Below are 115,343 nucleotides of genomic sequence, written 5' to 3' on the forward strand. Positions count from 1 at the left end.
TAGGATAATCTCGAGCGAGGATGCTCTCGCTTATCATTGATCGTGTTGGAAACGTAAATATCTTCAACGTGTTGGATGAAAATCTGCCGGGAGAAGAATCTCACATCCAATCCACCATCGATGAAGACCTCATTCTAGAATTCATCGGCGAAGTCGATAGTCTGGTTCGGGTCTCGCAAGCGGTTTTAAACAATCCCAATCAAGTAGTGAACGCGGATATTCTTCATGATCTGCGTATTTTGGGGGAAACTTTTTATCAGCAGTTTTTTCCTTCTTCCATCATTGAAAAACTAAAGACCACTACCAAACGAAGCATTCATTTTAATATCGATCCTACTCTGGCTCTCATTCCTTGGGAACTTCTGCACGATGGAAGTGCCTTCCTTTCCGATAAATTCCGCATCGGAAAAACGGTAAGGGGAGGATTGCATCGTTCCGTAAATCGGGAAAATCAAAAGATCAAGATGCTCATCATCGCAGATCCTACGGAAGACCTTCCGAATGCACAGAAAGAAGGAGAGGTTTTATTCTCCATCCTCAGTCAAAAGGTTCCTTCTCATCTTTTGGAATTGGAATTCATCGGCGGGAAACAAGTCACCAAACTTAAGTTACTTTCTTTGATCAAAGACAAACATATCATTCATTATTCCGGGCATCTTCATTTCTCCGACGATTCTTTGGAAAACGGATGGCTTCTTTCCGAAGGTAAAATTCTGAAAGCAAGAGAGATCAAATCCACGGGAATCAATACCGATTTGGTATTTTCCAACTCTTGTATGTCCGCAAAGGCTGCGGGTAAAAAATTAAACCCGGACATCCTCAATCAATATGCGGGAGCTTTTTTAACTGCGGGAATCAAAACCTTTATCGGAACCAATTGGGAAATTTTAGACAACGACCGCACCATAGACTTCACAACTAAGTTTTATACTTTTTTATTCACCGAAAAAACGGTGGGTGAGTCTTTGTATATGGCAAAAGAAAACGCAAGAAGGAACTATCATTCCAACGATTTAACTTGGGCCAATTACGCTTTGTACGGAAATCCCGATTTCTCCGTTTTATCTACCGAGAAAAAAATCCTTCCCGTGCAGAAGATACTCAATCCTTCTTATGTTTTGGATTTTTATCCTTCTCCTATCTCTCTTGCGTATTCAAAGTTTTTAAACAAACAAAGAGCAGGCCTTTCTCAAATGGAAGTTTTGCGATCGTTGATGCAGGTGTTCGAAAGTTTTTCCCAAGTATTGGGAATGATCATTTTCAGCGATCATAAATTCCATTCCATGAACAAGGCGATTCCGAATAACCCGGATGATGTGCTCGTCATCAGAAAATGGTGGGAATTGATTTACAGTTGTATTTGGGATTTCGAAAAATTAAAAATCTCAAGCTTCATGGATACCGTTCCTTTCGTTCTGCACAATCACAAAGAAACCATCTTTAAAATCATCGGTTGGTGGGAGCAGTGGGAAGAGAAAGAGATCCCGAAAGAGGAATTGGAATCCTACCTCATCATCCTTCAGTTCTTTTTGGAGAATCTGCTTTTGGAATTTTCCGAATTGGAAAAAGTAAACGTGCTTCTTGTTTCTGAAAATCATAATCCTCATTATTATTTTAAAGGAGTGAAACCTACTTATTCTCTAGTCACAGCTCCCGGTGTGAAAGATAAAACGGCGGATCTTCTTGCCAAATACAAAGGCTCTCTTGTGATCTATCACGATAAAAAGAAAGCGATCATTCCTTATCTTACTTATTTTAAAGAGAAAAAAGATTCGGGAGATCTGGAACTGGTGTTCAGCGGTCTGGAACCTTTTCCTATGGAGACTTCCACGAGTTGAGCCTTTGCCATCCAGATAAAGAAGGTTCTCCTCCTAAGGTTTCCTGCGGGGCGTGTTGCGGTCTTTTCAATCTCAAGTTAGATTCTTCCGGTTACAAACGACTTTTGAAAGAAAGAACGGATGAGTTTCGTTCTACTGTGAACTTATCTGTTCGACATACTTTCCCAGCCTTTCGTCAGCATAGAGAAGCGGTAGAACAAGGTTTTTCTAAGAACGACGATATGACCTACAACTGTCCTTTTTTAGGTTATGTGGACGAAAAAGAAGCCCGCATCGGTTGTATGATCCATCCTATTTTTACGGGAGATCCTAAAAGCCAAAACTTTTCCTTCTACGGAACTTCCATTTGCCAGGCATACGACTGCAAAAACAAGGAACATGAGTTAGTCGACTTGTGGGAAAAAATATTCCTAGATGTAACGGAAGACTCAGTGCAGTTTTCCCATTTGGCTTCGGATCATATACTTTGTTTCGTTTTGGAAAGGTTTTTGGTTCTGAAAGGATGGAGTGTTTCGGAAGGATTGGCATCCTTCGAGGGTTTGTTCGCTTCTATTTTTCGAATCCGCCTAGGGCTTGTTGGAAAAGTATTTCCTACTTCTTTCGAGATTAGGTACGAATCGTTCCCCGATTTGGAATCGGTATATTCTTTTTTGAGAGAGTATTTGGGAGAGGGGATTTCTGATCTTTGGGAAGAGATAAAAAATACCCCGGAGAGGGTTTAGCTAACCGGGGTTTTGTTTGAATCTGGAGGATTCTAATTAAGCTTTAGAAGTAGCAGTAGCTACTTTTTGTTTTGCCTCAGCAACAGCAGTGTTTGCTTTGCCAACGAGAACTTCTAGTTGAGAAATTCCGTCTTGGAGGTATTTTCTAAGAGTTACGGAAGTTTCACTTTGATCTTGCGCACCTTTTGCAGCTAAGCTTTGGAATTCAGTGTTGAGTTTAGTCCAAGCTGTTTCCGCTTCTACTTTCACAGTCGCTACTGCACCTAAGATAAAGTTAAGGCTGTCTTTTACTTGTTTTTCCATTTTCGGTTCCTCGTTTTAAATGTCATTGTGCATTGCACTATTTCTTTTTGTGCGTTGCACAGGAAACGTCAACCCTTTTTTTCATTTTTTTTGCCGGTTCCTGGAAAAAAATGACGCATGGATTCGTCACGATTTTCTCCCATTTCCTGGAAAGAAGGAATTCTTACACTCTTGGACCAAAGGGTTCTGCCAGGGAAAAAGTCATTTTTAAATTTAGAAACGGTGGATGATACAGTCACATGCATTCGAGAAATGGCTGTTAGAGGGGCCCCTGCCATCGCCATCACTGGGGTTTTCGGACTTGCTCTGGGAGCTAGGGCGCAGTCAGGGAATGTTGACAAAACAGATGTGGAAAACCTGATCGCAAAAGTGTTCGCCTCCCGACCCACTGCCGTGAATCTTTCTTTTGCTTTGAAAGAAGCGAAAAAAAGAGTCGAACAAGTGTTATCTTGGGAAGATCATTATAAGATATGGAAAGCTTATGCGGTCGAAATGATGCAGAAAGATCTTTCCGACAATTTGCGTTTGGGGAAAAACGGAGTTTCTCTTTTTTCCAAATCCCAAAAAGAGTTTCATGTAATCACTCATTGCAATACGGGAGCTTTAGCGACCGCAGGACACGGAACAGCTTTGGGAGTGATCCGTTCTTTGAGAGATGCAGGAAATAAAGTGGTAGTGTATGCGGATGAGACCAGACCTTTTCTGCAAGGATCCAGACTTACCGCTTTCGAGATGATGGAAGAAGGAATCGAGTGTCATATCATTACGGACGGAATGTCCGGATGGCTGATGAATCACAAAAAGATAGATGCAGTGTTAGTAGGATGTGATCGAGTTGCTGCCAACGGAGATACTGCCAATAAAATCGGGACTTATAATTTGGCGATTGTCGCGAAAGAACATTCCGTACCCTTTTACGTCTGTGCCACTCGGGACAGTTTCGATCTGAGCTTGGAGGACGGCAGAAAAATTCCCATCGAAATGAGAAAGGAAGAGGAAGTGACCGTTTTCGATTTTTTGAAGAATGGAAAAGGGGAATTGTATCTGCAACCGGGAACTACTTCTCCTGCGGGGGCGAGAGCTCTGAACCCTTCTTTCGATGTGACTCCTCATAAATTCATTTCTTCTTTTATCACCGAATTCGGGTGTTTTCTTCCGGGAGAAATCGGAAGTCGTCTAAGCTAAGAGAGGAATTTTATGGAAGAGTCGGCTACTTTAGGCGGAGGTTGTTTTTGGTGTACTGAGGCGGTGTATTTGAGGATTCCAGGAGTGTTGTCCGTGGAGTCCGGATATGCAGGAGGTACTACAAAAAACCCCACCTACCAGGAAATCTGCACAGGTACCACAGGCCATGCGGAGGTCATCCGCATCCGATACGACTCATCTCTCATCGGTTTCTCCGACATTTTGGATGTTTTTTGGAAAGCTCATGATCCTACCACACTCAACCGACAGGGAAATGACGTAGGAACTCAATACAGATCTGTGATTTTTTATCACGATGAAAATCAGAAACAAATCGCGGAGGCTTCTAAAAAGGAAGCAGGGAAATACTTCGCAGGCCGTTCCATCGTCACTGAAATTTCGCCTCTGCCGGAGTATTATCCTGCGGAGAATTATCATCAGAATTACTTCGCATTGAATCCTGGAAATCCATACTGCAATTATGTGATCCCTCCCAAATTGGCAAAATTGGGATTAAAATTATAAGGAAAGGGCAAACAAAGTTTGCCCGAAGAGATTTTGTTTACTTCGCCTTAAATGCGGTCATCATCGCTTTTTCCTGGTTCGGGAAAAAGTTCATGATGAAGGATGTTTGAGGCTTAGTGATCTTCTCTATTTGTCTTCTGTATTTGATTGTGGCTCCGGGGTGGGCGGTGTTTCTTACCACAACTTTCACATTATCAGTGTTATATCGAGTCGATTTGAGTTCTTCCACTTTAGAGCGAAGCAGTTCCAATGTTTTCGATTTTTTCTGATACGCATCGAATACGTCTTTGAACTTTTGTTTTCTAGCTTCGTCCAGTTTGCCTCTGGTTCTTTGGACTACCTCTTTGATCTTTTGGATTTCTGGTACGACCGCTTCCAATTCTTTGTCCAATTGCTGTAGTTTCGCAGTTCCTTCCGTAAACAATCTGTCGTTTTTGAAATGGAAACCGATTTCTACGGTTGTGTCCATTTGTGCAGAGGAACCTAACGAAGACAATGTGATTCCTTTGTAAGTGATCACTTCCGATCCTACCAGAGAGGAGGACTCTCCTGTAAGGATCACGTTGCCCAAACAATAAACCTTGGAACCTAAAATGAAGTTCTCTACGATACAGTCCCCGTCGATTTCCAAAATTGCGTTTTCTATGAATTTCGCTCGAAGATCTCCTTTGATTCGGATCACTCCTTTCGATTTCCCTTTGACTCCGCCTTTCACTTCCAAATCTTCTCCGACGGTCACTTCGGAAGATTCTACGTTTCCTTCCAAAAACAAGGATCCGTTGCAGACTACTACTGCGCCTTCTTCGATGGTTCCTTTCACTCGGATGGTTCCGTCAAAGTTGATGTTTCCCGTTCCTAATCCGATGCTGGAATCGATATTTAACTCGGGTGATACGGTGAGAGAGTTGTCTGTGGAGAATACTACGCCGCTGAGCGCTGCGAAATATTCTTTTAATTGTAATCCGGGGTTTTCAGGATCTTCGATCGTTTTGGGAAGTACGTTTTTTCCCAAAGTCAGTTTCGGTCTGTCGATCGGGTTAGGATAAACCGGCTTTCCTTCTACGTCTACTCCTTGTTCGCCGGCAAGGCCGTCGAATAGAGTCGCCAGTTTTTCTCCTTCTTTTACGTGAATGTATTTATTGATGTTTCTAAAATCCGCGCTTCCATCCTCTTTGAGGACGACTCTTTGTGCTCTGGGAAAATAAAATTTGATCCAACCGCTTTTTCCCTGTTTTGCGGGTTTGCCTCTGGCGATGATGAATTCCAGTTGTGATTTATGTTGACTTGCGTCTCCTATCGCCGCTTCGATGGAAGAGGCGGCTTTGTCCACATCCTGCATCAAAATCCGATCCGGATGGATTCTGGCTTTTTCGATTGCCTCAAGAATCAGTATATTGCTCATAGAACCGCCAATCAGCCATAGCGGTTTCACGACTAAGGTGGCCGAAAGTCGGTCATCAGAAATCTGAATTTTTAAACCCCTTTCCGGATTGAATTCCGGGGATTGATTCTGTTCCATACTGTAATGAATATCGGCATAGCCCTAGGAAAAAGAGAGAAGATTCTCTACGCTTTTAACCAGTGCATAAAACTGCCGAAGGTTTTCAGTAAGGCTGGAACTCCTAAAATCTGAGTGTGGAGGGGAAGATTGTCTCCATGAGTGAGTGCGGAAGAGGTGCGATGTACGTATTTATGTCCGATTTTCCCGAAATGCAGTGCTAATTTTTCGGATTCTTCGGGGGAAATGACGGGATCTGTTTCTCCGTGAAGGAGAGATACAGGCGCCTTCAGCCCTTGCATATTGTAGTAGGGGGAAAAAGCTCTGGGCAGTTCTTCCGGAACGGAAGCTAACATTCTTTGTGAGGTTTCCGAACGAAACCCTTCCGAGGATAGGATGTTGTGGTAAAACTCTTGGGACTTTTTGCTCGTTTTTTTTAAGAGTTGGGGAGCGATCGCTTCTTCCCCTTGTCTGTAGAGAGCATTGTCGATGGCCGCTTCGTAAAAAACGGGACGCAGATCTTCTTTGAGTTTCGGCTCGAGTCTTTCGATCAGGTTGTAAAGGAGGACAAAAACTCCGTAATTATCTACATTATAATTCTTGAATACGAATGGAAGAGTGTCCAGAAAATCGCAGTATCCTCCCACAACCATAACGGAAGAAACTTTATCTCTAAGTTTGGGGCGGGAGCAGGCGATGAGTCCCATTCCCCCGGAAAAACTGACCGAAAAAAAACCGAACCTGTTTCCATCATACCAGGTTTTGTTTTCGTACAATTCGACTCCCAAACTTTCTATATGATCTATGGTCTCTGTTTTTAAAAGAAGTCCTTTTACTTCAGCTAACTCTGGTAAAATGACTGAAAAACCGCAATAGGCCAGATTTTCCGCCAGTTCGATGATTCGTTTGTCATCGATTCCCAGGATGCTCATCCCGTGTTGTAGGTAGATTCCCGGAAGTTTCTTTTTTTCTTTCCCTATCGGCCAATAAACATGGCCTCTGCGATTGCCTTTCAGAATGACGGGTTCGTTTGTAATTTTTTTATCCGGGACCAGCCCGCCGTAAGTGAAGATGAGAGGGAAGGAGAGGAAATAGGGCCTCATTACGGGTCAGTTAATCTTTTAGAGAATATTTTTCCAACAATAAAATACAGTAAAGTCTGCCTAGGTATTCTTCTTCTCTTCTGTCTTTGAGAAAGAAAATCAATATGTATTGGCGGTATTTTTCCAGAGAAATGGGCACTAATTTATGATTCAGATTTTCGGGAGGAAGTATGTCCATTTCGAATCTTCCCAACTGCATTTCAGAAATAAGTTTTCCACTGATTTGGTTGGCGAACTCCATCATGATGGAAGAGGAATGGGCTCTGGACGTGGGATCGATCTGAAAGGATTTCGCAATCTTAGGAAGTAACTTGAGTTTGGTGTATCCGTCCAAAGCCAAATATACTTTTCCGTTTAGGTCGCCCGCAAACTCCACACATGTGCAGTTTTCAAAACACAATCCTTCGTTTTTGGAAGGACCGTAGGCTTCTCTATCCGCCTGCACCTGCAAAACCTTTTGCAGATGTTCAGGCAGAACTTGAGAGATTGTAAGTATGAACTTTTCGTCTAAGAGAGGGTCCATCTAAGCCGCATTATGAAGGATGCTGTTTTCCAAGGAGATGTATGCTTTTTTGATCCATTGGTCGAATTTTAAATTCGGCTCGGAAGGAGAAGAATATCCCAATGCCAATTCGCATTCGTATCCTAGTTCATCCAACTCTTCCACAAAACTTTGCATCATATAGGTGAACTGATCCAGATTTTGGTTGGGAATAAAACCTGCGACGATGGAATCTTCCAATTGGAAAAGGGAAGAGTCGTTCAGTCCTCTTTTTTTGATCATTTCGTTCAGACAAATCGCAAACTCGATGGAATGTTTTTCCTTTACGAATTTCAACAAAACGAGTGTTTGTCGAATTTGGGAATAAAACTTGTCTTTTGCCGTATGATAAAAATGGGATTTGTTGAAAAGGGATGTTTTCGGATCCCGCAAGGCTCTTGCATATTCCCTTTTTTCCAAAAGTTTTTCGGAGAGAATGAGTGTCGATTCCCAATGAGATGCGATTTCGGAATCCGAGAATTTTTCCTTTGTTGTGAGACAAACCAATCCGAACAGATTTTGGTTGAGGGAAAGAGGGAGATATAACTTCTGTTTATTTCTGGAAAGGCAAGGAAGAAGTTCTTTGATCGTATCTTTTTCGTATTCTTCCCATTCCAAATCGTTGGATTCTGAATCCACCAAAAGAGCTCCCTTTTGCCAGAAACATTCCGTAAATCCGATTCCATCATAAAACGCATACAGCAGCGAAGAGATTTTAGGATCTCTTTTGGGAAGGCTGTATTGTTTGACCGTTTCGCAGAACAACGCTTTGGATTCTCCCTTTTTGATTTCTCTTGCTAGGGCAATCGGATCTCTGTCTTCGAAAAAGGGAGGGATGTATGTTTGCGATTCTTCTTCGTTTGCGATCTCTTCCGATTTCAGTTCTTCCTTAGTTTCGGATGCGTTTTCCTGAGAAGACTCTACAACATCCTCTTTTCCGGGAATGGTGCTCATTTCGCTGATGCTGAAGATCAAAAGGCTGAGTAAAATTGTGGAAACGGACAAAAGCCCGAAAGTGATCCAGGAAAAATAAAGCCAAACTTGTAGCAAAAGTCCTATTGTGAAAAAAATCGCAGGAATTAAATATCGTTTCATGGTATCTTTGCCGTTATTATCTTTAACGGGCAATTTTCGGATTCTCTAAAATGATTTTCCTCAAATCGCAACCTCAATGAAGCTTTATACCGAACTTGCCGAATATTATTTCACTATCGAAGAAGCCGGACGCAAATTTTCGGAAGAAGTCGAGTTCTTGCGGCAAACCTTCAAACGCCATAAAATCCAAACCATTCTAGATATAGGCTGCGGTACTGGAGAACATGTAAAAGAAATCCAGGCCATGGGTTTCAAGATTTTGGGAGTGGATGCTTCCCAAAGGATGTTGGAAATCGCAAAAGGCAGATTTCCTCACTGTCATTTCGAATTGGGAAAAATGGAGGATTACGTCGCCAAACAACAGGTTGACGCCATTATGTGTCTTTACGGAACGTTCAATTATCTTTTGAACGACGACGCAGTGATCAATTTTCTTCGCAACACTCATAAAAATCTCAAACAAGCGGGACTCGTGGTTCTGGAAATTTGGAATGCGGATCCGATTCATAGAATCAAACGAAAGCCTATAACTGCAGTTAGTAATGTAAGACAGGGAAATATTTCTATCCGTAGAAACAGGGGATTCCGTATGACTCGTGCGGACGATGTGGCTATCGTAGAAGTGAACTATGTCTATAATCTAAATCAGAAAGATCTGAAAGACCGTCATACGATGAGGGTATTTCATTACCCTCAAATCCAGAGTTTTTTAGACGATGCCAAATTTGAGATCCTTCACGTTTACGGAAATTACGATGAAGAGAAATATTTAAAAACAGGAGCCAGGATTCTCGTCGTAGCCAAAAAGAGGTCTTGACTTTCATTCTTTCGTACGGTATCCCAATGACTTGGGAGATCTTATGACAAACGCTTCAAAATTCCAAGTCATTGTTATCGGTGGAGGGCCGGGCGGTTATGTGGCCGCAATTCGTGCCGCTCAGTTAGGTTTCGAAACCGCAGTGGTCGAGAAAGAAAGACTTGGTGGAGTTTGTTTGAATTGGGGTTGTATCCCCACAAAAGCCTTGTTAGAGAGTGCTCACGTTCTGGAACATTTGAAAAAAGCCGCAAGTTTCGGCTTGAAAGCGGAGAATGTGGGAATCGAGTTTGAAAAAGTAATCCAAAGATCCAGATCCGTTGCGGATCAAATGGCGAAAGGGGTCGAGTTTTTGATGAAGAAAAACAAAATCACTGTTCTGCCGGGCACCGCTTCTTTTTTAGATCCTCATACCATAGAAGTGAAAAATGAAAAAGGAGAGACATCTTCTTACACTTCCGATCATTACATCCTCGCAGTAGGAGCCAAAAACAAAGCTCTTCCTTTTCTTCCTTTCGACGGAGAAAAAGTTCTTTCCGCAAAAGAAGCGATGATCCAAAAACAAGTTCCTAAAACTCTTGCCATCATCGGAGCGGGAGCTATCGGAGTGGAGTTCGCAGACTTCTATCAATCCATGGGATCCAAAGTTACCATTATCGAATTTCAAGATCATCTTTTGCCGAACGAGGATGCTGAGATCTCTTCCATTTTGGAACGCAGTTATAAAAAAAGAGAAATAGAACAATATCTAAGTTATGCGGTAGAATCCGCAGTCGTGAATTCGGACTCTGTGGAGTTGACTTTGCAGGATCGAAAGTCTGCGAAAAAGGAAAAACTCACTTTTGAAAAAGTGATCGTGGGTGTGGGAATCTCCGCCAATACTTCTTCCATAGGTTTGGAACAGATAGGAATCAAATTGAAAAACGGTTTTATAGAAGTGGATTCCAAGTACAGAACGTCCGTAGATCATATTTACTCCATCGGAGATTGTATTCCTACTCCTTCATTGGCGCATGTTGCCAGTGCGGAAGGAATCCGTGCCGCAGAAGACATCTCCATCAGAAACGGAAATCCTCATAAACTCAGCATCCATCCGTTAAACTACGATTATATCCCAGGCTGTACCTACTGTCATCCTGAGGTGGCAAGTGTAGGGCTTACGGAAGCAAAGGCCTTGGCTGCAGGATACCAACTGAAGATAGGAAAATTTCCTTTTACCGCCAGCGGAAGAGCGCAGGCGCAGGGAGATACCACAGGTATGGTGAAAATCATCTCCGATGAAAAACACGGGGAAATTTTAGGAGCCCATATCATAGGAAGCGGTGCCACAGAACTCATCGCAGAGTTGACGTTAGGTGCCAATATGGAAATCACAGTGAAGGAACTCGCATCTACGATTCATGCCCATCCTACCATTTCGGAAGGAGTGATGGAAGCCGCCGCTGCCGTTTTGGGAGAAGCGGTGAATATCTGAGTCGATCCGTTAGGGCGCCTCTAATTTACCATTTAACCAATCTAAGCTGCTCTGAGGTTCTTCGAAGGGAAAAAAATGAGTGATCCCCGACCAAACGGTCACTGAAGATTTTTCATTTTTTCCTGTGATCAGTGCGGCTTGTTTCGGCCCGCAGACTTCGTATTCTTCGGGAATGAGGACATGGGTCTCTTTTGTGATTTTATAAAAATCCAAAAAAACGAGATAGTGGGAATGGCCGAAGATTCGGCTTTCCACTTTTGGGTCGCAGCAAAGTTCCCATTCCTCTCCGTTCTCCGCCTTTTTGAAACAGGAAGAGATATAGTCTTCGAAAATACCTTCATCAAACTTTGCAAAGGCGGGAAATTTGCGGTATGACCGTCGGATCAATTCCATGGAACGGAACGTTTTTCTTCGTTTGGCTGCTCCTCTTGCCAAAGGGTTTCCGAAGATTTTGCTGAGGGTGATCATTTTCCAGCCTAAAACTACCGGATCCCAAACGATCAGTTTTTTGAATCGTTCCGGCTCTTTGGCGGAAGCGAGAAGTGTGGAGGCTCCTCCTAAGGAATGTCCTACGGATGTGACCGATTCAATCTTTTCGTGGTCCAAAAGAGTGAGTATTTGGTCGCGGAAAAAATTCCAATTTTTAAAGTCTAAAGTCGATTCGCTTTTCCCGTGACCGGCAAAGTCCAGGGCGATGATTCTGTATTTGTCTTTAAGCCTTTCGTGATAATAACGATAACATCCCGCACTATATCCGTTTGCATGGCAGAACAAAAGGGGAGGAAGATCCGATTCCGAGTCGTAATAGGCAAGATGGATGCCTTGGAAGCGAAAGGATTTGGTTTTCATTTTATATTTGACCTTACTCTAAAATATTCTACTTTGCCAGTATCTCCATGCAAGTTCAGATCCTCCTAGTCTTCTGTATAGCTGTATTCTTCAATGCGTTGGCAAACATTTTGATGAAGACTTCTTCCTTGCACGATTCCACGAATCCAGTGGAAGCCAATGCCACAGGCATCATCGCTACCGTCTTTAATCCCTATTTTATGGCCGGGCTTGCTAGCTTCGGTTTGGCACTTTTAGGATACCGTTTCGTGTTGGGAAAGGGGTTGAAGCTTTCTCTCGCCTATCCAGTGTTCACTTCCAGCGGTTTCATCATCGTACTCATTGCGTCTGCGATTTTCTTTAAGGAAAGATTGAACTGGACCCAATGGATCGGAATTTTGTTCATTTTGATCGGCGTTTGGCTTACCGCTTTACAAATGTTTGATGTTGAATCTTGAAGTTCCTTAGGTTCTTTTTTTCTTTTTTAATTTTATCTCTCTGCCTTTGTTCCCCTGCACCCAAACAGGAAATTTCTTCTTTCTCCAAACTTAAAAAACCGGATGTTCTTTGGATCGTATTAGATTCGTTTCGAGGAGATTTGATCGGACGTTACGGAGTGACGGATGAATTGGAAAAGTTCTCTTCGCAGAGTTACGTTTTTAAAAACCATTTGGTGAACTCTTCTTGGACAAGGCCTTCCACTCTAGTATTTTTCACAGGGAAATACGCTTCCAGAAATCCTGTGAATTTTTGGGATTACCCAGCTCCTAAGTCGGAAGCGGAAGCGTTTTATGTTTCCGAGCCGAATCCTTTGCCTAAGGTTTTAAAAGAAAAAGGAATGTACACCGTTATGGTGGGAAACAATCCCTTTCTTACGGATCGAAACGGGCTAGGTGTCGACGTAGGTTTCGAGTCTTTAAACGATTTTTCCCATCTAACTAATGATACACCGGTTATTACTCGTAAGGCGTTGGATGTGGTCTCTCAATTATCCGAGAGAAAGAAAACTCATCCTCAGAAAAACTTTTTTTTCTTTTTGAATTTTAACGATCCTCATAAACCATACACTCCTCCTCCCGGTTATGATTCCAAAATCAAAACGGACGAGATTTTGGATGAGAAAAAAAGAGACTATCTGGGAGAAGTCGCTTATGTGGATGATCAGCTGAAAATCATATTCGATACCTTGAAAGAAAAAGGGTTATGGGACAACACCTTGATTCTCATCACTGCCGATCACGGGGAAGTCATGAATTTCGCTCACTCCATTTCCCCTTTTACGGGAACCAATACCTATTACGGTCACGGACAAGATCTATTTCTGGAAAACATTCACGTTCCTCTTCTTTTAAAACTGCCTCATCAAAAAGATCATAAAACAATTGTTACTAGAACACGTTCCATCGATATTTATCCCACGATATTGGAAGTGTTGGGACTCAAACCCCGATCTGATACGGATGGAAAAAGTCTGATTCCTGTGATGAACGGTTCGGAGACTAAGGACAGAATGTACTACGGGGAAACGAGATCGACACAAGGGATCGGACGGGAAAATCATTTCCTTCTCCAAAAGTCTTACCGGTTCCACGAACTGGGTAAATTCTGGGAAGGTGCCGTAGGAAAAGAAGTATTTTATTATTATGATATTCAAAGAGACCCTGATCAGGTGTTTCCGTTTAAGTTTTTCGATATCTCTGAAGTGAAAGACTCAGCACTTACGGAAGAACAAAAAAGAAAGATAGAAGCTTTATGGAAAGAGATAAGAAAGATCGAACCCAAACTTCCTATCTATCATGTTCGAATCAATCGGGGTGCAAACGATCCGTCGATGTTATCCTGTAAAGTTCTTATTTCTGCAGGGCAGATCCGAATGATCGATTCGTTTCCCGAAACGGACATTCTTCAATGGAATAAATCTCCCCGATCCTTGGAATTGATTTGGAATTCGGATCCTTCTAAAAAAGGGAAAACCGATTTTATAGAGTTTTCTTTCGAAGTATATCCGGATGTATCTTTTCCTAATTTTTCTTTCTTTGTGAACGGAGTTAGGAAAAACGAAGAGAAATTAGGAATCGGTTCCTTTGATTTGTCACCAAATGGATGTTACTTTAATTGCGAATCTTTGTTCGATGCACCTATCGGTTCTCCAGAACCTTCTTCGGAAACCCGTATGCAGATTTGGAGAGTGGGTGCTAATAAAAAAGAATATTCTCGTGCCGATCGATTGGAAACGGACGCTTTGGAGATTTTGAGAAAACAGGGTTACGTGCAGTAGATACTAAAACCGCATTAACCGACCGCATTATGATTCTGCATCGAATCAATCATCATCCATATTCGTGACACTTACATTCGACGCATTCATATTGTTATAGTTCGTATCTGCGGAGACCGCAGGATCCGTGATGATCGTATAAACGATGTTTCCATCCGTTATGAAATCATCCACTCCTGTGATCGTAACTACCTTCGGAGTGCTCCAACAATCCGCTCCAGGACAATTCGCATCGAACTGAACCTGTGTCACTGCAATGGTTCCTTCCGCAGTGTTCGAGGAAGATAAAGGAATCGTCACTATGGAAGTCGGTTCGCTTCCTAATCGAACGGTAAAGAATGCCGTTCCTCCCGCTTCCGTAGTGACCAGTCCTGAAGTAGGAGTGACGATGATCGATGCAGTATCGTTGTCGTTATTCGTGATGCTGACGGAAGGTAATGTTTGCCCGTTGAATCCGCTTCCCCCTCCCGCCATAGGTCCCAAATTGACCGCATAAATGATGTTACCGTCTGCTACAGAGTCGTCTATTCCTGTGATGATCACTTCCTGCATCGTATTCCAATTGGAGGTTGTGAAACTGAGAGAGGCGACTGACACCGTCCCTTCTGCGGTGTTCGAGCTAGCAACAGGAATCGTGACAGTGGAGTTCGGTCTGGCTCTTAAACGCACTTGGAATCTGGCTTGTCCGCCTAATTCTGTTGTTGTGAGGGCAGGGGAAGAAACAAGCCCTCCTCCTGCATTGGGAGATGTGACACAGGAAGAAGCGGGAACTGCAGTCGTACATGGGACGATGTCGTACAATAATTCTATATTTTTTACATTGAGTGTGGCTGCGGAAAGATCCTTATACAAGACCGAACCTGTTCCTCCCGTGCTCGTTTCCGAGGAAGTAGCGGAGATAGATGCCGTATAGTTTTGGTCGCCGGAAGAACCTATATCTTGCCCGGTGATTGTGACGGTTTGCACCGTTCCATAGTTAGTTGGTGTAAAGGTAAGGGTGGACGGACTGAATCCTGCAATCCCGGAAGGAGTCGTATCCAGTTGGACCGTTATATCATCCACCGGCTGAGAAGTCAGCCTCAGGTCGAATGTGGCGGAGGCTCCCGATTCGGAAGTAAGAAGAGGGCTGGGAATGGAATTGGAAGTTAAGAACCCGGAAGTATCGTTATCCGTTAACGTCAAATTCAGATCGGTTGGATCATATCCGCTGTAGTATGCGTCGGAAGATGTGAGGGCTCCTATTTGAATGGGGCAGGTTATGGTTCCGTCATTCACCGCATCATCGTTCGGTGTGACTGTGAATTGATTGTGAGTTCCGGAAACATTCCAATTGGATGCATTGATAGAAAGGGACGCAGGAGAGATTGCAAATTGGTTTACTGTCGGACTTGCAATCAACTGACAAGGATAAGCTGTACTTGTCGACAATGGAATCGTGACGTTCCCCGTAGGCTCTTGCTGTAAAAAGACATAAACTGTGAATGCGGATGAGTTTTCCGCACGAGTTAGAGAAGGCGCTGCGATCGTTACTTTGTTCGCACCTATATCGTAGTTTGTCAGATTCGCAGTCGTTCCTGTGGCTCCTACGAAACTATTGTACCAGGAAGGAGTGGTGCCGGATTCCGTTCCCGATCCTACAGTGATCGTATAAGCAACATCCGCAGAATCTCCGTTATCTGGTTGTCCCCTGATGATTACGTCTACGGATGTGCTCCAGTTTGTACTGTCGAATGTATAAACCTTCGAATTCACTAATACGTCCGGGCCTGTTGAATCCAAAATTTTACCTTCGTTTCCGTTCGTTGTCGCCACAGTGACCGTGACCGTATTTCCTACGAGAGGACTGGTCGCTAACCGAATTTGGTAGGTTGTTTGCAGCCCGTTCTCTGCGGTGAACGCTTGAAAGCCGCTTCTTAATGCGAAGTTTACTTTAGGAGAAGGATTGTCGTCGTCGGTGATATTGATTGTGACGTCGCTCGGATTCATTCCTTCGTAATCCGTTCCCGATCCTGTGATCGCTCCTAAAGTGAATGTGTGAGAACGAATCGAAATTTCATCATAATCATCATTAGATGGAACGATCGTCACAGTTTGGGGAGTGTTCCAGTCCGCTTCTGTGAACGTTAAGCTGGAAGGACTGAATGTATATTGTGTCACATCGGGAGCATTGAAGGTTTCCGAACTGAGAGGGATAGTGACGGACCCTGCCGTACAATTTTCCAAATTCGCAGGAGTGTTACAAGGAGCGGAATTCAATCGGACAGTGAACGTTCCGTTCATTCCTCCTTCCGTTAAGTTCAGAGTGGTTGCGGACAATGTGAATCCTTTCGTATCGTTGTCCGTAATGGAAACGGTTAGATTTCCAGTAGAAGTGTTGTATCCTGCAAAAGCGACATCCGGTCGAAGCCCTGTATAAAAAGAACCGGAAGCTAACGGTATATTGATGTTCACCGGGATGGTTCCGTCCGCAAAATCGTCCGCTACGGAACGAATCGTGATCGTCTGTGCGACATTCCATCCGCTACTACTGTTTGCATCTGTGAAACTTCCCGCTCCTCCCGTCGTAGTGGTAAATGTTAGGCTGCGTGAACTTGTAGGATTGCCGGAGCTGTCTAGGATTACCGCTTCGGAAGTATCCGAACTTGTGATGGGACCTATGGTAACACTTGAACCGGGAAGAATGGAAAGCCTAATTTCAAAGGTGATGGTAGAAGTTCCGTCCTCCACCATGGAGAGTGCGGAGGAGATATTCTGCAAAACTACTTTGGGAGCACCACTATCAATGTTTTGAGCGGATACGGAAGGTACGGAATGTCCGCTGTATTTCGCATCGGAAGAGGTAGCGTTGGCCAAAGTGATCGTCACCGATCTGTCTCCGTCCAAAGTTCCGTCGATCACGGAAGTGAGTGTGACCGTCTGAGGGCTGTTCCAGTTGGCGGTAGTGAATGTCAAACTGGAAGGAGAAACGGTGATTTCCGAAGTATCGCTGGATGTGATGCTGGGGATTTGTACATTGTTTGTCGGCTGGCTGTTGAGAACGACGGTGAAAGTGGTTGTAAACGGGCCTGCGTTTTCGTCCACCACCAAACCGGAAACAGGTGTCACTGTGAATCCTGCCGTATCATCGTCTGTGACGGACATAGCGATCGAAGAAGGCAGAGATACTGAATCGTATCCTGTGTCTCTGGAACCGGAGCTGGTATCCACGCTTCCGAAACTCAAGTTTACGACTCTGGTATCTTCATCGATAGCATTGTTGATTCCAGATGCAGTGATGTTTTGCGGCACATTCCAGTTGGCAGGAGTGAACACCAAAGTTGTGGGACTTACAGATACCAAACCGGGAAGTGAAGAAGCAATTCCCGCAATTGTGACGGTTGTCCCTGCGGGAGGTCTGGAATTGAGCCGGAAAGTGAATATCTGTGACCCTCCGTTTTCGGAGAATGTGACCGCAGTGGAAGGGGATACGATGAAACCTCTCGTATCGTCGTCCATATTCGTTACCGAAGGAAATACAGGTCCCGGATAACCGTTGTAATTCGTATCACTGGAGCTACCTGCACTCACTACTATGGTGACTGTTTGGTTTCCGTCCGCTTCAAAATCATCCAGTCCAGTAATGGTGACTGTTTGAGGTGTGTTCCAATTGGAGGGGGTGAATACTAGGGAACTGGGAGACACCACTCCTTCCGTCGCCGGACTGGCAACTAATGAAGATATGGTGACATTTCCGGTAGGGATCGTATTCATCACCACTGCAAAGGATGCGGTTCCTCCTGCTTCCGTAGTGACAGGAGAATTCAAACTAACAACCGTAAAACCGGCACTGTCGTTGTCCGCATTGGTTCCCGTAGCTATAGGAACGGACTTTCCGTTATAGGAAGGATCTTCTGAAACGGTCAGCCCTGCGGAGATGATATAATTTTGAGGGCCGTCGATGGAAAAATCATCCACGCCGGTGATTTCGATGTATTGAGGAACATTCCAATTTTCGTATGTAAACACCAATTCCGTATTAGGTGCTGTCGCTTCTGTAACCACAGAGGAAGCGAAATTGCGAATTGTGACAGGCCTCATCGGCCTTGTCTGCAAAACATAATAGATTCTCGCTTTGAGTCCGCTCTCCGAAGTGAGTAAACCTGTCGTGGGATTTACGGCAACTCCCGAAGTTTCATCATCCGTATTTACTAATGAGACAACAGGAAGAGGTTGCCCCTGGAATCTTTTATCTTCCGTCGAAAAAGAACCGAATGTGATATTGTATGCTATATTCCCATCGCTCAAAACATCATCCACGCCTTTGATGAGGATGGTTTGAGATTGGAACCAATTGGAAGGGGTGAATTCTATGTATGTATCCGAGATCACAGCTCCTTCCGTGGAGTCGGAAGTGGAAATGGGTCCGATCAGAACTGCGGAACTTGGCTCTTGGTTGAGTGAAACTTCGAAACTAGCCACTCTTCCCGATTCACTGGTGAACAAATACACATCCGCATCGTAAATGAGGCTTCCCGCTTTGATGCCTGACTGAAAAAAAGATCCGAAAAGTAGAAGCAGATTGGGACGTAATACGCTTGAGCAGGAAAAAGAGAGAAATAATAGCGTAATTATTGTTAATCGATGGATCGTCATCCCTATTTGGACCCTAGGAGAAGTACTGAGGAAAAATGACTTTCCTTTTCCTAGTTCACCTTATATATATAACGTATTAAAGCACTCACATTCTCTTACTTTTTTGGGAATGAGCCTTAGAAAATATGACAAAATCGAATTCTTCCAATCCTACCGGCCCTTTAGAAGGGATAAAAGTTATTGACTTATCTCTTCTTTTGCCTGGCCCTCTTTGTTCCCAACATTTGGCCGATATGGGCGCCGAAGTGATCAAAATAGAGAACCCTCGTGCCTATGACGGCTCTCGTGCCATGTTCAAAGGTAACACCGGTTATCCTGCTCTTTTTATGATGCTCAACAGAAATAAAAAAGCGATCACTCTCAATTTGAAACGTCCTTCTTCCCAAGAGATTCTATTTAAACTTCTGGAAGATGCGGACATTCTGCTAGAAGGGTTTCGTCCCGATGGGATGGATAAGATGGGAATCGGTTACGAGGTTCTAAAGGAAAAATTTCCAAGGCTGATTTACTGCGGTATCTCCGGTTACGGGACCTCAGGGAAATATGTGGACTTTGCCGGACACGATTTAAACTATCTCGCCATTTCGGGAGTTTTGCATCAGACGGGAAATCCTCCTCGCCCTGCGGGCTTTCAGTTGGCGGATGTAGGAGGAGGAACTTTGACCGCGGTGTCCGCAATCTTGGCCGCTTTGTACTACAGAGAGAAAACAGGAAAGGGTCAAAAGATAGACGTATCGATGACGGATGCTTCTCTCCAATTTCTTTCGTTATACGGCGGCATCCTATCTGCTTCCGGAAAAACTCCTGAAGCGGGGAATAACATTTTATCCGGCAAACTTCCCAACTATAATGTGTATCAAACCAAAGAAGGAAGGTATGTGGCGCTTGGGGCTTTGGAAGATATGTTTTTCCAAACCTTCTTAAAGGTGGCGGGAATGGAAAATCTTACGAAAGAATTTCCGATGACCGAAGAAAATCTTCCTATCATCAAACAGAAATTAACCGATTATTTCGCCGGGAAAACTTTTTCCGACCTGGAACCTATTTTCAATAATGAAGATTCCTGCCTCAGCCCCATCCTTAGTATGGAAGAAGTGGCTAAAGATCCTCATTGGAAGGAAAGAAAAATGGTTTTCGAGACAAAACATGAAAAGTACGGAGATATACTTCAATTCGGTTCCCCCTTTCATTTTTCGGAGACGCCTTTTCAATATCGAATGGATCCGCCCGATCATGGACAACATACCGATGAAATTCTAAAATCTTTGGGTTATACGGAAGAGAAAATACAAGCATTTCGGAAAGATAGGGTCATTTGATCTAGCCACTTGCTTTTTTTTCTAGCGGGATTAATTTTGTCCCAGGGCTCCTATATCATTGAGTTCGGCAAAAATAAAAGATGAAATTAATCCAAGCTTCCGACTTACACCTTTCCGATGCGAACGAGAGGGAATATTGTTTATCCGTCTTAGATGAAATTTTTAAAACCGCAAAAGATCTGTCTTGCGAAGGCATTCTTTTTTGCGGAGATATCTTCGATACATTTTCCGATCTGGAAAAATTAAGAACCGAGTTCGTTTCCCGCTCCAAACAATTTCCCGGTAAAATTTATTTTCTGCCGGGAAACCACGAATGTTTGAGAAAAAAATCCAAAGGAGGAGGTTACTCCGATTTCGATTGGGGAGATCAAATTTTCATCATAGAAAAAGAACCATATCAAATTTTGAAACTCAATGATCTTGTGGAAATTTTGGGAATCCCTCATCAGGAGTCCTATGGCAATTTATTGACAGAACCTCCTCAAGGAAAATCCTCCCGCTTTCGCATCGGAATGGCGCACGCAGTCATTTCAGGAATGAGTTTCACGGGTTTTGAAACGGAAGAGGAAGGGGGAGGAGTTTTGGATTCCGGTCAATTGCAGTCGTTAGGTTGTGATTATGTGGCCGTCGGTCATATCCATAGAGCCAGGTCACAAAGGTTCGGAGACTGTTGGATCGCTTATGCAGGTTCTTCCCGGGTTTGGAGAAAGGGAGAGTTCGGAAAACGGGGAGGATATCTTTTGGAAGTCACCGAAACGGGAATCACCAAAACCGATTTGGAATGGAAGTCCGCCGGACAATATCGTGAAATCATAGTATCTCTTTTGTTAGATGGGAAACCGGAAAAAACCCCCTCAGATTATCTTTCTTCCTGCGGTCCTTCCGATTGGGTGAGAATGCGTTATTCCGGTTATGTGGAAACCATGTCCTATCTGAAAGAATTCGAAAAGGAAATTACGGAAGGATGGAGCACCAAACTTCGTATCGTCGAATTCGATTCGGATCAGTCGGAAGTAAAGGTGTTGAAAGATTTAGGGGAAAACCAATTCATCCGTCGTTTTTTGGATGTGATGGACGGGAAGAGGACTTCTTTGGAACCGGAACTTTGGAACAGAGCCAAACTTTTGGGTTTGGAACTTCTTACGGAGGGAAAAAGATAATATGGAACTCTCCTTAAAAAAATTCGGAATCTTTCGGGATCAAAAATTCCCTCTAGGACAAGTCACTGTTTTTTTAGGACAAAATGAAACCGGTAAGACGACTTTATTCGATTCCATCGTATCTTCTTTGTTAAAGATCTCCGGTGCGACCGCATACGGGAAAAAATTGAACGCCCGTTATGAGAAAGACAGGGAAGCCAAGATAGAACCTAATCCTGCAGGCATTTCTTCTCTTCCCGCATTCAGCTTTTTAAACTCGCATGCAGTGAGAGAAGGCAATATCGGAATCGTCATGGACGAGGCCAAAGGAAAAAAGGAGATGTTGGATGCTGTCCAAAAATCACTTTTCGACAGCGGATTCGATGCCAAGTATCTTAGACAAAAATGTTTGGAGAATGCGGAAAGAACCGGCGCCCGCAAATCCGCTAGAGATTTAAAGGCAGCGAATACATGGAAGGAACAGAAAAACGCAGAGTTTCAAACTGTAGACTCTGAGAGAAAACGAATCATACAAACTTGGTCTTCTTTGCCTCAACTGGAAGAGAAACGAAAAAAATACGTTCAAAAAATGGAACCGATCGATTCCAAAGTGGAAGAGATAAACTCTCGTTTGGCGATTTTAGACCAATCCGAAAAATATTCCTATTTGGACCAAGTGTACTCTCTCGCATTGGAAAGAGAGGAAAAGGAAAAAGCGGCATCCCTTTCCGCTAAACTTTTGGAGAAAAATTCGGAAAAACAAATCACTTCTCTTTCCGACCAAATCAAAGAGATCCAATTGAAATGGAAGAATCAGTCCGAGACTCTTGTTTCTTTGCAGTCCCAAGTGGGAACTTCGAATCAAAATAAACAAGAGTTAGACGAAAAAGAGAAAAAAATTGCAGGATGGGAAACCAAAATCAAGTCCTTGGAAAAGAAGTTGGACGATTTGTTCGAAAACCTTCCCCAGCTTTATTATGAAGTTTGGCAAAAACAGATTTTGGCGATCGCAGGGATTCTATTCGTATCCGGTCTTTCTCTTTCTTGGTTTTTACAATCGGAAACTCATTCTCGTTATTTGGGATTTTTAGGAATCGTTTTGATCGGTGCGGGATCTTTTTTGATTTTTTGGAAAGGGAAAGAAAAACGATTCGAAAAAGACGAAACAAAAATAAAATCGGAAATGGTTTCTCTTTCTGAAGAATTGATTCTGCTTTCGGAAGGAGAGATTCGTCCTTTACTTGTTTCCAGAGACGGTCTTAGGGAAGCGTTCAAAACATACTATCAAAAACTTACGGAAGTTAGATCAAAATCTTCTTCTCTTCTTTCCGATTTGGAAAAGAAAAAAGCGGAGATTTCCGATCTCTCGCAAAACCAAACTCATCTTCAGTCCGAAAAAATAGAAAGGGAAAATTCTCTCCGTTCTCTTCTTTCCGAATCCGGCTCTTCCTCTTTGGAAGAGTTAAGAGAAAAATTGAGTTCCGCAAAAGCGGTTCTTCAAGAATTCGAATCCATCGAGTCTAGATTAAAAAAGGTGATGGAAGATAACGGATGGTCTTCTTTCGATGAACTTCGCCGCAGAGTCAAAGATGAGCTGGAGTCTTATCAAAAGTTAGGAATCTCCAAAACATTTACCCCTGCGCATAAAACGGAAAAACAAAATCTTAAATCGGATCTAGGCTATCTGCTCCAGGAAAAAGAATCCCTTTCTAAAGAGAGAGGGGAATTGGAAAAGGAAATTCATACAGTTTCCGTTCGTTCCACGGAACAATTGAACCAGGTTTTGAAACAATGGGAAAAAGGAATGTTCGATTTTTCGCAAGCGGAAAGTTCCCTGAAGGAATTGGAAAAGAACATTGAAGCATATCAAATATTAGGTGATGTGTTTGCGGAAATGGATGCAGGTTCAGAGGATGAAATGTCTTCTCTCGTTCAATCTTTATCCTCCAAATGGAACGGAATTCTAACGGGTTCTGAAATCAGGAAAATCGATTGGAACAGTCTTTCCGAAGATGTTCCCAAAGCCGCGGACAAGGCAGGGCAAGTGAGAGAGTTCGATCATCTTTCCACAGGCACAAAAGAACTTTTATTTTTTGCGATGAGACTCGAGTATGCGCTTCGAGTTGGGAGAGAATCGCATCTTCCTTGGTTGCTTTTGGATGAACCTTTCCGTCATATGGATGTTTCCCGAACGGAATCCGCGGTTCGTTATACTTTGGATTTTTTGAAAAAGGAAAATTGGAACGGAGTGTTTTTTACTTTCGATGAGTCTTTATCGAAATGTATTACGGAGAATGCAGGTTCCAAAGATATGAAATGCATCCTCCATAAGTTAGGTTAGGTGAGTTTTTTCGCTTCTGCGAGAATCGTTTCGTAGTTCGGTTCGCTTGCGATTTCAGGAACAAGTTCCACATAACGGATCACATCCGATTTGTCCACTACGAACACCGCTCTTGCCGCTAGTCCGGAGAGAGGGCCGGAAGCGATATGAACTCCGTAGTTTTTAGAAAAGGAAAAATCTTTAAACTGAGAACCTGTGATTAGGTTTTCGGATTGAATCCCTTCCGTAGCACAGAATCGTTTCATAGCAAAAGGAAGATCTCCCGAGATGATGAGAGTTGTGATTGCCGATTCTTTCGCAACCTTTTCGTTGAACTTTTTTGTTTCAATGGCACAAACAGGAGTGTCCAAGCTGGGAACCGCCACGAGAATTTTTACCTTTCCGGAAAGGTCTTTGAGGGAAATTTCACTTAAATCTTGTTTTGCGACTTTAAAATCGGGAGCTTTGTCCCCTGCTTGGGGTAGATTCCCTTCGAGTGAAATTGGATTTCCTTTGAGTGTTACCGATGCCATAATGACTCCTTACTTCGAATTAGACAATTCTCGCAAATTCGGAAATAAATAAAATCAAAACATCATTTTTTCTGACTTTAAAACCGCTTCTTTGAGATGCCCCTTTCGAATGAGAGAAGAGAGTTCTTTGACCTCTTGCCATTGGGATTCTGAAAATTCGGGATATAGATCCGGTAAAATTTCCTTCTCCTCTTCGGAAGGATTTCCATCAAAAGCGACTCCGATCAGGAAAATATGAAAGGCGAATTTTCTTTCTTCGCGACCGCATGATCCCAGAGTGAGTTTGAACTTGAAAAAATCATCGATTTCTTCCGGTTTCGTTTCCAAAGAGAAACATTGCACCAATTTCAAAAGCAGATATTCGAAGTTAGGGTGAAAGGTTTTGGTATATACGATGGAATTGGCGACCGCCTGCAAACAAGCCAATTTACCGGACACGCTTAAAGTATCCGCTTTTTGTTTTGCCAAATGAATGATTTGTTCGGAGATTTTTCGAGTGATGATTCTCATTCGAAGTTCTTTCAGGATTTGATAGGTGGTGAATGCATCCCAAAAACCGGTGATAGGTGCCGCCACGTATTCTATATAAAGACGAAGACTGCTTCTTCCTATCACAGCTTTTAAAAGCACTTTTGCGATGAGATTGGAAAGAAGAACCTTGATTTTATAAAGAATCGACTTCAGTGCAAGGGCTTTTCGATTCAGCCTTCTGTAAGGATCAATTCCGTATAACTTGAGTTCTGGATCGGGGATCTCAAGAGCGATTCTGGCAAGCATTCCAGGAATAGGAGTGATGAGTTCCGGTTCGTCTTCCAGTTCTATGTCTGCGTATTCCGCCATTCGGAAAGAAAGATAAAGACAGACACGAAACAGAAGATAAAATTCCACTGCGGTGAAAAGTATGATCAGAAGCAGAATATAAACGATCGACTCGAAACTTTCTGTTAGGTGGTATATGTCGGGAGTAGGCAGAAAAAAACTGAGATATACGAAAGCGTAAGAGGGAATGAATCCGATGAAGAAGGAATAAATGGTTCCCAAGAGTATGGTTCGATTCGTGTTCTTTTCGAATCCGTCCGAGTTTTCTTCCCGGTTTCCTTTTTTTCTTTTTTGAGAGAGGGAAAGGATCACCCTTCTTCCCCATTTTTCTAAAGTGCCAGGTCTGTAGATTTGTTCTTTCGTATGCATTTTTCTCTTTGATTTTAACCTCGGATTTCCCGAATCATTTCTTTAGGTATACTGGGGACATCTCCAGGTCCATCTAACGGAAGATATACTAAAAATCGAGTGTATCCTTGCTGGGATTCCACTTCGATTCTTCCTTTGTGTTTTTCGATGATTCCTTTTACGATTCCCAAACCAAGTCCCGTTCCTTCCCCTTGGTCTTTGGTTGTGAAAAACGGGTCCCAGATTTTATCTTTGATTTCAGTAGTGATTCCGCACCCGTTGTCTTCGAAACCTACTAGTACATAATTGTCTCCGATCGCTCTTGTGAAGATGGTCAGTTTCGGTTTGTCCGTTTTTTTCATGGCATGGAGTGCATTCGTGATGAGATTTGTCCAAACCTGATTCAATTCGTCTATATTGCACCGAACCAAAGGAAGAGAAGAGTATTGTCTTTCTATTTCTACTCCTTGTTTGATTTGGTTTTGCATGATGACCAAAGTATTTTCCAAACCTTCATGTAGATCCGCATCCGCATAAGAGGCCTGTCCCAAGTGGGAATAATATTTCAAAGCCTTTACGATACGGACTATGTTTTTGATGGCATACTTTATATTTTTGATATTTCTGTGAAGGCTCAGGCTGTTACGAAGCATTTCATACACTTCTTTGCCTCCATCCTTTCTGATTCGAATCAAATCTTTTTCCAGATGAGGGATGGCATTCTCTATCAGGAAGTTGGATAGGTCGAGGGATTCCGTTTCTCCCATTCCTTCCGCAATTAACTTTTGTTTGACTTCCTTTTTAAGTTTGAATTTGTCTTTCGGATCGATTTTTTCTTTCGTATCTTCTTTGGTTAAGGTAAGAAGCAGGTTCATATAAACATTTCGTATTTCTTGATTTTGAATGAGAATGTTTAAATCGGATAGATGGGAAAATGCATAGAGTAGGTTTGCTTCCAGATTGTCAGAGGAACCGTTGATGACTGCTGCAGGAGTATTGATTTCGTGGGCGATCCCTGCCACCATTACCCCTAAAGATGCCATTTTTTCTGACTGCACTAGATGGGTTTGAGCTTCTTCCAATTCCCTGGTCCTTTCCGCCACTTTCGCCTCTAGCGTTTCCGTTAGGTGAACTAACTGCTGGTAGATCATGGAATTGGATAGTGACATGAGAGAAACGGAAAGTATTTCTAAAATGATTTCGATTTCGTTCAGTCCGTAACTTTTGTTCTTTTTGTTTTTTCCCAGAAGGATAAAACCCACCAAACTGGATTTCATAGCAAGAGTTGCCACCAAAACGGAATCGGTTTTTTGAAAGAAAGCGAGTGCGGATTCTTTGATTTTGGAATGATTGATCGTTTTTTCTTCTGCGAAGTTTTCTTTCAGATGAATTCCTTCTCGATCGGATAACCAAAGTAAGAAGGGATCGAACACAGGGAGACCGGCGGCTTCCGTGTTCCAATCTTTTTCTTTGGGATAGGGTCTGGGGCGGAAATGACCGTCCGCTTCGTCCCAAGTATAAACTCTTACGAATTCCGCAGGAATTTTAGCAGTGAGATATTGGGAGATGGTTTGGCTGATTCTGTCCGGGTCGTTGAAGGAAATGAGTTCTTCTTTGAACTTTTCCAATGCGAAAAGGTTTTGTACCAATTCGTCCCTTTTGGTCGGCCTTTCCTCTTCTTGAGGAGCTGTCTTGGGAATTTCCGTAGAGGAAAGAGTTTGTATCGAATCGGTTCGTTTTTTTTGTAATAGAATCGAAACGGAGGAGAGAAAAAAAAGAAAGCCGCTTCCGCAGACGACCGCAAGGGAAGATTCCGAAAGATACAGAAAAGCCGTGAAAAAGAAGAGGAGAACCGGCAAAGAATATTGGATCCAAAAAGGAAAGATGACTTGTATCTTCATGATTGTACGGGTAATTTGGAAGAAGATCCTTATTATAACTGGAAATTTTTTTGGGTAAAGAACAATTTACAATCGCTAGAATCTTCGGAGCCTATTATGAGTTATACTCTGAAAAGACTTCCTATGTTCTTGCCGTTCTCAAAGGCAAATTGAGATTAAAAAATTCGGAAGACAGACATCCTTTTGTCGTCGGTGACGAGGTATATGCCGAGGCCGGCCCGGGAGAAGAATGGGTCATACTCAGCAAGGAAGATAGAAAAAATTTTTTGACCAGAAAGAGCGATCATGGAGACACTCATGTTCTTTGCGCGAATCTGGATCAAGTCGCCATACTCGCTTCTTATAAAGATCCTGAAACGAAAGACGGTTTCATTGATCGTCTGTTAGTTGCTTCTTATCACACCAGAATCAAACCTTTGATTTTGTTTACGAAATCCGATCTGGTTCCCGAAGAAATAAAATCACTTAAGGAAAATTCTTATAGAAATTTGGGATACGAAGTGATGAGTATTTCCGTAGAGAATGAATCTTCTCTGGAACCTCTTTGGGATGTTCTTCGGGGAAAAAGAACCTTCCTTTGCGGAAATTCAGGAGTAGGTAAATCCACTCTCTTGAATCACCTAACGAAAAAAAGTGTGCAAAAAACGAATCAGATCAGCGGCACTACCAGAAAAGGAAAACACACTACCACAAACTCATTGGCAGTGTTTCTGGAAGAAAACACTGTGATCATCGATTCTCCCGGAGTGAAGGAGTGGGGCATCCTGCACCTCACCAAACAAGAACTTTTGGAAAGTTTTCCCGAGTTACAAGGCGCACAAGAGAAATGTGAATCTTCCTATTGCTGTGACTTGGGGCCTCAATGCAATATGCTTTCCCATTTCGAGGAAAACTTAACGGAATCCCGCAAAAAAAGCCTAGAATCCATGTTTGAGAGTCTGGAAAAACCCCACAGAGTCACCCGCAGAGACCATTGGTCGAGAGCTGTAACAAAAAGATATTAGGGAAAAGAGTTGCAAAGGGTTCAGTTGTTACATAAACTTAGAATGTTATTTTCGTAGGGGAGGTTCTATATGAAAACCGTTCGAACATTTCGCATCCAACCCATCTTAATCGTGGCAGTATTTGCTATCTTCTCGTTCTACTGTCAAAAAGATTCTAAAGACGTCTCCGTCAATCCTCAGGAATCGACAAACTCCGTTTCGGAAAGATCTGCCGTTCTCGCTTTCATCAAAGGGGATGTGGTAGTGCTCCGAGAAGGGAATCAATTGAAACCCGTATTAGGTGATGCTCTCCAGGGAACGGATACTGTTGTGACCGGAGCCAACGGCAGTGTTGAGATTTTGTTAGGTGAAGATGGAATTCTGAAACTTGCAAAAAACACATCTCTCAGCATCAGCAATGCCTTCTCTTCTCACGATGAAGGAAGAAACACCGAAGTGAACCTTCAGTACGGAAAATTAGTAACCGTTCTGCGCAAAGAAAGAAAATCGGAAAACTTCCGAGTCGTCACTCCTACTTCCATTGCGGGTGTGAGAGGGACTTCTTTCCTTACCAGCGTAGAAGATCCCGGTTCCAAATCTGGCACTGTAGCTTGTGCTTCGAACAACTGTGTTGTGAAGTATGTGGTCTTAGACGGAACCATTGCGATCAGCAAACCGAATTCCGAAAAAGAACTCGTATTGGATAAAAAGAAAGAAGCAACCGTAGGAAACGAATCTTCTTTAAGCGAAAAGATGGTGAAACCTTTGGACTCTCAATCTTTATCCGACCTAAAAGAAATGTTGGTGTTCGAAAATACCAAAATGTTGGGCTTTGAATCTCTTACGAACGAATTGAGATCCAACAGTGAAGAACTCAAACAAATGGATGTAGGATCTTCTTTGAATGAAGTAGAAACTGCCATCAAAAAGAAAGATACGATCAAAAACAAATCGGATGAAGTAATCACTACTGCTAAATCCATTGAAGAATCAAAATACATCAAAAAAGATGTGCAAAAAGAATCCTTAAAATTGCCTGCGAAAGAGAGTTTCGATAAGAATAAATGAGATATGCCTATTTACTAGTTCTTTGTTGTGTATTGTCAGGATGTGCTTCCGTAACTCAAATCGAGACTTTAAACGCCTCATTTGCGAAACCGGTTTTCAAAAGCATTGAACCTGGAATTGTAGAGCCTACCCCTTCCGGGAAAGACTATCGGGAAAGAACGGTAAATAAGTCTCTTCCTCATTTCACAATCCTCTGGAAGGAGATCCCTAAGGATTTCCTTTCGGTGGATGTGAACTTCTTAGAGGAAAGAATTGTCTCTTCTCATTCTACCTTCGGAAAATATATTCCTGCTCCTGCAGGATCTTCCGATTATACCGATTTTTTCAAAACGAAAGACATTGATGTGGTTTTGGAACTGAACGCTTCCAAAACAAACGAGAGTTTATCGCTTACCGCTAATTACAAGGACCCTGTTCTTTCGCAGAACTTCGGTTCTTCGTTATTCGCTTTCAAATTGGAAAAAGAACCATCCTCTTCCAAAAAGAAAAAATTCGAAATTTTTCATGATAAAACGGGACTAGTTCCTCTTTTTCCTTCCGTATTGTCTTATTATTCGGAGGTTTCCTCTCCGAAAGAATCCGAAATTCAAACCGTTCTTTCTTCTACTTTAAGAGGAAAGGTTTCCGTGTTCTCCACCACTCCAGGAACACAAATTCTTCTGGATGGAAAAGAAATCGGAAAAGCGCCTCTTATCGATTATTCCATGTTAAATGGAAAGCACGTATTGTCTTTTTCTAAACCGGGAAAAGATCCAGTGCAAAGATCCATATTGATTCGTGCAGGAAAAACAAGCCGCATCTTTCAAGAATGGAACGACGATATTTCCCAGGGAACTTTCGTTTTATCCAGTTATCCTTCCGGATTGGATGTGATCGTTGCCGGTCAGAAAAAAGGAAAAACTCAATTTGCAGAATCGGGAGTTCCTTACGGGAGTTATTCCGTGCAATATGTCCGCACCAAAGGAAGCGAAAATTTCGAATATGCTAAGTCCCAAGTAGTGATTCGTCCCAAGTCGATCGCAAGTCTGGCACTTCCTATTTCACTAGAGGAAGGTATCGGTTGGGAAGCTGCCGATTTTTGGAATCCTTCCAGCATTTCTCCTCATTTTTCAGCAACCTTTCCCGACAAACTTACGTTCGGTAAATCCGCCAATCTTCCTTCCGGATGGTACGGTGTTTTTTCGGAAGATATGATCCCGGATCGAATTCGTGCAGAAGTGAAATTAGGGGTATCACAAGAATTAGGCGGTAAGCTTGGTTTTTTCGTAACGGACAAAGAGTCCCATTCTTTACTTGTCATTGTTGACAAAACGGATTTTCATCTTGTGCAGTTTTCCCCGGAAGAAAAAGAATCCATCGTTCGTTCTTCTTACAGATGGAAATCGGAAGAGCCTTTAAAAGGAAGAGAGATCAGTATTGAAACAGATCCTGAGAAAAAACTTTTGAAGTTGTATCTGGGGAATAGTTTGATCCTGGAAAAAGCCTGGGATTTCACAACTCTTTGGAATATAGCCATCCTAACTCCTTCCGATTCTTTTTTGAACGGCAATCCTCTCCGTGGAATCAAAATCCAATACCCTGATATGATTCAATTCGAGGAGAAAATAAAAAAATGAAAACAACTCTCCGTATTATCACTGTTTTATTCTCTATAGGTCTTCTGTATCAATGTCAGTCCAGGGATTTTAAATCCGTTTCCGTAGAAGACAAAGTTCTTTCTCAGGCGGATCCCTCTTCCAAGCAAAAAATCGAAGAATCCCGTCAAATTTTGGCGGATGGAAATTTATCTTTCCAAAAAGGAAATTTTGAAGCAGCCATTCAAGCGGCCAAGGAAGCAAATTTAAAATACGAATCCGTAGACGGATATTCCTTATTAGGTGCTTCCAGATACCAAATCGGAGACTACGAAGAATCCAAATCCGCATATCTGCAAGGTGAGAATTTAGATCCTAAAAACGAAAAACTTCTGATCGGTTTGGGAACGGTTCAATCCACTTTGGGAGAAAACGAAGAAGCTCTTTCCACATATCAAAAACTTTCCAAATTGAAACCGGAAGAACCTGTATACCAATATAAAACGGGAATCCTTCTGAAAAACTTAAAGAGATATGACGAAAGTTATGTGACTTTGAAACCTTTGGAGAAAAACGAAGGGTTTCCTTATCCTGCGGAACTTTTGAACCAGTTGGGCGATGTTTGTTTGGAGTTGAAAAAATACGAGGAAGCGGAATCTTACTTTGCAAAGGCGGAAAAACTTCAGCCCGATTTAAAGTCCGCAAAAGAAGCGAAACAATCCACTAAGATCGCTTCTCTCATCCAGAGAGGAAACGATGCGGTCGCCAAAAAGAACTACGATTCTGCGATTGCGGAATTCAAAGCTGCCGTCGACTTACAACCGTCTAACGCTTCTCTTTGGTCTTTTCTCGGAAATGCTTATTTTTTGAAAGGGAATTACGGAGAATCCGAAAACAGTTTCCGCAAATCCGTCGGTCTGCTCGACGGTTACCCGAACGGTTATTTGGGTTTAGCAAACGTATATATCAAAAAGAAAAATTATTCAGAATGCCTCAAAACGGTTTCTTTCGCACTGAAAAAAAATCCTAGAAATGCGGAGTTGAAGAACAAACAAGGAATTTGCGAATGGAAATGGGGTGAACCAGGAAAGGCGACTCTTAGTTTTCAGGATGCAGGGAATTGGGATAAAAATTTCTTCGAACCTAAGATCAATCTCGCATACGTATTGTTAGATCAAGGAAGAAACGAAGAGGCCTTGGAAGTTTTGAAAAAGGCGGAATCTCATCCTCAGGCAAAGAAAGAAGAGATCAAAAAGGCGAAAGATTTAGCTGAATCGCAAATTTACATCGCAAAAGGGGATTCGTTTCTCAGACAAGGAAAGAGAAAACAAGCCTTGGAAGAATACGGAAGAGCTCTAGGAAAATCACCTTCCGATCCAGTGGGGCATAGTGCTTTCGGTAAGGCTTACTTCGCATTCAATGAATATAAAAAATCGGAATCCTCCTATTTGGAGGCTCTTCGATTGGATCCGAATCACTTAGGTTCCGTTCAAGGACTTGCCAGAGTCTATGCAAAAACGGGTGATTCCAAAAAGGAAAAAGAATACATCAAACGATTGGAAAAAATTTCCAATGAAGATCCTTTCGCTGCCATCACTTTGGGAAGAATTTCGGAAGACGCAGGCAAGTGGGATGAAGCGGAGACCACCTATCTTTCCTTAAAGAAAAAATTCCCTGAGAACGACGCAGTGAACTATCGATTGGGAAGTTTGTATTATAAGAGAGCCGTAGAAGAAAACGGAAAAGAGAACTACTCCAAAGCGATTGAGTTCATTCAAAAATCAAAGAAGTTCACGAAAGAAATTCCTGAAGTAGCTGAAACGGAAAAGACAATTCAGGAAAACACTCGTTTTGCGGAAATCCTTCCTTTGGTTCGGGAAGGAAATCGCCTTTATGATAAAAAAAGATACGATGAAGCAATCGTTCCTTACCAAAAAGCCTATGATAAGGTTCCTAAAGCCAATCTTCTTGTGAAAATTGCAGAATGTTATATGGCGAAGGGAGAGGAAGAAAAAGGAATTTCCATTTTGGAGAGAGCCGCTAAGGAAAATAAGGACAACGCATCCTCTTTCAGAGAAGGGATCTTCGCTTTTTTCTTTAAAAAAGGAGAAACATCCAAAGCGGAGGAGGGGTTCCTATCCATCCTGAAAGAAAAACCGGATTCCTATTACAGCTATTATATGCTGGGACTTATCTCCATGAAGAAGAAAGACTACGAAACTTCTTTGAATCAATTCGATAAGTCCATTCTTTTGAACGGAAGTTTTGCTCCTTCCAATGTGGCCAAAGGGATCACTCTTTACAAATTGGGACAGACCGATTCCGCCAAAAGAGAATTCGAAAAAGCCAGAGAAAAAGACATTCAATTTTCATTGTCCTCTTACAACTTAGCGATCGCTTACTTCAACGAAGATTTAATTTCAGAAGCAAAATCACTTTTGCAATCGATTCAAAAATCGGATCCTGATTTTAAAGACGGTGAGATCCAACTTGCTTACATCTACTTCAAAGAAAACAAATTGGATGAGGCGGAAAAATCCGTTCTTTCCGTTCTGAAGGAAGAAACAACCGCAGAAGCACTGTATGCTCATTTCCGTATTTTGGATGCGAAATACAAAGAAGAGCCGGATGATAAAATCAAAACCAAAAGAAGTGCTGTCCGAGCTCAAATCCTGAAAGATTTTCCTGATACAAAGTATGCAAGCCTTCTTCCTTCGGACACGGAGAATGGAGAGAGCATTTTGGTATCGGACATCAGTTTGTCCGGATCGATCACAGAGAAACCGATCCTTTATCCCAATCGAATCATTCTCAATTACGGCACTTCCGTTGTAGGGCTTGACCGCAATTCCAAGGAGCAGGTTTGGAAACTTTATACTTCTTCTCCTTATTCCAAATTGGTGGCCAGCAAACAATTATTAGCATTTAGGGCAGGTCTTCTGCAAAAGATCTATCCTGATTCGGGCAAACTGGGTTTGGAAAAAAATCTATTGGAAGGTTTCGTAGTTAAACAAGCCGCCGCCAATGAAGATTCCATTTTTTATCTTGCAACGAATCCTAAATCTTCTTCCAAAAAACTTCTTGTTTTGGACATGAATGGAAACAAAAACTTTGAGTGGGAAGGAAACGACTTACATTCGTTCGGTTTGACAACTTCCGGCTCACTTGTAACGGTTCGTGAAAGTAAAAAAGAATTTTTGCTTTCTTCCGTTTCCTCTTGGGAGGAAAAACCGAAGCCTGCCTCCGTTTTGAAGAAAGATCCTTCCGATAAACTGGAAATTGTCGGCTGTCTTGCTCATTCTTGTTTGGTGAAATTAGGAACCGGTTATTTGGAAATCGATTCCAAATCCAAACTCACTTCTCTTCCTTCCGTAGGCGCTAAAACATTAGGGCATTATGAAGGAGAGGACGGAATTCACGTAAGAACTTCCGAAAAAACATTCGTTTGGAAAGAAGGCGGTAAATGGAAAGAAAGTCTGCCTTCCGATACGGAAGTTCGTTACTCTTTGGGAGATAGCGTATTGGAAGCGAAGGAAAAAGCTTTGAGTTTTTCCAACGGTTCCTCTAAGAAAAAAACAATTCCTTGGAAATCGGAAAGAGACGGAAAAAAAATAACAACCGTTACTGTGGATTGATCTAAATCATGTCCACTTTTTTTCGTTCCAGATAATAGATCCTTTTTCCTTCTTTTTGTTTTTCCGTTTCGAAAAAAGAAAGAGGGAGGGATTCGTTTCTGGCAAAGGAATATTCCAAACCTTCCCATTCATATCCTTTGATTTTACGAAATAAGGATATACATCTCCTCGCATAAGGCCCATAATCCGTCGCAAATAATATATTTCCGTTCGGCTTGAGCAGGGAATGAATGTCCGCAAGCATATCCGGCTGCATAAGTCTGTTTTTATGATGTTTGCGTTTGGGCCAAGGGTCAGGAAAATTGATGAGAACCGTGTCAAAGATTTCTTTTTCCAAAACTTCAGTGAAGAACCATTGGAAATTCAATGTCATATAACGGATATTTTCTAGACCGAGTGCTTTTCGTTTGGTTTCCGTGGCAACGATTCGATCTATTTTTTTTTCCATCAGAAGGAAGCCGGTTTTCGGGTGTTTGCTGGCAAGTTCGATGGCGACTTCTCCCCATCCTGATCCCATCTCCAGCCAGTAATTTTCTATGTAGTCCGGAAAAGATTTTTTTAGATCGATTTTTTTCCCCCATTCTTTAGGGTGCAGGAGATAGTCTGTGTGGTAGGGAGTTCGTAAGGCGAACTTCCATAGTTTTTCTTGGACTTGTGGATTTACTAACAAGGATCTACCGCTTTCTACCGATGATTATATTTGGAATCGTTGTGGGCAAAAATCTTCCCACAAAACCAGGATTTCCAAAAGGAATGTAATGAAAATAACTCTTTTCGGCGTGCGAGGATCTCTCCCTACTCCTGTTTCAAAAAAGGAACAGCAGGAGAAAATGCTGAAAGTCCTCAAAATGGCGAAGGAAGAATGGACGAAAGACCCGAAAGGTTTTTCGGAAGAGAAGTTTTTGGAATCTTTGCCTATGCCTCTTCATCAGGACTTGGGGGGAAACACCACTTGTGTGTATCTAGAAGGGGACGCAGGAGAAAAAATTATTTTCGATATGGGAACCGGGATGAGAATTCTGGGCAATCAATTGGCTCCTCTCGCATTCAGTGGTGAGGAAATGGATATCAACGTTTTAGTTTCTCATACTCATTGGGATCATATCCAAGGCTGGCCCTTTTTTAAACCAGCATACTCTCCTACTACAAACATTCATTTTTATTCCGCCATCGAAAATCTGGAAGAGAGACTCATTCGTCAACAGCATCCTGAAAACTTTCCCATCACCTTACATCAAATGGCTTCCAAAAAACATTTTCATCTTTGGAAAGAGTTCGAATCGTACCCTATAGGAAATTTAAAAGTGATTCCTTTCGGTTTGCGTCATCCTGGAAGCTGCACAGGTTATCGTGTTAGAGAAGGAAGCAAGTATTTCCTATTTTGCACGGATGTGGAATACAGAGAAGAAGACCGTGCCCATTTGATGCAATTGAAACCTCATATTGCAGGAGCGGATCTCATCGTGATCGATGCACAGTACAGCACAGCTGAGGCGGAGAAAAAAATAGGATGGGGACACACTGCCGTAGGTAAGGCGGTGGAATTTGCCGAGATGATGGAAATCAAATCCGTGGTACTTACCCATCACGAACCTGATCACGACGATCATGAAGTGATTCGAATCATCTTGGATGAAGGAAAAGCGACTCAACCCGAAAAAACCAAAATCCATATCGCACATGAAGGCCAATCCTTCATCTTATAAACAAAGAATCAATCGGTAGACGGTTATTTGTTGATCAGATAATTGGAATGGATTCCTTTCCCTTTGCCGGACCAAACGGGGCAATTTATTTCCATATCCACTTCGGAATGAATCTGATATGGTTTTGCGAAAAACAGTTGGATAAAAAATTTCAAAACCGTTGATATATTTTCCAAAGCGCTGATGGCTGCGATGGTCTTGGTTTTATTCACTTCTATATAACAACTTTCCCCTTGAAAATACAGTTTTTCTTTTTTCGGCAGGATATAACCGGAAATAGGTTCTTCTTCCTCGGAAAGTATCTCTTCCCTTTCTACGGTTCCTTCGAAAATCAAACTGCCGCTCGGACTCAAAACCGCCACCTTACGATAATTTCCTCCCGGGAAAGAATCGGTTCCGATAAAACCTCCCGTAAAAATTCTGTATCCGTCCTTGGTTAAGGCTCTTGCAATTTCCCATTTGCGGGAGAATTTATAGACTTCGTAGTTGGTTAACATGTGTTCCATGCCACCTGTGCCTTCTACTTCTTCGATGACACCGTTATGGTTGATGACCGCTTTGGCTTTGCCGAAAGAAACGGGAATGTCCGCTTGTACGAATCGTCCTTCCTCGTTCAACGGGAACTTTCCTCCCGAAATAGCTACACCGCCTTTGTTAGGTGTAATTTCCAGATCGATCGTCCATTCCGGATACACCATGTGGATGGAATATTTTCCGTCTTTGAAATCCATCCAGTTTTCCCCGCTTTGTTGAAAAAACTGTCCTTTTTTCATTCCGAATTCGTTCGAATCGAATTCTTTCGTGGAATAATAAATAGGTTCGTCTTTGTATTTGATCAGAACGCTGATCCCGTTGTTTTTACTGCCTGGTCCGAAATTACTGACGAGAAAGGTTCCGAACAATTTGTAATGAGTGCTGCGAAGAGAGAAGTTCCAGGCTTGCAGATACCCTTCTTCGGAATGAATTTGGGTTCTGAAATCGCCGGGAGAATTGAGTCGGGCAGGTTTTCCCGGTTCGGAATGCAAACTTACGGAAAGAACCAAAAACAGGAGAAAATTCCTTAGTTTTGACATTCGCTTCATATAACCACCATACCATTTCGAATCAATTTATTTTTGACTGAATGCTTTTTACTCTTCTTTCTCAGGCGGTATTTTGTTCGAACAGATCGCTCAAACAGGTGATGTGAAATACAGGGTGTTCTTTGTTTCCGATCTCTTTCATTCGGTTTCTTTCTTCTGCAATTCCGTCTATGTGGAGCCAGGTTTGCGGTTCACTGTTTTCCGTTTCCAAAGAGGCTTTCACGAAATATTCGTAAGCACCGATTTTGGAGAGATAGATTTTGACTAAGGACGGGTCGGATTGGACCAGTCTTTGCCTAAATAAAAACAAATCGGTTACTTTGGTTCCGATTCTCTCGTAATAATGGTTGAGAACTCTCAAAATATGAAGAAACTCCTCCTTTTTGGATGTGAGTTCTTTCCATTCCTGTGTTGATTGGCTCATTGTTTCCGCCTCCGAACAGGGAGGCGGGAAAGTTACGGACTGGTTCCCCAAATCGGATTCTCACTTGAAAAAATGTTTCCTTTCGGGAAAATGAACGAAACGGGCATGCTCACTCATATTCTTGAAATATTCTGGATCGAAAAGCTGCGTTTCACTCAATACACCTTTCAGCAAATTGCAAAATTGACAGAAGAAGAGTATGAGTTTTCGGGAGAAGGCCGTCCTAAATCCATCGCTTGGGCCGTGGATGAGATGGCTGCCTACGATCGTAATTTTTCCTTTTATCTTCCCCTTTCTATGAGAGTGAGTTCTCTCTTTTTCTTCGCTCCCTATCAGGAGAACGAAGTGGAAAAGGATATCGAATCCATCCGAGACAAATACACTCCTCCCGCTTTCCCCGTACGTTTTTTGGATATCTCCATCGATTCCGCCAAACAATTGGAAATTAAGGAATCAAGTCCTCAGAGAGATAAACTTTTGAAAGATTGGAGACTCACCTTACTTCGATTAGAAGATCGTTTGTCCAAATTATCTGAAGAAGATGCTTTTAAAAAACGATACGCCTCTCTTTCGGGAATCCATACAATCGCAGGTGCGATCAATAATTCCACTGAGTTCTGTCATTTTCTGTGGAACCAACATGCGGCGCCTTTTATCAATCATGAATCATAAGCGAAACAATAACAAAGAATACACTTCAGGAGAATTACATGGGTAAAATAAAAGTAAAAACACCGTTAGTCGAACTAGACGGCGACGAAATGACAAGAATCATCTGGAAAGAAATCAAAGATCGATTCATTTATCCTTACTTGGACATCACACTCGAATATTATGACCTTGGTGTTGTTTATCGCGATCAAACAGACGATCAAGTGACTACTGATTCCGCAAATGCGATCAAGAAACACGGCGTAGGCGTTAAATGCGCTACCATCACTCCGAATGCGGAACGCGTAAAAGAATACAATTTGAAACAAGAATGGAAGTCTCCTAACGGAACCATTCGTTCCATCTTGGACGGAACCGTATTCAGAAAACCGATCATCATCAAAAACATTCCTGCAGCAGTCAACTCTTGGAAAAAGCCTATCGCAATCGGACGTCACGCTTACGGTGATATCTATAAAAACGTTGAAATGTTAATCGACGGTCCTGGAAAAGTGGAACTCGTTTATACGGATGCTTCCGGTAAGGAAAAACAACGTCTTCTTGTGAACGAATACAAAGGCGGTGGAGTTGCTATGGGGATGCACAACGTGGACAAGTCCATCGAGTCTTTCGCACAAGCATGTTTCAACTACGCATTGTCCGAAAAGATCAGCATCTGGTTCGCAACAAAAGATACTATCTCTAAAAAATACCATGCTCGTTTCCGTGAGATCTTCGACGAAATGGCGAAGAAAAAAGAAGCTGAATTGAAAGCTGCAGGTATTTCTTACAACTACTTCCTTATCGACGATGCGGTAGCGCAGATCGTGAAAAACGAAGGCGGAATGCTTTGGGCTCTTATGAACTACGATGGGGACGTAATGTCCGATATGGTGGCTTCCGGTTTCGGATCTCTAGGACTTATGACTTCCGTACTTGTTTCTCCGGATGGAAAATACGAATACGAAGCGGCTCACGGAACAGTGACTCGTCACTATCGTAAATACCAAAATGGAGAAACAACTTCGACTAACTCCGTAGCTTCTATCTTCGCATGGACGGGTGCTCTTGCGAAAAGAGGAGAGTTGGACGGAACTCCGGACGTAGTGAACTTCGCTGTGAAATTGGAAGAAGCAATCATCGAAACCATCGAAGGTGGAGAGATGACGAAAGATCTTCTTTCTCTTTCTACTGCTTCCACCAAAAAAGAGTTAGATACCTTCCAATTTATGGAAGCGGTTCAAAAGAAACTCGATTCTAAATTAAAGTAAAACCCTTTCTCCCTACCTCGTCCTGAGGTAGGGATTCTCCTTAGAAATTAAATCAATATTTTCTTGATCCATCTCTAAGATAGGTATCATCTGGAGTGTCGCTGGATTTTCATCCGGGAGGAAATATGAGAATTTCTGTCTTCGTAATATTCATTTTAATCGCATCCGCTTTTAGTTCTTTATGGTCAGTTCCTGTCTATAAGGAAGGGAATCGAGTGGAAGTAAAAGACCCTAAAGACGGGAAATACTACAGCGGTATCATCATAAAAGTTCAGAAGGACGGATACTTAATCCATTACGACGGTTATTCGGATAGCTATGATGAAGTGGTTTCATCCGATCGATTGAAAGAAAGAGGGGAGATCGAAGGGGTTCAGTTCATTCAATCGGAAAAGAAAAAAACGGTCATTGTGAACGGCAATCTCAAGACTGGAAATGTAATGGAAGATTTGGAATGGGCGGAGTCGAGCAGTATGGCTTGTTGGCCCGGAATCCGAAACGTGGAATTCGAAGGAAACCAAGTCTTCTATTGGACAGATCTTCCTAAAAAGAGCGAACTGAAGATCACTGTAAAACCGAAAGATCCTAAAAAAAGAATCAATTTATACGCGTTCAGCGGTTTCGATCCGAAATATGTCCCTCCGAAAGTCTATGGGGCCGTTAGCTGTGAAGCATCCCACCCTACTTGGATCGGTCAGCCCGACTTTTCCAAACCTTCCGAACCTCAGTCCGTAGAACTGAGGGCAGTGGGAAATTCCTATAGGGTCTTTATCGGTGTTTCCGGAGCCAAAGACGTTTTGGACGGAGATTACGAGCTCGTATTGGAATTAAAATAGGAGTTTATTATATTCGAATTCTATGTTAGAACGGTTTATAGATTGGTACATCACTGTGATGGCAAACGATACAAATTCGAGCGCCTCATTCAATTCTTTTATTAAATTTCTCCTCCAGGAGGATTTTTCCATCATTCGCGCCAATATGGGAAATCGAACTCTTCATCCTCAGGTGGAAACTGTGGCTTACCTATGGGTTGTCAATAAGTTCGAAAATCTTCTCAACGTTCAGCAGGCGCCTTTATTTCATTCCAGTAAAACATACAACTATCCCGAAGGAGTTTTACAGGAAGCAAGATTCACCGTAGGAGCAGCCCGCACGGATCAGTTCAAGGCAAGCCCCATCCAGTATGTTTTGAAGACTAGGAAGACATATTACTTCTCGTTTTTGGAACATTCAGGGAACATATTTCCCTATTCCATTTTGGAGGAGCTGGCGCAGTACAATACCACCGGTTATGTGGTGATTCCTTTTTTACAGGGGGGAGATCCTTTCGCTTTTATGAGTCTTGCTACGGACAGGCCGGAAGGATTTACAAAAGAACAACTCAATTTTTTGGAAAAAGTGATCCCCATTTTCTCCGTTAGATGGATCGGATTCATGCAGTCAGAGATCACAGAATCCCTGCTAGGGGTTTACCTTGGAAAACATACAGGTTCTCTTGTTTCTTCCGGGAAAGTCTATCGGGGCGACCTGGAAAAGATCAATTCCATTATTTGGTTTTCCGATATTCGTAACTACTCGGGTCTAAGTGAAAATCTTTCTCCCGAAGAAGTGATACAATTGTTAAATGGCTATTTCGGAGTGGTCATCCCGAATATCGAAAAGAACGGCGGCGAAGTTCTGAAGATGTTAGGGGACGGAATTCTTGCGGTGTTTCCTTATGAGAACGGCTATAGAAAAAGGGTAGGATTAAAAGCATTGATTGCCGTTCGAAAAGTATTCGAAGACCTGCGTATTTTGAACAAAACGAGGATTAAGGAGACAAAAACACCGATCCGCCACGGAGTGGGGCTTCATCTAGGGGAGATCATGTACGGAAATATCGGTTCTCCAGAAAGATTGGACTTTACTGTCATCGGAGAAGCTGTTAATCTTACCAGCAGAATTGCCGGAATGTGCGGCGTATTAAAAAAGGCCGTTCTTGCCTCTGAGGAATTTGCGAGGGAAGTCGGAGTTCGGTGGGAAAATATAGGTGAACATAAGTTAAAGGGGTTTGCGAATCCCAGAAATATTTACGCAATTCCGGAAGAAGTGAAGCGGTAATACTTTTAATATGGATGCTCAGATACTCACAAACATTTTGAACTCTTTAGATGCTTTGGTGTACGTATCCGATTTAGCGAGCGGGAAAATTCTTTTTGTAAACGATTACGGTAGAAACATCTGGGGAAATATTTCCGCAGACGACGAGGTTTCCAAAGAAACCGACGAACCTGTCTCTTCTTTCTTTACCTGGAGTTCTTCCATCTTGGACACGAACGAGTCCGAGGATGCGAGGCCGCTTTCTTACGAAAGACAATTCGGAAGAGAAGGCGAGTTTTACGAATGTAGAGACACAATCATTCCTTGGAGATCCGGGAAAGCCCGCCTAACTTGCGCTTTTAATATTCATACGAGAAGAGAAAGAGAAAATCTCTATCGAACCGTGTTTCAGGCGGTGTCCGATTCCATCTTCATTCTTAAAGTGGAAGAAGACAGTGTGTTTCGTTTTTTAGGATGTAATCCTTCTTTCCAAGACGGGATCAACAAATCCGAAAGTGAAATCTTCGGAAGAACCATCTCTGAAATTTTCGAAACAAAACAGGCGGAATCTATCCAAAGAAGCTGTAGATCTTGTTTGGAAGTGAAAAACAATATCACTTTCGAATTTTTCGCAGATGACAGAAACCAAAAACAAACTTGGTCGATTCAACTCATACCCATCTTAGACGAGTTTGGTGAGATTCCTCTCCTCATCGGAGTCGCATCCAACATCACGGACCGCATTCATGCCGAACAGGAGATTCTAAAGTCGAGAGAGGAGTTGAGAGAAGCAAATCAAAGACTTCTGATCGCTATCGACCACTCGAACAAAATGGCAGATACAGCCAAATCCGCAAACGAAGCAAAGAGTGAATTTTTGGCCAATATGAGTCATGAAATTAGAACTCCCATGAATGGAATCATAGGGATGTCTCATCTTCTTTTGGACACGGATCTAAATCCCGATCAGCGTAAATATGCCGATTTAGTCAAAACCAGTGCAGAGTCCCTTCTGCAGCTCATCAACGATATATTAGATTTTTCTAAAATAGAAGCCAAAAAGATGGTACTGGAGCTGACCGAGTTTCATTTGGGCAAACTTTTAGAGAATGTGCTTTTGCTCTTCCAGCCTAAAACCAAGGAAAAGGGGATTTATCTTTCCTACGAGCCTGATCCTGCAATGCCTATTTTTTATATGGGAGACCCTACAAGACTTAGGCAAATTTTAATCAATCTTGTGGGAAATGCGGTTAAATTTACGGAAAAAGGAGGAGTTCGTCTTGCTGTGAATAAAATCAACGAAGCCGATAAATTCCATACCATTAAATTTTCCGTGTTCGATACTGGGATTGGAATTCCTGAATCCAAACTCTCTCATCTATTCGATCCTTTTTTGCAAGTAGAGGCATCCACTTCCCGCAAGTTCGGAGGAACTGGTCTCGGCCTAGCAATCGCCAAACAATTGTCAGAGCTTATGGGGGGAGATATAGGAGTGCAGAGTATTTTGGGACAAGGTTCCGTGTTTTGGTTCACTACTAAATTCGAACTCAGGGGCACTCCAGATTCCAAAGAGTCCGATTTTCCTGCATTCGGCAGAATAGAAAAAAGAAAAATTCGAACCTTTAACGGTAAACGCATATTAGTTGCCGAAGATAATTCCACGAATCAAATAGTGATTTCCGGCATTCTTCGTAAATTCGGAGTCACAGCTAAGATCGTCAATCACGGAAAAGAAGCGGTATCCGCTTTGGAAATCGCAGAATACGATTTGGTTCTTATGGATTGTCAGATGCCGGAAATGGACGGATTCGAAGCGACAGGAGTGATTCGTTCCGAAAGTTCGAATGTTCTAAATAAAAAAATTCCTATCATCGCACTTACCGCCTATGCAATGAAAGGTGATCGAGAAAAATGCCTGGATGCAGGGATGGACGGATATCTTGCCAAGCCGATCGATCCAGAAGCTTTGGAAGAAGTATTGAGCCACTGGTTGGGATAGCGGCTAAAAATAAAAGTAAAAGCTGATGACTAAAGCAAATAGAAGGCCGAATCTCCATTCGTCTCTTCTGCAGAATATCTTACGTCTGAATTTTTTGGGAAACAATTCAGAATAACGGTAAGATATATATCCAGACAATATGGCAGTGATCCCGAAACCCAAAACGGCCCAAGTCTTGTTGTCCGCGGGGAATGAAACTTTGAATACGATTAAAATTCCGATAGCTGCCGCATAGACGAAGCTCAGCAGGATATAAAACTTATTTTTTTTCGATAATCGATTGTTTTGCGATGTTAAATTCTGTGTTCGATTTTTTGCAGAAAGAAAAAGACTTAGAAAAAAATGAAAGAGGGAAGAGAAGATCACCACTAAAAACACTCTGTGTAGAAAATTGAGATCTTGTCCGAAGATTTTGTAAACAGATTCCCATCCTACCGAATGGTAAAGGACTGGCAAAAGAAAAGAAACGATAGGAGCCATCAATATGGTGATCCAAGCGGATCTTCCTTCCGACTTCTTCCATAGAATGCCGAACAGGAAGACTACCAAAATGCCTGGAGTGAAATGGGAACTTTGAGCCGAAAGTTCCAGAAAAAAATTCTTTTTGGAATGAGGGTCGTGAATCAGCAGCGCCAGTAATGTGGTGAATGCGGAGAAAAAAAGTAAAAACCATCTTCCTGTTTTTAGAGAATCTTCATCTTCCGTTTGTTTGTCTTCTTTGCCTTCGATTCCTTGTTGTTTCCATCTTCTTCTAAAAGGAAGATAAAAATCGATCGTGAATAATGTGGCTGCGGAGTGAAGCATTGAGTCGATGGATGAGAAAATTGCACCTAACAGACCGGCAAGAATCACTCCTACCAATCCGTAACCTGCCGGAACGATAAGAAGAACCAATTGAGAAAAGGCTTCATCCGGATCGATTCCTTCCGCTTGCCCGGAATGATTCCAAATATGATAACCCGCAACACCTGTGAGTATGGAAAAAAAAGGAACTGAAAGCTTTAAAAAGCCGCTCGCTAAAATTCCTTTCCTAGCCTCTCTTAAACTGGATGCACCTAATGTTCGTTGAACGACATATTGGTTCGTATTCCAATAGAAAATATGAAGTAGAAATAAACCGCTGAGTGCCCCTGACCAAGGTAGTAAAGGATGATCGGAAGGAAGATATAAACTCATCCTGCCGGTTCCTAAATCTGCCGCTTCTTTGGCCAAAAGACCTGAGATGCCGCCCACTTCCGGTCTTGTCAAAGTGAGATAGGCAAGAACCAATCCCGATAAAAGGATGAGAACGGTTTGGATCACATCCGTATATACTACAGATTTTAATCCGCCAAACCAGGTATAAATGGTGGAGGCAAGTGCGAGTATCACCACAAGTTTTTCATAAGTGAGTGAAGGGAAAGATTGTTCCAAAAAAGGAAGAAAGGCTCTGGCTCCTATATATAATCCCGAAGTCAGCTGGATGGTGATGAGTATTAGAACGATCAATGAATAGAAGAGTGCGGATGTTTTTCCGTATCTTCCTTCGAGAAACTGTGATAAGGTGAAGAATTTATTTCTGCGAAAAACCGGAAGAAAAACGAATGCTAAAATCAAAATGGCAAAGATGGATCCGAATTCGTAATGGCTTTGTGCGAATCCTACTGAGAAGCCGATGCCTAACATTCCTACCAGATGATTGGCGGAGATATTCGTTCCGAAAAGAGAGCCTGCCACTCCCCACCATGGAAGGGTTTTTCCTCCCAAAAAGTAATCTTTGGCGGTCTTTTCTTCTTTTCCTACATACAGGCCTACCCCAAGCACTAGGAAAAAAGTACAAAGAAAGAAAACTGTGTCCCAAATAGAAATCATAGCGGATGAATATTCTGTCATAATAGACAAAACCTGTATATTATTCAAGGAAATGTTCCGTTTTATTAAATTATCTTGAAGATTCCTCTAATTTTTAAGAAATGTTGTAGTTATGCAGGATAATTTACAGATTCGTTCCCCCGAAAAAAAGGTAGAAGTGGCTTGGTTTTGCGATTTATGCAACGGAGATTACGAATTTTTAGGGGTGCCTGACGGCAAACTCAGGTCCAGTTTCGAACATTGTTCGAATATCATCCGTCTTGCCGATGAATTAGGGTATCAGAATATTCTACTTCCTTCATCTTATCAGGTGGGGCAAGATACTCTTAGTTTCGCTTCCGCAGCATCCGTTTTTACTAAAAATATTTCTCTTCTGACTGCGATTCGATGTGGGGAGATTCATCCTCCTATGCTTGCCAGAACCCTTTCCACTTTGGATCATATGCTGAAAGGACGATTGAATATCAACATTATCTCTTCCGATCTTCCCGGGACTGTTAAGGATTCCAAAACAAGATATCAAATTTCAAAAGAAGTGATTCAAATTCTGCAGCAAGGTTGGACCAGAGACAGAATTCAATTCAAAGGCCAGTACTATGATTTCGATCTTCCTTCGGATCCTGTGAAATCTTACCAAGTGAACGGGGGGCCTTTGTTGTATTTCGGGGGAATTTCGGAACATGCAAGAGAGTTATGTGCTGAGTTCTGCGATGTATTTCTGATGTGGCCTGAAACGGAAGATAAACTTGCAGAGACGATGAAAGACTTAAGCCAGAGAGCGGCGAAATACGGAAGAAAGATCGATTTCGGTTTAAGGATTCATTTGATCGTAAGAGATACTGAAAAAGACGCAAGAGATGCCGCTAAACAATTGTTATCTAAATTGGATTTGGAAAAAGCGAATGATATCAAACACAGGGCTTTGGATTCCAAGTCGGCAGGTGTGCTTAGACAGGATGAACTGAGACAAAATGCGGATTCGGATCTTTTCATTGAACCGTACATTTGGTCCGGAGTGGGTCTTGCCCGCTCAGGCTGCGGTTCCGCAATCGTAGGTTCTCCGGAACAGGTTTACGAAAAAATTCAAAAGTACATTTCTATGGGAATCAGAGCCTTTATTTTTTCCGGATATCCTTTGTTAGATGAATGTCGTGTCTTTGCGGATAAGGTTCTTCCTAAACTGGATACGATTCATTTTGCAAAAGCACAAGGAAGGCTTCCCGATTTCGAACCGGTCACACCCCTTACTACAGGAGTTAGAAAATGACGTTGCATCCGATTCAAATTTCGAAAGAAGTTGTTTTTTCCAGACTTGTATACGGGGTTTGGAGACTTCATGAGGACAAGGAAGGGAATTCTTCCAAAAGAATTCTGGAGAAAGTGGAAGTCTGTCTCTCTTTAGGGATCGATACATTCGATCATGCGGATATTTACGGAAACTTCGGGAACGAAGAACTTTTCGGAAAGGCGCTTGCGGAAAAACCGGAATGGAAAACCAAAATCAAACTGATTTCCAAAACGGGAATTCAAATCCCGAATACAAACATACGTACTAAACATTATAATACTGGATCGGAACATATCCTCCGTTCGGCGGAAAATTCTTTACGGAATTTAGGAGTTCCTTCTTTGGATCTTCTTTTGATCCATAGACCAGACCCTCTCCTTCATCCGGAAGAAGTCGCGTCTACATTTACAAAATTAAAAACTTCCGGGAAAGTGAAATCGTTCGGAGTTTCCAATTTTACAATTTCGCAGTTTGCCGCTTTACAGAGTAAATGCGATTTTCCTTTAGTCACAAACCAAGTAGAGTTTCATCCTTTTCACACGGAACCTTTGTTTGACGGAACATTCGACCAAGCGCTTCAATTCGGATTTGCGCCTATGATTTGGTCCCCGACTGCGGGAGGCAGAGTGTTTTCTCCTAATACGGAACAAGAAAAGAATTTGAAGCAGTCTTTGGATGTTTTGGCGAAAAAATACGGAGCCACGCCGGATCAGATTTTGTATTCGTGGTACTTGCGTCATCCGGCAAACCTCATTCCTGTCTTGGGAACGAACGATACGGAAAGAATCCGTTCCGCAGTGAAAGCATTTGAGTTCCCTCTGACTAGAGAAGAATGGTTCGAGATTTTAGAGAAGGGGAGAGGAAGAGAAGTCCCTTAAATGAAAGGCATTGGGTGGCGGGTTCAGTTCCCCACCCTTCAATCAGGGCGGGGAGAGTATACCCTCCTCCCCTCGAAGTTCTGCTACTCTTCTTCCGAATCCCAGCCTATGGAATAGATGGAACCGGCTACGATAGAAAATAGAGTTTGGTATCCTGCCCAAACCCATAAAAGGGAAGTGGGAGCAAATTGAGTCAGCGTGGAAAGAAACAATGTAGGACCTACCACAGCCCCCAAAGAGAATAAAATCCCGAATCCAAGGCCGCCTAAAAGTCCTTCCGGCAGACCTTCTCTTGCATAAGCAAAAAGGATCGCCATAAATAACGACTGGATCAAATCTCCAGCGACAGGTCCCAGCCAATATACATCCGTCATCGAAACGAATAACGACTGTAAGGAAGGATCGAAATAAAATTTGGAAAAAAATAACATGCGTAATGGGATAGCAACCGCTTCCCAAAACGCAAACGCAAGAAGGAACCGGACTAATATCCGGTTCCAAGTTTCCGTGTTTGGAGACTTCATCTTACTTTCCTACGATGAACACCATATTCGTGGTTGCGGAACCACCGATGTTCAACATAAGACCGTTTTTCACGTTTTTCACTTGGTAGTCGCCTGCTGTTCCTGTCACTTGTTTGTGAAGGTCAAGCATCATACGAACTCCGGAAGCACCTACCGGGTGACCTACACCGATGAGACCGCCGGATGGATTGATCGGTTTTTTACCGCCGAAGTCAATCGTTCCTTCTTCGATCGCGATGTGTTCCTTACCTGGATCGGAAATTCCGAATGCGGAAATCGCAGCATACTCGGAAGAAGTGAAACAATCGTGTGTTTCGAAAACATCGATGTCTTTCACGTCCAAGTCCGCTCTTTTGTAAGCGTCTTTTACCGTTTGGCGAGTCCAAGGGAGGATGTATTTGTCACCTACGGATTCGTCTTTTTTAGCTTCGAATGTAATCGGAGCTACACGGTGTCCCCAACCTTTCACGCGAGGGATGTCGCCTAAATCTTTTCCGTGCTTTTTTGCGTAGTCTTTCGCATAACTTTTAGAAGCAAGAACAGTGACTGCCGCTCCGTCAGTTACTTGAGAACAGTCGGAGATACAAAGTCTTCCACCCACTGCCATATTGTTCGCACCGCCGCGAGCCACAGCGTGTTCTTTGTTCATGAACCAAGAACGAGTTTGAGCCTTAGGGTTACGTTTTGCATTTGCATAATTGATTCTGGAAATTTCAGCAAGAGCATCCATGAATCTTTCTTCTTTCAGGTCGTATCTTTCTAAGATAACATCTGCTAGTTTTCCGAAAAGTTTAGGGAAAGGAAATTGGACTCCCTTAGCTTCTTTTTCGTAATAAGCAGCGGTTCCAAGGAAGTCTCCTCCTACGGAAGAAGATACGGTTTTCATCACTTCGATTCCGAGAACGATCGCTAAATCGTAATCTTCCGCACGAACGTGAGTGATGGCTGCATCTAGAGCCACGGATCCGGAAGCACAAGCAGCTTCATAACGAGCGCCTGGAACACCGTAGAAAGCAGGGTTTACTTCGGTTAAAAAAGCACCCAAGTGGCCTTGGTTCGTGTATTGTTCCGCATCAAAGTTTCCCACGAAAACAGCGACTCTGTTTTCTTTATTCAGTCTTTTGATTTCGGAATATTCGATTCCAGTCTTTTCGAGAGCATCTTCCATGACTTCTCTCATCATAGACATGAAGGTTTTGCCTTCTTTGGACCAGTTTCTTTGGAAATCGGTTTGTTCTCCACCGAGAACGAATACTTTATCACTCATAATAGTCTCCTGCCTTAGCCTTTGAAAAGAGAACGAGCATCCAGCTTATCGCCTAACTCGTAGAATTTTTTGTTCGGTTTCGCATCCGAAAGTAATTTAGGAACCGGTATTTTAGACGCTTCCAAGATCTTAATTGTTTCTTTAGGTCCGCCTAGGAAATCGACGAATGCGGATGCAGGAACCCAATTGAAACCGAATCCCATAGCTCCGTCCGTGTTTTCTTTCGAATCAACAACTTCTCCCACAAGAGAAAGAGAGTAGCTGATGTAACGGCTGATAAAGTATCTTGCGATGTCTGCTTCCAAACCTTTTGCGGTTTTTACAACTTCCATTGCACCTTTGTAATCGGACTCTTTGATTTTTTGACGTGCTTCTTTGATGAATGCGATGTCGAATTTAGGGTATGGATCGTAACTTCCGGTTTTGATATTGTAGACGAATTTCTCTTTTTTTCCGTCCGCAGTTTTTGTGATCTTAGTCAAACCACCACCGGACTTCATACCTAACTTTCCTTCATCGATCAGCTTTTGCATATAACCTGGAAGTTTGAAAGTGGAATGAGCTTCGTCTTTCGTGTTGTCGTAGATGTTGTCTACGATCGCTTTGTGAACATCTAATCCTACGAAGTCCGCAGTTGCCAAAGGACCCATCGCACGGCCGGTATAACCGGACATGATTTCGTCAAGAAGAGCGATCCCGCCTTGGTCCGCATATTTTTCTGCGAATTGAGCTACTTCGTTCATCAACTGAAAGCCGATTCTGTTTCCTGCGAATGCAGGAGTGTCGTTCGTATAAACAACGGCACGACCAAGAACTTTATCGAGGTATTCCCCTAGAGCTTGCGTGACTTTTTTGTCGTTTCCTGCATGAGTGACAAGCTCGCACAGAATCATTTTGTAAGGAGGATTGAAAAAGTGTGTTCCGTAATAATGTTTTTTACCATCTTCATCGAAAGCATTGGCAAGCCTTCCGATGGAAAGACCGGAAGATACTGTAGAAACGATCGTTCCCGGTTTTCTGGACTTCGCAATTCGTGCATTAATTGGTTCCTTGACTTCGTAACTTTCAGCTACAAGTTCGAAGACCCAATCTGATTCAGAAACTGCTTTTTCCAGGTCTGCATCATAGGACCCTGGAATCATTCTGCCTCGGATTGTGTCTGTTTTTACAGAATTAACTGCGGCTTCGATACCTTGTTTTGCTTTTTCTACGTCTCTTGCGAGCATGTGGACTTTAGCACCGCCGAAGGCAGCGATAACGCCCGCACTTCCTGAGCCCATGGCTCCGTTGGCACCTAAAATCGTAACTGTTTTGATTTCTCTCATGAAGTTGGATTCCGAATGTGATTTTTACTTACCTTTTTAGAAAAGGAAACCTCCAGGAATATCGTTTTTTTTGTCAGAATTGTTACAGGAAGAGCAATCGTTTCGTCTAAACAAATTGGTCTCCACAGTATAATGTGACATAATCCTGCCATTGTCCTTAGAAATAGGAGGGATATTGGGTAGATTTAGTGGTACCTACCACTTTTTCTTTGGAGAAGAGCCTCTAAGGGCAGATAGAAGTGTGGTACCTCTTACTTTTTTCTATCAGAGTGGGGCGGCTCGGATGAGATTCTATTTGTAGTACCTCCTACAAATCCCCGACCGGGCTTTCCGCTCCAATGCAACGAAATGCTTTTCGTTGCATTTCCACTTCGATCCCTGCCGCAAGGTCCTCACATAGATATAAGTCCATTTCTTCCTGGTTTGTGAATCGTTTGACGGCTGTGAAATCCTTTTGTGCTTCGCTGTATTGACGGGAAAGATAATATAACCACTGTTTAATCCTTCCAAGACGGCTTTGAGTGTCCATAAGGCTCGCAAGATGGATCCAATACTTATATAGAATGCTTTTCATCTCTTCCCAAGGAAAAGCTTCGTTTCGTTCTCCTTGGATCTCCAAAGCCAAAGTAGGATTCGCAATCATACCTCTACCGATCATAAGATCGGAACAACCTGAAATTTCATGGCAGCGAATGGCATCTTCTTTTGTCCAAATTTCACCGTTTGCCACAATGGACACTCGGACTTCCTTTTTGATTTTGGCAATCCATTCCCAGTATGCGGGCGGTTTGTAACCGTCCATTTTCGTTCTTGCATGTACCACAATTTCTTCAGCACCACCGCCTTCCAGCGCTTTGGCGCAATCAATCGCTTGTTCGGTGGACTCGAACCCCAATCGCATTTTTGCCGTGACAGGAATAGTGGATGGAACCGCCTTTCTAGTCTCATAAACGATTTTATACAGAACATCCGGTTCTTTCAGTAGTACGGCTCCTCCTCGGTTGCGATTGACCGTAGGAGCAGGGCAGCCGAAATTGAGATCAATCCCGTAAGCTCCCAGACTTGCTACTTTTGCCGCATTCTCCGCCATACAAACAGGATCCGAACCCAAGAGTTGAACTTTTACTGGAACTCCTGCTTTCGTTCTGCAATTATGATTCAGCTCGGGAACATATCTATAAAATCTTTGTGAAGGAAGAAGAGTGTCATTCACTCGAATGAATTCACTCACACATTGATCGATTCCTCCGATTTTTGTGATGATATCACGCAAACGGAAATCAAGAAGCCCTTCCATTGGAGCAAGTAAGATTCTCCGAATCATTGTTTTAGTTTTTTAGTCTTCTTTTCCAAAAACTCTGTAAAATCGATTTGTCCCATAATAAATGTTAAATTATATCTGCTTTCATACAGTAGGAACGCGCTTGCCAAAAATAAAAATACCCCTCCTAAAAGAGCAATTACAGTAGGAATCCAAGAGTATTCTTTGGCAAAGGCAAGAACAAGTGCCAAGCTCAAACTGGAAATGACAAATAACGAAGTGGCCGTATAAAGAAAGGCCATGGAGCGTTGTATGAGAACTGCTCGTTTTCTTTGAACGGAGAGTTGACCGATCAGATAAGACGTCCTGTCTTCGGGAAAAGCGATTTTACCTTCCAGGATCTTTTCCATTTCCGTTTTCAAAAGATTCACTCTGTCGAAGATGCGGCCCAAACGATTGGCGGTAGAGAAAATCAAACTGGCACTTGCAGAGATCAATACGGCAGGTGTGATCATGCCGGATAGAATTTCGGAATTTGCAAAAGATTCGAACATGGATACGATTCTGTGACGGAGGTACCACACTCACAAACAAAAAAAGAATCCATCTCTCCGGTCTATCCCGTGGTAGGTACCACAATTTCTTTCCGTATCAGAACCAATGCCATGGAAGGAAATACCACAAGTGACATGGCAATTGCAATCGGCCCTAAACCTTGTTCCAAAAAGGGAGAGAGAATTCCTGTGATTCCACCGGAAAGCAAAGTAACTGCAAGAATCATAAAAGCGGAACCCCTTGCGTCATTATCTCCTGCGGCGATCAGCGCACTGACAAACCCAGTACCTCCTCTCAGTCCAAGACCGATATTGATAGGAACGAAATAACAAATCAGATAGACAGGATCATCTAACCGAAAGAACGCTCCAACGAGAAACAAAACGGCTGAAAGAGAAGCAAATGTGGTACCTGCCACAATGACTGCTTCCGAACCGAATTTTTTAACGAAATAAGAAGAGGTTTGTGCGAATGTAAAAAAGGTAAATACGGAGAGGATCTGAAGTAAAATAAAACTATCGATCGCTCCTTTTTTATAAGTTACGATCAAGTTCGGTGCGGAAAAAACGAATATCAATAATCCACCCAAAACCCCCACATGACTCAGAGCATATCTTAAAAAAAGAAAGTTTGTAAATAGTTCCTTATAGGTTCTTTTTTTTGAATCGATAGTTTTTTGTTTGGCGGTATTCCCGGTTTTTCTTTGTAAGGTGAATAGAAACAAACTGACGATCAAAGAAGAGATTGCTGTCAGTAAAAAACTAGATTCCCATCCGAACTGATCCGCCAAGTAAGCTCCTGCTAGAGGAGCAAACGCCGGAACCATGGACTCTATACTTCCCATAATGCTGACAGCTCTCATCGCGCCTTGAGAAGAAAAAAAACCTCGGATGAGTCCTGGAGCAAGAACGGCTGCACCGCTGGAACTGATTCCTTGTAAAAAACGATAAGCTACAAGTTCATATATATGAGTAGAAAAAATGCAAAGAAGGGAGATGGCCGCAAAACAAAGTAAAGATGCAGAGAATAGCCGGATCGCATCGAAACGATCCGAAAGAAAACTGAATAAAAGAAGTCCTGCACTGGTTCCTAAAACATAAAATGCGATGATCCACTGAGCATCCGCAGGAGAACTTCCCGGAAACACTTCTTTGAAGTTGGGGATATAAGGAAGAATCAGATCAATGCCGGACAAACCCAGCACAGTACCCAAGTTGATTAAAATCAAAATTCCAAGAGAAGACCCGGATAAGGATAATTTCATAAATACAAAGATTTGAACTGGCCTTTGTTTGGCGATTTCTCTTTTTAAAGAAGGACCCGTATTTATCGATTGTGGCATCGTCCGGATCGAGGGATTTTGTTTCGTATGAATTTTGTAAATGCTCGACTAAGGCCTTCTTTTCCTCATTGGTTCCGTTCTTTTCCAACCAGGAGAGAAAAGGAAGGTATGTCAATGAAATTTTTTTCCTTTTCCGAACGGAGCACAATTATAATTTCTTTACACTGTCTTGCTTGAATTTTGAATCAATTAAGCATCATACGAGTATGGAACCTTTAAAGTACATTTATTCCGACAAGTTTATTTCCGCATTATCACAATCCCTCGTGTTTGCTTATCAAGAGTTAGATGCAAAGGGGTTCAAAAAAGAGATTTTTTCTTCTCCTTGGGAAAATTTAGAGCTAAAGGAAAGAATGTCTCGTATCTCCGATACCATCATAGAGTTCCTTCCGAAAGATTTGGATCTGTTGTTTCCTATTTTGAAAGATACAATCGATCATCTTAGAAAAGAAGGAACTCAGGATTTTAACTTTGCACATATGTTTTTTCCAGAAATCGTTCAGAAAGCGGGGCTTTCTGATTTTGAAAAGAGCATGAAAGCTTTGGAATTCATTACTGTTTTCGCAAGCGCCGAATTTGCCATTCGAAGTTTTTATCTGCATTACCCCGAAAAAACAAACAAACAAATGTTATCTTGGTCCAAACACAAACATCCTATGGTCAGAAGACTTGCCAGTGAAGGCAGCCGACCTCTTCTTCCTTGGGCGATGGGAGTTCCCGATATCAAAAAACGTCCCGAACAAAGTTTGACCATATTGGAAAATCTTTGGGACGATGAAAATGAAATCGTAAGAAGAAGCGTTGCCAACCATCTAAATGATATTTCTAAAATAAATCCTGACATCACATGGAGCTTTTGTAAACCTAAGTTTGGTAAGTCGAAAGAAACGGATAAATCCTTAAAACATGCCTTGCGAACCTTGTTGAAAAAAGGAAACAAAGAAATATTAAGTGCTTATTCTTATGACATTAAATGGAAACCGACAAAACTACAATTGAAACTACCTGCAAAAGAAGTTTCCGTCGGAAAAAAATTAGAATTCGAAATCAAGGTCTTTCATAAAGAGAAAAAAAGCAAAAAAATCAGAACGGAATACGTCGTATCTTTTCTTCTTGCGAACGGGAAATGGGGGAATAAGGTATTTCAATTGGGAGATAAGGAGTTGGTTCCGGGAGAAACTTTGGAAATTAAAAAATCCCATTCCTTCGCTCCCATCACCACTCGCACCTATTATCCCGGCAAACACCAATTAACTATTGTCATCAATGGAAACGAAGTTGCCAAACAATCCTTCGAGTTGAAAAAGGGAAAGAAGTGAATCGAAAAATCGTTTCTTTCTTTTTTGTATTTTTCTTTTTTTCCAGATGTTCCGTCTATTATTTAGGTGATTCTCCCCGACCTGTCCTCACAGGTAAAATCGACAAAGAAGTCAGCTACGAATTGGTGGGTTGGGACGGAAAAGAAAATAAAGATGAATCGGCAGTCTTTTTAGAAGCGCTGCATCGCTCCCAAAGATTCAAAAAAATATCTTCTTATATCAAATCCGATTCCGAAATGAAAATCCAAATCATTCTGGATTCCTCTTCCCGAAATAAATTATTTTTCGGAGAAGACCCTCGCCCTGTTTCTCTGATGGTAGAAGAAAAACCAGGGACTTATTCTCTTTTTCTGATCAATCGCATTTTGGCGGTGCAAACCGCCCTTATCATACCCATCTTACAAAAGTCAGACGATCAAATTATGTTTCGAGTTTGGAAGAAAAACAGAATCTCAGGTGAATATTCCTATCGTATGGATTCTTTGCAGGTGTTCGGTTGGGTTTCTCTTCTAGTGAGATGGAACGACGATCGAAAGAAAATGGAAACCTATTACACCAATTTGGTGTATCGTTTTTTGGAAGATTCCCAAGGTGTTTTCGAATGAAATTTCTCAAATTCAATCTGTTTCTTTTTCTATCGGTTCTTCTTTTAGAGCAATGTGCTGCTTTCGTGAAAGATCCAGACCTTCAATTTCAGAAAGGAAAACTACCCGGCACTGTTCCCATTCGAATCGTGTTTACAGGTTTTGCTCGTTACGAGAAAGAAAAACAATCTTTGAAACAATCGATATTGAAATCGGGCTTTTCGGAAGATACAAAATCCGATTTGCTTTTGGAAGTAGTATTGGAAGAGATCAATCCCGAATACGAATCCATCGGTTTGCATCGTTTGAATATTTTAGCGACTGTATTTTCTGCAGGGATCTTTCCTTACCAAATCAATACGAATCACTTACTTAGTTTTCGTTATTCGGATTCTGAAAAAAACATAAGAGAGTCGGAATTCAAAACTACTCTCAGCCAATGGAGAGGATTTTCTATGATTTTTTTCTCACCGTTTTATTGGCCTTCTTCCTCTTTTGGAACATTATTGCTGCAAACCTGGTCGGAAGAGGTGAAATATCTGTGAAATCCAAAGTGTATTCTATTTTCGTATTATGTTTTTTATTTTTCTTTTCATCTGACTGTCGTTTGATGAAAAGAAAAAAGACAGTTCCTGCTACCGACTTTATCACGGAAACCCTAGAGCTTCAGGGAAAAACTAGATCCTATCATATTCATTATCCTCAAAATAAAGCGGTGGTTGAAAAAAAACTGCCTCTTCTTTTCGTGTTGCACGGTCGTTTGGGAACGGGGCGTCAAATTATGGAACAATCCCGATTCAATGATTTGGCAGATGAAGAAGGTTTTATTGTAGTATATCCCGACGGATACAGCAGAAGTTGGGCGGATGGAAGAGGAAACACTCCTGCGGATCGGGAAAAAATCAATGATGTACTTTTTCTGGAAACTGTACTTCAAAATCTGATCCGAAAAGGTTCCGTGGATCCTTCCAGAGTTTTTATGGTCGGTCATTCTAACGGTGGTTTTATGACACAAAGAATGTCAGTAGACCGTTCTTCTCTTTTCAAGGGAACAGCGAGTGTTGCAGCCCAATTGAGCATTGCCGTATTAAAGAACGGGGAACCTTCTTCTCCTTTGTCAGTAGCTCTTTTTTCGGGAACGGGTGATCCTCTCGTTCCTTATTATGGTGGTTATGTGAGAGACGGAGGGGAAATCATAGGAGCGGAAGACACTATAGATCGTTGGAAAAAATGGAATCGTTGCTCCGACTCTGTCGTTGTTTCTGAAAAAGATACTTCCGATGACGGAACTTCTCTAGAAATTCGAACCTATTCTACCTGTGCAAAAGGAACTAAAGTCCGCCTTTATAAGATCAAAGAAGGGGGACATGCTTGGCCGGGGCAAAAACAAAATGTCCCTTTCGTGGATATGGGAAAACCGACTTATGAATTGGATGCTGCGAAAGAAGTCTGGGAGTTCTTTAAGTCTTTATGAGTTCTGAAAAAAAAATAGCATTCGTAACAGGAGCTTCCCGAGGGATCGGACTTGCCATTTCTCAAAAATTGGTCTCTATGGGGCATTATGTTTTGGGCGTTTCCAGAACTCCGGAAACATGTTCTTGGAAACACGATTCTTTCGAACTTCTTTCTTTGGATCTTAGAGATACGAAACAAATTCAAGGGTTTTTAAAAGAACGCAAAGAGACATTCAAAAACTTGAATGTTGTGGTTCATAATGCCGGAGTTGGTTATTTTTCTCCATTGGAAGAACTTTCCTGGCAACAAATCCAAGATATGATCTCTCTTCATCTGACTGCACCTATGCTCATCACCAATTCGTTGTTAAGGGATTTGAAATCCAACAGGGGCAGAGTGTTTTTGATAGGTTCCATTGCGGGAACGAAAGTATCTCCTTGGGGAAACGTATATGGAGCGACAAAGGCAGGGCTCATTCATTTCGGAAAAGAAATGTTTCAAGAGCTTCGTAAATCGGGCGTTAGAGTGACAAACATCATTCCCGATCTTACCCGTTCCGAATTTTATAACGAACTTTCTTTTACTACGGAAGAAGATTCCAAAGCTTATCTTTTGCCGGAATGCATTGCAAGTGCACTAGAAACAGTGATGTTACAGAGGGAGGGAACGGTTGTATCCGAAATTTTGATCCAACCGGAGTTGTTTAAAATTAAAAAGAAGGAAAAGTAAATTAAACCCTAGGTATATCTTCTTCCGTTGGATCGTCGGTTAAACCTTCCACGGGAATCATAGGAATATCATCTGCAGAAGGAGGAGGCGCTTCCTCTGGCTCGGAGGAAGAAGCAGTGATCCCTTTTTTCTCATCATCTTCTCTTTTTTTAATCGCTCTAATTTTAGAATCGGTTTCGTAAAGGCGTTCGATGACTCTCTTTAAAAGTAAAAAAAGAAATTCAGGGCTTTCCTGGCTCATTTTTACAAACGAACCTCTGTTAATGATTCCTAGTTTTGCGTATTCAGAAACGGTAACGATCGAAGCGGCTCTGGGACTGTTATTGATGATCGCCATTTCTCCGAAAAACTCTCCGGGAAGAATGCTTCTGAGTTTGGAGTGTTTTCCGTCGATGTGTTTGTAGATATCTAACTGGCCTTCGAATAAAAAGAACATAGCTCCGTTGGAAGGTACTCCTTCCTTAAACAAAACTTCACCTCGTTTGATGGTGATCATGCTGAGTTTAGCCAGTGATTCTTTAAGTCCCATCGATCTCCGTTAACTCCTTGAGTTTCTGTTCTGCTTCAATTAAACGTTCAACGTAAGTTTGTAACAAGGCGTACACGAACATGGGGTTCGAGTTTGCGATTTTGATCAGATTTTGTTTGTCCAGAATTCCCAATTGTGCTCTATCCGATTCGATAAAAACGGTCATGGTTCTGGGGTGTGCGGAGATCAGTGCGATTTCTCCGAAGAACTCTCCAGTAGAAAGTTTTCTCACTTCTTGGAAATTTCTTTGATCCGGCGAACCCATTCCAACGGAAAGAGTGCCGCTTAATATAAAATACATTTTCTCGTTAGACGGTTCTCCTTCTCTGACGATGATTTCTCCCTTCTTAAAGGACTTCGTCGGAACCGTGTTTACGAAATCAAAAATATTGATTCTATTTTCTTTCTTAGGAATGGACATTAAGTGCCGTGATAAATCTCAACTAATTCTTCGATGTTTTTCTCTTCCGCATAACGTAGAGCTGATTTTCCGGTAGTATCTTCCAATTTAGGGTTTCCCCCGTGGAGTAGAAAGATTCTTCCTATCTCTAAAATGGAATCTCTTTTACCAGGATCGAACTGAAGTGCGAGTTCGGAAAGTATAGTTTTCCCTGATTTATCCGTGAGGTTCAAATTTGCTTTCCGATCTACTAGGAAAAGTACTAATTTTTTATCTATATCTGCCTGAGAGGACTCTTTCGCTTGTAAAAATCGAACCACTGCCTTTCTCAGTATGGTTTGGCCGTTGTTATCTGCCGCATCAATTTCCGCTCCATGACTTAGAAGTAAAGAGATTAGATCCGTATTGTATTTGTTTGATGCTATATGTAGAGCGGATAATCCTTGTTTGTTTTTGTCATTTGGGTTCACTCCTTTTGTTAGAAGTAGTTTGGTGGTTTCCAAAGCGTTTTTTTGATCTTTTTTATCCATCTCTTGTTTTGCAAGAGTCATCACTAAAGTTTCTTCGTCTTTATTCTTTTCTAGGGGATCCGCTTTTTTATTTAATAGAAGTTTTGCGATAGAAAATTGTTTTGTCGACAACGCCAAACGAAGAGGAGTTTCTTTTTCTTGTGTAGTTAAAGAATGAATGTCCGCATTTCGTTTCAGCAGTTCTTCTAAGACTTGCATGTTTCCTTGTTTGATTGCGATATGAACGGGTTCGTACCCTTCCGAGGAACGCCAATTCAGATCGGCTCCGTTTTTAATAAGAAAAATCGTAAGAGGGTGTTTCGATGTTTCCAAAGATTCTTCCAGCGCCGATTTTCCTCCGCTGAGTTTTTGGTTGATGTCCGATTTGAAATCTAACAAAAGTTTGAGTGTGGAAGTGTCGTTTTTATGAAATGCGATTTCGAATAAGGTTTGGTTTTCTTTGCCTTTTAGATCCGCAGACAGTCCTTTTTGAAGGAGCAATTTTAAAATCGAAGAATTGTTTTGTGAATATGCTTTGAAACTGAGAGGTTCATTTTTTTCATCCGTAATTTCCAGCTTTCCATTCCTTGCCAAAAGAAGTTCCAATCCTTGAGTAAAGGATTTTTCAATCGAAAGAGAAAGTGGAGTGATGGAGTTGTTGTCTCTCAGATTGGGATCGGATCCTGCATCCAGAAGTATCGTTGTCAGTTTTAGGTTTTTGGAATCGATCGCAGTGAAAATAGGAGTCCTTCCGGTTAATTCAGGTAAGTTGGGATCGGCTCCGCTTTGGATCAAATGGTTTATGGAATCGAATTTCGCCTTTTCTACTGCGAAAAACAAAGGTGATTTTCGAAGATTATTGCGAAGATTCACATCTGCATGACTTTCCACTAAGGTCTTTTGAACAGGTAAATTCGACTTTAATACCGCGATATGAAGAGGAGTGTTTCCTTCTCCGTCGTAAGCGTTCGTATCCGCCCCTTTTTCGATCAGAGATTTGATTTGGTTTGTAAAACGGGAAGTTACAAGATAGTGAAGCAGTGTTTTTCCCGTAAAATCCCTTCTGTTGAGATCCGCACCCGCAGCCACCAAACTATCGAATTGTTTTTGTTTTCCTTTTTCTACGGCTAACATCAATAAGGATTTCCCTTCCTCATCGGATGAGTTGGGATCTCCTCCTTTTTCTATGGCAAGGTCCAGATCTTTCGGAGTCCCTTTGAGGAGGATTTTTACCAGATCGGGTTTGTTTTCTTCGGAGGAAGAAGAGTTTACTTTTGATTTTGCGGATTCTAAATCGTTTTGTCCATATAACAACGGAAAGTTGAAGAAAAAAAGAAAATGAGAAAGAAGGATCAATTTAAATATATTATAAGAATTCATTTTTATCTTTATAGAGAAACCACATCTATTGGGAAGGATCGGTTTCTTCGAGTCGGCTTTGTGTAGAGGGGATGGGCAAAAAAAATAAAGATTCGGCTTACGATTTGCTTTTGATCTTTCATTCCCTCCTTTGCTCCCCTCTGAAAAAAATAGGGGTTTTTACGGATAGGTCAAGGTTTTTTGAAAATCGATCAGTCTTCTTCGGGGAGAAGAGGGGTGAGAAAGAAGGAAATGAACTCTAATTTGCCTCTCATTGAGGACTTATCGTAGATAGAAGCGGTCTGATTTTCTACTGTACGTAGACTTTTTTGACGAACTCCTGCGATTTGCTGATGGGAAAAACCTCTCAACAGTAGGATGGCGATTTCTTTTTCCGTATCCGTCAATTTCCATTCCTCCATCTGCGCACTCACTTCCTGCCAAAAACCGGAAGATGGATTTTTTAAAATGCGGTTCGTCCTTTTGAGATCGTGGATGACTGTTTGTGCCTGACCGTTTTCCCCCTCTTCTATCTTTAATTCTTTGTACAAAATGAAGATCGTAAGGAAGGAGGAGAGAGCAATGAAGGATTCTACGGTAGCTACCACAACCCGGTAGCGGTCGAAAATGTCCGGAGGACTCACCAAAGTATAGACTTCTTCCACAATCCAGAGCAGGAGTGAGAAAAAATAGAACCATAAGAATGGAATTCTGTATTGTCTGAGATTCATGAAACCTTTGGTTCTATCGATTTTGCTCAAACTAGGTCTGATTTCAAGGATATTCTTTAGTAGTTTTCCACAATTGCGGTGATCCTCCATTCCTTTGCCTCGGTTTTTCTGAGACAATGAGGGTATGAAACAAAAATTTTTGTCTCTTCTCGTTTTGGCCCTGACCCTCGGGGGATGTGTGGTACCTCCTGAAAGAACCACGAGCCGTTCCCAAAATCTTTATTTCCAGGTGGCGATTGGAAATTCGGAAAATGTCCGCAATTTATTACAAAGAGGATATAATCCGGATCTTCCCGAAGACACATACGACAGGATGACTCCTTTGATGGTCGCATCCAAGGAAGGACATGACGAAGTCGTCCGAGTCCTTTTGGCCTTTCGAGCCAATCCGAACGCCAAGTCTAGAAACGGACACACTGCACTCATGATGGCGGCATACAACCGCTACCCGAAAGTCGTCAAATTGCTCTTAGATGCAGGAGCGGATCCTAACATTCAATCCGACGCAGGTCACACCGCTTTATCCGAGATCCTGCTCACCGAAAAAGAGGAGATCGTCCATCTTTTGGAAGAGAAAGGAGCCAAATAATTTATGAAGGTTTGGCTTTTTTGCCTATTGTTCCTCTCAGGGGTTTTTGTTTTCGGAAACTGCTCCAACGTCAGCACGAGCAGATCCTCTTGCATCAACAGATGCAGTGCGGAACAGACGTTATGTTTTTTGGGTACTTACCAACAAACAAATATGGGAGGGACAGGATCTGCCTTACTTTGCACGGGATATTTTTTAGCCTGCGAATCTAAATGCCCTGGAGGCGGAGGAGGTACCACAACCAGAACGAGATCCAGCGGCTCTAGCACAAGAAGCAGCGGAGGAGGTGGTGGTGGTTCCGGAGGAGGGAGCAGCGGATCGGGCGGAGGCCATGGGGGCAGCGGCCACTGATATATTTCATTCCATTTGTCAGACCGAAACGAAGCGGAAAAAGAAGATGTGAAAACGCAAAAGGGATCACAGGGAATGAAAGGGATTCCCTTAGGTCTCGGTTTTGTAATCGGTCGATTTGGCTAAGGGCCTTCATCCAAGAGTTTTTTTACAATTCCCCTCATCCCTTTGCCATATAGGGACTCCACTTCTTGCAAAGTGACAAGGAAAGGATAGTCATCCGATCTTTGGCGAAATCGAATCTCTTCGGGGAATGAATAAGACTGGCAAACATCTCTGCAAAACACCAGCGAATAGTCGTTTGTTGTTTGTGTAGGATAAAGATAAAGCCCGTATTCGCTTCGAATCATTGGAGGGCCGAACGTTTCAATGCGGGAAGGAAAGGTTCTTGCGAAAGAATCCAAATAAGCAGCCAGAACGAATTCGTTCATTCCCTCGTAAATTTCCACACCTATTTTAGGATTCCCATCAAATGCAAGTTTGCTGGCAATCTTTAGGCTGTCCCAAAAGCCGACCGCTTCCGAATTGTGATTTTTTCGGATTTCAGGATAAGGGTATTTGATTTTTTTGAGAACCTTGTTTTTCGCTTCTGCGCCTAAAGTTTGTTCAATGAGGATGAGGGTTGCTTCTACGGCAGATGAAACTCCTGCGGAGGAAATTAAATTTCTGTCTTTGGTGAATTTAAGATCTTTTTTCCAATCCAGATCCGGATATTTTTTTTCCAAATCGGCTCTGGAGCTGGCGTGAGTCGTAATTTGATACTTTGAGAATTGTTTGGATTCTCCTATGATTTTCGCTCCTTCGCAGATGGAGAGGAATTGTTTGTCCGTATTGGATTTTATGAAGTTCAAAATCAAAGGATCTGTTTCATGGAAGACAGCAGGAAGTATGATGATGTCCGGTTTTAAGGAAAGATCTTGGAGGCTGAGATGAGGTTGTAAAAAAATTCCCTTCCAAACGGAAACAGGTTTTCCCGTTTGAGAAGCGATTTGAACGTCTATCTGTCCCGTTGCGGAAAGCAGATAAAAAGGAATGAGTAGATCTGTGATTTCAGTGCCTTTTTCGTCCGCAATCAAAATCGCTTTTTTTCTTTTGGAAGTAGGATTCGGTGAGTATCGATGAGAGATCGAAGCAGGAGGCTCTTCCGTTTTTTGAAACTCATCTAACTGAGCACAGTCGATGATAAAAACGGATAGTAGAAGAAGATAAAGAAGTTTCACGATTACCCTGCTTGTCTGTATATGATTTTGGCGCCTATTTTTAGGTTTCTATACAATTCTAAAAACGATTCATTAGGAACAAGTCCTTCTTCGTCTCTGGAGAACTCAGGTCTCAGTCTTTTGAGATAATACATTCCCATTTCTCCTTTGTTTTTTGCAGGGATTTTTCCCCTGTATTCGCATTGGAAAAATCGTTTCACTTTATCGTAAGTCTCTTCGGAAAGATTGATCTCTCCCGGGGAACTGGAACTTTCCATTCTACTGGCCACATTCACTGTGTCTCCCCATACATCATAAGCGAATTTCGTTTTCCCCACGATGCCTGCAACTACGGAACCCGTGTGAATTCCCACACGAATCTCCCAGAATGTTTGGCCTAACATCTCTTTTACGGTTTTGATCTGCTTCATAAAGGATTTGATTTCCATAGCAAACAAACAAGCGTCCACAGGATGAGTGAAGTTTCCTTGAGGAAGACCTCCCGCAGCCATATAAGAGTCTCCGATTGTTTTCAACTTTTCGAAGTTATGCCTTACCGCAATGTCATCGAATTGGGAAAAACATGCATCCAACTGATCGATCAAATCTTCAGGAGAGAGTGCTTCTGCGGAAGATGTGAAGTTTTTGAAATCGGTAAAAAGGATGGTGGCGGATTCGTATTCCATAGGAACGACTTCTCCTTTCTCCATCAGTTCTTCTGCAAGTTCTCCCGGCAGGATATTCTTTAAGAATCGAATCGTTTTTTCTTTCTGGAATTCAAGATCTTTCAGAAGATTCGAGTTGTGAATGGCACCTGCTACATGTTCGCAGAAAGAGTTGATTTCGATCAACTCGTCTTGGTTCCAACTGATTCCTCCTGTAAGTCTTGTGACACAGATGATTCCAATGGTTTTGTTTTGTACTACCAAAGGGATTTGTGCGAAAGATTCCAAATCGAACGCATCGATGATCTTTTTGTCATAAGTAGAAAGTTTGTCAACGGAAGGGATCTTCTTCAAAAAGACAGGTTTCTTTTTGACAAAGGTGCGGTAAAGAGAGCCGGCCTCTTGTTTGAGAGGAACGTAAAAGTTTTTGAGAAAATTCGTTACCAATAAACCTTTGTTAAATATTTCTTTCGAAGGTAAAAAAGGGACTAGTCCGTCCCTTTTTTCATCCACAAGAAGGATGAATCCAAGCTCCACTCTATGATTAGATTTTAAAAATTGAAATACTTCCGAGATGATGTCGTCGATTTTACTGAAGGAGTTGATCTTGCGGACGAGCCTATATAAGGATTCCAATTTTTGACGATTGGTTTCCAGAAGGTTTTTTTCACTTTGGATCTTTCTGTTTCTATCTTCCAATTCATCCAATAAGAATCCGGTTTCGATCGAACCTGCGACGTAATCTCCGATGATTTTGATCTGATTGATCTCTTGTTCGTTGAGTTTTAAATTTCCTGAATAATCGAAAAGATCCAAAGTTCCGATGAAGTTTTGTCTCAGATACAATGGTACAATCAGCAAAGAACGGAGGTTTACCGAATTTTTGTTTTCTAATTCTACTCCGGAAGTTTGGTATTTCTCCAAGTCTTCGATGAAAAAACTTCTTTTCCTTTTCCATGCATACGCATGGGCATATTTTGTAACCGTCTCCGAGCTGATCGGGATTTGTCTCGATTTGATCCCTTCTTTTTTCTCTTCAGAGATATTATGAGGGAAATTACTATCGTAGAACACCAGTTCGTTGGTTTCCTGTCGAAACGTGTAAAGAACGTAATGAGGAACCTGGTATTTGTCTTTAAAATATTTCGCTAAAATGACCAGTATATCTTTCAGATGTCTGCAGGAGTTGATTTCTCTCAGAAGAGAATCTAAGTCTGTCAACTGGGAATACGATCTGTACAGTTTGTCGGAAAACTCGTCCGATTTGTACTGAAGGTTCTTCATTACATTTTCTTTATCCTGCATCGCTTTTTCTTTCGCTTCCAATTGAGAAACGAAGTCTTGGATGGTTTTGTCTTTTTTATCCAGAACCCTATAGAGTTTTAGAATAAAAAGAAAAACGGAAAAAAGTAAAATGGATGTGAGAGTGAGTATTTCCAGCATCTCTAACCTTCTACTTCAGTAAAATTCTCGCTCCGCGTTTCTGCTGAGTGTAAAGTCTTTCGAAAGTATCGTTGGGGCGAGTTCCTGTTTCGTCGGATAAATCGGGTCTTAGGCTTTTGAGTTCATAAACGGGAATGGCATCCCCTTCATAAGTATTTAAGTTTCTTTGGTTGTCGAATACGAAAAGTCGTTTCACTTTTTCCATTGTATCCGCAGAAACATTGATAGGCGAAGGATGTCCTCCTCTTCGGATGGCTTGAGTTTGGGTGACCGTTTTTCCCCAAACATCGTAACTGAATTTCGATTTACCGATCACTCCCGCCACTACAGGTCCGCTGTGGATCGCTATCGTGATGCTGGAAGGTTGAAATGCGATGTCGGGAAACTCTTCTCTCAAACGATCCGCTTCTTCTCTGATTTTCAGAGCAGCCAGACAAACATCGATTTGGTGAGTGAAATTCCCCAGAGGCAAACCGCCTGCTGCGACGTACATATCTCCCGTCATTTTCAGTTTTTCCAAATTATTGGATTTGATGATTTCATCGAAACGCGAGAAATAAAGATCCAAACCTTCGATCAATTCTTCAGGAGTGAGAAGGGAAGTCATTTGAGAGAACCCTGGAAAACTGGTCATCAGCATGGTGACGTTTTCGAATTCCACCGGATTCACTCTTCCTTTTCTTTGCAGTTCTTCCGCTACGTTTTTAGGAAGGATGTTGAGAAGAAGAGAATCGGATTTACGTTTTTCTTCTTCGATTTTATTCATAAGGAAGTTATTGTTGATGGCGCTTGCAATATGTTCCGAAACACCTACGATGGAAACGATCTCTTCCTTTTTTAAGGACTTCTCTTCGTTGAAAATTCCAAAAACCGCCATCGCAACCACTTGATCGTTATTGATCAGTGGCGAAATTAACATCGATTTGGCGTTAGAGCGGGAAACGATTTCTTTATCTATGGAGTAAGGGAAGGTTTTAGGAACCTTCTTCATATAGAAGAATTTTTTTCTCTTATAACATCGGTAAACGAATCCGCCGGATTCGTTCAAAGGGAATCTAAGCCCTTTGAAATAACTTACATTTTCATCCGCTAAAAGATCGAATCCTGAATGGTTTAAATAACGGAATTCTTTGAATTCGTTGTCCAAGTAAAACAAAACACAGTTTTGGATTTGATAGTTTTGTTTGATGAATTCGAAGATCTCTCCCAAAATCCCTTCCAGGTTGGTGAGAGAGTTGATGTTCTTTGCGAACTCATTTAGTTTCTGAATTTCCGATCTGGCAAGTTCCGATTTTTTTCTTTCCGCTTCCGTCATTTGAAGCAGAAGCGAGTTTTGAATGGCACCAGCGATCTGATCGCAGAATCCCGAAATTCTTCTTAGATCGTCTCTCGAAAGAGAAAGAGGTTTTTGGTAGGATGTGAAATAAGCCATACCTATGACCTTGTTTTGAACGATCAAAGGAACCATCACAAATGAACTTAACTCTAGTTTTGTGATGATTTCCTTGTCCGAAGGATAAATCAAATCTTTCGGAATTTTAGGAAGATAGATCGGTTTTTTGCGGAGATAACTTTTGTAAACATATCCTCCGTTTTCGTTCAAAGGAACGGTGAAGGATCTTGCGAATTTAATATGTTCCGGTTTGGACAACTCCGGAATGGTAGAACTGTATGTATAAAATTCTTGTTTCGTTTCATCCTTCAATTGCAGGATGGTCGCTTCTATCCCGAATGTTTTTAAGACATAGTCGAACATATCTTCTATGATTCGGGGAAGTTGGGATTCCGAATTGATCTTTTTCGTGAAATCGTTCAGTTGCACCACTTCGTTTTTTACGATTTCCATTTCTGCTTTGGAAATCTCCGCAAGGTTTCTTTCCTGATTCAATGTTTCAATTAACATTGAATTGGTGACTGCCGTGGCAATCGACTCAGCAGTGCTTTCCGCGATATGAAGATCCTGACCGGAAAAAATGGAATTTTCTTTCACTGTGAATAAGGTAAGAAGTGCGATGATTTTCCCTTGGGAAACAAGAGGGAGAATCATTCCCGGATGATTGCCGATCATGCTCAAAAAATGTTTATTGGATTGGCTGAGTTTTCCGTCTCTGATTTTGGAATAACGGAAAGGTTTGTTTCTTTTGTAGACCAGATAAAGCAAACCTGCATCTTCATCCATTGTGAAACTGAGTCCTTTCAGTTTCGATTCCAAGTCGTGTTCGAACTTAGGAGATAAAACGGATTTATGATAGACGATCGATTTTTTTTTGTCGTCCACCAAAAACAAAACCATCGAATCGCAAGCTACTTCTTCCTGTAGATATTCGTACGCTTTCAGTAGGATGGAATCCAAGTCCAAACTGGAATTCAGCGCTTTGGCGAATTCGTTGAGCCTCTGGATGTTTTCTTTTGATACTTTCAGTTCTTTCGTTCTCTCTACGACCAAATCCTCCAAACCTTCTTTCAGGGTATTCAGCTGTTCGTTGGAGGTTTCCAAATTCTCTTTCAGTTTTTCGATCGATTGATAGGCACGAGTGAATCCGTAGGAAAGAATATAACCTTGGAACAGAATGAATCCTAAAAACCCGAAAGGAGTGAGGTCCATCGTGTTAATTACGTTATTATGATATAATATATCGTTGATTAAGGAAAGAAAAACGAAGATAAATCCCACCAAAGACAAACTGGCGCCCACTTTATCCGTACGGAATGCTTTTAAGATTCCGTAGATGATGCGGATGCATACTAGAATCGTCAAAAGTTGGAAGTAAGGCGCATAAGATGCGAATTCATGAACGGGAAATAATAAAGAAAAGATAAAAGGAAAAATCGCCAGTTCCAAAGCCCAAATTCCTTTTTTGCCTATCGTATCAGGGAACACCAAGTGATAGAAATAGGCGAAAACGGCAGTAGCGATGTAAAGAGTGGAAAACTCCAAACGGATCAGGATATCCATAGGAAGGTTCGGTAGAATGCTCGTTAACACTCGTTCGCCTGTCGTTAAAATCCTTAAAACGAGAAAAAGGCTGAAGAGGGAAATGAACAAACTGGCTTTGTCTTGTCTTCTCATGAAAAAAAGACCGAAATGATACAATGCCCAAAGGAAGATGCTTCCTGCGATGAAAGAAGTGAGTTGGTATTTTCCGTTCAATTTGCTGTAGAGTTGTCTTCTGTCTCCCAGTTCCGAACTCTCCCAAAATCCCCCTTTGGAGTAATGGAAGTTAGCTACTTCGAAAATGATTTCCACTTCTCCCGAAAGATCTTCCAATTCGATCAAAGCGGGTTTATAAGAAGGATTAAAATCCTGTTTGGTGGTTGCAAACTTTCCTTCTTCATGGATCATCTTCCCGTTCAGATAAAGTCTGTAAGCTGAGGATAAATCCATATTATGGATGGAGAGGGGAGGCGGGTTTTTAGGTAAAAGAAGTTTGAGTTTGTATGTGGCGTATCCGAACGCTTCGAGATCTTTCCCTTCCCAAGAGGCTCCCTTCCAAGAAGAGGGAACGGACATATAGATGAATTTAGATTCTGTGCCTAGATCTCGATCGAGTAAAATTCCTTGTCTGGTTTCGTTCCAATAGAATTCCCAATCCCCGTCTAACGGAACAAGACCGTCGCGGGAAAAATCCCAATCCCTTAGATCTAAAACTCCGTCGCGAGCTTGAGGAGGAGGCGTACCCATTTTTTGACAACTTGTAAAGACAAGGAAAAGGGAAGAAAGCACGATCAGGGCGGACATCTTGCAGTCTATATATCTCTTCATCGCAGACATCTATGCTAATCCTGCTGGTCGTGAGGAAAAGGAAAAAACGGCAGCCCTAACTTTTATTTGCCTGGAATCATCGTCAGAGAAGGAAAGATCTTGTACGGATTGTAACGATTTCCCTAAATTCAAGGGCGGAACAAATCGGTTTCCCGATCAATTGCATTTGATTTTTTCGGAAGGAATCCAGGAAGAAAATAGGTTGCGTATGAAATCCAACATCTCTTCATTTTCTTTCTCGGGATAGGACACAACTCCGTCTTTTCTGTGAAAGGGGTAATATAAAAGTGCGGAATCTTTTCTTGTTTGTTGGATTGTTTTCAGGAAATCGGAATTCATTCTAAAACTTCCTATGCTAATATCAACTAACATATCTTTATCGATCTGTTCCCGCATTTCTTCGAAAAGTGTTCTGTAGGATGTTTTCCAATCCGGTTCCAAAAGAACCGGATCCAGGCAAATCCTTACCTTCCAACCGTCTCGGATCGCCCTTGCGGCGGAGTCTAATCTTCCTTTTGTGCCGGGTGCTTTTTTCTCCACTTGTTTGGCGATGGAGTCCGGACTTACGGTCCAAGCTAAAATTAAATTGGGAATGGGTTTGATGTCTTGGATGGATGCATAATTTCCGGACTTGGTTCTTAATTCCAAAAGAAGATCGGGTCTTGTTTCTGCGAATCGAATCCAGGCTCTGCTGGCAGGATAAAAGGATTCCGTAGCAAGCAGATCCGTATCGTAAGAGAGAGCCAGATACAACGATTTATTTTTTTCCAGAAACTCGTCCGTAGCAGAGAAGAAGTCTTCCCAGTTCACAAAAAAAACAAGATTAGCGGATGGGAACATCCCTTGCAGATAACAATAATCGCAATCGTAAATGCAATTCAATGCCAGAGTGTTGTAATAAAAATGAGGATGATCGAAACTGGGAGAAAAATTACTGCCAGGATAAAGATAGTTCTCTTTTTTTTCGGCTAATATAAGTTTGGGGGAAAGTTTTTGGGCTCGGAAGTTCTGTCCTCTTTTATTGAATACATCCTTATAGTGAGAGATAGGTATGACAGTTGCCGATTTGAATTTGGATAAAATTTCTTTCGTTCTGAAATGATCCAGAATTTTCTCTTCCACATAGATATGAGAGTAGGGTTTAAACATGAAGAGAAGACATCCAAAGGCAGAACATTTCTTTTGCATCCTTCTTTTCAGGATTTTCCTTAGAGGAAGAAGGAGGCTTCGGAATTTCCCTTTCCGGAAAACGAAGTTTATAATAACGAATCGATTTCTCCAAATCAACTAGCATCGATTTTGTGAAATTTAATTTTTCTCCTTCTTTCTGCCAAAACTCCTTTTCCGAAGAGGAAAGCACATCTTCCTTTCTCAGGATGTTTGTTTTTAGGAAGTCTGCCAGCAAGGAATCGAGATGGATCTTCATCAGCTCGGAGACATCTTCTGGACGACAGAATTTTCCCTCCAGATGATCGGAAACGATTTTACCCAACTGGATTTGTTCCAACTCGAAGTAAATCGAAGCGGCTTCGAAAAAACCGCTCCCTTCCATATCAATGAGTTCTAATCGTTCGATCTCTTCCTCTTTGAGAATTAAAAAAGGAGTTTCTATTTCGGAAAATCGGGAAGAGGCGATCGGTCGATCAAATGTAGTTAGGTGGGCTTCTCGGGAAAGGGAAAAAGTTTCCAATCGTTCCGGGAAAAATTCGAATCCTCTGGAAAAATCTTTGATTTTATGAATCCAAAAAAAGTCCCCCCGTTTCTGAGAAGGGAGTGCCGATCCTGCAATTCCCAAATTCCAGATGCGAAAACCTTTCCTTTTCTCCTTGGGAATTTTTCCTGCCAACTCTGCTACAGCCAGAGCCATTTGGATTTTTCCGGTTCCGGTTACGGCAAGGAAGTGTTCATCCGTGCTGTAAAAACGAAAATGTCCCTGTTCTTTGTCCGGCTTTGCACCTAAAGCATCTATCCAAGGTTTTGCTTCGGAACTAAGTGCAAAAAATAGGGCTCCCATAGTCTAATAGTTTTAGGAGGTAGGATTGTGCAAAGAAAAGTTTTGCTGGTAATGCTTATCTTATTATGCATACCATTGTATTCGGGAGAGAAAAAAATGTCGTTTTATAATCTCAGTTCCAAATCCATTCACGGGAAGGATGTCCCGTTTTCTTCCTACAAGGGAAAACCGATTCTGGTCGTCAATGTTGCGTCTAAATGCGGTTATACGCCACAATACGACGGGCTGGAGAAAGTTTATCAAGACTACAAAGGAAAAGGCCTTGTGATCATCGGATTTCCTTCCAACGATTTCGGTGCACAGGAACCAGGAACGGAAGAACAAATTGCCGAGTTTTGCAAGTTGAACTTCGGTGTGAGTTTTCCTCTCATGAAAAAAACGAAGGTATTGGGAACGGAGAAAGATCCTGTTTATCAATTTCTTACGGACAACGCTCCTGAAAAAGGGGATGTGCAATGGAACTTTGAAAAGTTTCTCATCGATAAAGATGGAAACGTGAAGTCTCGTTTTCGTTCCGCAGTGAAACCGGAAAGTGAAGAATTGAAAAAAGCGATCGAAAGTGTATTATAATTGAATGAGTCGTAAATTTTCTTTTTTCTTTTTTCTATTGTTTCCCTTTCTCTTGTTCGCTGACGGAGAAGGGAAAGGGGACGTTCAAATTTGGAAATCCAAAACCAAAGAGAAGGTGTCTTGGGAATCCGTTTTAAAAGAAGCGGAATCCTTCGATGTGATCCTTTGGGGAGAAGAACATGATGATTCTCCCGGTCATAGAGCACAATTGGAGTTCTTTCGCAGGTTGACGGAAGTTCTACCTACTTCTCTCAGTTTGGAGATGTTGGAGAAAGACCAACAAACAATCGTAGACGAATACATCAAAGGAGTGATCTCCGAAAAACATCTGCTCACTTCCACCTTTCATTGGAAAAATTTTACGGAAGATTATTTTCCTTTGGTCAAACATGCGAAAGAAACCTACAGTCCTGTCGTTTGTGCGAATCCCCCCAGACGTTATGTCAATGCGTTGGCGCGCAAAGGAATCGTCGCCTATATGGACTTCTCTCAAGAAGCGCATCGTTTTTTGCCGGAAGCATATACTTTAGGTCTTCATATTTCTCCCGACTATCTCACGCGTCTTCGTTCCTTGTTTCAAGGTCATGAAAAAGGACAAGGGCCCAACCCGGAACATATGATTTTATCCCAATTTATGTGGGACCAAGGGATGGCGGAGTCGATTTCCAGGGAAATTTACCGTTCAGGAAGGAAGGTTTTGCACCTCAATGGCAGGTTTCACAGTGATTTTGAGGGAGGAATTGCTTTCCGATTGAAGAAAATGGGGCATAAGGTGCTTGTGATTTCCGCTTTTCCGGAAGGAAAAGAAGAAGAGTCGAATTTTGAGAAAATAGCTGATTTTGTAATTTTGACAAAACGCCGATAAACAGAGTATAGAGTTTTCTATGCAGGCAAATATCAGCATCCCTTCTCCCAAATACATTTGCCCTCATTGCAGCAAGGCATCCCGTCTTCCCCAGCCCCTTCCTGAGTCGGGACTTTTTCAACTAACTTGTGCTCATTGTAAAGAGAAGGCGGTGCTGAAGTTCGATAACTACCAATTTTCCGTAGACCGTATCCTTCCTGCTGCCGCCAAACGGGAGACAATCATCGGGCAGGAACAAATTTTAGAATCTTCTCCTCCCGTTCCTTCCGTACAGACAACAACACCTCCTGTCGTTTCCAAACCGCTGTTCGAAAGAAAGGTACTTCCTTTGGAAGAGAGATCTTTTTTTAGAGAAGAGAGTCTTCCTAAAAGAAGGGAAATCAAACCTCCTTCAGAAAAGAAACCTCTTTGGTTTCGTGAGAATAAGGTTTCTTATCCGAAACAGAAAAAAACAAACGGCGATTTTTCCTTTTTAAAATTCATTTTCGGAGCCACCGCCTTCGGCTTGTTTTTGTTCATTTTGGTATTCGCCTATTTCATCGCAGGTGTATTTCAAATTAAAAAAGAAATCCCCGGTCTTCTCGTTCAATTGTCCAAAAATGTTCCTACTAAGATTTTGGATCGAAACGGAAATGTAGTGAGTGAGATCTTTCAAAAAAGAACTTCCACATTACGATTGCAAGACTATCCGGAGGATATGGTCTCCATACTTCTGAATATAGAGGATCAAAAATTTTTCTCCCACGGGGGAATCGATTATTTCGCAATCATTCGCGCTTTTTCCAAAAACATCGCAAACTTAAGTTATAAACAAGGTGCATCCACGATCACTCAACAGTTGGCGAGAATCATCATTGATGACAGAAGAAAAAGTCTAACAAGAAAAATACGAGAAGCCCAGTTGGCTTTCGCATTGGAGTCCCTTCTTTCCAAGGAAGAGATCTTGGAAACCTATATGAACCATGTGTATCTGGGGCATGGAGCTTTCGGATTCGGAGAGGGAATTAAGTTCTATTTTCATAAAAATCCTCAGGAATTGTCCAGAGAAGAGATCCTTCTTTTGGCTTCTCTTCCTTCTGCGCCCAATAAATTTTCCCCTTTGAAAAATCCTGAAGATTCCTATCGAAGGGTAAGGGCGATTTTAGCGATGTTCCGAAATAGAGGGATTTATCCTAACTTGCAGAAGGAAAAATTCGTTTCCATATACCATCAGTTCTCCACTAGGTCTCCCAACGAAACAGTGTTTGGTGCTAGGCAGGATATCGCTCCTTACGTTACGGAACACATCCGCTCGATGTTGTCCGTATTGGAAGGAGACAAAAACATCTATGAAAGCGGCGGATATACCGTGGAGACTACATTGGATCGAAGCATCCAAGAGTTCATCGGCCCTTCCGTAAGAAATTATCTTTCTAGGGCGGTTAAATCCGGAAAAATTCAAAAGAAATTAGTTCGTAAACTTGCAGGTACTCCCGAAGAAAAGGCAATCAAACAACGATTTGATGACATTGGGGTCTTGAATGAATTTTTTTGGGAAGGAGAGATCAACGAAGGCGGTAAGAACATAGGAGTCCAGGCCGCAGTCGTGGGAATCCAGCCGGGAACGGGGGAAATTCTTTTTCTTCACGGAGGAGAAGAATTCAACAGTAAAAACCAATTCAACCGCGCCGTTCAAATGCGTCGTCAAACCGGAAGTTCCATCAAAGCAGTGTTATATGCATCTGCCATAGATTCGGGAGTGATTCAATCGGGAAGCCGCATCTTGGACGCCCCTCTTTATTACCGAGGAGGTGGCGGAAAGGAATGGTCTCCCGATAATTTGGGAGGAACTTTCGACGGAGAAATTTCACTTCGTACCGCACTCATTAAATCCAAAAACACTGCGGCAGTTCAGGTGGCGGAAAGATTAGGAGCAGGCGGGATCGAAACTTACTTCACTAAGTTTTTCTTTCCCGATGTTTCCGAAAAAAAATCTAGATTTCGTGCGGATCTTTCTTTAGCTCTAGGTTCTTTGGAAATTTCTCCTTTGGAGATGGCTTCCGCTTTTACTTCCTTTGTGAATCAAGGAACGATCAAAAGACCTTTCTTGATCAAAAAAATCACGAATGCCAGAGGAGTGGTTTTATATCAAACGGATGAAGTGGACGAATTCAAATTGAAAGTTCCTAAAGAAAGACAAGCCATTCGTCCGGACACTGCGGAAGTAATGATCTCTCTACTCAAAGACAGTGGTCGAGCCAGCGGAGTCAGGAGCGGAGGTTATGCGGGAGATCTGGTCGGGAAAACAGGAACTACGAACGATTATAAAGATGCCTGGTTTGTGGGAGCAAGACCTGAATTGTCTCTTGCTGTTTGGATCGGTTATGATGATCCTAAATTCGGAATGGGGGGAAGCGGACTGGGAGGAGCTTTGGCAGCGCCTCTTTGGGGGGAAATCGTAAATACGATCGACAAAAATCATTTTCTCGTTAAACGAGAGTTTGCTCCTCCTATTTACAGCAAACCTTATAAAATTTGTCCTTTGTCCGGGAAAGAAGCAGGGCCGAATTGTGCAGGAGCTGTTTCCGAACTTTATCTTTCCGATTACCCTCCTGCAGGCATTTGCAGCGAAGATCACAAACTTCCCGTTCTGGAAAATAGGGATTTGATGAAAAATTTATTCTAGAAATTAAATTCGACCCATCCTAGATTTATCTATCGGCTTCTATGAAAATTTTTCTCTCCTTCTGCCTTTCCCTTTTTTTCGTTTCTTCGGTTCCCGCCGATTCCAATAAATTCCAAAAAGCCTATGAGATGGAGAAGGTGAGTACTTTATTCGCTATTCCTATTTATGAATCATCCCTGTCTTCAGCTAACTCTTCTAAGATGCAGAAGGCTTCCGTAAGCAGATTGTTTTATCTCTATAAAAAACACAATAAGATCATAGAAGCTCTTCTTTTAGGTTCGAAGTATTCTTCTATCATTCCCTCTAAGGAAAAGGCGTGGATTTGGAAAAGCCTAACCGAGATCTACAAACCTCTTTCTTATTCCGATCTGACGAACGTTTATGTTTTGGCGATCAAAGCAAAACCCGATTCGTTTCAAGACCTTTTGGATCATTTGCATTCCGCAGGTCAGACTAAACTTTTCGAATTCACCTACATCATTCTTTATAAAAGAAAACAATACGAAACTCTTGCCAAAATGTTCGAACAAGATCCTTCTCTTTCTTCCTCTCCATTGTACGAAGGAGTGGTGAACATCAAATTGAATCCGGAAAAGGGGAAAGAGTATCTGAACTCCGTGGGAATGGAAGCGGACAAAGATAATCCTACTAAGTCCGATTTATTGTATTTGCTGGGCCTTTATTTTCGCGCTTTGGGAGATTACGATGCTTCCGCAAGATACTTTAGGATGAGCGCTTCCTTTCATTGGGGAGAAAGAAGCAAGATGGAGACTGCCAAGTCACTTGCATTAGGTGGAAACTTCAGTGAAGTATGTCAAAATTATAATTTCCCTCCTTCTCCCAATGAAGAAGTAGGCCAAATCTTTTACTTGATCTGCACAAAAAAGGACAAAGAGTTTTTGAAAGAGATCCAACCTAGTCTTTCTTCTTTAGGAGCGAGAGAGGGCGGAGAATTCTTTCAGAAGGTAAATTCCAGTTTGGAAAAATGGCAATGAATCTGAAAAGAAGATATTTTATATTAGGAACTGTATCCCTATTTGCGGCGGGAATTTTATTTTTTCCTCATTCTTTATCTCCTCAGAACAAACTTCTTTCTCTTTCGGATGAGAGTAAGGTATTACTTCTCCCTGAAATGAAGACGGACGAAATTTTTCTCTGCCAATCGGAAAAGGGAAAGGTATTCGGAAAAAACAAACCGAACATGAAGGAATGTTATTCTTTGCAGACCTATGTTTTGGCGGATTCCATCGGTCTATTTTTGCAGTCTGAAAAAAATGAAGAAGTGCAGTTCGCTTTTTACGGCTCTTCCGGAAAGCAGGTTTTTCCGGAATGGGAAGAACCTGGTTATGGAAAACTGACTCTTCTTTCTTTTGTTGCCACAATGAAACAACAGTTACTTGTGCAGGCGATTCGAAAGGATAAAGCTTATTTTTATTTGAGAACGAAGCCCGGAAGCTGGGCTTTGGAAGAATAATGGGCAGGGAAGGATTCGAACCTTCGAAGACATAGTCAGCAGATTTACAGTCTGCCCTCGTTGGCCACTTGAGTACCTACCCGAAGAAATATGGAGCCGCCTGAGGGATTTGAACCTCCGACCGGCTGTTTACAAAACAGCTGCTCTACCACTGAGCTAAGGCGGCGTATGCTTTTCCAATTTTTGGGAAAACGGTCTAAGGTCAAATAAAAATTCACTTTGTGTCTTAAAGAAGTGAGTGATCATGGTCGTACGTGGCATTATTTTTGATCGATAGCCTGATGAGCGCTTCGATTCTCTGCTTTTACTCGGGGTATTTTCTCAGGAAAAAAAGCCTAAAGTGGCATAGAATTTCGAATTTGAGCGGTGTTTTTTTTAATCTGACCGCCGCAGTTTATCTGCTTTCCATGAAATATTTGTTTGGTGGTCTGGAAGAACATTCCGTTTTTTCCGCGGCTCCTCAATACATCATCCACATCCATAGGTTTTGGGCCGCTGTGGCTTTGGTGATGATGCTCGTAATGGCATATTCCGGGATCAAAAGAAAAAGAAAATTGCATGTAAAGCTGCATTTTGTCTTTTTGCCTTTATATACCTTGGTGTATGCATCCGGTTTATTTTTATTTCAATCTTATCCTGTAAGGTAATTTTATGAGCGCAATTGATTCCGCAAAAAAGTTTGCAAAAGACATCAGAATTCAAGTGATCAAAATGGTCACTGCCGCTAACTCCGGGCATCCGGGTGGTCCATTGGGTCTTGCGGATATTTACGCTGCACTATATACTAAAGTACTAAATCATGATCCTAAAAACCCTGAATGGGCGGAAAGAGACCGATTGATTTTATCCAATGGTCACGTTTGTGCCGTTCGTTATGCAGCTATGGCGCTTTCCGGTTATTTCCCTGTGGAAGACCTTCTTACTTTCAGAGGAATCAATTCTTATCTACAAGGACATCCTTCTACAAGATACATGAAGGGAATTGAATCCAGTTCCGGTTCTTTGGGACAAGGATTATCTGTCGCTACCGGACTTGCACTCGGTGCAAAACTCAAAAAAGAAAATCATAAAATCTATGCTTGTATCTCTGACGGTGAATGCGGAGAGGGGATGACTTGGGAAGCGGCTCAGTCAGCGGTTCACTATAAAGTAGACAATTTGATCGCTTTTATGGACAGAAACTTCATTCAAATCGACGGTAACACGGAAGAAGTAATGAGGTTGGAACCTCTGAATGAAAAGTTTAGAATGTTCGGCTGGAATGTCATTGATGCAGACGGACATAATATGGAAGAAATTTTTGCAGCGTTCGAAAAAGCGAAAGAGCATACAGGTTCTCCTACCTTAATCGTATTCAGAACTGTGATCGGTAAGGGAGTTTCCTATATGGAAAATCAAGCGAAATGGCATGGAACGCCGCCAAACAAGGAACAAGAAGCACAAGCTCTTGCGGAGCTTGCTTAATTCCTGATTCTTTAATTTCTTCGATTGACATAGGAAATGTAAGTTTAAATATTCTTGCATGGCACAGGGACATCATCCTAATTTTTCAGCCGACGACATAACTCGTCTTCTTTACGATTGGGAAATTGCTCCTTCGGAAAAGAAAAGATTCTTACTCAAGATGATCGCTTCTCGCATTCCTTGGCAGATGTCTGTTGAGGATGCGGCAGAAGAAGTGAAAGATCCTTTCCTTAGAGTGCAAGCTCGCAATATCGGCCCCGAACTTTTTCGTCATCGCATTCGTCATAGTTTTTATAAACTCACTTTAAGAGGAAACACCGGTCACTACAAGGATTTGGAAGAGTCGGTAGTTCAACTTTCCAGTCTTGGTTTCCCTAATCAAAGTTATATGGAAATGAAAAAAGAGCTGGATCGAATCGCTCTTAGGATTTCCGAACTTTTTGACGAACACTCTTCTCATCTTACGGAAGAAATGAAGGTGCAGATCCTCTGCCAAGTTCTTTATCAGGAAGAAGGTTTTGTAGGGAACATTCAAAACTACAACGATCCTTCCAATTCCTATCTTCAACATGTGTTGAAAAGCAGATTGGGAATTCCCATTTCTCTTTCCGTTGTCTATTTGTTAGTTGCTCAAAGGTTGGGGCTTCCTCTTTACGGAACCAATCTCCCTCTTCATTTTCTGCTGCAATACGAATCCGGCTCTTATTTTACTTATATTGATCCTTTTCACGGAGGAGTACTCCTGGATCGTTTTACTTGTGAAAAGTTTTTGGAAGCGAACGGTTATCCTCTCTCTCCTAAATACTTCACCAAAGCCAGCACTCTTTCCATGATCAAAAGAATGTGCCGCAATTTGATTCATATCTACAGAGAAAAGCAGTCGAAAGAAATGGAAACTCTGATCAAAGACCAACTTTCCATTTTGGAAAGCCGTTCCACTCCGGCAGAGTAAAATTTTTTATTTATGTCCGTTGCAAAAGTAATCTCCCGATTCGATAAAAATTTATATTCTATCATCGGGGAAAACCTTCCTGTCCTAAAAAAAATAAAAGCCTATGTGATCGAGTCCGGTGGAAAGAGAATCCGTCCGGTCACTCATTATCTTTTTTGCCGATTTTTGAATTATGAAGGCAAGCAGTGGTTAGATGTTGGTTCCGTAGCGGAACTCATTCATGCTGCAAGTTTGCTTCATGATGATGTGGTAGATAATGCTGTGATTCGAAGAGGTAAACCCACGGTAGGCGCCAAATTCGGAAACAAAACTGCTATTTTAGCGGGAGATTTTCTTCTCGCTTGCGGAATTCAAAGATTAAACGATTTGGGAAATCCTAAGATCATGGGTTTGTTTTCCCAAGTCTTGAAAGATCTTTCTGTCAGTGAACTTTTGCAGATGGAATGGGAAAAAAATCCTAAGATCACTCCAAAAATCTACGATTCTGTTATTTATGGAAAAACGGCATCGTTATTCGGTGCTTGTACGGAAAGTGCGGGAAGACTCGCCGGTCTTTCCGAAAAAGAATGCTCCGCCTTGTCCGAGTTTGGTGTTAGGTTGGGGAAACTTTTTCAAAAGAAGGACGATTGTTTGGATTATTTCCACAGTTCCAAAGACAGCGGAAAAGAATTTTTGAAAGATTTCAAAAACGGACTCTTCACGTATCCGATTTTGGTTTTGAGAGAAAAATCGAATTCCAAAGAAGTGAAAGAAATCAATTCCCTGTTTTCCAAAGAAGAAAGATCCAAACAGGACGAATCTCTCGTTTTGTCTATGTTAAATGATAAAAAGATAGAATCGATTCTTGTGGATGAGTTCAAAAAAGAAAAACAATATTTCCAAAACTTTCTTTCCAAATACCCTGAATCTTCCGAGAAAAAACTCTTCCAAGAACAATTAGACAAGCTGACTTAGATTCTACCTATTTTACTTTAAGTGTTCATCTCTATGAAGTCGATGGCGGGAAGAGTGATGATGAATTCCGTTCTTCCTACTTCTGATTGAAAAAAAATGGTTCCCTCGTGTTTTTTTACGATGGATCTTGTTAAGTCGAGTCCCATTCCCGTTCCTTCACCTAACTCTTTTGTTGTGAAAAAAGGTTCGAATACTTTTTTCTGAATTTCTGGAGGTATCCCCGGACCATTGTCTATGATTCTAGTTTCTATATGGTAATCTTTCTTTTGGGTGAGTATGATCAGATTGCCTTTGTATTCCATCGCTTGTAATGCATTGAGGATGATATTGGTCCAAACCTGAATGATCTCTTCGGGCCATCCTAAAATGGTGGCGTCCGATAAAAACGTCTTCTTTAAAGATACCTTGCCTTTCATTTTGTACTGATAGATGGTCAGTACCGTTTCTATGCTGTCTACCAGTGTGAAGATTCTTCTTTCTTCCGATTTGGAATTACGCGAAAAGTTTTTAAGAGCGGAAATGATTTTCGAGGCTCTGTCCACTGCAATTCTAACAATGGATAAATGAAGGTTTTCGTTTTTTTTACTGAGTATATATTCGATCAGATTGTGTTTGTGATCCTGCAAGAGGCGCAGGTCCTTTTCCGTAGGAGAGTCAAGTCCCACGTCGAGAAATCTTTCTATCGTGCTTTCATCTAAATCCAATTCATGTTCGCTGAGGCTTTTTTTCAGAGTTTTCTTTTTTTCTTTTCTCTCAGTATAACTTGCCACCAATCCGAAATCGTTGTTTTTTGAAATGAGTTCCTTGAGAGCGAGCATTTCCGATTCGGAAAGTTCAGAGAGTATTTTTCTGGAACGATCTAATTCATCCGTTCCACTCTGATTCGATTCGAGCAGGGTTTCCGTAGAGGCTTTGATGGCGCTGAGAGGATTGTTCAATTCGTGCGCCACACCTGCGATGAGTTTTCCCAACTCGGTCATTTTTTCGGAATAGATCAATTGGTTCTGAGTGGCACGAAGATGGTTGAGAGTCGTTTCCAAATGTGTTTTTTGATCTCTCAGTTCTCTAGTTCTTTGAAAGATGATGTTTTCCAGGTTTTGATTTTGCCTGCGGATGGTTTCTTCTTTTTTACGACGAACCCGAACGTTGATTTCTGAGATGGCGACGATATAGATCACCATTTGTAAGGCGATTCCTATCTCGTTTGCCGACGAAGTGAACGGATTGTTCGGAATGATTCCTAAATGCATCACTACTACGATTGAGGAACCTATCTGCCTGAGGATGAATCCGCAGAAAAGTATAATCCCTTGTTTGTTTTTGATGAAGATGGAATAAATCCCGAAGCCGATCGCGAACAAACTCATCATCAAATTGTTCGTGTACATCAGCTTCATATACATCTGAAGACCGAATAGGTTTACCAAGTAAGTGAGAGGCATCAGATAGATATAAACTTTTAGGATCTTATCCACATAAGGGAAAAGAATCTTAGTCTGCATAAACTCTCTAAAGAATAGGATGAGCGCGATAGGACTCAGTGTTATGAACAGGGATGCTTGTCTGCTGAACTCCGGATTTTCCGGAAAAAAAGAAACGTATAAAAATCCGGATAGATAAGCGTTTGTGATGCTGATTGTGACTGCGGAGAATGCAAGATAAAGATAAATTTTCTCTTTGATGAAACTCCATTGCGTGAATGCGATCAGAACCACGAGCAATGTGATTCCCAAATAAAAACCTTGTAAGTTTAATGTCTGTCTTGTGAACGTATGAAGTTCTTCCGCACTCATCACTTCGAAATGAAGTCTATGGATCGATTCGTTCCTGACTTTGAAGTAATACTCCCCTTTTTTACTTACATTATATATGAATCCGGCAATGTAGATGTCCTCTTTATGATAAGGACGATACACTCCAGATATGGAACGGTTTACTATTTTGGAACCTTCTAGCTGGTAAAAATCGATCTCTCCTGCCAAAGGATTTCCCAAACGTAAGTAACGAGGAGATTCTGAGGTTTCAGGAAAGCTTACTTTGTACCAAATGGGTTTGTCCGTGAAGCCGAAATAAAAATCAGGGTTGTTATGCGGCTCAAGAATTGCCCCGGATAGACTTTTGATTAGGGATACCTCTTCCCTGTCATTGACAGGGGAGGTGACCAAACTGATGGTTTGTGCGGAAAGAAAAAAAGGAAAAAAGAAAAGTAAGGTTGTGAGGTACTTCAACTTACCTATAAGTTATTGTGCGATCACGTTTTTCGCATAACACTTTACTTTGCCTTGGATTTGGATCGGAGTTCCGCTTCCGCTGGCAGCGACATAACAAGTTTGGTTATTGATCGTATAACAAGTGGTTGTCGTTGTGCTGGTTGCAGCGGTACAGTTGACATTGTCTAAAGTTGTACATGTGCTGGTCGTTGTGCTTGTGCTGGATTCAGTATAGTATCCGTTGAGGTTCAATTCTATATCGAAGCTGGGAATTTCCTGACCGGTTGTCAGGTTTACGTTGATATTGATTCCGTTGGTTGACCAACCTACGGAACCTAGAGTTCCCGTTGCCGTTTTTCCGAAAGCCCCTCCTGTTAGGATGAACCCTTGCTGTGTATTGAGAGGACCTTTTGTCTGCATGTAGTCATAGGTGTATCTCATGCTGAGGGTTTCTCTGGTCTTGAAAGTTAGGATCGATACGATAGAAAATTTGGTGCCTGGAGTCGTAGAAGAGGACGTAGAAGTTGTGGTACCTGTTGTGCCGGTGGTGCTTGTACTTGTCGCAGGACTCGCTGTTCCACAACTCGTGGTTACGTCCGTATCGATTTCTCCCGTGAAAAATTGTGATCCATCCAGAAGCTGTGTGAGTAAGTTCAGCTCTGTTTTATTTTGATCTTTCGTGCTACAGCCTGTGAAAAAGAAAGTGAGAGTAAGGCAGGCTAAAAATAGCAATTTAGTAGAGGACATGGGGTAAGTATCAGCTTTTCCTGATCTTCGGTCAAGAGCATTCTAGGAATCGGTTTTTGTTTTTCTTTGGCAAAAAAAGAGGATTTTGGGAACCATGGCTATATATGGTTTTTGGAATCAACCTTCGTTCCCTGTTTTCCGTCCAGGGGCCAAGATCCATTTATGTCTACTCGCTTCTCATCGGACTGATTTCCGGTTTCGGTGCTTATGGATTCAACTTCATCTTAGCATATACGGAAAGTTTTACTTTCGGGACTTTGATCGGGTTTGATCCTGGAGTTCCAGCAGGAGACCGTTTCTTCCATTTCGATTTTCCTGCTTCTTCCTTGAGCAATCTTTGGTTGTTCATTTTACCTGCATTAGGTGGGCTTCTTGCGGGACTCATCACTTATTTTTTCTGCCCGGAAGCGGCGGGAGGAGGAACAGATTCTCTCATTCATTCCTTTCACTATAATGAAGGAAAAATCAGAGGAAAGGTTCCCTTTTACAAGGCTTTGGTGACCATCATTACTTTGGGTACCGGTGGATCCGGCGGAAAAGAAGGGCCTACCGCACAGATCGGTGCCGGTTTCGGATCCAGCTTGGGGTCTCTTTTGGGAGTGGGGGCCAGAGCCAGACGCACTTTGATGCTTGCCGGGACTGCAGGAGGATTGGGAGCTATCTTTCGTGCTCCGTTAGGTGGTGCGATCACTGCGGTAGAGATGGTTTATAAGGAAGATATAGAAAGCGATTCTTTGGTTCCTTGTATTTTATCTTCCGTCACCGCTTATCTTACTTATACGAGTCTTGCAGGAAGAGGTTCCATCTTTGAAGTGCAAGAATATACATTGAACGACTACAGACATATTCCCATCTATTTGGCGATGGGAATTCTTTGTTTTGCCATAGGGTATGTTTTTGTTCGATTCTATCATTTTGTCCAAGATTTATTCGGAGGAATGAACATTCCCAATTATTATAAACCGGCAATCGGTGGCTTGGTGGTGGGAATGATCGCTCTTTTTTTTCCTGAGGTTTTGGGATCAGGCTTCGGTCTTTTGCAAAAAATGGTGGATGGGGAAGACATTCGTTCATTCCGTTTCGGAATTTCCGGTCCTATGTTTCTTCTTTCCATCGCACTTTTTAAAATCGTATCCACATCCTTCACCGTAGGTTCCGGAAGTTCCGGAGGGCTGCTAGGTCCTTCTTTCTTCATAGGAGGAATGTTAGGTGCTTTTACCGGTTCCATGTCTCAGATATTGTTTCCCGATTGGAATATATTAGTGTTTCCTTTTATGCTTGTGGGGATGGGATCTTTTTTTGCGGGAGTGGCTAGAGCTCCCATCGCAGGAATGGTGATGGTCTGCGATATGATCGGAAGTTATGAACTTCTTCCTCCTTTGATGATCGTTGCGGTGCTTGCCGCCATTCTCTCCAATAAGATGTCTATCTATCGCAATCAGGTGAGGAACCGTTTCGAATCTCCTTCCCATCATTGGGATATGAACCAAGACATCATGGATCGAATCAAAATCTCCCAACATTTTTCCGAGTTCCGTAAATATGCGATGGTGTCGGAGGATCTTCCTTTGACAAAATTGCAGTCCCAGGCTCCCGGAATTCAAGCCAGCGATTTCATTCTTGTGGGAGAAGGGGAGACTTACAAAGGAATGGTCTCTTTACGAAAAAATCGGATCCTGCCGGAGTTCGAAGAACATCTTCAGAATTTGATCACCTGCCATGAAATTGTGCAAGATGTTCCTTTCGTTTCCCCTTCCGATAGTTTGGGGACGGGGCTTAGGATATTATTACAATACGATGTCGATAAAGTCGCCGTGGTAGATGAGTCTAAGAAATGTTTGGGTTATCTTCGTTATATCGATTTGTTCAACGCTTATCAGGAAGAGATTCGTCTCTATTCCAGAAAGAAGTAAATCAAAGAAAAAAGCGGTGGATTGAATCCAGTTCTTGAAAGAACTTGTAAGAAGGCGATGAGACATAGATTAATTTTACTTTTTTTGGCTTCTTTATTTTTCCTCTCCGCCTGCTTATCCAGACAAACCGTAGTAGAAAAAAAGCCCGATCCCCATAGCAAACCCATTATCATTCCTCCCCAATACTTGAAGCCCATCATCGGCAGAGTGGAATGGATCGAAATTCCCAATTGGAAATTGAGGATTCGTGCCCGCATCGATTCGGGAGCTAAGACTTGTTCTATCCACGCAGTGAATGTAGAAAAGAAAGTGGAAAACGGGGAAACTTACGTTTATTTCGATACCTTTAATAATGAAGGGAAGTTGTTCCGTGTGAAAAGCAAATACTTGAACGAGACCAAAGTGGTAGGTACTTGCGGAGAAGCGGAGACTAGAATTGTGATTCGGGAAACTTTGAAACTGGGAAAAGTTTCGGAAGAAGTCAATTTGACTCTCAATGATCGAACCAATCTCACCTATCCTTTTTTAGTCGGTCGAAATTTTCTTATGGGTAAGTTTCTAGTGGACGTTTCCTTGTCCCATGCGTTGGGTGATTGAGATGGATCGAAAGACCCTTATCTTCTTTTCCATTCTTGTCATCGTTCCCATTTTATCTTTATTTTATAAATTGGCGGTCGCCGATTTATCTCTTCTTCCTTTACCTATCGAAGACACCTGGAATCTCCAGGTTTTGATTTATCCTAAGGAAAATGTAGCCTATTCGGAAGTGAGTTTTCCCATTCCTAAAAACTTCCAGCAAGCGAAGGTTCAAAAGTGGAACAGCCAGAACCAGGATTTAGAATTCCACTTAACAAAGAATAAATACGGTCATTTGGGAAGTTGGGAAGGGGAGGATTGGGAAGTTTCGAATCCTATCGGATACTACGCTAAAATTCAAATTTCTCCCTATCAGCATATCGATCCGGAACCGGACACTTCCAAAAAAGTAGCAGAAAAACAAATCGATTATATCGCTTTAAACGGGTATCTTCCTAGGGAGTTGGAAGAAGCCAAAAAAATTCTCCAATCCATCCATCCTTACGACAAAGATAAGCTGCGTGCCGCCAAACAAATCTTCTACTTCGTTTCGGAAGAGGTTCCCACCACTCAGAAAGAAGTGAAACTTGTGGATACCCTTTTGACAAGACAGGGCAATTCCTATTCCAAATCCATGTTGTTTTCCCTTTTGTGCCGTATGAGAGAGATCCCTGTTCGAACCGTGGCAGGATTCGATTTGCAAAAGGTCGCCGAAAAATCGAAAGACAATAAGGTGAAAATCTCTTATTGGAATGAGATTTCTTTGAATGGGAAATGGTATTATGTTTCCACTTCCAAGGAGATTTTCGCAGGCAGAGCGGAGAACTTGATTCCCCTTTGGAAATCGGTAGAACAAAGAAGAGAGTTAGGTTTTGAATCACAAACTCTTCGTTATACGGCCTATGCTTCCCGCGCCAGTGTGAATCGTTATAATTTTAAGGAATACAGCGAGGAAGTTGCAGGTACTCATTCCTTTCTTAAATACTATTCTCTTTATACGCTTCCCGCACCTTTGCAAAATCTATTTCGAGTGGTGATTTTGATTCCTATCGGTGCGTTGGTGCTTGCATTTGCGAGAAACGTGATCGGAGTTCCTACCTTCGGAATTTTCACTCCCATACTTCTTTCCATGTTCTTTTGGGAAACAAGCCTTCTTTTCGGGATGGTGTTTTTTACTGCGATGATTCTGCTCGGATTTTTGGAAAGATATGCCTTGGATCGATTCTATCTTTTGGCGGTGCCTAGACTTTCCATTTTACTTACCATCACTGTTTTAAGTTTGATCGTATTCTCCATATTAAACGAAAACCTTTCTCTCTTCAGTAACTTAAGTGTTACTTTGTTTCCTATCGTCATCACTACTATTTTTATCGAAAGGTTCTCCATTATGATCATCGAGGAAGGTGTTGCCAATACCTTGGTCACCTTGGGAGGGACCTTTCTCATCGCACTCATCACATATACTTTGTTTTTGTTTTCTTCCTTGCAGATTTTGTTTTTCACTCATCCGGAACTTCTGTTGATCGTGATTGCCATCCAGCTTCTATTAGGTCAGTACAAAGGGTATAGATTGACGGAGTTATTTCGATTCCAGGAGATCTTTCGAAAATGATTTCCTTTCTCCGCAAATTCAAAGAGGCGGGAATCTTAGGAATCAATCGCAGAATCGGGGAGTTCATTCTTCCTTATAACCCCAGAGAAAACTACCCTCTTGTGGATGATAAATGGCTCACGGCGGAACTTGCCGCCTCCAATGCAATTCCAATGCCGGAACATTATGCCATGGTGAATGAATTCGGTAGGGTCAAAGATGTTCCTTTGCTTTTGAAAGACAGATCTTCCTTTGTCGTTAAACCTGCCAACGGAGGCATGGGAAACGGGATTTTGGTCATAGACAAAACCACTTGGGATGAAAACGGAATTCCCACCTATCATCGAGTCGGCGGAAGAGAGATGATCTATAAGGAATTGGTCCATCATATCTCGGGGATTTTGTCCGGTTTGTATTCGTTAGATGGAAATTCGGACAGAGCCATCCTGCAAGAACGTCTTACCGCTCATTCTTTTTTTAAAGAAATCAGTTATCAGGGGATTGCCGACATACGTGTGATCGTTTTTTGCGGTTATCCTGTTATGGCTATGCTTCGTCTTCCCACTAAGGAATCGGGAGGAAGAGCCAACCTTCACCAAGGCGCCATCGGAGTAGGAGTGGATTTAAAGGATGGGGTTTTGAGTTTCGTGGTTCATAAAAACAAAATCATTCCGGAACATCCAGATACAGGACAACGATTGGAGGGAAGAATTTTACCTTCTTGGAAGGAGATTTTGCATTTGGCCGCTTCTTGTTACGAATTGTCCGGCTTGAACTATCTGGGAGTCGATATCGTTTTGGATGAAAGAAGGGGGCCTTTGCTTTTGGAAATGAATGCGAGACCGGGACTCGGAATTCAAATCGCAAACAAAAAAGGACTGATGAGCGCTTTACGTTGGGTGGAAGAGACTTCTGGAGTGAAGAGATCGATTGAAGAAAGGGTAGAGATGTCCAGGCGGCATCTATAAGCACCGCCTAAGATTTATAAAACGAGTAGACTAGTTGGATTTTACCTTAACTAGTTCTCCTTTGAAATGAGTTCTTTCTAAGAAAGCCATAGATCCGAAAAGAATTCCTGTAAAGAGTAGGTCCCCTGCTACGGAATTTTGGAAGAAAGGAACGGCAAGAGTGAAACATGTCACAAGACCTTCCCCATTCAAAGGATACATCCCAGACGTAAGCCATACTGCAAAGTTAGTAACTAAAAAGAAAACAACGGAACTGAATAGAGTGTAACCGAAAGTTTTTTTCCAAGTTTTGTTCTGGGAAAGTTTTGTTCCCAAAAACACAATTCCAGCCATACAGATATATACTACAGGAAGAAGATCGTGGAGTCCGAAATAAAGATCAGAAATCAACATCGCTGCTAAAGGAACGAAGTAGGCCCATTTTTTTTCCAAAAGGTAAGCCCCTGAAAAAAGAGAAACTGCCATCAGAGGGTTGAAATTGGGCGGATGCGGCAGAATGCGGCTGGCAACAGCCACAAGGATCATAAGGATAGCAACCGAGATGCGTGATTGGAACATATACGGATAGGGTCGGAACTGCCACGGGTACGGGCAAGAGAAAATTTCAGTTTGCCCCTCCCCAGGCTCTGTAAAAATGAAAGGAAATGCTGCCTCCTCGTCTGGGAACTCCCATCCAAAATTTACTCCAACTGGCTTCCGATCTGAGAAGCGAAAACGGCTGTCCTTGGGACAAAGAACAAACGCATCATTCCGTCATACCTTGCCTTTTGGAAGAATCTTACGAAGTGGTAGATACCATCGAAAGAAAAGACGATCCTCATTTGAGGGAAGAGTTGGGTGACCTTCTTTTTCAAGTTGTGTTCCATTGTCAATTGGCAAGTGAGAGAGGCGCTTTCGGATGGGATGATGTTGTGAATGAGGTGGTGGAAAAATTAGTGGGCCGCCATCCTCATGTTTATGAGGTTCCCGGTGCTCTTTCTTCCGGAGAGGAGGTGTTGGGGCAGTGGGATGAAATCAAAAAGAGGGAAAAGGAGAAAAAACGTGGTACCTACCACGCAGAAGACCCTGGAATCCTCGATGGGATTCCTCTTTCTCTCCCTGCGATACAAAGATCTGAAAAAATTCAGAGCAAAGTCGCCAAACAAGGATTCGATTGGAATGAATTGGAAGGGATTTTCGATAAATTTCAGGAAGAGATCTCTGAGTTAAAGGTAGAAATGGATCGAACCGGTTCCTTAAAGCAAAAAAAAATTCCTTATGACGAGAGAGTGGAGGAAGAGCTTGGGGATTTATTTTTCCTGATGGTGAATCTATCCAGACATTTGTCCATCGATCCGGAGACTTGTTTGAGAAAGGCGAACGAAAAGTTCGAAAAAAGATTCAATGTTTTGGAAGGGATTTTGAATACCAGAAAAGAAACGATGAAAGAAAAATCTTTGGAAGAGTTGGATGTTCTTTGGCTACAAGCGAAAGAACAGTTGAAGAAGTAGATTATTTTTTTCGTTTCATGATTATAATTTTAGGAACGTTTCCTAAGCAGGATTCCGCATCCAATTGTAAGCTTTCGTAACCATCCTTTTCCAAAAAGATTTTTCCTTTCAGAGAATCGTCCCAAAGCAGAAAAAATACTCCCGTGTTCGGATGGCTCGTTCTATTTTCTCCATGAAACAACTGTAAGTTCTCCAAACGCACTTCGACTGAAACCGGATTTTTTTCTTCGTCTTGGATTTGTATCCATATTTTTTTGGAATCAATGAGTTCATTCAAAAGGTTTTGCCAGATAGGACGAAACCCTGAGATGATTCCAGGCACTTGCGCATAATCAGGGTTTAGATGAGAAGATTCCAATACATACGCAAGAGTTCCATAACGAAAGTACAAAAAGTCCTGATCGACTCCATCCACAGGATATAAATTTTTCTTTGCGGTGAATTCTTTTTCAGGGTGATAGGATGTTACGTTTTTTACGATTTTATCCGCCATAAGTTTCGCCAAATCGGGATTCGGGTTCGTATAAGATTCGATGGAATAGGGGATGAGAAGGCTGTTTGCATAAGCATGAAAACCGATAGAGGCAACAAATCTATGTGAGTCGGCCAAACGAATCAACATTTTTGTTTCTTCTTCGGAAGCTTCTTCTTTTCCCCGATAGTAGGGACTCGTTTTGTATTGGGAAGAGAATTTGCTTCCCGATTTTCCCCAATGGAACGGAAAGTTTCGATTCAGATCCACTCCGTTCCCGTTGTCCTCTCGATTGTTTTTACGCCCTAATAGATGGGATTGATTCCAAAAAGCCTCCGCTCCGTCAGGATTTGCGATTGGAAGAATCCAAATGTCCAATTTGGAAAGATATTTAGCCGTTGATTCTTTCGAGCTTAAGATTTGATAGATGATGTCGTAACAATGTTCCGTCGTGATCGTTTCGTTTGCATGAAGGGAACAATGAAATAACACAGGAATTTTACTGGAAGGTTCAACGGATAAATCGGTCATTCGAAATGCGAATAGTTTCTGTTTGCCTTTCGTTTCTCCTAAAACGTAGAGCTGTGTGAAGTGAGGAAACGATTCGTTTGTTTTTTTCAGATAACGTTGGTTCAACGTATTGTCTTTGTAGCCCTGCAAAATATCGGAGAGTTCGAAATGTTTTTTTTCAATCCGTGTTTCTTCGTTCCCGGAAATGTATTTGAAGCCTAGGTCGGAGGGTTCTTTCGTAAACAGATCGTAATTTTTATAGGATAAGTCCCAATCTTGTTTCGTAAACGAAACATAATGTTTCCCGCCTTCTGAGTAACGAATGGGAATTTTATGATTGGTTAAAATTTGGAATTCATTCAATCTAGTGTGTGGGAAAGATGCGATCGTAAATTGTGAGACATCTCCCAAAGGGCTTTGCGGCAGAGTCTGTCTTTTTACGAACCCGATGCAGCTGAACATCTGAAGAACCAACAAAATGAAAACGCATTTCACTCCTTCCTTATCTAATTTTTTCTTTTTTGCTGCAATCTTTCTTTTCCCCCAATGTAAAACAGAGGTTAGAAGCCCTCTCCCTTGCAACGGTGTGGAAATCGCAGAGATGAAATGCATTCCTGGGGGAGAGTTTGTGCGGGGAAGTAATTCCTTTGAAGCCAACGAGAAGCCTGAATCCATCGTTTCTGTAAGTGACTTTTATATGGATGTTTACGAAGTAACGAATAAGGCTTTCGAAGAATGCCTGAACGCAGGCAGCTGCATGTCTTGTTTGAGTTCCGGTCAATGCGATTACATCGGTCCCAAATATGGAAACCCCTATAAGGCTCCTTTGCAGCCTGTTGTCGGTGTTAGTTGGTTCACTGCCAAAGAGTTTTGCGAATGGGCGGGAAAAAGGCTGCCAACGGAAGCGGAATGGGAAAAAGCCGCCCGGGGAAGTCAGGGAAATCTTTATCCATGGGGAAACCAATCGGCAAATTGTAATTTAGCGGTGATTGAGATTGACAGTGTGAAGGGATGTGCCACAACCAAGACGGAGAAACCGCAGGCGATGACTACTTTGAGCGTGGGTTCACGTCCTGCGGGTGCTTACGGATTGTACGATATGGCGGGCAATTCTTGGGAATGGGTTGCTGACTGGTATTCCCCTTCCTACGAAAAATGCGGAGAGTTTTGTTCCGGAACTGATCCGAAAGGACCATGTAACGGAAGTCAGGTTTGTTCGGGACACACCCAGAAGATCGTTAAGGGAGGTTCTTGGTGGTGGCCCGGATCTATGGCGAGAGGTTCTTATCGAAGACCTCATGTTCCTGAAAACTTCCCTGAATACCATCATTTCGGTTTTCGATGCGCCAAGAGTTTATAAATCATCATGAAACAAATTTTTTCTTCTCTGCTGATCCTTCTTTTTTTCGGATGTTCTTCCTTTAGCGGCAAGGAAGATTATCGATCCTTACGGGAACTCAACCAAGAGACTCTAGTTCCTACTCGATGGGATGTAGGAAACACTACCGTTTCCAACGAAGACAGATTGGATGTATTGATTCCTTACGTTCAAAATGTGGGGAATGTGTATGTAGGTGTGGGTTCGGAACAAAACTTAACCATTGCCGCCTGGGCCAAATCGGAATTTGTTTATCTGATGGATTTCACAAGAGTCGTTGTTTCTGCGAACGAGATAATGGTTCTTTTTTTGAAAGAGTCCGACACCAAGGAAAAGTTTTTATCTTTGTACAAAAAGGAAAGGGAGAATGAAGCGATCTCTTTGATCGAAAAGAATTTTTCAAATCCTCAATCTTATGTAGGTGTGTATAAAAAAATCATTCGTTACATTCGCAAAAGACACAAAACCAATCTAAAAACAGCGGAACTGTATCATTATAAGATGTTCCAGACGGACGATTCCCAATATGAATACATTCATAACTTGGCTAAGGCGGATCGGATTTATCCTGTGAAGGGGAATCTTTTGGGAAAGGTCACCTTAAAGAGCATAGGCGATACTTTGAGAAAGAACGGACAGAAATTGGGAGTGATTTACTTCAGCAATGCGGAGGAATATTTTTATTATCCTCAAACGTTTAAGGAATCGATTCAGAATTTTCCTATCACGGACAGTTCGATCGTAGTCAGAACTCTTTCCGTAAAAAAACATTTGTTTCCTTGGTCTCCAGGTTCCGATATTTCCACAGATTTCGGATTTCATTATTGCATTCAGCCTATTTCCAATTTCCAGGCTTGGTTGGCTTTGGACAGACCCAAATTAAGATCGGATCATATCATGGAAGAGGGAGGAAAAACGGATCGTTCCTTGGGAATTACCGTTGTTAGTAGGCTTCCCGGCAGGAAGTCCTTATGAAACAAGTTCCTCTGACTGTGGAAGATTGGGACAAATTGTCCGAGTTGTCTAAAAAAGCGGTCCTTCATCTGCTTCGTGTTTTTGGAAATAAACAAGGATTAGATGTTCTTGTGGAATCGATCCCTTTTCCGATCCATTGGAAAGCTGAGATTTTAGGAAACTCATTCGAGTGGATCGTTTCCGAAATGGGTTCTGTCACTCTGCGTTTGGGAGAACACGCTCGTTACACTAGAAATCCTCCTCCTATCTTTTATGTGAGTTTGGGAAAATTCGAAGGGGATCAATTTTGTTGGTTGGATCCGGAAGGCGATATCGTTCCTTTTTTCGAGAAAGAAGGAGAAGAATTGGTTTTGGAAAAGGTTAGATTGTATTTACAGTGGGAAGAAGGGGATCTTTGATCGGCACATAACACAAAAAATATGTTTGATGCCTGCGGTCGGACATACATCTGACCGCAGACTTTTTAAAAAAGAAATGATCTATTGATTATTCTTCTTCCTCGTCGTCCTCTTCATCATCCTCTTCTTCTTCTTCTTCTTCGGAATCATCGTCGTCGTCATCTTCTTCCTCTTCGCCTTGAAATGCGATAGCATCCGGGTCGTGGTTCCAGTCTTCTAAGATTGTTGTTTTGTTTGCGAACACATGTTCTTGGAACATTCCTCTTAGAGTTTCGATTCCGTCCGCGGTTTCTTTTTGCCCGGTTGCAATGCGGACGATGTTTGCGGTTCCTTCTTTTGATAATTGAATCGTACCCGGTTGTTCGCCTGCTCCTAGTTCACTGAACATCTGGAGTGCGCGATTGAACTCAGTCTCAGTGACTCCTGTCAATGCTACGATTTGGATTTTTCCCACACTTCCTAAAAAACTTGTCGCCATAGTATTTCTCCTAATTTCTCGATTGTTTGCATCGAAGATAACTTAACTTAAACTTGATGAGCTACTCATCAGGATCGCAATGCTAAGAACGCAGAAATTCCATGTCTAGAATAAAAAAAATATCAGAGTAAAAAATAAATTAAGTAAGGTTGGATTTGGCACTTAACTGACATCCTATCGTCACTTAAGCTTCGCTAAAACGAATTTAGACTTTTATGATTCGGGAAAGGAGAATGATTTTCGATTTTTTGAAGAGATCTGGGTCGAAAGCGAGATTTTACTGCGCCGGATCGAAGGAGCGCCCTCGTCGACTGAGAGCCGGAAGACGCCCCTAAGGAGAAGTTTGGTAAAGAAGTTTTTTCCTTAGGGGTTCGGTTCGTTATAGGAAGGAGTTACTCTAGTTAAATATCTTCTCCTTCGATTCCCGCTTTTTTCTCCAATTCTTTGATCCTTTTGATCCATTTATTGAGGTTCACTATGTTTTTGATGTTCACTCTGTATTTTTGAAATTCGGGGAATGTGAGTCCGAGATCCCATCCTACATAAACGTCTTTCGTTTTCGGAGATGTGCGAAGGGAACTTCCTCCTGCGATGATGGTTCCGTCTACAAGAGTTAGATGGTCACTGATGGCGCAGGCTCCTCCTATGATGACGTTGTTTCCTAACGTTACGCTTCCCGCCAGTCCAGATTGTCCTGCGATGATCACATGATTTCCTACGACGCAGTTGTGTGCAATGTGTACCATGTTATCGAACTTACATCCGTTTCCGATTTTTGTGTCCGTAATGGCGCCTCTGTCGACTGTGCAGTTGGATCCTACTTCTACATCGTCTCCGATCACAACTTTACCGACTTGCGGCAGTTTGTTGTGTTTTCCGTTCGCATATACGAATCCGAATCCGTCTCCCCCGAAGGTGGAGTTTCCGAAAACTGTGAATCTTTCTCCGATCACCGTGCCGTGGTAGAATACGCAGTTCATTCCGATTCTGGCTCCGTCTCCTATGGTGACATCGTTTTCGATTTTGACTCCGTCTTCGATGATGCAGTTTTTTCCGATTTTGGAGTTCGCTCCCACTGTGACAAAATGTCCGATTTCGGTGTTTTCTCCGATTTGGGCGGTAGGATGTACCACAGAATGAGGTGAGATTTTGCCGTTCGGTTCTTTGGGAGGATTGAAATAAAGAAGCATTTTACTGAAGGCGAGTTCTACATGAGGTACCACAATCAGAGGTTTGTTTGCTGCTATGGAAGAGGAAATTTCTTCGGAAACCAAGATCGCAGCCGCAGAGCTGGAATTTGCTTCGTTCACGAAAGCTTTGGAGGATACGAAGGAAAGATAATCTTTGTTATCTGAGGAGAGAGGGAGAACTTTATCGATTTCTACGGCTTCAGGGTGAGGGCAATTTAATAGTTTAGATCCTTCTAATAGGGATTGGATCGTTGAAAGATTCGTTCTCTTCATGGAACTTTCCTGTAGTGAAAATTATTTATTTCTACTAGGGAAAAGGATAGTGAATTTTCTGACTAACAATATTAGATATGAAAAGGGGAGGAAATGATGTTTTTGAGAGAAAAAGAGATAGGAAAAGCCGCATTGGCTTGCGGCCTTCCTAGTTCCTGGAAGTTTTATTTTTCCAATTTTCCTGCGAGGATATCATCAAGAGAGAAGGAACCTGCTCCTTTTAGAATCAAAGGAATTGCTAAACCGAATGTAAGAAGGTGGAATTCGTATCCGCCTTTATCTGCGAAAAATCCGTTAGGAAGGTGAACTAGTACCGCTGCTACAAACATAGTTGCGAACACTCCGAACGCTGCTACTCTTGTGAAGAGTCCCACGATGAGTCCGATGGCTCCGAAAAATTCTGCAACGATCGCTAAAAATGCGAATACGGCCGGAATTCCCATTCCCGTCATAAAACCCATAGTTCCGTCGAAACCGTATCCGCCGAACGAACCTAGAACTTTTTGTGCTCCGTGTGGGAAGATCACAACGCCGAGTGTCACTCTCAAGATTGTGAGCGTGATGTCTTTGTTGGTAGCGATCAATTTATATAGTAAATTCATTTTGAACCTCTTATTGCTAAGTAATTTAATATCAAACTAATTTTAGACCCCCGAATCGGTCAATGAAAAAATCTATTTTTTTCATCAGCCGAATCGGAACGAGGTCATTGCCAAAGACCCCATGACTTCTTTGTCATTGAAGATTTCTATCCGATCTTTTTCTTCCTGCAAGCCTAATGTATAGAGCAGTGGAAGATAATGTTCCGGCGTAGGGATAGCCAGATCGAATGCTTTTCCTTGGCTTTTGAATTTGATCAGTTCGTCATGGCGTCCGTTTTGCACCCATTGTTTGATTTTGGTGTTTGCTTCTATGGCCCAATCGAATCCGTAGCTGGGTTCGTGCACTTTGTTCCAATCCACCAAACGTAAGTTATGGATGGTGTTCCCGCTTCCTACGATCAATACTCCTTTTTTTCGTAAGGCTCTCAGTTCTTTAGCCAGTTCATAATGATATTCCGGTTTTTGGTTGTGATTTAGGCTCAACTGCAGAACGGGAACATCTGCTTTAGGAAACACATGTTTCAATACGCTCCAGGTTCCGTGATCAAGTCCCCAATCTTCGTCTAATCCAAGTTGTGTGTATTTGAAGCCTTTTTGGATTTCTTTCGCCAAAGAAGGGTTTCCTGGCGCTGGATATTGCACATCGAACAATGCTTTTGGAAAACCGCCAAAGTCATGTATGGTGGGAGGTTTGGGCATTGCAGTGATGAATGTTCCTCTTGTTTCCCAATGCGCGGATATACATAAGATTGCTGTCGGTTTGGGTAGAGACTTGCCTATGGATTGCCAAGTTTTGGAGAATTGATTTTCTTCGATTGCGTTCATTGGGCTTCCGTGGCCGAAGAAAAATACCGGCATTATTTCCCCTTGAGAACGGGCTTCTGTTTCTTCCTGATTCATAAATCCTCCTGTGATAGAAAGAAGAGCCATCAGCTTTAAAAACTCTTTTCTTTTCAAACGATCGGCCTCTAATCATTAGACGTATAATAGTTTGATATTAAATTAATTTGAACCGAAGAGTCAATTCGAAAAAAGGAAACAATCCTTCAAACTTAGGGTGTGCGAAAGGAAATTACTTTTCGTAAGTGAGGAAGATTTCGTTTCCTTTTGTGACGGAATTGACCAGCTTCCAAGAGTTTTTATCGAATTCGGGGAGTTCTTCCGTATGATTGGCGATTCCTGGAAGTCCGTTTTTGCCTATGATGTAGGGAACGACTGTGATGTAGATTCGATCTACCAAATCCCCTGCCAGAAAGGAAAAATTGAGTTTCGGTCCCCCTTCCAGAAGCACGTTTTGATAGCCTTTTCTTTTGAGGATCCCTGTGACTTTTTTGGGTTCGATGTCGTCCGCATCCAATGCGAAGATTTCCGCTCTGTTTTCGAGAGAGGTTTTGATTTCTTTCAGATTTGTTTTTGTGCAGATGACCAAGGGAATGTGGTCGGATTCTTCAAATACATGTTTGTCGATCGGGATCGTTCCTTTGCGGATGAGGATGACCGGTCTGGGATTGAGTGCGTTGGAAAAAGCTCGGATTTTTACGATGGGGTTGTCGTTGATAATCGAGTTTTTCCCCAAAATGATCGCATCGGATTGGGATCTGTAGACATCCATTTGCTGTTTGTCTTCTTTCGAAGTGAGTCCATACCAGCGGCCGTCCGGGCGAACCACTTTTCCATCCAGGGTCATGGCCATATTGATCGATAGCTTCATTGTGCCTTCCTTTCGGCAAGATTTTGCAATTCCCGCTGGAGGATATGGTAGACTTGAACTGCGCAGGTACCACACCCAGTAGAGGCTCTTGTTTTTTCCCTTAACTCTTCAATGGTATGCGCTCCCTCTCGGATGGCGTCTACCAATTCTTTTTCGGTCACCATTTTACAAAGGCAGACCCTTTTGGGCCGCATGAGAGAATTTAAATCGAATCCTTCCATGTGTTAGCACTAATCATTTGACAGATTTCGGAAAGGGAAGGAAACTCTTTAATTACTTTAGATAAGGAAAATTCCGAAAACTTTATGGCAAATGATCTAAATCCTAAAAAGAAAATCGCTAGGAAGAGAGAGCTCTTCGGCTGGTGTATGTTCGATTTTGCGAACTCTTCGTACACTACCGTAATCATCAGTGTCATTTATTGTGACATCTTTACGAAATTAGTCGTTCCTTCCGACCCGAACTCATCGAATCCGTTTCAATTCGGGAATTCGCTTTGGGCTTGGTCGCTTGCCATTTCCTATTTTGCAGTGGTAATTACCGGCCCCCTTTTCGGCGCCATTACCGATTACTCCGCTACCAAAAAACTATTTTTGTTTTTGAGTTATATCGGATGTGTCATCGCCACATTTGCGTTATATTATGTATCTCCTGGAATGATTTGGGTAGGATTCACACTCATCGCCATTTCCAATTTTTTCTTCGCTTCCGGAGAAAACTTCGCGTCCAGCTTCCTTCCTTCCTTGGGCGATAAAGACGATTTAGGTAAGATCTCAGGGTATGCCTGGGGGATCGGTTATATCGGAGGGATTGCTTCCGTCGCTCTTGCGGACACATTAGGAGATCAAGTAGTTGAAAATTACGAATCCCTTCGTTTGGTCGGTCCTTATACTGCGATTTTTTTCCTAGTGGCGGGGATTCCCACATTCCTGTTTTTGAAAGAACCTAAGTTAGGTGATAATGTTCCTCCTAAAGTCAATTATTTGGAAATAGGTGTGAAACGTGTCGTCAATACCTTGAGAGATGCGTTTAAGTTTAGAGACCTCGCTATCTTTTTGTTTTCCCTTTTCTTCTCTATGGCGGCTCTTGCCATCGTCATTTCCTTCGCTTTTATTTACGGATCACAAGAGGTCAACATAGGTAAGGAACATAGAACTGCCATGTTTATCTTCATTCAGGTTTCCGCTGCCGTAGGAGCTTTGGCTTTCGGGGTTCTGCAGGACATCATCGGTGCTAAAAAGACTTTCAACTTAACTCTCGTTTTGTGGTTGGTCGTTTGCGGACTCATCTACTTCGTAAAAGATCTGACAGGTTTTTTGAATTCCACTTTGGGAACCCAATGGACCGTGCAATGGGTGTTCGTATGTATCTCTTCTCTTGCGGGAATGGGACTAGGTTCCACTCAATCCGCCTCCAGAGCTCTTGTGGGAATTTTTTCTCCCGAATCCAAATCGGGTGAGTTCTTCGGAATGTGGGGGTTTTCAGGGAAGTTTGCAGCAGGTTTAGGTCTGTTCCTTTTCGGATACATCCAAACCTTGGTTACTTTGAGAAACGCATTTTTAGTAGTCGCTTTGTTTTATCTCATATCTTTGTTGATTAATTTTTTTGTGGATGAAGATAGAGGAGTGGAAGTCGCTAAGAACTTCAAAGAGTAAATACCCGAAATGGTTGTCGAAACAGAAGACGATTTTGAACTTCACCAAAGCCAGAGAAAACTGGCTTTGGCTACGATTGATGAATTGATGCAGACCAAATTGGATTTGCTGGATGCGGATAAAAACGTACCCAGCTTTATCAATAATGCGATTTCTTATTTGAAGCGTAAATACGTTACGGAAGAACAAACCATCTCTCAATTACTCATCAAGAGACAGCAGCAAAGTCTTTAGTTTAGTTGTAATCCAACACCTTAGTGATCAATTGTTTTTGATCCAATTCCATATTTCTTAGTTTGAATGCAGTGTGTTTGCTCGCCTTACGAAGCATCTTTTTATAAGTCAACATAATGTGTTTTTGTTTGTCGTAAGGAAGAGGGTCTTTCTCATCATTTAACACCATAGTGATGTTCGCCGCATCTTTTTGAACCGGCTCGTTCGGCCAAATGGTATCGGAACTCAAAGCTTGGAAATACTCCAATTGGATGTCCGAGTTCGTATCCAATTTAGCTTCTCCTTTTTCGTCCTTGTCCACTCCTTGTTGTCTGGGAGTAGGGTTGATGAGTCTTCTCATCTCTTTCACATAGATGGTTCCGTCCGCATTCACTCTTCTAAAAGCAAGAATGATTCTGTCGAGATCCGTGAAATCTTTGTTCGGGTAAATGAATGCAGTTCCGTCATAGAGATAAACTTTCGGCCAATCGATATAAGATTGTCCTTGAGGAAGTTTGATTTCCAGATACAGTTTCCCGTCCTTATCCGTTTTATAAAGATCGTCCAGTTTTTGAGGAGTTTGTGCCAAATACTGAGCGGCTGTTTTATCTACGCCTAAGTCTTGTAACTTTTTCATCTTTTTGAGATGTTCCGCAATGGTGCCGTGAAGTGTGTCGATCTCATTGTCTCCGAAACCAGCTGCTCTAGTTGCATCGATTTGTTTTTGAGATTCTCTGTCTTTTAAGGTCAAAGAAGCAGGTCTTTCTGCGTAAAGCGCTACGCTGCAGACAAAAAGCAAAACGGATGAAATGGAAGAAATACCAAAACGATGAATCATGACGTACCTCGGGTCTACTGTCCTTTATAGTATCGAATTCTATCCTGTCGATTCTTGAATGAAGAAACTTAGAATTTTCTTTGGCTGAAAAAAGCCAAAACGGTTCTGTGAAAGTCCGATTCCGCTTCTTTGGCAGCTGGAATCAGCCCTGTCATCTGGATGTATCCGTGAATGAGGTCTGGAAAATGCCTGTGCTGCACTTTGACCCCTGCGGTTTCCAAAAGATGGGAATAACGATCTCCTTCTTCCTGCAAAGGATCGAATCCTGCCGTTGAGACATAAGCGGGAGGAAGTCCCTTTAACTCTTTCGACTCTGCAAGTAGGGGAGAATTGAAGATCGATTTACGATCCGATGCATTCGGAGTGAAATTATGGATGAACCAGCGGAGTGTGGCAGCGGTTAAAACGAATTTTTCTCCGAAGTTTTTGTAGGATTCGGATTCTCGTGAAATATCTGTTACAGGATAAAGAAGAGCCTGAAAGACGGGAAGAGGTTGTTTTTCCCTTTTGGCACGGATGCATACGGAAGTGGCAAGAAGCCCTCCCGCACTGTCGCCCGCCACAGCGATCGCATTGGGAGAACCTCCGAAAAGATAAGCGCTGCTTCTTACGTATTGGTATGCTAAAAAGGCATCATCCAAAGCGGCAGGATAAGGATGTTCCGGAGCCAAACGATAGTCTACCGAAACGACGATGACTTTTGCATAATAGGCGAGCCTTCTGCATGCCGCATCGTGGGTTTCCAAAGATCCGATCGTGAGACCGCCTCCGTGAAAATAAATGACAATCGGAAGATTTCCTTTTTGAGGGTGCGCATTGTACAAGCGGATCGGAATGAAAGAAGCGCTGGGAGTAGGAATGAGTTTGTCTTCTATATGGGAAACTGCGATGGCAGGTTCGTCGAATACTTTGATGTTTTCTTGGTAGAGTTTTCTGGCTTTTGTAGGAGGAAGAGTTTCTAGTTTAGGGAGAAGTTTGGCGAAATTGCAGGCGAGAAGACATTGAGGATTGATCTTCTGTGTGCCGTCTTCTTCTTTTTCTCCGAAAATGGAATGAATCCAGTTTTCAGGAATGGAAAATGCGAACTTTGCGATGGAGCGTTTAATACCTAACATTGGCTAATCGATAAATGGTTTTTCAGCTTTCTATAGATAAGAAACAATCCGTACGTATCCATTTTGCAGTAGTTTACTAAATCTTCCAAAACACGGAACTTTTCTTCTTCTGTCACTTGCTTTTTTAATAAGCGTAAATATTGATAGTTTGCATCCTGTCCTTCCTTGATGGAAAGGTTTCCGTGACTCACATCACTCATTGTGGGTAGGATTTCTTTTAAGGATGCTTTTCCTTTTTGTTCCGGATGATAGACCCAAAACTTTTTGAACGGAAGAGCAAGATCTATAAAATTAGGGCGGATGTTCTCCCACCAATCTTTAAAATTAGGATATACTTGTGTTGCTTCTTCTATGATCAGTTTTTCGAAAAAGTCATTGAAGGAGAAGATTGTTATGTCTACTGGCAATCGTTTTGCCAATTCCTCTAAGATGAAGGCTCTGGGATCTCCTTTTTCAGGAGGATGAATGTAGGTGTGATATTCCAATTCGTCTTTTCGGGAATCCCAGATATGAAGAGAGAACAAAAAAGGAATATGTTGAAAGGGACGAGATGGCGTAAACATAGGAAGGAGAGGATTGACGGATTCGAAATCCAAAAAAGCGACTTTCTCGGTAGTTCTTTCAAAATAACGAGTCAATTGAGGAAGATCGTAATGAGCGGTTCCATGCAGATGGGCGTTTCTTTGGATTCTTTGGATCGGACTTAGGTCTTCCTCTGGGAGGGAACCTAGGTCGATTTTACCCTCCAGATAGTGTTTTTTTGCGATTTCGTAACCTTCTCTCAATTCGAAGACATCCCCGTTTTCCAAATGGGAAAAACAAGTATCTTTGAGATAACAGGTTTTAGGTGAATTGCAGCTTGTATGGGATTCCGAAAAAACGGGAAATTCCATATTCGTTAAAAAACTTTGAAACCGGCTCCATTCCTCTTCGAACCTTTCGTTTTCCCGTACCAAACGTTCTGTTACGTCTTCCACGAACAGATATTTATCCGTTTCTATCTCTTCACCCGTCAGGTATTCATAAGAAGTTTGGATGCGGATCACTTTCGAAGAGTGAACTTCCATCCCTAAGGATTCCAAAATCTTTTTCTGAAAGAAGAGGGATTTCAATATTTCCAGCTTCATGGAACCGATGGGACGAAAGTCCCAAAGAATCCAACCTTCACCATCCCGAACCGGTTCCAAACATTCTATATTTGTAATGAAATGTTCGTTTTTAAAGTTTCCATGGAAGATCGTTTTTCTTCGTTCTACGGCGATCTTCGTTTGTTCCATGGATTCTTCCTTGGGGATTTGTTTGGAGATATGTACTGAATCGTTAAAACGAGATCTGCATATATCCGAAAACTCATTCCATTCCAAACTTCCGCTGTGAGGAGTTTGGGTTTTTGCGACAAGGGCCTGGTTGAGGATGTAAAAAGAATTAGAGCATTTTAGAAAATTGAGATATTGTGATTTTGTTACGGGATAAGAAGGTGAATTAAGCGACACTCGAATAAGACTCGGACAATTGATTTAAATAGTTTTGATAGTCTCGAATCCATTCGTCTGAGTCGGAATGAATGAGAGATTCTGGATATTTTAGGAAAAAAGGAAACAACGCATTTTGATTCGTGGTTTCGAAATGAAAATTTAGGTCTTCTTTCCCGAACGTATGTCCTTCCAAAAAAAGAGAAAATGAATCGGAAAATTGAGAAGAGATAGTAAGATTTAAATTCTTTTTTTCATGAACATCGAAACCTAAAGGATGAAAGTTAGTGTCTTGTTCCGTGATTTTTTTATTGGAAAAAAAATCTTCTTTTAATTCTCGTTTTACGACGATTCTGGGAAGGATGAATCTTCTTAAGGATTTTTTATTTCGGTCGTAGGCGAGAAGATAAAAATCTTCCGAGTTTTTGCGAATAAGTCTGTAAGGTTCAATGGTTCTTTCTTTTCCATCCTTGCCATAACTCACAACGATTGCTCTTTTGTCTTTCACTGCCTGGATGATTTTGGAAAGTTCCGTTTCTTCCTTATCCGCGGACTCGGTTCCTCTTCTTTTGTTCGTTCCTATTCCCTGCGGATAAAGGTCCAGATTTTTAGAAAATAATTTCTGAGATAGAGAGAGGATGATTTGATTGTCTTGGTCTTCCGCCGAACAAAGAGAAAGTGCCAAGTATTCCAATTCTTCCTGAGAGAATTTTAATACTTTGTCCAAGGATTCTTTTTCCAGATAATAAGGAAAATGATCTTCGGATTGATAACCGAAACTCGCCACCTTGATGTTGAAACCCATCGCCTTCAATTGGTTTAAGTCTCGATAGAGTTTTTTTCGGTCAGAGTCGATGTCTTCGTTTTGATAGTAGCGGGACATGATTTTGCGGAATCGTTGAAACGAAATTCCTTTCGATTCTTTCCAAAGATTGAGGAGAAGGGCAAATAGACGCACCTCTGTCTCGTTCATTTTTTTGACTTCAATCATTGGAAAATCTTCTTCTGTCATAGCTTACTCTTTCCAGGCTGATTATTTTTTTTGATTCCGAAAAGTAGAAAATCTTAAAAATTGGAAAAGAATGCGATTCTATTCCCTGTTTTTATTGCCCTTATTTCTTCTCCAATGTGCCAGTTACTGGAAGAATCGTCGTAGTGACATGAAGGACATCGTCACAGTCGGCGCCGAAACACCTATGTACGGTGTTGCCTTAAAAATCGGACCGCTTCCCATCGGTTTTCTCTTTCAGGGAGGCGAATCCGAGATGGGAAAAAAAGATTTAGGAAGAGGAATCGGGATTCGGGGAGGAGAAGTAGGCTCCTATCATTCCCAACAACTCGTATATACATTCTTAGGTGGAGAAAGTTTTCATTCCGGTGATCCCGTTTTGGATGAAAAAGGGAATTGGCTCGTGGATGCAAAAGGAATTCCTCTTACAAACGATGAAAGAGCGAATATCAAAAGTTATAAGATGAGATATTATTCCTATTTCAACGATCCTGTTGCCGATCGCAAAAAAAGGAAAAAGGCAACCTTTCAAAGGGAACTCACTATGGATTTGGTCCGCCAAACGGGACAAGACGAATTTTTAGCTTATCTTCCTAAGGAAGATTTGAAGCCTTTCGGTTATCCTAAAAGTTTTTTATGGAATGTGGAGATCATTGCGGGGGTTTACGGAGGAGGAAGGCTCGGATTCAATTTCGGAGAAGCTTTGGATTTTCTTCTGGGGTTTACCACATTAGATTTGTTTGATGATGATATAGAAGGAAAAGAAAAACCCAACTTCCCCGGTTTCCCTTTCCCCGCGCCCACTCCGGAAGAGGAGAAGGCGGACACTACGTCGGAAGATTAAAGTTTAAAATCTTTCGCAGTGATTTTGTTTTTAGGATCGAACGTAAGTTTTACGAACTTATCCGCATCTGCGCCTGTAGGTTTTTCTTTCAAAGTGTAGTATTGTTCCGGAACTTCTCTGTCTTCTGCAAACCACCATACCATTACCGAACCGGAAGGATCGATTGATTTTTCCGTAGGTTTTCCTAAGACAGCCTCTGTTCTCACGAGATTGTCTCCCACTTTGATCATGTCTATTTCCAACTTACGAAGAGCAGTGTGCGGATGTATTTTATTGCTTCCCGGACTTACTTTATTGCTGGAAGTACAAGCAACAAATCCGAACAAAACGAAAGAAAGGGACAAAAAGAGTAAAGAACGTTTCAAGGTTCACCTCACTATGTAAATTCTATCTTTAGTTTAAACAATAGGACTGGAATTGGCAAGTGTTATCTCGTCTCTTTCCTTTTCCGCAACGTCGATTTTGGTCAGGATTTTTTTGAAGAAAGGAATCGTGAGTAAAACAAGACCTATTTCTAAAAATCCGAAAAAGAAAGATAAGGCAGGAAATGAGTATTCCGTAGGAAGATTCGCTTGGAATACATGCTGCATTTGAACGGAAACGATCGGTCCGAGCATAAAACCCAAAGAACCTACTCCCGTAAAGGCGGACATAGTCGTTGCGGTGAGTCCCGGTCTGGACATTTTACTTGCGAGCATCATGGAAGGAACAAACATGACCCCCGCACCGATTCCGCATATCGAAAGATAGGTGAACAAAAGCCAAAAATGATTCGTGGTTCCTGAAAGTCCTAGGAAAATTCCATAAACAAGAGAACCTACAAGGACCAAAGGTAGAACTCCCGTTTTGCGGGATAAAACCGCAGAAGGATAAGAAAGTAGACTCATCGGAAATAAAACGAGTCCTAAAAAGACTCCTAAAACGCCCGGATGAAATCCCAAGGTTTCTCTCAGATGGATATTAAACGAAGAAATGATGAATCCTACGGTGAAACGGTCGATGAAATTGAATAAAAACGGAACATATAAAAAAGGATTCTCGAAGATCGCATTTTTGAGATGAGACCACTTGAATTCTTTTTGTTTGTGGATCCCTCTGTCTTTTAGAAGGATGAGTGTCGACAAACCCACGAAAATCAAGATCCCGGAACCTACATAAAAAGGGATCAATGGATTTTTTCTTCCCAGAATCCCCAAAGGCATTCCGAAGGCTCCTCCTAATGAGAGGAACATTCCAGTGATCCCCATAAGGATTCCCTTGCCGTAATAACGTTTGTTTGCTGGATCATTCTCTCTGTCCGCTGCGGAACTGAGAAGCAGTCCTATGATGAAAATATGAGAAGCTCCTTCCAGAAAGCGAATGACCAAAAACAAGTTCATGTCGGTCACTTGAGTGAGCAGATAAAATAAAAACGCATCTAAGAAACAAAAAGCGGCGATAAAATACTTTCTGTTTTGAAAACGATCGGAAATGATTCCCGCTACGGGTGCGAATAAAAAAGAACCAAGCATGGGAATGCTTGTGAAATAAGCCACTTCCCAGTTGGAACCAAGTAACCGGTCTTTGACGATGTCCTTCACTACAGGGACGATCATAGTGACCGGCAACATGGAAAGAAAAACTAGAGTAATGAGTGTGTAAGGAAAACTCAAACTACCCTGCCGGAATCAACGCTGCGAATCTCTCCGCTCCGATGTTCTCTTTTAGGTCGGACTCAAGTTCCACAAAAAGGTTTTTGTTCAGATCGAATACTTTTTTGGATTCTTCCACTAGTTCCGTTTTTTGTGCATCGGAAAGAGGAAGAGTGTCCATTGCAGTTCTGTAAATTCCTTTGAAAGCTTGGTGGTCTTGGATTTCAGGAAACTCGTAAAAAGCAACTCCGTCTGCTCCTTCCAAGGAGAAGGTTTTTGCGATTACTTTTTTGATCGCTTGTCCTCCGGAAAGGTCTCCCAAATAACGCACGTAAGATTGTGCTACCAGAAGATACGGATTTTCTTTTGCGACTCTTTTGATGTGGTCGATGTAGTTTTGAGTAGCTGCAGTGACTTTGCCTCTGAGTTTCGCATTGAACTTGGATTGAAAGAATTTGATATCTTCTTCCAAAGCTTTCGTGCGGAAAAGTTCAGGGAAATAAACTTTGGAAAGAATCGGATCGGAAGAGTTCGTACGGAACAATTCTTCCATCTCTTTATAAACGTCTCTTAGGCTTTCCAATTGGTAGGTATAAGTTTGTGTATCTAATCCGCCACGGAAAATGGCGCGCAGGTAAGGAACTTTTTCCGTTTCTTGGTGTTTGTCTGCGGTTCCTTCTCTCAGCATCATTGCGATTGACATGGTATCTCCTTGGTGAGTCTGAGTCTCTATGGTGAGAAGCATTCTCATATATGACAATACCCTGACAAATCTAGGGTAGGTAAAGAAATTTTAAGAGTCCGTCTCTGTTTCCACCAAAGGTTTTTTCCAAAAATCGATTCCTTCCGACTGATCCTCCGGATACACAAAGGCGGATGCGAAAAAAACCAAGATGCTGACTATAATTCCTAAAAACGCTAAGAGAACATCTTTCCCTACCTTACGGAAAGTGTCCAAATAAGGAAGATCTCTATAAGTTAACACATTTAAGATGATTTCTCTTCCTGCCAGAAGACCCAAAAACACCCATGTTGTGGACATAGGAATTTGGCTTACGTATTGAAATATAAATAGAATCGTTCCATAAACAAGATCCACGATGGTCGCCGCTTTGGACCATTTGATGTCCGATTTTTCGGAGACAACTTGTTGGATGGTTCCTCCGTTCGTACGGATGATCACAAACAAAGCGAAAATCAAAAGAAAGACCGCACCTGAAAATTCGAAGGCGCTGAGTTTGCGGGGAAGGAAAACTGCAATATTGGCAGTGTCTTGAAAGAGCCATGCCACCCAAAGATAGAGTGTAGATACCCATTGCAGTCTGGCCCATTTTCTTTCGGAAACCGGATCAGGAGTATGTACGTCGTGATATTCGTGAGGGTCTACTTTGGCAAGAACGGCCCAAATTATGATCGCAGCGATGAATGCCAAACCGTAACCAAAGAATGATTTGGTGAGCATCTTGTCGATGTTTCCTCCTCCGAATAAACCTAATACAAGAAAGGTTGTGGAGACAGGGGCTCTCAATCGAGTGATGACGACTAAAATAACGGGAGCTAATAATTGGAATAAATTGAAATGGGTCGTTGCGGGAAAGGAATCCAATCTATGAAAGTGGATTTCTCCGTCATGTATGACCCAAGCAAACAAATGGACTATGAGAAGCAGCCCACCGAGAACCAAAAGTTTTCGGAACCAGTGGACTGATTTTTTGCTTTCGAAAAAAGTCCCTATCGTTTGCACCGCATCGTTTCCAGCGACAGAAAAGGCGGCAATGGAAAAAGAAAACCAGCCGAGCCAGTAATGAGGAAGTCCTGCGAAGTATCCCAGACAGATTCCCACTACAAGCAGGAAGGTGAAGGAAAAGAACCTAAATTGGTCTTTTTTACTGGGATGTTGGTAGTCTACTTCCTCTTTGCGGCTCATGTACTCATATAGTGTTTCGCATATCTCTCGGTGATTTCTTTTCTATCAAAGAGAATAAACACGTCTGTAGTACCAAAAACAGAATCTAGAGCAGGAATTCCACAGATTTTAGCGCCGATTCTGATATATCCTTTCAAAAGAGGAGGAATATTTTTAGAAATCGACTTCAAATCCTCGATTTTGTGGTTTTCGTTGAATCCGGGAAGAACGAAATCAGGGTTCGGATATACTCTGAATTCTTCAGGAGCAAGAGCTTCTTTTTCTTTCAAGAAGGCGTAAGATTCGGAAGCAACCGCTGCATCCGTAGAGTGGATGGATCCGCAGCCCATCAAATAACGCACGTCTTGTTTGATCATGAATTCCGCAAGACCTTGCCAGAGAAGAGAAATTACGGAACCGTCTCTGTAGTCAGGGTGCACGCAGCTTCTTCCTACTTCTGCGATCTCGTCAGGAAGGTTATAAATAGCAGTGATGTCGAATTCGTTTTCGCTGTAGAAGCCGATTCCTTCTTTTGCGTTTTTTCTTGTTAGGATACGATAAGTTCCTACGATTTTGTTTTCGTTTGTTTTATCGAAAACGATTAGGTGGTTGCAGTAAAGATCGTATTCATCTCTGTCCTTTCTTGTGGCGGAGGATTGAGGGAGACCTTCTCCCATTTCCAAGTTGAATACTTCATAACGAAGAGCTAACGCTCTTTCGATTTCCAGTTGGTTTTCCGCAAGACGGACTTCCAAAACTCTTTCTGTTTTATTAATTGTGTTCGCTTTCATCTAGGTGCTTCCTTTTTCTAAGCTGAGATCAAGGTAGCCCTTCTTTGTTACGTCTATGTGACAAACTTGTAAAAATTAGGAAGAATCGACCGGGGTTTACACCTAAATAACAGCTATAAAGTGGAAACGCAACGAACGGAAAAAGACTGATCCTGATCGGGTGTGGTGGTTTCTCCTGTACGAAAACTCACCTGAAACGATTGTGCATAATCTACCGAATAGGATGTAGCACTCCAATACCCTGCATAAGGAGCTCCTCCTTGTGTGACGGTAGTGTCCGGGAAAAGAGAGGTATTGATGGTGGGCATCGTAGAACCTCCGTTACATTGGATGAAATTCGCAAGAGGAGGATTCGGGCCGTTGGAACAGTAAACGATTTGTTTCAGCTCCATAATGTTAGGAACTCTCCAATTGGATCTTCCGAATTTTTTGGAAAGATTGAGCCCTTCACACGCACTATAGACCTGGCTTGTGGAAGAGTTCAACCAAGGAGGAGGAAGTAAAGGACCTCCTGCCAAGCCGCTTCCTCCGTTGCAGTCTCCTATCGGGTTGGAACAGAAATTCAGAGAATAGTTTAATCCATATTCGGTGGCAGATGTTCCTGTTCCTTTGCAGTCACCTGCACCGTTCGATCCGTTCGGATTCCATACTTGCCCGTAAGCACATCTGGTCCAAAGGATTTGTTTTCCCTCTGTCTCTAACCTCGCCATCGGGCAAGAAACGATCACATCGTTTTTTCCTGACTCGCTGTTTGTGCCTTGGTGCTCCACTGTGCAATACAACTGCGCAGGGTGTTCTCCGATTTCCAAATCGGCGGAGAGAGAACCTCCTTTGGTAGTGATCGAAAAAGATCCGTTATTCGAAATAGGAGATGAATTTTGTCCCCCGTTTAATTTTAATTTCAAAGAGGTCCCTGAGATCAGACCTGTAATTGTTCCTGACAGTTGATAGGTGGAAAGGCAGTTTGAATCCAATTGAAGGGCGCATTCCAACAACCTAAGTTCTCTATAAGTTTCGGAAATAGGATCGAACTTGTTGTTGAGAGAGGGAGTAGGGGCGCACGATACAAAATAGAAGCTAACAATCGCAAAATAAACCAGGAAAAGAAAGAATCGACTCAATGTTTTTCTCCGAAGCCTTCGAGGAAAACATTAGAGATCAAAATCGGAATAAGTAAATATTTTTTTTACTGTTTGTGTATCGTAATATGCACGACAAATCGGGAAAAGAGAACTCCGTTTAGTGAGCCTCTCCCCAATCTTTTCCGAATCTTCCTTCCACCAAGACGGGAACTTTGATAGGAAGAGCTTCTTCCATTTCTTTTTTCGCCATAGCAAAGAATTCATCCTTTTCTTTCTTATCTACTTCGAACACCAATTCATCATGCACTTGTAAGATGATGCGGGACTTAAAGGATTTCTTTTTGATCTTTTCGTGAATCTTCAGCATGGCAAGTTTGATCATATCTGCCGAAGTTCCTTGGATAGGAGAGTTGATAGCAACTCTCTTTGCTGCTTCCGCTGCCATTCTATGAGATGAATTGATATCCGTAAGATAACGTCTGCGGCCCAGTAAGGTTTCTACATAACCTTTTTCCTTGCAGAACTCTACGATGGATTCCATATATTTTTCCACACCTTTGTATTGTGCGAAATATCTTTCTATGAATTCCTTGGCTTCTTTTCTTGCGATCTTTAGATTATTCGAGAGTCCGAAAGAAGTGACTCCGTAAATTACAGAGAAGTTCACGATTTTTGCTTTGTTTCTCATTTCAGGAGTTACGTCTTTTTCTTTGACGCCGAAAATCCCCGCAGCGGTTCTTCTGTGGATGTCCGCACCCGAACGATAAGCATCTATCATTTGTTCGTCGTTAGAAAAATGAGCCATGATCCTGAGTTCTATCTGGCTGTAGTCCAAAGATAAAATTTCGAAACCTTTTCCTGGCAAAAAACCTTTTCTGAGCAGTTTGCCTTCTTCGTCCTTGATGGGAATGTTTTGCAGGTTCGGATTTGTGGAAGAAAGTCTTCCCGTTGCTGCGATGGTTTGGTTGTAACTTGTATGGATTCGATTCGTTTTGGGATTTACCAGAGTCGGTAGAGTGTCCGTATAAGTTGATTTGAGTTTGGAGAATTTACGGAGTGCCAAAAGATCATCGATGATCGGATGCGTTCCTTGGAGAGATTCCAAAACGGAATGATCCGTGGAATAACCTGTTTGGGTCTTTTTTTCCGCAGGAAGTTTTAGGTCTTCGAAAAGAACCACTTGTAGTTCTTTCGTAGAATTTACGTTAAATGATCGTCCCGCATAAAAATGAATGTTCTTTTCGTGTTCCGCAATTTTCTTCTCGAAATTTCCTGAAAGTGCGGTGAAGTAATCTTTCTCCACGGACACTCCCGTATATTCCATATCCGCCAGAACGTCCATAAGAGGGATTTCCACTTCATGGAAGATGGAACGGTTCGGCTCCGTATCGATTTTCTTTTCCAGAATTTTATAAAGTTGGAATGTGACATCCGCATCTTCGCAGGCGTATTCGGACACTTTGTCCGGATCTATATCGTAAAGATTTTGTTTCTTTTTGCCGCTTCCTACCAGTTCTTCGAAAGTGATCGTTTTATAGCTTAAATAATCGACAGCCATATCGTCCATGTTATGGCGTCTTTCTCCCGGACTGAGGATGTAGGATGCGATCATCGTATCGAATGTAACTCCGGTTACATGAATTCCGTAGTTTCTGAAAACCAATACATCATACTTTATATTTTGGCCGATTTTAACTAGTTTCGAATTTTCCAAAAGAGGCCGGAACAACTTCAGAGATTCTTCCGCATTGGGAAGAGTGTGGGAATAGATGGATTCCGAATGGGAAAAAGCGATGTAGTAGGCTTCGTTTTGTTTTTGAGTGAAAGATACTCCCAAAATTTCGGCAAGCATCGGATCTTGAGAGGTAGTTTCCGTATCGATAGAGATCGGTTTTTTGATATCGATTCCGTTTAATACTTTTTTTAGTTCTTCGATCGTTTTGATGCGGACATATTTTACTTTTTTGTCTTTTACCGAAGAAAGTTCTTTGCCGTCTTTTGTTTCGACGATCTCTTCTACTGGCGCTTCCTCTTCTTCACCTTTTTTCTTTTTGGCTTTTTTTGCGGCAGGCGTTTTGGAATCTTCTACTTCGATGCCTGCTTGTTTGGCGAGGTCTCTGTGAAGTACGTTGTAACCTTCATCTTTGAAGTATTGAACTTTAGCAGGATCATGATAATTAGGGATCTTTAGATCCGATTTTTTAATCTCTAACTTTAAATTGGTGACAATCGTTGCCAATTTTCTGGATAAAAATGCGTTCTCTTTGTCCGCAACCAGTTTGTCGATGAGTCCCTTGTTTTTCAGGTTATCTATGTTTTTATAGATCCCTTCCAGGTTTCCGTATTCCTGGATGAGTTTGGAGGCACCTTTTTCTCCGATCCCTTTGACTCCAGGAATGTTATCGGATGTGTCTCCCACAAGTCCCATATAATCGGTGACTTGTTCTTTGGTGATTCCTATATTCGTTTCGACCCATTTCGGATCTATTTTTTCGAATTCGGAAACCCCTTTTTTCCCACGTAACATGTGTACGTTGGAAGAAAGAACTTGGTATAAATCCTTATCACTGGAAAGAATTACGATCTCATCGAAGTCTTTTGCGAACTTTTTGGAAAGGGAGCCGATGATGTCGTCCGCTTCGATTCCGTCCATTTTGTACATTGGAAATTCCAAAGCTTGGATCATCTCTTGGATTTGTTTGATCTGCGGTTTCAGATCTTCCGGCATCGGTTTTCTCTGGGCTTTGTATGCTTCGTACAAATCGTTTCTATGAAGTCTGGTTCCCGGATCGAATGTGAATGCGATATGGGAAACTTTTTCATCCTGAAGTAGCTTAAACAACATTCTCCAAAAACCGAAGATGGCTCCGCTGGGTTTTCCCGTTTTCGAATTGGTCAGATTGGAGGCAGCGAACGCAAAATAAGCGCGGAAGGCAAGAGCATGCCCGTCGATGATGAGAAGTCGATTCATAGATATTAGCCCTTCTCGTAAAGAGAATCACCTAGTAAGGAATAATAAACTAATTTAGTCTTATCCGAGGTGGCAGTGCAAGAAAATCTTTTTACGGATTGTTTATTGAATGTCCCGAATTGGGAACGGAGAGTTTCCGATTCCACCAAAGTATCCAGAGATTTCGCTATGGAATCGGAATCTCCTACTTCGCTGAGAAACGCTCCCTTGGCTTGGTGCAACATTTCCCCGATGCCTCCTCCTTTGGTTGCAGCAATCGGCAGCCCGGAAGCCATCGCATCCAGAATGGAAGTGCCTAAGCCTTCTTCCTTGGAAGTAAGAGTAAAAATGTCGAATAAAGCAAGTAAGGCGGGGATGTCTTTTCTGTATCCGGTAAAAGTGATTTTTTCATCCGTATTCAGTTCTTTGGAAAGAGCTTTCAGCTTTTTTTCCAGTTTCCCTTCTCCTACGATCAGAAGTCGGAAAGGATGATCGGTTTTCATTTTGGCGACGGAACGAATCAACGTTTCCTGATCTTTATGGTCGACTAACGCTGCAATATTTCCGATGATTACCGTTTTTTTAGGAATGGAAAATTCTTCTCTGAGATAATCGGACGAAGGGGTTTTTCCGAATCGTTTCAAGTCGATTCCCGAATAAACAGTGATTAGTTTTTCTGGACTGATCCCAGCTTCCATCATCACTTCTTTGATTCGGTTGGAAACGGGAAGATAGTAATCGTTAGCCGAGTGTCCGTACTTCCATCTGGAGAAAAAACTGTTTTTGGGTTTGAAGTCCACTCTTCTGGAAACGACTAGAGGAATGTTCAAATGATTTCTTTTGGCAAACAATGCCAGGGTGTGAGCGTGTGCGGTATGAGTGTGGATGAGTTTTACGTTTTTTTCCGTACAAAGAGTTCGTATGGTTTTCACCGCTTTTCTATCCCATTCTCCCTTCATTTCCAACGGATAAAAAGGAAAGCCCGCTTCTTGGCAGCGTTCCGCCAAAGGAGAATTTGGTTGTCCAACTACGAGTTGATTGATTTTGTCCTGGTTCAAACCTTGGACGAGATAGAATAATTGTTGTTCACCTCCCCGCCATTCACGGGAAGTATTAATATGTAAAATCACTTATAGATGTTTTGCTCGGTCGTATTCAAGTGCAAGGATAGAGCCCATGACTTTGAAACCTTGGGGAACTTCTCCCACCATGCCTTCTCCATGAAACATTACTTTTACGGAGTCCATCATGGCATTCATTATTTTCAAGCCTTTTCCCATATTCGTGTGTTTCTGGTTTTGGCCGTTGTAAGGAAGTGTTTCCGGTTTTTTTGTTTGGTGGTTTTTTATGTGGCCTATGAAGGTGGAAAGACAGAGAGAAGGATTTGTTTTGAGTAATTCTTTATCGGTGTTGGGAACAGGGTTTTCTTCGCGAAAGCCGGAGCCGTAATCCAAAACATAAAGGGTGAATTTGGAACCGTCTATGCGCCAGCGACAGATGATTGTCTCGTCACTGCAGTTGCAGACGTTGGCAGCAATGGAATTCGTAAGAGCTTCGTCGGCCGCCAGTTCAATCTGCATGATATTGTCCGGCGAAAAATGATTTTCTTCCAGGGACTTACATAGCTCTCTGCGGAAAATTTTCACGGAAGCCATGTCAGGCGGGAGAAACATGGCATAGGAGCCTGGTGAAGGACTCATAACAAACTGACTTGTTTCTTGAATTGCGCCCAATCCTATTTCCCACCGATCCCTATATACGAGTATACGTGAAATTTTTCAGAAAAAAACA

General features: G+C 42.0%; 102 protein-coding genes, 2 tRNA genes and 1 pseudogene (1 of these 105 only partly in view). 51 read left to right on the forward strand and 54 right to left on the reverse strand.

What is annotated here, in order from left to right; translation table 11 throughout:
• The 3 genes in view from EHS15_RS10805 to EHS15_RS10815 are tightly spaced (at most 12 nt apart) and all read left to right on the forward strand, a layout consistent with a single transcriptional unit that may run on beyond the window.
• Positions 1-8 carry the end of a hypothetical protein gene (locus EHS15_RS10805; protein ID WP_135760585.1) on the forward strand. Its footprint begins 724 nt before the window's first position, so the window shows 8 of its 732 coding nt (coding positions 725-732); its start codon lies off the left edge, out of view; the stop codon is at positions 6-8.
• Positions 9-20: 12 nt separating this feature from the next.
• Positions 21-1,838 carry a CHAT domain-containing protein gene (locus EHS15_RS10810; RefSeq protein WP_135760586.1) on the forward strand — a complete coding sequence of 606 codons (1,818 nt, stop codon included), beginning with the start codon at positions 21-23 and terminating at the stop codon, positions 1,836-1,838.
• Positions 1,835-2,560 (forward strand): hypothetical protein, encoded by a 726-nt coding sequence (locus EHS15_RS10815; RefSeq protein ID WP_135760587.1) that lies wholly within the window; start codon positions 1,835-1,837, stop codon positions 2,558-2,560. Before EHS15_RS10810 ends, EHS15_RS10815 begins: the two co-directional genes overlap by 4 nt.
• A gap of 36 nt (positions 2,561-2,596) precedes the next feature.
• Here the strand turns inward: EHS15_RS10815 and EHS15_RS10820 are convergent, their stop codons facing one another.
• Complete coding sequence (locus EHS15_RS10820) at positions 2,597-2,863, reverse strand: sigma-54 down-regulated protein (RefSeq protein WP_135760588.1); 267 nt, start codon at positions 2,861-2,863, stop codon at positions 2,597-2,599.
• A 117-nt stretch (positions 2,864-2,980) separates the two neighbouring features.
• Here EHS15_RS10820 and mtnA point away from each other — a divergent pair, with 117 nt between their 5' ends.
• Together mtnA and msrA are read left to right on the forward strand one after the other, a co-directional pair.
• Positions 2,981-4,048 carry an S-methyl-5-thioribose-1-phosphate isomerase gene (gene mtnA / locus EHS15_RS10825; protein WP_135760589.1) on the forward strand — a complete coding sequence of 356 codons (1,068 nt, stop codon included), beginning with the start codon at positions 2,981-2,983 and terminating at the stop codon, positions 4,046-4,048.
• A gap of 12 nt (positions 4,049-4,060) precedes the next feature.
• The gene (gene msrA, locus EHS15_RS10830) at positions 4,061-4,573 is read left to right on the forward strand and encodes a peptide-methionine (S)-S-oxide reductase MsrA (RefSeq protein ID WP_135760590.1); all 513 of its coding nucleotides are present in this window, start codon (positions 4,061-4,063) and stop codon (positions 4,571-4,573) included.
• A 37-nt stretch (positions 4,574-4,610) separates the two neighbouring features.
• Here msrA and EHS15_RS10835 read toward each other — a convergent pair whose 3' ends face one another.
• From EHS15_RS10835 to EHS15_RS10850, 4 genes are read right to left on the reverse strand one after another with little or no spacing between them, the layout of a single operon-like run.
• The gene (locus EHS15_RS10835; protein ID WP_135760591.1) at positions 4,611-6,092 is read right to left on the reverse strand and encodes a DUF342 domain-containing protein; all 1,482 of its coding nucleotides are present in this window, start codon (positions 6,090-6,092) and stop codon (positions 4,611-4,613) included.
• 47 nt (positions 6,093-6,139) lie between these two features.
• Positions 6,140-7,174 (reverse strand): alpha/beta hydrolase family protein, encoded by a 1,035-nt coding sequence (locus tag EHS15_RS10840; protein ID WP_135760592.1) that lies wholly within the window; start codon positions 7,172-7,174, stop codon positions 6,140-6,142.
• A 10-nt stretch (positions 7,175-7,184) separates the two neighbouring features.
• Positions 7,185-7,697 (reverse strand): chemotaxis protein CheX, encoded by a 513-nt coding sequence (locus tag EHS15_RS10845; protein WP_135760593.1) that lies wholly within the window; start codon positions 7,695-7,697, stop codon positions 7,185-7,187.
• On the reverse strand, positions 7,698-8,810 hold the full coding sequence (locus EHS15_RS10850; protein ID WP_135760594.1) for a hypothetical protein: 1,113 nt from the start codon (positions 8,808-8,810) through the stop codon (positions 7,698-7,700).
• A gap of 76 nt (positions 8,811-8,886) precedes the next feature.
• Here EHS15_RS10850 and EHS15_RS10855 point away from each other — a divergent pair, with 76 nt between their 5' ends.
• Complete coding sequence (locus EHS15_RS10855) at positions 8,887-9,627, forward strand: class I SAM-dependent DNA methyltransferase (RefSeq protein ID WP_135760595.1); 741 nt, start codon at positions 8,887-8,889, stop codon at positions 9,625-9,627.
• Positions 9,628-9,670: 43 nt separating this feature from the next.
• Positions 9,671-11,098, forward strand: coding sequence for a dihydrolipoyl dehydrogenase (gene lpdA / locus EHS15_RS10860; RefSeq protein WP_135760596.1), 1,428 nt, complete (start codon positions 9,671-9,673; stop codon positions 11,096-11,098).
• Between the two features lie 9 nt (positions 11,099-11,107).
• Here the strand turns inward: lpdA and EHS15_RS10865 are convergent, their stop codons facing one another.
• Complete coding sequence (locus tag EHS15_RS10865) at positions 11,108-11,947, reverse strand: alpha/beta fold hydrolase (protein ID WP_135760597.1); 840 nt, start codon at positions 11,945-11,947, stop codon at positions 11,108-11,110.
• 47 nt (positions 11,948-11,994) lie between these two features.
• Between EHS15_RS10865 and EHS15_RS10870 the strand changes: the two genes are divergently transcribed.
• Together EHS15_RS10870 and EHS15_RS10875 are read left to right on the forward strand one after the other, a co-directional pair.
• Entirely contained in the window at positions 11,995-12,384 is a 390-nt protein-coding gene (locus EHS15_RS10870) for a DMT family transporter (RefSeq protein WP_135760598.1), read from the forward strand.
• Entirely contained in the window at positions 12,381-14,204 is a 1,824-nt protein-coding gene (locus EHS15_RS10875) for a sulfatase (protein WP_246052085.1), read from the forward strand. The genes EHS15_RS10870 and EHS15_RS10875 overlap by 4 nt, the downstream gene beginning before the upstream one ends.
• Before the next feature lie 45 nt (positions 14,205-14,249).
• On the opposite strand, the gene EHS15_RS10880 is transcribed toward EHS15_RS10875, so the two are convergent.
• Positions 14,250-18,836 carry a beta strand repeat-containing protein gene (locus EHS15_RS10880; protein WP_246052086.1) on the reverse strand — a complete coding sequence of 1,529 codons (4,587 nt, stop codon included), beginning with the start codon at positions 18,834-18,836 and terminating at the stop codon, positions 14,250-14,252.
• A 125-nt stretch (positions 18,837-18,961) separates the two neighbouring features.
• Here EHS15_RS10880 and EHS15_RS10885 point away from each other — a divergent pair, with 125 nt between their 5' ends.
• The 3 genes from EHS15_RS10885 to EHS15_RS10895 all read left to right on the forward strand — a co-directional run bounded on the left by EHS15_RS10885 (position 18,962) and on the right by EHS15_RS10895 (position 23,635).
• Positions 18,962-20,155, forward strand: a complete 1,194-nt coding sequence (locus EHS15_RS10885; protein WP_135760600.1) for a CaiB/BaiF CoA transferase family protein — start codon at positions 18,962-18,964, stop codon at positions 20,153-20,155.
• 80 nt (positions 20,156-20,235) lie between these two features.
• Positions 20,236-21,315, forward strand: a complete 1,080-nt coding sequence (locus EHS15_RS10890; RefSeq protein WP_135760601.1) for a metallophosphoesterase family protein — start codon at positions 20,236-20,238, stop codon at positions 21,313-21,315.
• 1 nt (position 21,316) lies between these two features.
• Positions 21,317-23,635: an ATP-binding protein gene (locus EHS15_RS10895; protein ID WP_135760602.1), complete on the forward strand. Its 2,319-nt coding sequence runs from the start codon at positions 21,317-21,319 to the stop codon at positions 23,633-23,635.
• On the opposite strand, the gene tpx is transcribed toward EHS15_RS10895, so the two are convergent.
• From tpx to EHS15_RS10910, 3 genes are read right to left on the reverse strand one after another with little or no spacing between them, the layout of a single operon-like run.
• Positions 23,632-24,147 (reverse strand): thiol peroxidase, encoded by a 516-nt coding sequence (gene tpx, locus EHS15_RS10900; RefSeq protein WP_135760603.1) that lies wholly within the window; start codon positions 24,145-24,147, stop codon positions 23,632-23,634. The genes EHS15_RS10895 and tpx overlap by 4 nt on opposite strands.
• Positions 24,148-24,201: 54 nt before the next feature.
• Positions 24,202-25,335, reverse strand: coding sequence for an LBF_2804 family protein (locus tag EHS15_RS10905; RefSeq protein ID WP_135760604.1), 1,134 nt, complete (start codon positions 25,333-25,335; stop codon positions 24,202-24,204).
• Between the two features lie 14 nt (positions 25,336-25,349).
• A complete protein-coding gene (locus tag EHS15_RS10910; RefSeq protein WP_135760605.1) occupies positions 25,350-27,215 on the reverse strand; it encodes an ATP-binding protein in 1,866 nt (621 codons plus the stop codon).
• Positions 27,216-27,265: 50 nt separating this feature from the next.
• Here EHS15_RS10910 and rsgA point away from each other — a divergent pair, with 50 nt between their 5' ends.
• The 4 genes from rsgA (at position 27,266) to EHS15_RS10930 (ending at position 34,475) form a co-directional block, all read left to right on the forward strand.
• The gene (rsgA, locus tag EHS15_RS10915) at positions 27,266-28,219 is read left to right on the forward strand and encodes a ribosome small subunit-dependent GTPase A (protein WP_135760606.1); all 954 of its coding nucleotides are present in this window, start codon (positions 27,266-27,268) and stop codon (positions 28,217-28,219) included.
• 69 nt (positions 28,220-28,288) lie between these two features.
• Complete coding sequence (locus EHS15_RS10920; RefSeq protein WP_135760607.1) at positions 28,289-29,266, forward strand: FecR family protein; 978 nt, start codon at positions 28,289-28,291, stop codon at positions 29,264-29,266.
• Positions 29,263-30,882 carry an LIC10124 family lipoprotein gene (locus EHS15_RS10925; protein ID WP_135760608.1) on the forward strand — a complete coding sequence of 540 codons (1,620 nt, stop codon included), beginning with the start codon at positions 29,263-29,265 and terminating at the stop codon, positions 30,880-30,882. Before EHS15_RS10920 ends, EHS15_RS10925 begins: the two co-directional genes overlap by 4 nt.
• Positions 30,879-34,475 (forward strand): tetratricopeptide repeat protein, encoded by a 3,597-nt coding sequence (locus tag EHS15_RS10930; RefSeq protein ID WP_135760609.1) that lies wholly within the window; start codon positions 30,879-30,881, stop codon positions 34,473-34,475. Before EHS15_RS10925 ends, EHS15_RS10930 begins: the two co-directional genes overlap by 4 nt.
• A 1-nt stretch (position 34,476) precedes the next feature.
• On the opposite strand, the gene trmB is transcribed toward EHS15_RS10930, so the two are convergent.
• Positions 34,477-35,145 (reverse strand): tRNA (guanine(46)-N(7))-methyltransferase TrmB, encoded by a 669-nt coding sequence (trmB, locus tag EHS15_RS10935; RefSeq protein WP_135760610.1) that lies wholly within the window; start codon positions 35,143-35,145, stop codon positions 34,477-34,479.
• An 88-nt stretch (positions 35,146-35,233) separates the two neighbouring features.
• On the opposite strand from trmB, the gene EHS15_RS10940 reads away from it, so the two are divergent.
• Positions 35,234-36,181 (forward strand): MBL fold metallo-hydrolase, encoded by a 948-nt coding sequence (locus EHS15_RS10940; protein WP_135760611.1) that lies wholly within the window; start codon positions 35,234-35,236, stop codon positions 36,179-36,181.
• Positions 36,182-36,204: 23 nt separating this feature from the next.
• On the opposite strand, the gene EHS15_RS10945 is transcribed toward EHS15_RS10940, so the two are convergent.
• Entirely contained in the window at positions 36,205-37,263 is a 1,059-nt protein-coding gene (locus EHS15_RS10945; protein WP_135760612.1) for a hypothetical protein, read from the reverse strand.
• Positions 37,264-37,324: 61 nt separating this feature from the next.
• Positions 37,325-37,687, reverse strand: a complete 363-nt coding sequence (locus EHS15_RS10950) for an LIC_13246 family protein (RefSeq protein WP_135760613.1) — start codon at positions 37,685-37,687, stop codon at positions 37,325-37,327.
• Positions 37,688-37,777: 90 nt separating this feature from the next.
• On the opposite strand from EHS15_RS10950, the gene EHS15_RS10955 reads away from it, so the two are divergent.
• From EHS15_RS10955 to EHS15_RS10975, 5 genes are all read left to right on the forward strand, one after another.
• Complete coding sequence (locus EHS15_RS10955; protein ID WP_210416337.1) at positions 37,778-38,359, forward strand: hypothetical protein; 582 nt, start codon at positions 37,778-37,780, stop codon at positions 38,357-38,359.
• A gap of 38 nt (positions 38,360-38,397) precedes the next feature.
• Positions 38,398-39,609: an NADP-dependent isocitrate dehydrogenase gene (locus tag EHS15_RS10960; protein ID WP_135760615.1), complete on the forward strand. Its 1,212-nt coding sequence runs from the start codon at positions 38,398-38,400 to the stop codon at positions 39,607-39,609.
• Positions 39,610-39,734: 125 nt separating this feature from the next.
• Entirely contained in the window at positions 39,735-40,445 is a 711-nt protein-coding gene (locus EHS15_RS10965) for an MBT domain-containing protein (RefSeq protein ID WP_135760616.1), read from the forward strand.
• 22 nt (positions 40,446-40,467) lie between these two features.
• Complete coding sequence (locus EHS15_RS10970; RefSeq protein WP_135760617.1) at positions 40,468-41,712, forward strand: adenylate/guanylate cyclase domain-containing protein; 1,245 nt, start codon at positions 40,468-40,470, stop codon at positions 41,710-41,712.
• A gap of 10 nt (positions 41,713-41,722) precedes the next feature.
• A complete protein-coding gene (locus EHS15_RS10975) occupies positions 41,723-43,690 on the forward strand; it encodes a PAS domain-containing hybrid sensor histidine kinase/response regulator (protein WP_135760618.1) in 1,968 nt (655 codons plus the stop codon).
• Between the two features lie 3 nt (positions 43,691-43,693).
• On the opposite strand, the gene EHS15_RS10980 is transcribed toward EHS15_RS10975, so the two are convergent.
• Positions 43,694-45,562 carry an SLC5 family protein gene (locus EHS15_RS10980; RefSeq protein ID WP_246052088.1) on the reverse strand — a complete coding sequence of 623 codons (1,869 nt, stop codon included), beginning with the start codon at positions 45,560-45,562 and terminating at the stop codon, positions 43,694-43,696.
• Between the two features lie 91 nt (positions 45,563-45,653).
• Between EHS15_RS10980 and EHS15_RS10985 the strand changes: the two genes are divergently transcribed.
• Positions 45,654-46,808 (forward strand): LLM class flavin-dependent oxidoreductase, encoded by a 1,155-nt coding sequence (locus EHS15_RS10985; protein WP_135760619.1) that lies wholly within the window; start codon positions 45,654-45,656, stop codon positions 46,806-46,808.
• A complete protein-coding gene (locus tag EHS15_RS10990) occupies positions 46,805-47,707 on the forward strand; it encodes an aldo/keto reductase (protein WP_135760620.1) in 903 nt (300 codons plus the stop codon). The genes EHS15_RS10985 and EHS15_RS10990 overlap by 4 nt, the downstream gene beginning before the upstream one ends.
• Positions 47,708-47,790: 83 nt before the next feature.
• On the opposite strand, the gene EHS15_RS10995 is transcribed toward EHS15_RS10990, so the two are convergent.
• The 6 genes from EHS15_RS10995 to EHS15_RS11020 all read right to left on the reverse strand — a co-directional run bounded on the left by EHS15_RS10995 (position 47,791) and on the right by EHS15_RS11020 (position 53,981).
• Positions 47,791-48,231: a hypothetical protein gene (locus EHS15_RS10995; RefSeq protein ID WP_135760621.1), complete on the reverse strand. Its 441-nt coding sequence runs from the start codon at positions 48,229-48,231 to the stop codon at positions 47,791-47,793.
• Position 48,232: 1 nt separating this feature from the next.
• Entirely contained in the window at positions 48,233-49,498 is a 1,266-nt protein-coding gene (locus tag EHS15_RS11000) for an acetyl-CoA acetyltransferase (protein ID WP_135760622.1), read from the reverse strand.
• Between the two features lie 14 nt (positions 49,499-49,512).
• Positions 49,513-50,823, reverse strand: a complete 1,311-nt coding sequence (locus EHS15_RS11005; protein WP_135760623.1) for a 3-hydroxyacyl-CoA dehydrogenase family protein — start codon at positions 50,821-50,823, stop codon at positions 49,513-49,515.
• 307 nt (positions 50,824-51,130) lie between these two features.
• Positions 51,131-52,147, reverse strand: coding sequence for a tRNA dihydrouridine synthase (locus tag EHS15_RS11010; RefSeq protein WP_246052089.1), 1,017 nt, complete (start codon positions 52,145-52,147; stop codon positions 51,131-51,133).
• Entirely contained in the window at positions 52,144-52,638 is a 495-nt protein-coding gene (locus EHS15_RS11015) for a DUF2721 domain-containing protein (RefSeq protein WP_135760624.1), read from the reverse strand. Before EHS15_RS11015 ends, EHS15_RS11010 begins: the two co-directional genes overlap by 4 nt.
• Positions 52,639-52,700: 62 nt before the next feature.
• Entirely contained in the window at positions 52,701-53,981 is a 1,281-nt protein-coding gene (locus EHS15_RS11020; RefSeq protein WP_135760625.1) for an MFS transporter, read from the reverse strand.
• Between the two features lie 206 nt (positions 53,982-54,187).
• Here EHS15_RS11020 and EHS15_RS11025 point away from each other — a divergent pair, with 206 nt between their 5' ends.
• The 5 genes from EHS15_RS11025 to EHS15_RS11045 are packed head-to-tail and all read left to right on the forward strand — an operon-like array spanning position 54,188 to position 58,068.
• Positions 54,188-55,300, forward strand: a complete 1,113-nt coding sequence (locus EHS15_RS11025) for a DNA alkylation repair protein (protein WP_135760626.1) — start codon at positions 54,188-54,190, stop codon at positions 55,298-55,300.
• Positions 55,297-55,905 (forward strand): hypothetical protein, encoded by a 609-nt coding sequence (locus EHS15_RS11030; protein WP_135760627.1) that lies wholly within the window; start codon positions 55,297-55,299, stop codon positions 55,903-55,905. Before EHS15_RS11025 ends, EHS15_RS11030 begins: the two co-directional genes overlap by 4 nt.
• Complete coding sequence (locus EHS15_RS11035; protein WP_135760628.1) at positions 55,902-56,429, forward strand: hypothetical protein; 528 nt, start codon at positions 55,902-55,904, stop codon at positions 56,427-56,429. The genes EHS15_RS11030 and EHS15_RS11035 overlap by 4 nt, the downstream gene beginning before the upstream one ends.
• Positions 56,426-57,358, forward strand: a complete 933-nt coding sequence (locus tag EHS15_RS11040; RefSeq protein ID WP_167884212.1) for an extracellular catalytic domain type 1 short-chain-length polyhydroxyalkanoate depolymerase — start codon at positions 56,426-56,428, stop codon at positions 57,356-57,358. Before EHS15_RS11035 ends, EHS15_RS11040 begins: the two co-directional genes overlap by 4 nt.
• The gene (locus tag EHS15_RS11045) at positions 57,355-58,068 is read left to right on the forward strand and encodes an SDR family oxidoreductase (protein WP_135760630.1); all 714 of its coding nucleotides are present in this window, start codon (positions 57,355-57,357) and stop codon (positions 58,066-58,068) included. Before EHS15_RS11040 ends, EHS15_RS11045 begins: the two co-directional genes overlap by 4 nt.
• A 1-nt stretch (position 58,069) precedes the next feature.
• On the opposite strand, the gene EHS15_RS11050 is transcribed toward EHS15_RS11045, so the two are convergent.
• The 4 genes from EHS15_RS11050 to EHS15_RS11065 all read right to left on the reverse strand — a co-directional run bounded on the left by EHS15_RS11050 (position 58,070) and on the right by EHS15_RS11065 (position 61,626).
• Positions 58,070-58,597, reverse strand: a complete 528-nt coding sequence (locus EHS15_RS11050; protein ID WP_135760631.1) for a Crp/Fnr family transcriptional regulator — start codon at positions 58,595-58,597, stop codon at positions 58,070-58,072.
• Positions 58,587-59,018 (reverse strand): Crp/Fnr family transcriptional regulator, encoded by a 432-nt coding sequence (locus EHS15_RS11055; RefSeq protein ID WP_135760632.1) that lies wholly within the window; start codon positions 59,016-59,018, stop codon positions 58,587-58,589. The genes EHS15_RS11050 and EHS15_RS11055 overlap by 11 nt, the downstream gene beginning before the upstream one ends.
• Entirely contained in the window at positions 59,018-60,886 is a 1,869-nt protein-coding gene (locus tag EHS15_RS11060) for an ankyrin repeat domain-containing protein (RefSeq protein ID WP_246052090.1), read from the reverse strand. Before EHS15_RS11060 ends, EHS15_RS11055 begins: the two co-directional genes overlap by 1 nt.
• Before the next feature lie 191 nt (positions 60,887-61,077).
• Positions 61,078-61,626, reverse strand: a complete 549-nt coding sequence (locus EHS15_RS11065) for a helix-turn-helix transcriptional regulator (protein WP_246052092.1) — start codon at positions 61,624-61,626, stop codon at positions 61,078-61,080.
• 94 nt (positions 61,627-61,720) lie between these two features.
• Here EHS15_RS11065 and EHS15_RS11070 point away from each other — a divergent pair, with 94 nt between their 5' ends.
• Both EHS15_RS11070 and EHS15_RS11075 read left to right on the forward strand, forming a co-directional pair.
• A complete protein-coding gene (locus EHS15_RS11070; RefSeq protein WP_135760634.1) occupies positions 61,721-62,185 on the forward strand; it encodes an ankyrin repeat domain-containing protein in 465 nt (154 codons plus the stop codon).
• 3 nt (positions 62,186-62,188) lie between these two features.
• Positions 62,189-62,536 (forward strand): hypothetical protein, encoded by a 348-nt coding sequence (locus EHS15_RS11075; protein WP_135760635.1) that lies wholly within the window; start codon positions 62,189-62,191, stop codon positions 62,534-62,536.
• Positions 62,537-62,658: 122 nt separating this feature from the next.
• Here the strand turns inward: EHS15_RS11075 and EHS15_RS11080 are convergent, their stop codons facing one another.
• The 5 genes from EHS15_RS11080 to EHS15_RS11100 form a co-directional block, all read right to left on the reverse strand.
• Entirely contained in the window at positions 62,659-63,756 is a 1,098-nt protein-coding gene (locus EHS15_RS11080; protein WP_167884213.1) for a DJ-1/PfpI family protein, read from the reverse strand.
• A gap of 2 nt (positions 63,757-63,758) precedes the next feature.
• Complete coding sequence (locus tag EHS15_RS11085) at positions 63,759-65,843, reverse strand: adenylate/guanylate cyclase domain-containing protein (RefSeq protein ID WP_135760637.1); 2,085 nt, start codon at positions 65,841-65,843, stop codon at positions 63,759-63,761.
• A gap of 10 nt (positions 65,844-65,853) precedes the next feature.
• Complete coding sequence (locus tag EHS15_RS11090; RefSeq protein ID WP_246052093.1) at positions 65,854-69,525, reverse strand: adenylate/guanylate cyclase domain-containing protein; 3,672 nt, start codon at positions 69,523-69,525, stop codon at positions 65,854-65,856.
• A 237-nt stretch (positions 69,526-69,762) separates the two neighbouring features.
• Positions 69,763-70,755: an SPL family radical SAM protein gene (locus EHS15_RS11095; RefSeq protein ID WP_135760638.1), complete on the reverse strand. Its 993-nt coding sequence runs from the start codon at positions 70,753-70,755 to the stop codon at positions 69,763-69,765.
• Positions 70,748-71,620, reverse strand: a complete 873-nt coding sequence (locus EHS15_RS11100) for a nucleoside phosphorylase-I family protein (protein ID WP_135760639.1) — start codon at positions 71,618-71,620, stop codon at positions 70,748-70,750. The genes EHS15_RS11095 and EHS15_RS11100 overlap by 8 nt, the downstream gene beginning before the upstream one ends.
• A gap of 27 nt (positions 71,621-71,647) precedes the next feature.
• Here EHS15_RS11100 and EHS15_RS11105 point away from each other — a divergent pair, with 27 nt between their 5' ends.
• From EHS15_RS11105 to EHS15_RS11125, 5 genes are read left to right on the forward strand one after another with little or no spacing between them, the layout of a single operon-like run.
• Positions 71,648-72,190, forward strand: a complete 543-nt coding sequence (locus EHS15_RS11105; RefSeq protein ID WP_281277628.1) for a glutathione peroxidase — start codon at positions 71,648-71,650, stop codon at positions 72,188-72,190.
• 4 nt (positions 72,191-72,194) lie between these two features.
• A complete protein-coding gene (locus EHS15_RS11110) occupies positions 72,195-73,055 on the forward strand; it encodes a ChaN family lipoprotein (protein WP_135760641.1) in 861 nt (286 codons plus the stop codon).
• Positions 73,056-73,086: 31 nt separating this feature from the next.
• Positions 73,087-75,720, forward strand: coding sequence for a transglycosylase domain-containing protein (locus EHS15_RS11115; protein ID WP_135760767.1), 2,634 nt, complete (start codon positions 73,087-73,089; stop codon positions 75,718-75,720).
• Positions 75,721-75,761: 41 nt separating this feature from the next.
• Complete coding sequence (locus tag EHS15_RS11120) at positions 75,762-76,715, forward strand: hypothetical protein (RefSeq protein WP_135760642.1); 954 nt, start codon at positions 75,762-75,764, stop codon at positions 76,713-76,715.
• Positions 76,712-77,194, forward strand: coding sequence for a hypothetical protein (locus tag EHS15_RS11125; RefSeq protein WP_135760643.1), 483 nt, complete (start codon positions 76,712-76,714; stop codon positions 77,192-77,194). The genes EHS15_RS11120 and EHS15_RS11125 overlap by 4 nt, the downstream gene beginning before the upstream one ends.
• Here the strand turns inward: EHS15_RS11125 and EHS15_RS11130 are convergent.
• Positions 77,195-77,276: transfer RNA gene (locus EHS15_RS11130), tRNA-Tyr, on the reverse strand. It abuts the gene before it with no gap.
• A gap of 9 nt (positions 77,277-77,285) precedes the next feature.
• Positions 77,286-77,360 (reverse strand) — tRNA-Thr (locus tag EHS15_RS11135).
• A gap of 115 nt (positions 77,361-77,475) precedes the next feature.
• Here EHS15_RS11135 and EHS15_RS11140 point away from each other — a divergent pair.
• From EHS15_RS11140 to EHS15_RS11155, 4 genes are read left to right on the forward strand one after another with little or no spacing between them, the layout of a single operon-like run.
• The gene (locus EHS15_RS11140; RefSeq protein WP_425460641.1) at positions 77,476-77,841 is read left to right on the forward strand and encodes a hypothetical protein; all 366 of its coding nucleotides are present in this window, start codon (positions 77,476-77,478) and stop codon (positions 77,839-77,841) included.
• A gap of 4 nt (positions 77,842-77,845) precedes the next feature.
• Positions 77,846-78,658, forward strand: a complete 813-nt coding sequence (locus EHS15_RS11145) for a transketolase (RefSeq protein WP_135760645.1) — start codon at positions 77,846-77,848, stop codon at positions 78,656-78,658.
• A gap of 58 nt (positions 78,659-78,716) precedes the next feature.
• Positions 78,717-79,610 (forward strand): transglutaminase-like domain-containing protein, encoded by an 894-nt coding sequence (locus EHS15_RS11150; protein ID WP_135760646.1) that lies wholly within the window; start codon positions 78,717-78,719, stop codon positions 79,608-79,610.
• 12 nt (positions 79,611-79,622) lie between these two features.
• The gene (locus tag EHS15_RS11155) at positions 79,623-80,564 is read left to right on the forward strand and encodes a polyprenyl synthetase family protein (RefSeq protein ID WP_135760647.1); all 942 of its coding nucleotides are present in this window, start codon (positions 79,623-79,625) and stop codon (positions 80,562-80,564) included.
• Between the two features lie 17 nt (positions 80,565-80,581).
• Here the strand turns inward: EHS15_RS11155 and EHS15_RS11160 are convergent, their stop codons facing one another.
• Entirely contained in the window at positions 80,582-82,792 is a 2,211-nt protein-coding gene (locus tag EHS15_RS11160) for a 7TM diverse intracellular signaling domain-containing protein (RefSeq protein ID WP_135760648.1), read from the reverse strand.
• A gap of 12 nt (positions 82,793-82,804) precedes the next feature.
• Positions 82,805-83,521, reverse strand: coding sequence for an LIC10920 family plasminogen-binding lipoprotein (locus tag EHS15_RS11165; RefSeq protein ID WP_246052095.1), 717 nt, complete (start codon positions 83,519-83,521; stop codon positions 82,805-82,807).
• Between the two features lie 104 nt (positions 83,522-83,625).
• On the opposite strand from EHS15_RS11165, the gene EHS15_RS11170 reads away from it, so the two are divergent.
• From EHS15_RS11170 to EHS15_RS11185, 4 genes are read left to right on the forward strand one after another with little or no spacing between them, the layout of a single operon-like run.
• Complete coding sequence (locus tag EHS15_RS11170; protein ID WP_135760649.1) at positions 83,626-85,434, forward strand: chloride channel protein; 1,809 nt, start codon at positions 83,626-83,628, stop codon at positions 85,432-85,434.
• 21 nt (positions 85,435-85,455) lie between these two features.
• Positions 85,456-86,031, forward strand: coding sequence for an ATP-dependent zinc protease family protein (locus EHS15_RS11175; protein ID WP_246052097.1), 576 nt, complete (start codon positions 85,456-85,458; stop codon positions 86,029-86,031).
• 1 nt (position 86,032) lies between these two features.
• Positions 86,033-87,622, forward strand: coding sequence for a 7TM domain-containing protein (locus EHS15_RS11180; protein WP_135760650.1), 1,590 nt, complete (start codon positions 86,033-86,035; stop codon positions 87,620-87,622).
• A complete protein-coding gene (locus tag EHS15_RS11185) occupies positions 87,619-88,569 on the forward strand; it encodes an alpha-L-glutamate ligase-like protein (RefSeq protein WP_135760651.1) in 951 nt (316 codons plus the stop codon). Before EHS15_RS11180 ends, EHS15_RS11185 begins: the two co-directional genes overlap by 4 nt.
• Before the next feature lie 30 nt (positions 88,570-88,599).
• Here the strand turns inward: EHS15_RS11185 and EHS15_RS11190 are convergent, their stop codons facing one another.
• The gene (locus EHS15_RS11190; protein ID WP_135760652.1) at positions 88,600-89,127 is read right to left on the reverse strand and encodes a DUF6580 family putative transport protein; all 528 of its coding nucleotides are present in this window, start codon (positions 89,125-89,127) and stop codon (positions 88,600-88,602) included.
• A gap of 86 nt (positions 89,128-89,213) precedes the next feature.
• Here EHS15_RS11190 and mazG point away from each other — a divergent pair, with 86 nt between their 5' ends.
• A complete protein-coding gene (gene mazG / locus EHS15_RS11195; RefSeq protein WP_135760653.1) occupies positions 89,214-90,059 on the forward strand; it encodes a nucleoside triphosphate pyrophosphohydrolase in 846 nt (281 codons plus the stop codon).
• 1 nt (position 90,060) lies between these two features.
• On the opposite strand, the gene EHS15_RS11200 is transcribed toward mazG, so the two are convergent.
• On the reverse strand, positions 90,061-91,536 hold the full coding sequence (locus EHS15_RS11200) for a M14 family zinc carboxypeptidase (RefSeq protein ID WP_167884214.1): 1,476 nt from the start codon (positions 91,534-91,536) through the stop codon (positions 90,061-90,063).
• On the opposite strand from EHS15_RS11200, the gene EHS15_RS11205 reads away from it, so the two are divergent.
• From EHS15_RS11205 to EHS15_RS11215, 3 genes and pseudogenes are all read left to right on the forward strand, one after another.
• Entirely contained in the window at positions 91,520-92,401 is an 882-nt protein-coding gene (locus EHS15_RS11205; protein WP_135760655.1) for a formylglycine-generating enzyme family protein, read from the forward strand. The genes EHS15_RS11200 and EHS15_RS11205 overlap by 17 nt on opposite strands.
• 87 nt (positions 92,402-92,488) lie before the next feature.
• Positions 92,489-93,394 (forward strand): annotated as a pseudogene (locus tag EHS15_RS11210) (LIC_10091 family protein); the annotation flags it as partial.
• Positions 93,391-93,792, forward strand: coding sequence for an LIC_13241 domain-containing protein (locus tag EHS15_RS11215; protein ID WP_135760657.1), 402 nt, complete (start codon positions 93,391-93,393; stop codon positions 93,790-93,792). The pseudogene EHS15_RS11210 and the gene EHS15_RS11215, both read left to right, overlap by 4 nt.
• Positions 93,793-93,880: 88 nt before the next feature.
• Here EHS15_RS11215 and EHS15_RS11220 read toward each other — a convergent pair whose 3' ends face one another.
• The 6 genes from EHS15_RS11220 to EHS15_RS11245 all read right to left on the reverse strand — a co-directional run bounded on the left by EHS15_RS11220 (position 93,881) and on the right by EHS15_RS11245 (position 98,267).
• Complete coding sequence (locus tag EHS15_RS11220) at positions 93,881-94,270, reverse strand: hypothetical protein (RefSeq protein WP_135760658.1); 390 nt, start codon at positions 94,268-94,270, stop codon at positions 93,881-93,883.
• A 401-nt stretch (positions 94,271-94,671) separates the two neighbouring features.
• A complete protein-coding gene (lpxD, locus tag EHS15_RS11225) occupies positions 94,672-95,733 on the reverse strand; it encodes a UDP-3-O-(3-hydroxymyristoyl)glucosamine N-acyltransferase (protein ID WP_135760659.1) in 1,062 nt (353 codons plus the stop codon).
• Between the two features lie 164 nt (positions 95,734-95,897).
• Positions 95,898-96,335, reverse strand: coding sequence for a DoxX family protein (locus EHS15_RS11230; protein ID WP_135760660.1), 438 nt, complete (start codon positions 96,333-96,335; stop codon positions 95,898-95,900).
• Between the two features lie 84 nt (positions 96,336-96,419).
• A complete protein-coding gene (gene ygiD, locus EHS15_RS11235; RefSeq protein WP_167884215.1) occupies positions 96,420-97,292 on the reverse strand; it encodes a 4,5-DOPA-extradiol-dioxygenase in 873 nt (290 codons plus the stop codon).
• A gap of 115 nt (positions 97,293-97,407) precedes the next feature.
• On the reverse strand, positions 97,408-98,046 hold the full coding sequence (locus EHS15_RS11240) for a RibD family protein (RefSeq protein WP_135760661.1): 639 nt from the start codon (positions 98,044-98,046) through the stop codon (positions 97,408-97,410).
• A complete protein-coding gene (locus EHS15_RS11245; RefSeq protein ID WP_342775518.1) occupies positions 98,043-98,267 on the reverse strand; it encodes a (2Fe-2S)-binding protein in 225 nt (74 codons plus the stop codon). The genes EHS15_RS11240 and EHS15_RS11245 overlap by 4 nt, the downstream gene beginning before the upstream one ends.
• An 84-nt stretch (positions 98,268-98,351) precedes the next feature.
• On the opposite strand from EHS15_RS11245, the gene EHS15_RS11250 reads away from it, so the two are divergent.
• Together EHS15_RS11250 and EHS15_RS11255 are read left to right on the forward strand one after the other, a co-directional pair.
• Positions 98,352-99,701: an MFS transporter gene (locus EHS15_RS11250; RefSeq protein WP_135760663.1), complete on the forward strand. Its 1,350-nt coding sequence runs from the start codon at positions 98,352-98,354 to the stop codon at positions 99,699-99,701.
• A 9-nt stretch (positions 99,702-99,710) separates the two neighbouring features.
• Positions 99,711-99,935, forward strand: a complete 225-nt coding sequence (locus tag EHS15_RS11255; RefSeq protein WP_135760664.1) for a hypothetical protein — start codon at positions 99,711-99,713, stop codon at positions 99,933-99,935.
• A 1-nt stretch (position 99,936) separates the two neighbouring features.
• On the opposite strand, the gene EHS15_RS11260 is transcribed toward EHS15_RS11255, so the two are convergent.
• From EHS15_RS11260 to EHS15_RS11275, 4 genes are all read right to left on the reverse strand, one after another.
• Positions 99,937-100,752 carry an LIC13212 family protein gene (locus EHS15_RS11260; RefSeq protein ID WP_135760665.1) on the reverse strand — a complete coding sequence of 272 codons (816 nt, stop codon included), beginning with the start codon at positions 100,750-100,752 and terminating at the stop codon, positions 99,937-99,939.
• Positions 100,753-100,820: 68 nt separating this feature from the next.
• Positions 100,821-101,867, reverse strand: a complete 1,047-nt coding sequence (locus EHS15_RS11265; protein WP_135760666.1) for an alpha/beta hydrolase — start codon at positions 101,865-101,867, stop codon at positions 100,821-100,823.
• Positions 101,861-103,360, reverse strand: coding sequence for a DUF2779 domain-containing protein (locus EHS15_RS11270; RefSeq protein ID WP_135760667.1), 1,500 nt, complete (start codon positions 103,358-103,360; stop codon positions 101,861-101,863). Before EHS15_RS11270 ends, EHS15_RS11265 begins: the two co-directional genes overlap by 7 nt.
• On the reverse strand, positions 103,350-104,351 hold the full coding sequence (locus EHS15_RS11275) for a helix-turn-helix transcriptional regulator (RefSeq protein WP_135760668.1): 1,002 nt from the start codon (positions 104,349-104,351) through the stop codon (positions 103,350-103,352). Before EHS15_RS11275 ends, EHS15_RS11270 begins: the two co-directional genes overlap by 11 nt.
• Positions 104,352-104,421: 70 nt before the next feature.
• Between EHS15_RS11275 and EHS15_RS11280 the strand changes: the two genes are divergently transcribed.
• A complete protein-coding gene (locus EHS15_RS11280) occupies positions 104,422-105,192 on the forward strand; it encodes an LIC13411 family adhesin (protein WP_135760669.1) in 771 nt (256 codons plus the stop codon).
• Here the strand turns inward: EHS15_RS11280 and EHS15_RS11285 are convergent.
• From EHS15_RS11285 to EHS15_RS11325, 9 genes are all read right to left on the reverse strand, one after another.
• Positions 105,189-105,557, reverse strand: coding sequence for an LIC13410 family lipoprotein (locus EHS15_RS11285; protein WP_135760670.1), 369 nt, complete (start codon positions 105,555-105,557; stop codon positions 105,189-105,191). The two genes, EHS15_RS11280 and EHS15_RS11285, sit on opposite strands and share 4 nt — an antisense overlap.
• A 33-nt stretch (positions 105,558-105,590) precedes the next feature.
• Positions 105,591-106,844: an MFS transporter gene (locus tag EHS15_RS11290; protein ID WP_135760671.1), complete on the reverse strand. Its 1,254-nt coding sequence runs from the start codon at positions 106,842-106,844 to the stop codon at positions 105,591-105,593.
• Between the two features lies 1 nt (position 106,845).
• The gene (locus tag EHS15_RS11295; RefSeq protein ID WP_246052101.1) at positions 106,846-107,574 is read right to left on the reverse strand and encodes a biliverdin-producing heme oxygenase; all 729 of its coding nucleotides are present in this window, start codon (positions 107,572-107,574) and stop codon (positions 106,846-106,848) included.
• Positions 107,575-107,616: 42 nt separating this feature from the next.
• Positions 107,617-108,750 carry a hypothetical protein gene (locus EHS15_RS11300; protein ID WP_135760673.1) on the reverse strand — a complete coding sequence of 378 codons (1,134 nt, stop codon included), beginning with the start codon at positions 108,748-108,750 and terminating at the stop codon, positions 107,617-107,619.
• On the reverse strand, positions 108,747-109,520 hold the full coding sequence (locus tag EHS15_RS11305) for a GNAT family N-acetyltransferase (RefSeq protein ID WP_135760674.1): 774 nt from the start codon (positions 109,518-109,520) through the stop codon (positions 108,747-108,749). Before EHS15_RS11305 ends, EHS15_RS11300 begins: the two co-directional genes overlap by 4 nt.
• Before the next feature lie 113 nt (positions 109,521-109,633).
• A complete protein-coding gene (locus tag EHS15_RS11310) occupies positions 109,634-110,641 on the reverse strand; it encodes an Lcl C-terminal domain-containing protein (protein WP_135760675.1) in 1,008 nt (335 codons plus the stop codon).
• 118 nt (positions 110,642-110,759) lie between these two features.
• Complete coding sequence (gene polA, locus EHS15_RS11315) at positions 110,760-113,573, reverse strand: DNA polymerase I (protein WP_135760676.1); 2,814 nt, start codon at positions 113,571-113,573, stop codon at positions 110,760-110,762.
• Between the two features lie 5 nt (positions 113,574-113,578).
• Complete coding sequence (locus EHS15_RS11320) at positions 113,579-114,682, reverse strand: glycosyltransferase (protein ID WP_135760677.1); 1,104 nt, start codon at positions 114,680-114,682, stop codon at positions 113,579-113,581.
• On the reverse strand, positions 114,683-115,225 hold the full coding sequence (locus tag EHS15_RS11325) for an ATP-binding protein (RefSeq protein ID WP_135760771.1): 543 nt from the start codon (positions 115,223-115,225) through the stop codon (positions 114,683-114,685).
• Positions 115,226-115,343 lie beyond the last annotated feature (118 nt).

It is taken from the genome of Leptospira idonii (assembly GCF_004770995.1).
GTDB lineage: Bacteria > Spirochaetota > Leptospiria > Leptospirales > Leptospiraceae > Leptospira_A > Leptospira_A idonii.

Bases quoted from the DNA above. Each gene is read 5' to 3' on its own strand.
- EHS15_RS10835 (WP_135760591.1), bottom strand. From the start codon at position 6,092: ATGGAACAGAATCAATCCCCGGAATTCAATCCGGAAAGGGGTTTAAAA.
- EHS15_RS10850 (WP_135760594.1), bottom strand. From the start codon at position 8,810: ATGAAACGATATTTAATTCCTGCGATTTTTTTCACAATAGGACTTTTG.
- EHS15_RS11170 (WP_135760649.1), top strand. From the start codon at position 83,626: ATGGTTTTTGGAATCAACCTTCGTTCCCTGTTTTCCGTCCAGGGGCCA.
- EHS15_RS11240 (WP_135760661.1), bottom strand. From the start codon at position 98,046: ATGAAGCTATCGATCAATATGGCCATGACCCTGGATGGAAAAGTGGTT.
- EHS15_RS10840 (WP_135760592.1), bottom strand. From the start codon at position 7,174: ATGAGGCCCTATTTCCTCTCCTTCCCTCTCATCTTCACTTACGGCGGG.
- msrA (WP_135760590.1), top strand. From the start codon at position 4,061: ATGGAAGAGTCGGCTACTTTAGGCGGAGGTTGTTTTTGGTGTACTGAG.
- EHS15_RS11245 (WP_342775518.1), bottom strand. From the start codon at position 98,267: ATGGAAGGATTCGATTTAAATTCTCTCATGCGGCCCAAAAGGGTCTGC.
- EHS15_RS10975 (WP_135760618.1), top strand. From the start codon at position 41,723: ATGGATGCTCAGATACTCACAAACATTTTGAACTCTTTAGATGCTTTG.
- EHS15_RS10845 (WP_135760593.1), bottom strand. From the start codon at position 7,697: ATGGACCCTCTCTTAGACGAAAAGTTCATACTTACAATCTCTCAAGTT.
- EHS15_RS11085 (WP_135760637.1), bottom strand. From the start codon at position 65,843: ATGCTGGAAATACTCACTCTCACATCCATTTTACTTTTTTCCGTTTTT.
- EHS15_RS11255 (WP_135760664.1), top strand. From the start codon at position 99,711: ATGGTTGTCGAAACAGAAGACGATTTTGAACTTCACCAAAGCCAGAGA.
- EHS15_RS11185 (WP_135760651.1), top strand. From the start codon at position 87,619: ATGATTTCCTTTCTCCGCAAATTCAAAGAGGCGGGAATCTTAGGAATC.
- EHS15_RS11110 (WP_135760641.1), top strand. From the start codon at position 72,195: ATGAGTCGTAAATTTTCTTTTTTCTTTTTTCTATTGTTTCCCTTTCTC.
- EHS15_RS11305 (WP_135760674.1), bottom strand. From the start codon at position 109,520: ATGAAAGCGAACACAATTAATAAAACAGAAAGAGTTTTGGAAGTCCGT.
- EHS15_RS11265 (WP_135760666.1), bottom strand. From the start codon at position 101,867: ATGTTAGGTATTAAACGCTCCATCGCAAAGTTCGCATTTTCCATTCCT.
- EHS15_RS10885 (WP_135760600.1), top strand. From the start codon at position 18,962: ATGACAAAATCGAATTCTTCCAATCCTACCGGCCCTTTAGAAGGGATA.
- EHS15_RS10890 (WP_135760601.1), top strand. From the start codon at position 20,236: ATGAAATTAATCCAAGCTTCCGACTTACACCTTTCCGATGCGAACGAG.
- EHS15_RS11150 (WP_135760646.1), top strand. From the start codon at position 78,717: ATGGCACAGGGACATCATCCTAATTTTTCAGCCGACGACATAACTCGT.
- EHS15_RS11000 (WP_135760622.1), bottom strand. From the start codon at position 49,498: ATGAGTGATAAAGTATTCGTTCTCGGTGGAGAACAAACCGATTTCCAA.
- EHS15_RS11090 (WP_246052093.1), bottom strand. From the start codon at position 69,525: ATGGGTACGCCTCCTCCTCAAGCTCGCGACGGAGTTTTAGATCTAAGG.
- EHS15_RS11215 (WP_135760657.1), top strand. From the start codon at position 93,391: ATGAAACAAGTTCCTCTGACTGTGGAAGATTGGGACAAATTGTCCGAG.
- EHS15_RS11190 (WP_135760652.1), bottom strand. From the start codon at position 89,127: ATGTTCCAATCACGCATCTCGGTTGCTATCCTTATGATCCTTGTGGCT.
- EHS15_RS11120 (WP_135760642.1), top strand. From the start codon at position 75,762: ATGAAAATTTTTCTCTCCTTCTGCCTTTCCCTTTTTTTCGTTTCTTCG.
- polA (WP_135760676.1), bottom strand. From the start codon at position 113,573: ATGAATCGACTTCTCATCATCGACGGGCATGCTCTTGCCTTCCGCGCT.
- mtnA (WP_135760589.1), top strand. From the start codon at position 2,981: ATGGATTCGTCACGATTTTCTCCCATTTCCTGGAAAGAAGGAATTCTT.
- EHS15_RS10895 (WP_135760602.1), top strand. From the start codon at position 21,317: ATGGAACTCTCCTTAAAAAAATTCGGAATCTTTCGGGATCAAAAATTC.
- tpx (WP_135760603.1), bottom strand. From the start codon at position 24,147: ATGGCATCGGTAACACTCAAAGGAAATCCAATTTCACTCGAAGGGAAT.
- EHS15_RS11205 (WP_135760655.1), top strand. From the start codon at position 91,520: ATGAAAACGCATTTCACTCCTTCCTTATCTAATTTTTTCTTTTTTGCT.
- EHS15_RS11180 (WP_135760650.1), top strand. From the start codon at position 86,033: ATGGATCGAAAGACCCTTATCTTCTTTTCCATTCTTGTCATCGTTCCC.
- EHS15_RS11060 (WP_246052090.1), bottom strand. From the start codon at position 60,886: ATGAATTCTTATAATATATTTAAATTGATCCTTCTTTCTCATTTTCTT.
- EHS15_RS10995 (WP_135760621.1), bottom strand. From the start codon at position 48,231: ATGAAGTCTCCAAACACGGAAACTTGGAACCGGATATTAGTCCGGTTC.
- EHS15_RS11045 (WP_135760630.1), top strand. From the start codon at position 57,355: ATGAGTTCTGAAAAAAAAATAGCATTCGTAACAGGAGCTTCCCGAGGG.
- EHS15_RS10955 (WP_210416337.1), top strand. From the start codon at position 37,778: ATGAACGAAACGGGCATGCTCACTCATATTCTTGAAATATTCTGGATC.
- EHS15_RS11325 (WP_135760771.1), bottom strand. From the start codon at position 115,225: ATGTTTCTCCCGCCTGACATGGCTTCCGTGAAAATTTTCCGCAGAGAG.
- EHS15_RS10810 (WP_135760586.1), top strand. From the start codon at position 21: ATGCTCTCGCTTATCATTGATCGTGTTGGAAACGTAAATATCTTCAAC.
- mazG (WP_135760653.1), top strand. From the start codon at position 89,214: ATGCTGCCTCCTCGTCTGGGAACTCCCATCCAAAATTTACTCCAACTG.
- lpxD (WP_135760659.1), bottom strand. From the start codon at position 95,733: ATGAAGAGAACGAATCTTTCAACGATCCAATCCCTATTAGAAGGATCT.
- EHS15_RS11280 (WP_135760669.1), top strand. From the start codon at position 104,422: ATGCGATTCTATTCCCTGTTTTTATTGCCCTTATTTCTTCTCCAATGT.
- EHS15_RS10970 (WP_135760617.1), top strand. From the start codon at position 40,468: ATGTTAGAACGGTTTATAGATTGGTACATCACTGTGATGGCAAACGAT.
- EHS15_RS11055 (WP_135760632.1), bottom strand. From the start codon at position 59,018: ATGTCCATTCCTAAGAAAGAAAATAGAATCAATATTTTTGATTTCGTA.
- EHS15_RS10820 (WP_135760588.1), bottom strand. From the start codon at position 2,863: ATGGAAAAACAAGTAAAAGACAGCCTTAACTTTATCTTAGGTGCAGTA.
- EHS15_RS11260 (WP_135760665.1), bottom strand. From the start codon at position 100,752: ATGATTCATCGTTTTGGTATTTCTTCCATTTCATCCGTTTTGCTTTTT.
- EHS15_RS11155 (WP_135760647.1), top strand. From the start codon at position 79,623: ATGTCCGTTGCAAAAGTAATCTCCCGATTCGATAAAAATTTATATTCT.
- EHS15_RS10865 (WP_135760597.1), bottom strand. From the start codon at position 11,947: ATGAAAACCAAATCCTTTCGCTTCCAAGGCATCCATCTTGCCTATTAC.
- EHS15_RS11140 (WP_425460641.1), top strand. From the start codon at position 77,476: ATGAGCGCTTCGATTCTCTGCTTTTACTCGGGGTATTTTCTCAGGAAA.
- EHS15_RS11010 (WP_246052089.1), bottom strand. From the start codon at position 52,147: ATGATTCGGAGAATCTTACTTGCTCCAATGGAAGGGCTTCTTGATTTC.
- EHS15_RS11295 (WP_246052101.1), bottom strand. From the start codon at position 107,574: ATGAGAATGCTTCTCACCATAGAGACTCAGACTCACCAAGGAGATACC.
- EHS15_RS11100 (WP_135760639.1), bottom strand. From the start codon at position 71,620: ATGGGAGCCCTATTTTTTGCACTTAGTTCCGAAGCAAAACCTTGGATA.
- EHS15_RS10960 (WP_135760615.1), top strand. From the start codon at position 38,398: ATGGGTAAAATAAAAGTAAAAACACCGTTAGTCGAACTAGACGGCGAC.
- EHS15_RS11095 (WP_135760638.1), bottom strand. From the start codon at position 70,755: ATGTTTAAACCCTACTCTCATATCTATGTGGAAGAGAAAATTCTGGAT.
- EHS15_RS10930 (WP_135760609.1), top strand. From the start codon at position 30,879: ATGAAAACAACTCTCCGTATTATCACTGTTTTATTCTCTATAGGTCTT.
- EHS15_RS10905 (WP_135760604.1), bottom strand. From the start codon at position 25,335: ATGCATACGAAAGAACAAATCTACAGACCTGGCACTTTAGAAAAATGG.
- EHS15_RS11075 (WP_135760635.1), top strand. From the start codon at position 62,189: ATGAAGGTTTGGCTTTTTTGCCTATTGTTCCTCTCAGGGGTTTTTGTT.
- EHS15_RS10945 (WP_135760612.1), bottom strand. From the start codon at position 37,263: ATGAAGCGAATGTCAAAACTAAGGAATTTTCTCCTGTTTTTGGTTCTT.
- EHS15_RS11005 (WP_135760623.1), bottom strand. From the start codon at position 50,823: ATGAGAGAAATCAAAACAGTTACGATTTTAGGTGCCAACGGAGCCATG.
- EHS15_RS11025 (WP_135760626.1), top strand. From the start codon at position 54,188: ATGGAACCTTTAAAGTACATTTATTCCGACAAGTTTATTTCCGCATTA.
- EHS15_RS11050 (WP_135760631.1), bottom strand. From the start codon at position 58,597: ATGGGACTTAAAGAATCACTGGCTAAACTCAGCATGATCACCATCAAA.
- EHS15_RS11125 (WP_135760643.1), top strand. From the start codon at position 76,712: ATGAATCTGAAAAGAAGATATTTTATATTAGGAACTGTATCCCTATTT.
- EHS15_RS11035 (WP_135760628.1), top strand. From the start codon at position 55,902: ATGAAATTTCTCAAATTCAATCTGTTTCTTTTTCTATCGGTTCTTCTT.
- EHS15_RS10950 (WP_135760613.1), bottom strand. From the start codon at position 37,687: ATGAGCCAATCAACACAGGAATGGAAAGAACTCACATCCAAAAAGGAG.
- EHS15_RS10855 (WP_135760595.1), top strand. From the start codon at position 8,887: ATGAAGCTTTATACCGAACTTGCCGAATATTATTTCACTATCGAAGAA.
- EHS15_RS10980 (WP_246052088.1), bottom strand. From the start codon at position 45,562: ATGACAGAATATTCATCCGCTATGATTTCTATTTGGGACACAGTTTTC.
- EHS15_RS10910 (WP_135760605.1), bottom strand. From the start codon at position 27,215: ATGAAGATACAAGTCATCTTTCCTTTTTGGATCCAATATTCTTTGCCG.
- EHS15_RS10965 (WP_135760616.1), top strand. From the start codon at position 39,735: ATGAGAATTTCTGTCTTCGTAATATTCATTTTAATCGCATCCGCTTTT.
- EHS15_RS10920 (WP_135760607.1), top strand. From the start codon at position 28,289: ATGAAAACCGTTCGAACATTTCGCATCCAACCCATCTTAATCGTGGCA.
- EHS15_RS11230 (WP_135760660.1), bottom strand. From the start codon at position 96,335: ATGAATTTACTATATAAATTGATCGCTACCAACAAAGACATCACGCTC.
- EHS15_RS10985 (WP_135760619.1), top strand. From the start codon at position 45,654: ATGCAGGATAATTTACAGATTCGTTCCCCCGAAAAAAAGGTAGAAGTG.
- EHS15_RS11020 (WP_135760625.1), bottom strand. From the start codon at position 53,981: ATGCCACAATCGATAAATACGGGTCCTTCTTTAAAAAGAGAAATCGCC.
- EHS15_RS10880 (WP_246052086.1), bottom strand. From the start codon at position 18,836: ATGACGATCCATCGATTAACAATAATTACGCTATTATTTCTCTCTTTT.
- EHS15_RS11275 (WP_135760668.1), bottom strand. From the start codon at position 104,351: ATGACAGAAGAAGATTTTCCAATGATTGAAGTCAAAAAAATGAACGAG.
- EHS15_RS11070 (WP_135760634.1), top strand. From the start codon at position 61,721: ATGAAACAAAAATTTTTGTCTCTTCTCGTTTTGGCCCTGACCCTCGGG.
- EHS15_RS11165 (WP_246052095.1), bottom strand. From the start codon at position 83,521: ATGTCCTCTACTAAATTGCTATTTTTAGCCTGCCTTACTCTCACTTTC.
- EHS15_RS10990 (WP_135760620.1), top strand. From the start codon at position 46,805: ATGACGTTGCATCCGATTCAAATTTCGAAAGAAGTTGTTTTTTCCAGA.
- EHS15_RS11250 (WP_135760663.1), top strand. From the start codon at position 98,352: ATGGCAAATGATCTAAATCCTAAAAAGAAAATCGCTAGGAAGAGAGAG.
- EHS15_RS11220 (WP_135760658.1), bottom strand. From the start codon at position 94,270: ATGGCGACAAGTTTTTTAGGAAGTGTGGGAAAAATCCAAATCGTAGCA.
- EHS15_RS11015 (WP_135760624.1), bottom strand. From the start codon at position 52,638: ATGTTCGAATCTTTTGCAAATTCCGAAATTCTATCCGGCATGATCACA.
- EHS15_RS11145 (WP_135760645.1), top strand. From the start codon at position 77,846: ATGAGCGCAATTGATTCCGCAAAAAAGTTTGCAAAAGACATCAGAATT.
- EHS15_RS10925 (WP_135760608.1), top strand. From the start codon at position 29,263: ATGAGATATGCCTATTTACTAGTTCTTTGTTGTGTATTGTCAGGATGT.
- EHS15_RS10940 (WP_135760611.1), top strand. From the start codon at position 35,234: ATGAAAATAACTCTTTTCGGCGTGCGAGGATCTCTCCCTACTCCTGTT.
- EHS15_RS11300 (WP_135760673.1), bottom strand. From the start codon at position 108,750: ATGAGCCGCAAAGAGGAAGTAGACTACCAACATCCCAGTAAAAAAGAC.
- lpdA (WP_135760596.1), top strand. From the start codon at position 9,671: ATGACAAACGCTTCAAAATTCCAAGTCATTGTTATCGGTGGAGGGCCG.
- EHS15_RS10870 (WP_135760598.1), top strand. From the start codon at position 11,995: ATGCAAGTTCAGATCCTCCTAGTCTTCTGTATAGCTGTATTCTTCAAT.